The sequence below is a fragment of the Xenorhabdus sp. BG5 genome (assembly GCF_015163665.1).
GTDB lineage: Bacteria > Pseudomonadota > Gammaproteobacteria > Enterobacterales > Enterobacteriaceae > Xenorhabdus.
On the sequence record NZ_JADEUG010000014.1, the window covers coordinates 1 to 97595 of the forward strand.

The following is a 97595-nucleotide window of genomic DNA, read 5'->3' on the forward strand; positions in this document are numbered from 1 at the left end:
TATAAAACATTAATTACATAATTCACGTAATAACTATAATTTCAAAAATACTTGCATTTATATAATAAATTCATTCATGAAAGTATCTGAGTAGTCATCTTGATGCTAATTAACCTGAGATTTGCTTAAGAAGGGAACTAAAGTGCCTGAGGTACGATCAAAGTTTTTGCTAAAGAAAACAAAATCGTGGAGATCCTCAGGCATGTATAATTTAGAAGAACTTTATTGCTGTGTCGATGACTTTTGCCAAAAATTTATCCCTCTTTGGCATCAACAGCTCATTGAAAACGGATTACTCAAACGCCACCGCGAAGCTTCCCTCTCTCTCAGTGAGGTCATGATGATCCTCATTTTATTCCCTATGAGCCATTATCGTGATTTTAAAACGTTTTATATTGAACATGTAAAACAATATCTTAAGGCCGATTTTCCCGGATTGGTCAGCTATACCCGAATGCTAACCTTGAAGAAAAGGGCGCTTATTCCTTTATGCGCTTTTCTTTCATCACGCAAGGCGAAAACCCAAGGGATCGCTTTTATTGATTCCACCAAAATTGCCGTTTGTCACAACCTTCGTATTCCCCGCCATCGGGTATTTGAGGGCGTTGCACAACGGGGAAAAACTAGTACGGGCTGGTTTTATGGCTTTAAACTTCATCTGGTTATCAATGATTGCGGTGAACTTTTGGCCGTGAAGTTAACCGCAGGAAATAAAGATGATCGTCACCCTGTTAAAGCGCTGGCAAAAGGGTTAACGGGGTGTTTATATGGTGATAAAGGATATTTATCACAGGCCTTATGCGATGAATTAGAAGCTGAAGGGATCACGTTAATCACTAATGTCCGTAGTAACATGAAAGCAAAAGCGTTATCTCTCTGGGATAAGTTGATGTTAAGAAGGCGATTTTTGATAGAAACGGTCATCGACCAGCTCAAGAATATTTCTCAGATAGAGCATTCAAGACATCGCAGTCAGCTCGGTTTTCTGTTGGAAATGACCGCGGGTCTAATTGCTTATACATTCCAACCTAAAAAACCGAGCCTGAATTTACGGAGTTCTGAACTGGCTCTTCTTAAACAAAGCTGAGGTTAATTATCTTGGCCTATGTAGGATGACACTGACGCGCTGCGCTTGTCTTCTCCGATTGACCGAGCTAATACATTAGCCCGATAAATCGGAGAGCTGAAATACACCTGCCAGAGAAAACCTTTTTGCTTACATCCCACTATATTAAAGAAATAGGGATAAAACTGTTCACCCTATTCACCTTTGAGTATTTTCATTTAAATTCATACTGTTAAACGATGATAACTTGAAATCAAACTCATCACCACTCTTCACCCAACCGTTCACCTCAAATCTGAAAAAGGTGAACAGTGATGAAGACTTGTGAACAGTTTAAAAATAACTATTCACTCTATAATGCATTGATATATCTAATTTAAATTACAGAGTGAATAGTGGTGAATACTTTTTGATATTTCTTTGAAAAATTATTGTAATGAGGAAAAATTATTCTTCTGGCAGGTTATCTCTTGTTAGTTGTGGCAACCATTCGATGACGGTATCGATATTCAGGCTCAGATTGCTACGAATACCGTGTTTGCTTTTTTTGCGCAGGTAATGCTGACCGTATTCTGCTAGTGCACCCGGCATATCCATGCCAAAACGCGTTACGGAAATCGGTTTATTCAGGTTATTGCCCTTCATATAGGCAAGGTAGGCGTGATAAAGGTACTTACGGGGATTGAATGGCATAATTTCCGCATTGCCGATTAACAGGCCGTCAGCTTCATGGGACGCAATCAGGTAGCCGCAGAAATCAACCAGTGGATCGGTGCCGCGTTTGATATCCAATGCTTCTTCAGATTTCTGTTGTTCTGCCAGTAAACGCCTTGCGGTTTGTGGGTCAGCAAACCTATGCAGCAGATGCCGGATAATCACGGGCAGTTCTGCCGCGATTTTATCGCGCAGCAGTGTATCACGTTCATTTTCCGGTATAACTTCGGAAAAGTTGAAAATCACTCGACGCCGCGACACACCACCACTGCGATCACTGAAACTCATAGCATTATTATTCACCGCCAGCACCACCGCTGGAATACGGGTTGAATAGGGCTGTTTGTGCTTCGGATCGATGGCAACTTCATCCCCGCCTGTAATGGCCTTGATACCGGAACCATCGCCCACATAGCGGGTCTGATCTGGCAGGATAATCAGCGAATAACCGACAATCAACGCCCGCTCCCGTGGGTTTTCCAGAGCAGCCATACTGGCAGAAACGGTATTGCCTTTTCCTGCCAGCATTGAACAGATTTCAGCAAAGATGCTTTTGCCACTGCCACCTGCGCCGGTCACTTCCAGAAAAAGCTGCCAGTCGTAGCGGTTTGCTAACACCATAAACAGTGCTGCCAGTACCCGATCGAATTTATTCTCACAGTTGGCTGTTGCCCGATTCAACCAACGCCAGAATTGCGGCGCATGGTCTTTCAGGGTTTCCCCCGAAATGGGGGAATTGAATTCAACATCGTTGGCAAGCAGCAGCCAATCACTTTTACGATGAGGCCGGAACTGGCAGGCTTTCAGGTCAAACACTCCATTGTTGAACCCGATTAAGTGGCGTTCTGGCGGCTGCATCATGGGAAGCTGCAATTTCAGGGCATCCACCGCAGAGCTAATACCGTGCGGTGAGTACGGTAGTTTTTCTTCCATAAAGGCAGCAACCATTTCCCGTTTTAAATCACGGTCACTGACCGGACGCCAAACAATACCGTCATAGTGATGAACGGTTTCCGAAGCACCATCCAGTGCCAAATCACCGTTATAACGTGTCAGTAATACTTCTCCTCGTTGACTCGCTCCCATCTGGCAGAGTGTCAGCTTCGAAGGCTCTGCCTCATTGGACTGAGTAGCGGCTTTTTTCTTGGTTGATGCCGGTTGGTAAAGCCCCTGAGCAAAGATTTGTTTTGCTGTGTCTACACCGTGTTGTTGGCGGTAATCATCCCAATCGGCTTGGTACTCTGTCGGTGGCAACGTAACCCAACCATTAATCGCAAGGGCGGCTTTTTCTGCTGAGATCTTGCCGACATTTACTTTGGGTTTCCCGTTCTTATCCAGCTCGTCGGGGCGATGCCAGTCATTATCTGCTGCAATAATGGTTTTTATGTCCGGCCACCGCTCCCGAACGGCTTTGGCGACAGAGAACAAATTACCTGCATCCAGTGCCGCCAGAACAGTACCTTTATAGAGCTGGTTAACAGTGAGTGCTGTGGCGTAACCTTCGGTAATAATGACCGTATCCGGGTGCGCTTCCAGCGCTGACACGGGAATAAACGCGCCTTTTTTCTGGCTGCCGGACAGGAGTTTTTTCTCGCCATTGGGTGTGATGACCTGCGCCCCTGTGACTTTTTTATCCAGGGCTGTCAGTGCCAGCACGGTGGAATTATCGAACAGTAGTCGCTGATCAAGGTGTTGTAGACCCTTTGCCGCCAGATAGGGCGATTGCCCGGCGACAGTTTGTGCCATCAGTGCCGCCACTCTTTCGGCAATCGGCTGTGTGGGATAATGGGTTTCTTTGGCTGGCTTGGGTTCGGGCAAAGGTAGCGCCAGTATATTAGCAATAATTTTTGCCGCCTCTGTAATCGAGATCCCTTTGGTTTTTGCCACTAAATCCAGCCCGTCACCGTAGTTCGGGGCGTCACACTGGCGGCAATGCCAGTTGCCATGATGGTGATCATCGATAAAGTGAAAACGGTCGGTGCCACCGCAGACGGGGCAAGCGCCATGTTTTCCCTTGGCGGGAATGTCGATACCACATGCGGGCAGCAGATTTGCCCAGGAATACATGGCGGAAGTTTTCACTGTCTGGATCAAGTCAATCGGTTTTTGAGTGCCAGCTGTTTTTTGAACTGTAAATTTAGGGCGAGTTTGGGTATGCTGTGTATCAGCCATCATTTTTACCTTGCTTAATGATTGTTGGTGAAACGCCTCGCAGTGTTGGACGCACTTCGGGGCGTTGTGTTTTATATTCTGTTTCTTATGTCATAGTCTTTTCTGTGTTATGCCGCCCGTGATGCCGCAATACGCTGGGCGATCCAGTCATCAATTTCCGATTCAATAAAGGCTATGGAACGCGGGCCGATTTTGACCTGTTTTGGGAATTCTCCGTCGCTAATCAGTTTGTAGATCCACGCCTTGCTGTAACCCGTTCTGCGTTGAACTTCTGGCAAACGAATAAAACTTTCCTGCAATGCTGCCATTGTCATATTTTTTCTCCTGTTACTGTTACCGAGTCCCTGAGCGCTCATCGTGGACGTTGTTTGATGACAGGCGGATTATTCCAAAAAGCAAGACTTAATGAACAGCGTTAATTGTTTTTCTCCCGATGAAAATTAACGGGTTACAAATTGTACTAACGATTCTTTCTGTCACGCAGCGGTTTGGCGAAGTCATACGGTGTAATGGCCTTTTCCCGGTTGGCATCCAAATAATCCGCCCACCACTGCACCATCAGCCGCCGTTCGTCCAGATGTTTGGATGTATGAATATACGCCGCTCTAACGTTGTTGCGTTCGATATGGCTGAGCTGGCGCTCAATGGCATCATCACTCCACAGGCCGGATTCCCCCATCGCACCACGCGCCATTGTGCGGAATCCGTGTCCACAGACGTCGGTTTGGGTGTCGTAGCCCATATTGCGTAACGCACTATTGACGGTGTTTTCACTCATGACTTTCGCGGAACCATGATCACTGGGAAACATCACGTCACAGTTACCACTCAGTTTATGCAAGGCGTTGATAAGCCGAACTGCCTGATGGCTCAGGGGCACAATGTGATCGGTTTTCATTTTCATGCCGCGCTCTGAGAATCGAACGCCTTTGATGGGTTTTCGTGTGGCGGGAATTTTCCAGACCGCGTTTTCAAGGTCGATTTCCTGCCAGCGGGCAAATCTCAGTTCGCTGGAGCGGACAAATGTTAGCAGCGCCAGCTCTACCGCAATCTTGGTCAGCAGGCGACCGCGATAGGCAGATAAGCGAGCCAAAAAGTCAGGTAAGTCTTCGTGGTGCAGGGCGGGATGGTGACGAGATTTTGTGGTAGTGAGTGCGCCGGCCATATCATTAGCCGGGTTGGATTCTAGAATATCGTTCTGGACGGCATAGCGCATGATAGCGGTGACACGTTGTCGTAACCGCTGGGCGATATCGTGTTTGCCCTGTTCATCAATGGCTTTGACTGGCGCTAAAAGCTGGCTGGTGCGCAGTGTGGTAATATCGCGGGCGCCGATATGAGGAAAGATATACTGCTCAAGGCTCCGTAGGATGGTTTCGCGGTGGCGGTCGCTCCAGCGCTTGTTGCTGGCGTGCCATGCACGGGCGACCTGTTCAAAGGTATTTGTTTTGGCAGGCGAGGGGGCACAGCGTTTCTCGGCTTTGGGATCGATGCCTTGCGCCATCAGCTTTTTGGCTTCATCGCGTTTAGCGCGGGCATCGGCTAGCGATACCGCCGGATAGACGCCAAATGCCAGACGGTCTTCTTTCTTGTCGGTGGGGCGGTAATACTTCATACGCCAGTATTTTGAGCCGCGTGACGAGACTTCTAAATAGAGACCACCGCCATCGGCAAGTTTGTAGGTTTTTTCTTTGGGTTTGGCAGTTTCGATTTGTCGTGCGTTTAATTTCATTATTAAGGGCATTCCGGTAATCGAATGGTAGGTGCCCCGAATTATGCCCTTCGCTGCATCTTGATTGCAACAGACGAAACTAGACGTAAAAATAAGAAAGGGTATTGATTTTATTGGGTTTGAGAGAAATTGTTTGACTGGGCTGGACTTCACTGGAAGTTGAAGTGGTGCCCGGAGGCGGAATCGAACCACCGACACGGGGATTTTCAATCCCCTGCTCTACCGACTGAGCTATCCGGGCTAACGGGGCGCATTAAACCGTATTCAGCCCAATCCGTCAAACACTTTCTGCATAAATTTATCCATATGCTTTTAATTCACACAATCAGCTATAAATCTAAACAAGATGGAGAGACAATCGTCTCCCCATCGTTATTTCTCTATTATCCGCTAATTGGTTATCAACTATCTGCGATAGTTTTTCTGTGCATTGTTCACTTTTATCAAGTAGCGACGTGATTCAGCAGCAGGGTGTTTATTGGTCAAGGTTGAATAAACATCACCGGGTTCCATTGAGTTGATGATTTGAACCGCCTTCTTTCTATCATTGGAAAATACGCGCAATACACTACCTGCTCCGCCATTGTAAGCCGTGATAATGGCATACCGACGTGAGGTAGCGTTTTTGATTTCTCCTAAATAGGTATTTTGTAATATTGATAGATAGGCGGTGCCGGTATCAATGTTGTTCTCAGGATCGAAGAGATAATTGCGACCAGGCTGGCCTGATTTTCCTTGCATTTTGAAAACATCCCGTCCGGCAGTGTGTTGCATTACCTGCATAAGCCCCAAGGCATCAGAACGGCTGACGGCATAAGGGTTAAAACTGGATTCGGTCTGCATGATGGCAAGGATCAGAGATTCATCAACGCCATATTTTATGGATGCTTTGCGAACGATAGAAAGATATTTATGGGCACGTTTATCCAAATGGTTGGGAACCAACTGTATGGTGACTGACCAAATGACGTGTAATCCCGATTGACGCTTTTGCAATTTATTTTGAATCAGATAATTGGCAAAATGACGTGCACGCCACTCCCAGCGAATGGGCTCACCAGTGTTATCCAGAACCTGTCCATATAGAAAGGGTTCTTTGCTGATCTGAATATCGTTGGCGTCGGAATAAAGATCGATAGTTCCTGGATCATCTCCCATCAGCAAAGTCGTAACAATTGCTTTGCGTAAATGTTCAGTGGGTTCAATGGGAGAAATGGTTTCAATCGTAATGTTTCCCGTCTCAAAATTGATATGGCTGCGGGTTTTATATTGATCTGTATATTTAACGTAATCTTTTGGGCCTGCGATTAAAACTTCCTGCAACCCCCAAATATTTTCAATATTGTGGGCAAATTGTCCCATCAAAATATCGAATCCATTGGTGTCTTTTATATATTCATCGCTGTATTCAACATCTTTTTTGCTAGAACAGGAAATTAGAAGTGGGGCAAGGAGGATCAGGGCCAGCAGTCTTTTCATTTTACAATGCCGTTGGATATTAATGCCGTTAGATATTGAAGCTTCAATCAACGTTTAGAGCCATACAAAATGGCTCTTATTTTGCCAATCTATACTAATCGAATAGTAATATTATTGTTCCGGAGGTGTATAACCGTCGATTTTAATGTCATGTCCTTCAAACAGGAATTTCACCATCTCTTGTTCAAGCAGTTTGCGATCTTCTGGATTCATGGTATTGAGTTTTTTTTCATTAATTAGCATGGTTTGTTTACTCATCCATTGTTGCCATGCTTCTTTTGAAATCTCATTGAAAATACGCTTGCCCAATTCCCCTGGATAGAGCTGAAAATCTTGGCCTTCCGCTTCTCGTTGTAAAAAAGTGCAAAAAATCGTTCTGCTCATAATTAATCCTCAAAATAGTGGGCAACTTAACCCAATTGTTGCAAAAGGTACTCAACGGGAGCTGCCAATCCAATAGTTGCTGGCTGACGTAAGTTATACCAAAGTCCCTTACTTTCATCCATGCAGGAATCAAAAGTTAAGATATCGATTTTAATCGGAACGATATCTAAATGAAAATGGCTGAATGTGTGGCGAAATGCTGTCAGTTGTTCAAGTTTGCCGTGTGAGATACCTGAGTTTTTCAGCCATTGTTCCAGTGATACTTGATCAGCAAATTGTGGGAAAGCAAACAAACCACCCCAAATACCAGAAAGTGGGCGCTGCTCCAGCCAGACCCTATCGCCATGTTGCATTAATAAAAAGTAGGCTGTTTTTTCAGGAATGCTTTGTTTCGGTTTTTTCCCCGGATAGTTTGCCCAACTATGATTGGCATAAGCGATACAACCCGTATTAAGTGGACAAATCTCACATTTTGGTTTGCTGCGGGTGCAAACTATAGCGCCCAAGTCCATCATCGCCTGGTTAAAATATTCGACACTTTGCTTGGGAGTTACGCGCGTGCTGATATCCCATAACTGGTTTTCAACGTCTTTTTTCCCCGGCCAGCCGTCAACAGCGTAGCAGCGAGCCAAAACACGTTTCACGTTACCATCAAGGATCGGGAAATGCTTGCCTTGGGACAATGAGAGAATGGCTCCGGCAGTTGAACGCCCTACACCGGGCAGGGCAACAACATCATCAAAGGTCGTCGGAAATTTACCATTGTGTAATGTCACAATCTGTTGTGCGGCTTTATGTAAGTTACGGGCACGGGCGTAATATCCTAAGCCAGTCCATAAGTGGAGAACCTCATCCAGTGGGGCAGCAGCCAAAGAAGTAACATCGGGAAAACGTGAAATAAATTTTTGGAAATAGGGAATGACTGTCGCAACTTGAGTTTGTTGCAGCATCACCTCTGAAAGCCAGACGTGATAGGATGTTTTTTCCAACTGCCACGGCAGAGTTTTGCGGCCGTAGCGGTGATACCACTCAAGTACCACTTGTGAAAATTGCTCAGCTTCCATCATTAGAATAATTGTCTTTATATCTGGTAATTGTTTTGTGAGCGGGATTGCAACATAGTGTAACCTCAGTGTAAACCCGAACTTTGTTTCGAAGCAGTACGCAACATAGCATTAAAGTTGTGCTTATGAACACTGAACTTGATAAACTCAGCCATCTTTGCATAATTGCGCTCTCTTTGGGTACTCCTGCGGTATATAACGTCCCGGATGCCTGAAAAATGTCTTTAAAACTGACAAAAGTACCATGATAAATAACGTAATTTCACCAGAATATAATGAAAATGGCAGGGCGTTGCGCCGTGTCCGTAGTTTTGTGCGTCGGCAGGGGCGGTTAACGAGTCGCCAGCAGCAAGCGCTTGATAATGTGTGGCCAGAGATGGGCGTGGACTATCAGGCAGAATTGTCCAATATGGAAGAGATCTTTGGCCGCAAAGCCCCTGTTGTGCTGGAAATCGGTTTTGGTATGGGCGCATCATTGGTCACAATGGCAAGCGAAAATCCAGATAAAAACTTTTGGGGAATCGAAGTTCATGCGCCGGGAGTTGGAGCGTGTTTGGCATCCGCAGAAGATGAAAATCTCAGTAATCTGCGAGTGATGTGCCATGATGCTATCGAAGTATTGAACAACATGATCCCAGATCAGAGCCTGGCAATGGTTCAGCTTTTCTTCCCTGATCCGTGGCATAAAGCGCGTCATAACAAGCGTAGAATTGTGCAGCCTGAATTCGCTCAATTAGTGAGAAGTAAGCTGGAAATTGGTGGTGTTTTCCATATGGCGACCGACTGGCAGCCATATGCAGAGCATATGCTGGAGGTGATGAGCGCAGCAGAAGGGTATCGCAACTTATCGGAAAACGGTGATTATGTGCCACGTCCTGAGTCGCGCCCGGTCACAAAATTTGAGACGCGTGGTCAGCGGTTAGGTCATGGCGTATGGGATCTAATGTTTGAGAGGGTAAAATAATGGCTAAAAACCGTAGTCGTCGTCTGCGTAAAAAATTGCGTATTGATGAGTTTCAGGAATTGGGTTTTTCAGTAAAGTGGAATTTTCCGGCTGATACCTCCGTTGAGGTTGTTGATAGCACGGTTGATGCCTTGATTGAAGAACTGATCGAGCCAAATGGCCTTGCTCTGGATGCCAGCGGTTATTTGCAATGGGAAGGTATTGTCTGTCTGCAAAAAATCGGCAAATGTACGGAAGAACATCGCCAGTTGGTTGAGAATTGGCTGAAAGATCGCGGTATGGAAGACGTTATCACATCAGAACTGTTTGATGTGTGGTGGGATTGATTCGCTGTTGCATTAAGAAAAAGCGTATTACGTAAAAATAGCGCTGTATGCAGGGGCTCTTTAGGGGCCCCTGTTTGTCTGGAGAAAACGTGGTGAAGGTAAGGTTCTCTAATTCGTTGTTGGCAGATATCTTAGAAGAAGTGCGCCCTTTGATTGGTCAAGGAAGAGTCGCGGATTATATTCCTGCTCTGGCAGAAGTTCCGGCAGACAATTTGGCAATGGCCATTTGTACGGTCGATGGGCAAATTTTTAAAGCGGGAGATGCAGAAAAACGCTTCTCCATCCAATCCATTTCTAAAGTGTTGAGCTTAACATTAGCGATGACACGTTATAAGGAAGAGGATATCTGGCAACGGGTGGGTACGGAACCTTCGGGGCAGCCGTTTAACTCATTGGTACAGTTGGAGCTGGAAAAGGGAATTCCCCGTAATCCTTTTATTAATGCGGGAGCCTTGATTATTTGCGATATGCTGCAATCTCGCTTAAGTGCCCCTAAGCATAGAATGTTGGAGTTTGTCCGTAGCCTCACCGGGCAAAAAAGGATTTGCTATGACGATATCGTTGCCCGCTCAGAGATGGAGCATTCCAGCCGCAATGCCGCGATAGCTTACCTGATGAAATCATTCGGTAATTTTGAGAATGATGTTATTACCGTTTTGCAAACATACTTCCAATACTGTGCCTTAAAGATGAATTGTGTTGAATTGGCTCAATGTTTTATTTATTTAGCCAACCAGGGGAGAATGCTGGGTTCTGGCCAACAAATTTTGAGTCTTCGACAAACTCGCCAGATTAATGCGCTTATGTTGACATGTGGTATGTACGATGGTTCTGGCGAGTTTGCTTTCAGGATCGGTATGCCAGGGAAATCGGGTGTGGGTGGCGGCATTATCTGTGTGGTGCCGGGAGAATTTACGGTTGCAGTATGGTCGCCTGAGCTGGATAAATCCGGTAACTCATTGGCAGGTTGTGCAGCACTGGAAAAATTAGCCGGGCGTATTGGACGCTCTATCTTTTAACCTGTCAGTGTTTTAACTTTAGAAATCAGGAGAAGGTATGTTACGCAGGATCACGATTGCTGCAACATTGATATTTGTGTCTCAAGCCATTGTTACTCAGGCACAGGCGAATTCTGAATGTCATGCGACGCTTAATGATGACATTATTGTCACGCCAAATTCTGTCCAGATTACAGGGGCGAGTGGAAACTTAAAGATATTGCCTGATGGTTCCATAACCAGAGATGGTAAGGTGTTATCGCTGGATACAGGACAACGTAGTAAAGCCCAACAATATCAACAGACGATCCGTCAGGATTTACCTTGGGTTAAGAAAGAAGCGCTAAGTCATTTGGCGAATGCACGACAGTCACTGGATAAAGTGGTGGTCGAAACAATGGGTAAAGAAAGTAATATCCGTAACCGTCTATCTCAATTGGAATCTGGCCTCAGTAAACAAGTTGATAAAGTGATTGAAACCCGTGCTAATGGCTTTGCTTTTAATGCTCAGGCAGTCAAGCAGGTAGAACCTGAAGGCAAAAAACTGATTGAACAGAGCCTTGGCGGTATCTTGCAAGATAGCATTAATGAAATGAGCCGGAAAAATAGCGAGCAAAATGGTGATGGCAAACAGATGCTAATGTCTCTTCTTGGCGGGTTAGGCGGTATGCAAAATGGTTTTGATGCAGAATGGAAAAAGCAGGAGCAAGAATTAAAACGCTTAAAAGTGGAAGTATGTAGTAAAGCCAGTCAATTAGAACAACAGCGCATTAGTCTTATGAATGCGATTAAGTAAAATAGTTTTTTACCCTACAGGCAAATAAGAATCGATATGAAATTGATTCTTATTTTGTTGACATATTAATATTGCCACCTGGAATGTACGTCACCTTTTATTAATAGACTTAATTTAGGTGTCACTAATGAAAAAATCCTGCCAATTGTTATTGCATCACTGCTTTTTGCTACCCAATGCCGTTGCTGATGCCTTGTAAACTCGACTCACTTATTATTCCGAAACTGATATTGTTCCTAAATTGAAACAATCAGGCTAAATCATGATTTAGCCTTGCGACACAGAAAATCTACGTTAGGATATTTCAAAAGGCATCCAATGGGGGATATAAACATGATTATTCGTTCAACTGAATTTAAGAATAATGATTTCTTGAAAAAAGAGCATGAATTTAATCAATTTGATGGCAATGGTGATAACCGTTCCCCCGAACTTTCCTGGGCGGACGCACCAGCCGGAACCCAAAGTTTTGCGATAACTGTCTATGATCCTGATGCACCAACGGGTAGTGGCTTCTGGCATTGGGTCGCTTTCAATATTCCCGTTGAAACACAATCCTTACCTGCAAATGCAGGGCAAAGTGATGGTATCCAATTACCAATCGGTACAACTCAGAGCAGAAATGATTATGGTCTGTCTGGTTTCGGTGGTTGTTGCCCACCTGTGGGGGATAAAGCTCATCGCTATATTTTCACTGTACATGCTTTAGCGGTAGAAAAATTACCGGGAGTTGATGCTGAAACAACAAATGCCGTTGCGCGTTTTATGATCCAGGCCAATACCCTGGCAACAGCATCTATTACCGGCTACTACCAGCGTTAACTGATTAATCATTCTTCCGTTTCCAGTAAGGGGTATCAATATGAGCAGCAAAAAAATTCAATGGAACTATGGATTACAGCCGGAAGCGGTAGAGATCCTTTCTAATAATGGGGGCATGATCGTCTGCCCAACCAAAGTTGGCTACATTATCATGACATCCGATGCGCAAGGTCTGGAGCGTAAATTTGAGGCTAAACAGCGTAATCGTAACAAGCCCGGTGTTGTATTATGTGGTTCTTTGGAACAGTTGAAAGAGCTGGCCCAACTTAATGCGGAAATTGAAGAACTTTATCAAAGACATTGGGATGAAGACGTACTGTTAGGTTGTATCTTGCCGTGGAAAGAAGAAGCGATAGCCCGTATCCCAGATGATGGTTCTAAAGAACTGATGATGGATCAGCGTGGTACGAGCTGTTTCGTCATTAAATTTGGTAAGCCTGGCGAAATCCTGGCAAAAGAATTGTGGGAAGAATATGGCAAGTTCTCTTTTGCCAGCTCAGCTAATCCATCAGGTAAGGGAAATCGCGGTTTGGTTGAATGTATCGGTGAGAGGATAGAAGAGAGGGCCGATCTGATTATTTGCGCTAATGACTATGTTAAATCTATTCAGCCAAATGAAACTGAGCAAACCCGTTATGAACAAGGTGTTATGGTTTCAATGGTCGATGAAAATGGTCAATTAGTTCCACTGCAACAAGGGCAACGTGATATTACCCCGTGTCCGGTGTTAATCCGCAAGGGATTGGATGTACATAAAATCATGGCGATGATGTCCGATATTTTCACTACCTGGGATTACCGCCACGGCAATTACTATTGATTAATATCTCTTACAGATAATATCTTTGGCGGGTGCTGTTGTGCCCGCATTGATATCTGTCGTTACGCTTTTTTTCCTCTCTCCAAATCTTGTCTAAGCTTACGTTGTAGAGAGTTTGCAAACTGTTGTACACGCGAAGATAGCGTATCCTCTGATTTAAACAGTATCCATGCCTGATAAATATCCATGTCCCATTCTGGGAGAAGCCGTACTAATTTACCTTCTGCCACGGCTTCATGGGTAACATAGTCGGGTAGATAGGCAATGCCAGCCCCAGCCAGAGCGGAATTCATTAGCGCCACACTGTTATTGATGCGAAATCGGCTACGTACTTCAATATCCAGCTTATTTCTTTCCTTACGGAATGGCAGGGAAATAGTATGTGCAGGGCCACGAAATAACAGATAATCGTAACGAGGAAGATCTTCGGGTTTCTCTATTGCGGAAAATTGGTTGATATAGTCTGGGGTAGCGTAAAGTCCCCAAGTGATATCAATTAAAGGCATGACAAGTGGATATTGTGGCGTCTCACGCCCTATGATGATGGCAATATCACATTGATCTTCTTCCATATTAATGGTTCTGTCGGTTAGTTCCAGATCAACGCTGATATGAATATTTCCGGCGACAAAGTGATTCAGGGCGGGGACAATACACTGGCTGCCAAAGGATACTGGAGCAATCAAGCGTAAACTTCCCATCGGTTGTTCATGGAAATTACGTATAAAATGTTCAGCGTTTTGGGCTTCGGTAAGGAGCCGCTGGCAGTATTGGTAATAACTCATCCCAACTTCGGTGACTTGAATTTTACGTGTAGTGCGGTTGAGTAATTGGGTACCTAATCTTACTTCTAATTGTGCAATCTCGCGGCTGACGGAAGACTTGGATAGCCTTAATGATTTTGCTGCTTCGGTAAAACTCAGTGTCTCTACCACACGGGCAAAGATCACCATAGAGGTAAGATTTTCAATATTATTCATGCAATAACCTGATGATTTACGCGTAGGAACCGTCCTATAACATATCACATATCCTGTAGTGATAGGTCAGATTCAATGGGTAAGAATTTCCCATTTTGTGAACAACTGTCCCATACTGGAAACAGTGAACCATACGATGGTATTTCCCTACGTTAAGGCATCGTAATCTTGTTAGGATGACAATCTATTGAGTCTGTTTTTATCTTTCAGAGGGCAATGTGAGATGAGCCAAACTATTACACAAAAAATTCTTGCACGGGCAAGTGGGCGTGCACAAGTCACTCCGGGTGAAGTGGTTTGGGCGAAAGTGGATATTCTGATGTCTCATGATCCCTGCACACCGGGTGTAGCCAGTGTATTTAAAAAGGAGTTCGGGCAAGATGCGAAGATATGGGATCCTGAACGCTTTATTTTAATTCCAGACCATTTTGTCTATTCAGCAGATCCACAGGCTAACCAAAATATTCGGGTTATGCGTGAATTTGCCGCTGAGCAGAACATAAAATATTTTTATGATGTCGGGACGCCTAATTATAAAGGTGTGTGCCATATAGGACTCGCAGAAGGAGGGCATATTCGCCCTGGCGAGGTATTACTGGGCACAGATTCTCATACTGTGACCGCGGGTGCTTTTGGGGCATTTGCCATTGGGTTAGGTATTACTGACGCCGCTTATGCGTTAGGTACGGGAGAAATTCCTCTTAAGGTGCCAACAACCATTCGGGTCAATTTTACCGGAACCAAGCCAGCCCATGTTTTGGCTAAAGACATGATTTTATCGGTATTGTCAGAATTGACGGTTGATGGTGCGACCTATCAGGCCATCGAGTTTGGTGGTAACGTCATTGATGAGTTATCGGTAGAAGAACGCATGACGATTTGCAATATGGTCGTTGAGTGCGGCGCTAAAAACGGCATTATGGTTCCCAATCAGGCGACTTTGGATTATTTGGCAGAACGCAATAATCTCCCGTTTGAAATTGTCTACCCTGACGAAGATGCACAATATAGCCGCGTGTTAAATATTGATGTTTCCACGATGCAGCCAAAGATTGCCAAACCCCATTCGCCAGATAATGTCGTTTCCATTGACCAGGTAGCCAATGTCGCCATTTCTCAGGCATATATTGGTTCTTGTACGGGGGGTAAGCTGGAAGATTTTGTTGCGGCAGCACGCGTTATCAAAGGGCATAAGGTAACTATTCCGACTTATGCCGTGCCTGCAACAAAAGAAGTTTTCCATAGGACGATTACCACCCAAATCGATGGCGTTTCTGTCTACCAAATTTTAAGCGATGCAGGTGTGAAACTCTCCGCTGAATCAGGATGTGCCGCTTGTTGTGGTGGCCCGCCAGACACGTTTGGCCGTGTCAATGATCCAATATCAGTGATATCCACCACCAATCGTAATTTTGTCGGCAGAATGGGGCATAAACGTGCCAACATTTATCTGGCTTCCCCTTATTCTGTTGCCGCGGCAGCGATTACTGGTCAAATAACAAATCCTGAGGAGTTTTTATGAGTGAGTTAAAGGAAAATATCATTCGGGGTGAAGTTTATGTCTTGACCGATAATATTGATACTGACCAAATCCTCTCAGCCGAGTATCTCAAGGTCAACCCTTCCACTCCTGAAGGGTATGCTCAACTGGCTTCGCTGGCGATGTGTGGACTGCCGGAAGGTTCGTTGCCTTTTATTGATGAAAGTAAAGGAAAAGCGAAATATCCGATCATTGTGGCAGGGCAGAATTTTGGTTGTGGATCTTCGCGTGAACATGCGGTTGCCGCATTAGGTGCTTCAGGTGTGAAAGCGGTTCTTGCTCAATCTTATGCCCGTATATTCTTCCGAAATTGTGTATCAACCGGAGAGTTATTGCCTGTTGCAGCTCAGGAGCGCTTGTGTGAAAAATTAGTCACAGGTGACAGTATTGAGATTGATATTGAAAACCAGACCGTTACTTTGCTGAAAGAGGGTGAAAAATATCGAACTGATCCTATTGGTGAACTTGCTAATATTGTCTCTGCCGGAGGGCTATTTTCTTACGCTCGTGCGTCGGGAAGAATTAAATAGTATGAAAAAACTGCACCCTGAATTTTAAGGTGCAGTTTTTTTCCTAAAGAAACAGCTCCAGTAAGGAATTCAGGAACAGTTTTCCGTGCTTAGTGATTTGCCAGTGAGTATCGCTTTCAGTGATATAGCCTTTCGACAAGGCTTCGTCGATTTGTGGGCGAATGACACTTTCTGGTAACCCAGTGAAATCACTGAAATCCTGACGTGGCATCGATTCCAGCAGGCGGAAACGGTTCATAAAAAATTCAAATGGACGATCTGCATTATCCACTTGATTTTGTTGATCCAGATAACGCCCCTGCATATAACCGCGTGGATGTTTGGTTTTCACGGTACGGAGAATACGGCCATCCGCAAACGAAATCTTGCCATGTGCACCACAACCAATCCCCAAATAATCACCGAAACGCCAGTAATTGAGATTATGCTGGCATTGATAACCTGGCTTGGCATAGGCCGACGTCTCATATTGTTGATAACCCGCTTCTGTCAGTAATTGATGGCCTTGGGAAAAAATATCCCATAGTGCATCATCATCCGGTAAAACCGGAGGACGGGAGCCAAAACTGGTATTAGGCTCAATCGTCAGTTGATACCAGGATAGATGAGGGGGAGATAACTCGATAGCCTGACGCAAATCATTCAGTGCTTCCTTGAGTGTCTGGTTGGGTAAGCCATGCATCAAATCCAGATTAAAACTGCGTAATCCAAGCCCGTTAGCTAATTTTGCCGCTCGTTTCGCCTCTTCTGGACCGTGAATACGTCCCAAACGGATAAGTTTATCTGACCCGAAACTTTGTACGCCGATGGAGATGCGATTAATCCCCGCCTGCTGATAAGCACTGAAACGATCGGCTTCCACGGTTCCCGGATTGGCTTCCATGGTAATCTCTGCTTGCGGCGAGAGTGGCAGTGCAGCCCTGACGCCATCAAGCAATCGTTGCATACCTTCGGCGCTTAACAGGCTCGGCGTGCCTCCACCGATAAAAATCGTTGATACTTCACGATCACCAATCATTGACAGATCCGCATGCAAATCCGCCAATAGATGATCAACATATTCCTGATGCGGCACATCCCCTTTTAAGGCATGTGAATTAAAGTCACAGTAAGGACATTTTTGCACGCACCACGGAATATGGATATAAAGACTTAGAGGAGGCAACTTAAGCATTACGCATGGCTTCCAACAACATGGCTAATGCTTTCCCACGGTGTGAAACGGTATTTTTCTGCTCACGAGTTAGCTCGGCAGCTGTACAGTTAAATTCAGGGGCATAAAAAATGGGATCATAACCAAAACCGCCTTTTCCAGCCGGTTCACGGGTAATCATGCCTGACCAGCGACCATGAAATACCAGAGGGGTAGGATCTTCTGCGTGGCGTAAGAAGACCAGCACACAATTGAATTGAGCCTGACGTTGTTCATCAGGAACATCGTGCATGGCTTGCAATAATTTTTCCAGATTCTCCTGATCGGAGGCATCACTGCCTGCGTAGCGAGCAGAATAAATGCCTGGCGCGCCACCTAATGCGTCAACAGACAACCCTGAATCGTCAGCAATTGCAGGTAACCCCGTTACTGCGGCGGCATGGCGGGCTTTGATGATGGCGTTTTCAATAAAAGTAAGGCCAGTTTCATCGGCTGGCTCCACACCTAATTCGGTTTGGGCCACGATATCTAAGCCAAAATCAGCTAATAAATCAGCCAATTCACGTACTTTACCTGCATTTCCCGTGGCGAGAACAACTTTTTGCATTGCCATTTATTTAATTAACCTGTATGTCCAATTAATTTATGTATCTTATTGATCTGTCTATCTTTTTATCCTGCAAACATGGCAGCCAGCCATCCCATGACATCGTAGCGCAGGGCATTGAGTGCGTAGAGAATAAGAATGACAATCATGGCAGAGAAATCAAGACCGCCCATTGAAGGGATAATGCGGCGGATAGGTGCCATGAGTGGTTCAGTTAATTGAATCAGGACATAATCTACAGGGTTGCGTCCCTGGCTGATCCAGCTTAATAACGCGCGAGCGATCACTAACCAGAATATGAGCTTTCCGGCAGCGGTCAGTAATTCAATCACGCCAAACAAGAATATGGCGCCGGAAGGAACGAGAAATTGCCCTGTGGCTAACCATATAGGCAACAAGATCTTGATAAGAATCAGCAGATAGGAGAAAAGCACGGACGCGGTATCAATGGGACCAATGGCAGGAATGAATCTGCGTAATGGGCGCACCACAGGTTGGGTAATTTTAACAATAAATTGTGAGAATGGATTATAAAAATCGCAACGTGCCCACTGCATCCAGACACGCAGCAGTAAAACGGCAATATATAACTCCAGAACGGTGAAAAAGACGAAATTTAAGAATTGCATGTAGCAGCCCTGATTGAATTAAACCAATTGAATTAAAATAATTTTTCCATTTCCTGTGCTCGGCGGATGGCTCCTTGCATGGCATTGGACACCATTTCAGGCAGCTTGCCTTCATAAAAAATGCGCAATGCTTCAGCCGTTGTACCGCCTTTAGATGTTACCTGCTCTCGCAGGATAGCAAAAGGAAGATCTTTTTGCGTTTCAGCAAGTTTAGCTGAACCTGTGGCTGCTTGCAGAACAAGTTCTCTGGCTGTTTCACTGTCAAATCCCAGACGTTCCGCTTCTTGTTGCATCGATTCCATGAACAGGAAGAAATAAGCAGGAGCACTGCCTGCGATGGCGATAATATCGTTGATACCGTTTTCATCATTTACCCAGCAGACTTTCCCGACACTGCGCATTAGCGATGCTGCAAAGTCGCGATCAGCTTGCCCGACATGCTCAGGTGCGAACAATCCACTCATCCCTTGCCCTACAAGCGAAGGGGTATTTGGCATGATGCGGATAATATTAAGATTATCCTGCAAAAACGTATAAAAACGGGACACTGGAATACCAGCAGCAATAGAAATAACCAGTTTTCCACTGAAATCGACGTATGAATGCAGTGATCTACAAACTTCGGCCAACATTTGCGGTTTAACCGCCAGGACGATGACATCGGCTTCTTGTGCGTAACGAATATTATCGCCTTGACTATTAATGCCATATTCTTTTGCCAGCACATCACGGCGGGTGGTTGTTGGAGAACAGACAGTGATGAGTTCAGCAGGATAATCTTTTCTGACTAACCCGGCAATGATGGCATGAGCCATATTGCCTGCGCCAATAAAGGTGATTTTACGATTTTCCATTAGATAATCTCGTCTATTAATCAGTTAATTTCAGGTATGTTAAGACTTGTATTGACGGGCACCGAATATTGCCGTTCCAATCCGAACCAGTGTAGAACCACAAGTAATAGCGGCTTCCATATCATCCGTCATGCCCATTGATAGTGTATCGACTTGGGGATACTGCGCTTTTAGTTCAATCAAGGCTTTTTCCATTTGGCGAAAAGTGGCTATTTGGCGTTCAAAGTTGCTTTCCTGTGCCGGTATTGCCATCAAGCCGCGCAATACCAAATTAGGTAACCCATCAATAGTTGCAGCCAATTCGGTTAACTCTTCCAGTAAAATGCCTGACTTGCTCTCTTCTCTACTAATATTAATCTGGATCAGGACATTAAGAGGCGATCTATTTTCAGGACGTTGTTCGTTTAAACGTTGAGCAATTTTTGCCCTGTCAACGGTATGACACCAGTCAAAATTTTCTGCAACCAGACGGCTCTTGTTAGATTGTAATGGGCCAATAAAGTGCCACACTAAATCGTCATGGTTATTAAAGTATTGGATCTTTTCAACTCCTTCCTGCACGTAATTCTCACCAAATTCCCGCTGACCATTGGCGATGGCTTCTGCGATGGCATCCACAGGTTTGGTTTTACTGACTGCAAGCAAGGTAATTTCTTCTGGAGAACGTTCGCATTTTTGCGCTGCAAGTGCCATGCGGTTCCTGACATCGTGAAGATTTTGTTCGATATTGTTCATAGTTGACTCAGGAGATAAAAAAATGAATATGGAAAAATGGGTGTCCCTTAGTGTAAAGCATAATGCCTCCGATCTGCATCTTTGTGTCGGGCAAGTGCCGGTTTTGCGTATCAATGGTGTGTTATACCCACAGAGACAATGTGAGGAAATTCAACCTAATACTCTTATCACGTGGAGTGAAGAAATATTATCGGATACGCAGAAACAGCAGTTACATCAGCACGGTCATGTCGATTTTGTGGTGACGATGCCAGATAAACGGCGACTCAGGGGAAATCTATTCTATCAACAATCTCATTTATCATTGGTATTGCGACTGATTGAGAATAAGTGCCCGACATTGGAACAACTTTATGCGCCTGACATCATCCAGCACCTTACCTTGCAGGAGATGAGTGGATTGATATTAGTGACAGGTGCGACGGGAAGCGGTAAATCCACGACGTTGTCAGCTATGATTAATGCGTTGAATAGCCATGTTTGTAAGCACATCATCACGCTGGAAGATCCCATAGAATTTGTTCACCAAAGCCGAAACTGTTTGATACAGCAAAGGCAGATGGGTAAGGATGTCACGGATTATCAAACCGCGCTGAAAGGAGCATTACGCCAAGATCCTGATGTGATCCTGCTGGGAGAATTACGGGATAAGGAGACGATCAGGTTGGCTCTGACTGCGGCTGAAACGGGGCATTTGGTGTTGTCGACGCTGCATACCCGTGGCGCCATTCAGGCGATAGATCGCCTGGTTGATGTTTTTTCCGCAGAAGAAAAAGGTTGGATTTGTAGTCAGTTGGCTGGAAGTTTAAAGGCCGTTATTTCTCAGCAACTGCTTCCTGCTAAAGAAGGAAGCCGGGTGGCCATTTATGAAATTTTGGTCATCAATCAGGCTGTTAGCCATTTGGTAAGAGAAGGCAAGAATCATCAAATAGCATCATTAATGCAGACTGGTGCAAATTGCGGTATGCAGACTTACGAACAAAGCCGACAACAACGTAAGTCGTTGGGGTTGCTGGAATAAACCGCTTGCAGTAACAGCCATGCCTAATGATGAGTATGGCTATTACGAATAGTGCTATTACTGATACCGCTGTTCAAACCAGCTTTCCAGAATAATAACAGCGGAAGTGGCATCAACCTTACTTTTATTCAGTGCCTTGTAGCCACCGTGATCAAAAAGGTGAGAGCGTGCTTCCACGGTGGTTAATCGTTCATCATGCAGTTCAACTTGTACCCCGAAACGGCCATGTATGCGATTGGCGAACTTACGGGCTTGTGCGGTGACCAGTTGTTCTGTGCCATCCATATTGAGTGGCAGACCAACAATAACCAGATCGGGCTGCCACTCTTTAAGTAGTTTCCCAATAAGTTCCCAATTGGGGGAACCTTCGTTGGCTTTGAAAGAGATTAATGCTCTGGCTGTACCTGTGATTTCTTGCCCGATGGCAGCGCCAATACTGCGAGTTCCAAAATCAAAAGCGATGATTGTACGGTTTTTCATCAGGCGTGTCCTGCTTGTGATGAGAGATTGTAAATATTAATCCCCAGTAAAGAAGCCGCTTCATGCCAGCGGGTAGCGATAGGGATATCAAAAATGATGGAAGGTTCAGCGCTGACAGTAAGCCAACTGTTTTCCATAATTTCCCTTTCTAACTGACCGGCTTCCCAATTTGAGTATCCAAGTGTCATTAAAACATTTTGCGGTTGGCGTGATGTACCCAGAGCTTCCAGCATATCTTTGGATGTTGTGATCATGGTGTGTTCAGAGATCTGAATACTGGAGCTGAAACCTGATTGCGGCGTATGCAAAATAAAACCGTGCTCTTCAGACAGGGGACCACCCGCCATCACTGGCCGATTGAGATTAATCGTACTGTCTCTATCTTTAGGGGTGATATCTAATTTTTGTAAGATACTTTGGATAGAAACGCTGGCGATTGGCTTATTGATAATTAAACCCATTGCCCCGTTTTGATCATGTTCGCAGATATAAACCACAGAACGATTGAAATAAGGATCAGAGAGCGAAGGCATGGCAATAAGAAAATGATGCTGTAGATTCATGTGTTTTCTGATAATTATTTTGGCAATGTAAGAATGACTGGCCCACAGTATGTGGGCTCTGATTATAAATGGCAAATATTGTCAGGAAACGAACGTTGTTTGGCCTGTTATGCTATCTGTTTTTCCAATCGTTTTTCGATAGCATCCATCAGCATGCCGGTAATAGAGATGTCAGGGAAAGCTGTTTCTATTTCACGTACACAGGTTGGGCTGGTTACGTTGATTTCAGTTAAACGGTCACCAATGATATCCAGTCCAACAAAAATTAATCCTTTCTCTTTTAATACCGGAGCAACTGCACGGGCAATTGCCCAATCGCTTTCTGACAATGGGTTAGCCTCTCCACGGCCACCTGCCGCCAGATTACCACGAGTTTCTCCTTGAGCAGGGATACGAGCTAGGCAATAAGGTACAGGTTCACCATCAACAACCAGTACGCGTTTATCTCCATCTTTAATGGCAGGCAGAAAATTTTGTGCCATACAATAACGGTTGCCATGTTCAGTCAGCGTTTCAATAATAACGCCGATATTGGCATCATCTTGTTTCAGACGGAAGATGGAAGCGCCCCCCATACCATCCAAAGGTTTGAAAATAACATCGCCATGCTTTTGGTGGAATTCGCGTAGTTTTTTGGCACTGCGGGTGACTAGCGTATCGGGTGTCCATTCCGGGAACCAGGCAGTAAACAGCTTTTCGTTACAGTCGCGCAGGCTTTGGGGTTTATTAACGATCAGGCTGCCTTTGGCTTCTGCCCTTTCCAGAATATAGGTTGCATAGATGTACTCAGTATCAAAAGGTGGATCTTTGCGCATCAAAATAACTTGCAAAGTATCAAGAGCGATTTCTTGCTCACTGCCAAACTGATACCACTGTTGTGGATTTTCTTCTACCGTGAGCAAACGTGTACGGGCGCGAGCCTCCCCTTGATGCAGGTAGAGGTCATGCATTTCCATATAATGGATTTCCCATCCGCGTTTTTGTGCTTCCAGCAGCATGGCAAAACTAGTGTCTTTCTTGATGTTGATGGATGAAATAGGGTCCATCACAATACCGAGCTTGATCATTTTTTCTCCTTAACCCAGATCACCAAAACGTACTTGCAATGCGGTAATTGCGGTGAGTGCCGTCGTTTCTGTCCTCAAAACACGAGGCCCTAACAGGATATCAGTAAATTGATATTTTGCTGTCATTTCTATTTCTTCGGTAGACAAACCCCCTTCAGGACCAATCAGCAGGCGTATTTTTTCCACAGGAAGTGGGAGGGTATTGATGCTATGGTTGGCACGAGGATGCAGATTCAATTTTAGGCTGCCATCGTTTTCTGCGCACCAAGTTTCAAGTGGCATAACAGGGCGGATTTCAGGGATTCGGTTACGTCCGCACTGTTCACAGGCAGCAATGGCAATTTTTTTCCATTGTTGTAATTTCTTATCCAACCTTTCTGTATCCAGTTTTACGCCACAACGTTCAGACAGGAGTAGAGTAATCGTGTTGACACCCAATTCAACAGATTTTTGGATTGTAAATTCCATTTTTTCACCGCGGGACATGACTTGCCCTAGATGCAGGTTCAATGGTGATTCATGATCAGACAATTTGCCATCAAGGATAGACACTTTAACCGTTTTTTTACTGGCATCCGTGATTATTGCATCAAAAACCTGATTACTGCCATCAAAGAGTTGCAATGATTGCTCATTATTCATTCTAAGCACGCGACCAACGTGATTGGCAGCGTCATCACTCAAATAAACTTCCACTCCTGTTGAGAGCCGTTCAGGGTGATAGATGCGGGGTATTCGCATATTCTTTTTTCCTTCTTTTTCCGGATTCTTCCGGCATGGCGCAAACAGCCATATGAACAAATTGATTCATCATCATGATAAATGAGCGCTGTTTGCGTGATCAAGTTATCTCTTGGCTTAAGGAATACAAAATATCTCTTTGCGAGCTGGTTCGCATATTTATTTTATAATTGCTTTTTTAGATAAATTTTTATTGCCAATAACCGGAATGAAAAATTAATATTCATCTTGTCCTGATTGATGTCAGGAAATAAGGAAAGAAGATGGTAACAAGGATGTTATTTATAAATGGATTTTAATTTTTTACAGGTGAAAAAAAGGAAGGGTTCTATTTTAATTGACGTAGATTATATAATTGTTATGTTTTTCTGTAGTACCTTGTTGTTATTGGCCATTATCGATATTAAAACATATTGCTTGCCAGATGTTATCACTCTTCCTTTATTATGGTTTGGGCTTTTGGTTAATATTGATGGTAATTTAATTCCGATAAAGAGTGCAATATACGGTGCCATATCAGGGTATCTTTTTTTGTGGTCTTTGTATTGGTTGTGTCGATATACCTTAAATAAGGAAGGAATCGGTTATGGTGATCTTAAATTAACAGCGGCAATCGGTGCCTGGTTGGGTGTGGAAATGATACCGATATTGATGATAATGGCTTCATTATCTGGATTGTTTGGGTTTGTAATAATTGGAGTGAAAAGAAAATCTTTTCCTGAGATTATCGCATTTGGGCCTTATTTATGTTTATCCGCGATAGTATTGCTGGGGTATGGTATTGGCAGAGTATAGTATCATCTGTAAAGTGGTAAATAGATAAAAAATGGCGGAGAGAACAGGAACCTAACCTACGGTACACATTCTGTACATGCTAGATGTTAAAAGCATCTAGTTGGTTTAAGCTGCTTTTCTGCATATGCCAGACGTTGGAAGCATCTGTTAGCTTGAGCAGCGCATCCTGTGTACATTAGATGTTAAAAGCATCTAGTTGGTTTAGGCTGTTTATTCTGTATGCGCTAGACGTTAGAAGCATCTAGTTGGCTTTAAGCTGCTTGCCCTGCATATTCTAGATGTTGGAAGCATCTGGTTAGCTTTAGGCTGCTGGCTTATCTCTCCGCTGACTGCAAATTTAAAAAAAGTGAGATTTTTATTCAAGCTGATTTATTGGATTATGGACTATTGATCACAACTTAAGTTTATTATTTATTTCAAATTATAAAAAGGCGCTAAATATCACATCAATTAAAAAGTAATTGTGTTTATTTAATAAGTTTTTTCATTTTTAAAGTTAATGTGTTATCGGTTTTTATATGGGGGTAAATATAAAGTATTAAAAAGGATTTTGATACTGGTTTTATTAAGAATTGGTGCTGGGGTTTTGTTTTTTATTTTTCGTTTTGGATTCATTAAAATTAAAGAGAGGGAGCATTAAGGTAATATTTCAAAGATGGTTATACGGGCGCTACTATCCGCAACGCCCGTGATGACTTCTAACTTACTGAGGCCACTTCATTTCGCCTTTTAATACTTTGGCACTGAGTTCAAGGCTAGATTCATCAGCCAAATCTGGATAGTGTTTTTTCATGGCTGCAATCAGCGCATTGGAATCTTTTGCTTTCGGTAACTCTTTTTCCAATGTGGCCAGGTAATTCTGGGTAAAAGTCACTGAATCCAACGTCATTGATGAGTCCCCCAGATAGTGGCCTGGTACAACAGTTTTAGGTTGCAGGCTCTTGATGCGATCCAATGTTTGTTGCCAATGCTGGCGTGATGTTTTGGTCTGGGTATCTGCAATCCATACATGAATATTGTCAGAAACAGTCACACCACCCACAACGGCTTTTAATTTAGGAACCCAGACAAAAGTACGATCTGCGGCTGGGCCATTTAAACCTTCAACAATCAGTTTTTCACCATCAACAGTGAAGGAATTTCCTTTCAGTGGCTCTGGTACGACGATCTTTTTGGGGGCCTGGTCTGCAAGAATTCCACCCCAATAAGCCAGCTTGCCATCTTTGGTTTCATTGATTGCTTTGATGGTTTCTGGTGATGCGATAACTTTGGCGTCAGGGAAAGCTTCGGTGATCACATCAAGACCAAAGTAAAAATCAGGATCGGATTGGCTGATATAGATCGTTGTCAGTTTTTTGCTGGTTTGCTGGATCATTTTTACCAGCTCTTGGGCATCATTTTTCTTAAATTGAGCATCAATCAGGACAACTTCATGATCACCACTAATAATTTCGGAAGAAACAGGAAAGACACCTCTTTCACCTGGATTGTAAATATCCAATTTCAGATCGGTTGCTTGAGCTATTGAAGCCATCCCCAAGGAGAGTGTCGCTGCCAGAGCGATGTTTAATGTTGTTTTGCGAGCCATCGTCGAATTCCTATAGCAAAAAGCTTGTGTGCTTGAATGGCATGTATGATAAGTTGCATATTCCGATTTAAAAACCCCATAACCAGCAACTATTTGTTGCATAAATCGAGTGAATTAGGGCGAAAAATAGGTTAGCCAAAATGGATAGGATCACCGCAGCACGAGTGTTTATTACGATTGTTGAACAGGGCAGCCTCATCGCGGCAGCGGAACGTTTGGATATGTCGAGGGCAATGGTATCGCGATATTTGGCTGAAATGGAAAAGTGGGCAGGCGTTCGCTTGTTACATCGTACAACACGTAAAATTGGCCTGACTTCGGCGGGTGAGAGTGTTTATCAGCGTAGCCTTAAGTTGATGGAATTAACGGAAGGGATGCCTGTACAGCAATCTTTGGAAACACAAACCTTGAAAGGATTGTTGCGAGTCAGTTGTTCCCAATCGTTGGGCGTTAGTGCGTTGGCGGTTGCCATTCCTGAATTTATGCGGATATATCCACATATTGCCGTCAATCTGCAACTGGATAATAAGGTTGTCAATTTGATAGAAGAACGCATTGATTTGGCCATCCGTATTACCAATAACCTGGAGCCAAATCTGATCGCTCGCCCATTATCGACTTGCCATTCCACCGTTTGTGCTGCGCCGTCTTATTTAGCAGGAAAATCTATTCCCAATAATCCTATGGATTTAACATCACATCATTGCCTGACCTATAACTTTTTCGGCAAGAGTTTGTGGGTATTTGAAAAACAACATGAACATTATTCAGTTCCTGTCAGTGGTACGTTAAGTGCCAATGAATCGACTGTATTAATGGAAGCTGCTTTGCAGGGAGCTGGAATTACAATGCAACCTTGCTATTCTGTTTCTTCTTATTTGATGTCAGGGCAGTTAGTTGAGCTATTGCCTGATTATCAACCTCAGGCAATGGGGATCTATGGCATTTATGCCAGCCGTCAGAATATGCCCGCAACTTTACGGGCACTGTTGGATTTTCTGGTGGATTGGTTCGCGACATCACCTCATTGGCAGCAATTAATGTTGAAACGCTAATGCCAGTTTTTCAGGAAATAGGGCCGCCTGTTGTTGTAAATGCGTAATGAAAGCCTCAACGGGATCTGAGGAGGGACGATGCATGGGTTTGATTAAACTGACTGTGAATGGAATGTCGATACTGAATGGCCGAATGCAAATGGTTGCGCTGTTATCTAAATAATCCAATGCAGTGAGCGGGTTTACGATAGACAGGCCAATCCCTTCGTTAATCATGGCACAAATTGAGGCTGCGCTATGGGTTTCCATTACTATCTTGCGGTTGATTTGATGCTCAGTAAAGATTGTATCAATCAGTTGCCTGTAACTGTCTGTGATTGAAAGGCTGATAAATTTTTGGTTGTGGAAATCTGCTGGCGTCAGTTGCGATTTTTGACTGAGCGGGTGATAGCTGGGTAAGACACAAACTTCATTTAAGGTGATCAACGTTTCTCGTTCAGTACCTGCTGGCGTTTGTAAATGTTCGGTTAAGCCAAGATCATGGCGCTGCGCTGAAAGCCATTCTTCCAATAGAGGAGACTCTTGTGGAATGATGGTCAGTTTAGCTTCCGGGTAGTGTTCGATAAAGCTGCAACAGGCTTTTGGCAGAAGGGATTGGGAGAACATTGGCAGGCAAGCGATGGACAATTGCGCTTGTTCAAATTGTCGGATACTGCCAGCCGCATTGATTATTCTTTCCAGTCCATAATAAGAGCGCTGCACTTCTTCGAATAACCGTAACCCTTGTGCTGTGGGAAACAGGCGTCCTTTGATTCGGTCAAACAATTTAAGTTTCAGTAATTGTTCAAGGCGGGCAAGTTCACGACTGACGGTGGGTTGGGAGGTTTTCAGTAGTAATGCTGCATCAGTCAGGTTGTTAGTGGTCATTACAGCATGGAAAATTTCAATATGTCGCCATGAACAGGAATGCATAGATTTGTCTCTTTGGGTAAAAAATAGTCATTACCATATCATAAATGAATAGATTATGGCTAAATAGATATTTTTCTTCCTGCCTGATTATTGCCAATAATGAAGGATCTGCTGATTTTATGAGACGACACTGCAATGACTATATCGACTTTTACTTATGGCTCAGAGGGACATTTTACCTTTGACAATCTACTCCGTTTGCCGACTCAATATGGAACACCATTGTGGGTTTATGACGGCGATAGCATCATCAAGCAAATCAAAAAATTAAAACCGTTTGATGTTATTCGGTTCGCACAGAAAGCGTGTTCCAACACCCATATTTTACGCTTGATAAGAGAGCAGGGCGTGAAAGTTGATGCAGTGTCATTGGGAGAAATCGAGCGAGCGCTCTATGCCGGTTTTCAGCCTGGTAGCGATAAATCAGAAATTGTATTCACTGCGGATGTGATTGATGAGGCAACCTTATCGCGTGTTATTGAGCTGGATATTCCGGTCAATGCCGGTTCTATTGATATGCTGGCACAGATAGGTGAACGTCAGTCTGGACATCCAGTTTGGTTACGCATTAATCCCGGATTTGGGCATGGGCATAGTCAAAAGACGAATACTGGCGGCGAAAATAGCAAACATGGGATTTGGTATCAAGATCTCCCTCTGGCAATTGCAAAAATTCACCAATATGGTTTGAAATTAGTGGGACTGCATATGCACATTGGTTCAGGGGTGGATTATCAGCATCTCTCCAATGTCTGTAATGCTATGGTGGAGCAGGTCATGCTATGCGGGGAGGATATTCAAGCCATTTCCGCAGGTGGTGGTTTATCCATTCCTTATCAGGACGGTGAAGAGTCAGTTGATACCGAACACTATTACAGCTTGTGGCATGAGGCTCGCCAGCGTATTGAGCAGCATTTGGGGCATCATGTTGAGCTGGAAATCGAACCTGGCCGTTTTCTGGTGGCTGAATCAGGGATCTTGCTGGCGGAAGTACGGGCGGTTAAATCTATGGGCAGTCGGCATTATGCGCTGGTGGATGCGGGTTTCAATGACTTAATGCGTCCGGCAATGTATGGCAGTTATCACCCTATTTCTGTGTTGCCGATAAACTCGCTGCCGGAAATGACATCGTTAGAAACCCCATTACTAGAAACCATCGTCGCGGGACCGTTATGTGAGTCTGGTGATGTATTTACGCAGTTGAAAGGAGGGGAAGTTGTATCACGCATGTTGCCCCGTGTTAGTGTTGGAGATTATCTTATTTTTCATGATACCGGCGCTTACGGTGCTTCTATGTCTTCAAATTATAATAGTCGCCCGTTGATCCCTGAAATTTTGTTTACTGGAGGAGAAGCGCGTTTGATCCGTCGTCGCCAGACAATCGAAGAGTTGTTATCGCTGGAGTCCATTTAAATAAAAAATGACGCTTAACACAATTATTCAAGGAGTAATATTATGAAAGATAAAGATAAATTTCATAACAAAGTTTTTGAATTATCTAAAAAACTCGTTGAACTAAAGGCTTTACCTAATCAAATGTCAGCTTGGAAAAAAGCCGATGATAGTAACATTTATGAGCTACGGTTCCATCCAACTGAGTGGGGTCGATACTTATTAATTAATATGGTAACTCAAGAAGAAACAACGCCAATAGGATGTTATGTTTTTGTCAATCGGATAGATGAACCTGGAATTATTCGTATGGCGAAATTCCCCACTTATGGGCACTCATCGTTAACTTATTATCACTATCAAAGACAAGGTGAAAGTTTTGATGACAATATAGCGGTTTACTATGCAGGTAAAGCTGAATTTGGTCTTGGTGGTGAGTTGAAGCGGTGGACTAACGATAGCGGTCACTATAAACCTCCATCTGATTTATCTAGAAATTTTATCCCTTATGTTAGTCGGCTTTTGCCAATGAATTTATTTAGATCAATAGACTAGGGTGTGTTGATGTTTTGTAAGGCAAATTTGAACAGTATGATGAGAAAGCCTGTATTGCATATAAATACAATACAGGCTTTATTAAGCCGTTAGTTTCGTCAGTATTCAGGCGGCTTTATTTTGACACTGACTTTCAGACTTTTTTGCTGAATGGGGTACAGCAAATGCATCCGGCTCAAATTCATCGACATTGATTGAACGCAGACGACTGCTTTCAGCACGTTTCAGGATCTCTGCTTCTTCCTGAGTGATTTTGTTCTCAGCCAGAGCCTGTTCAGCTAATTTATCCAGACGGGTGAAGCCCAGATTTTTGCCTGCTTCGCGGCTCAGGCGAGCATGGATGGGCTCTGCGGCGATGATATCGTGCAACGCTTCTTCCAGTAACCCGTGAGGGTTATGCTCGCTTGGTGTCAGATATTGCCCACGTCCAATTCGGCTACGAGTTGCGGAAGGAGTCTGTAATATCTGAGCCAGTTTGTGATCCAATTTATCGGATGGTGCGGTATGTACACGTCCCAATGGGAAAATAATCACTCGCATTAAACCTGCAACTAAACGGTTAGGGAAATTGCGTAGCAAATCATTCATAGCCTGCTCAGCTTGATTCAGACTATCTTCTACCGCCCATTGCACCAATGGCAAATCTTCTTTCTGACGTCCTTCGTCTTCATAGCGTTTCAAGGTGGCAGAAGCCAGGAAGATTTGACTCAGAATATCCCCCAGACGCGCTGAAATGCGTTCACGGCGTTTCAGGCTGCCTCCCAATACGCCCATTGAAACATCAGAGAGCAGGGCAAGATTGGCGCTTAATCGGTTGATCTGCTGGTAGTAACGGCGAGTGGCGTCATTGACTGGTGAACGGCTGGTTCTGCCTTTGGTAATACCAAGCCACAGGCTGCGCAGGGTGTTACTGGCAACATGGCCTAAGTGACCAAACAGTGCCTTGTCAAAGTTTTTCACATTGTTGCTTTCTGCCGCAGCGATTTCAGTCAGTACATAAGGATGGCAGCGGATTGCGCCTTGACCAAAGATGATCATACTACGGGTCAGGATATTCGCACCTTCAACGGTGATAGCAATGGGTGCACCCTGATAACCGCGAGCAAGGAAGTTAGATGGTCCAAGACAGATACCTTTACCGCCAGCGATATCCATCGCATCAATCACGGAGCGTTGGCCTCTGTGCGTACAATGGTATTTCACGATAGCAGACAGAACCGAAGGTTTTTCGCCCAACATGATACCGCCGGTGATCATGGTTGCGGCTGCATCCATCAGGTAAGCGTTACCTGCGATACGTGCCAGTGACTCTTCGATACCTTCCATTTTACCGATAGACAGTTTGAACTGACGGCGAATATAGGAATAAGCCCCGATAGCCATCGTTATACTTTTTAATCCTCCGGTTGCATTGGATGGCAGAGTAATACCACGGCCAACAGACAGACATTCAACTAGCATACGCCAGCCTTGGCCTGCCATTTTCGTCCCACCAATGATGTAGTCGATAGGGACAAAAATATCTTTACCACGCGTTGGGCCATTCTGGAATGGGATATTCAGAGGGAAATGGCGATGACCAATTTCAACGCCTGGTGTATTGGTTGGGATTAATGCACAGGTAATGCCCAATGATTCAGTATCACCCAGCAGATGATCAGGATCATACAGTTTAAATGCTAATCCCAGCACGGTGGCGATAGGGGCAAGGGTGATGTAACGCTTATTCCAGTTCAGGCGCATCCCAAGCACTTGCTCACCTTGCCATTCTCCCATACAAATAACACCAGTATCAGGAATAGCTCCGGCATCTGAACCGGCTTCTGGGCTGGTTAAAGCAAAGCAGGGAATTTCTTCACCACGGGCCAGGCCTGGCAAATAACGTTTTTTCTGTTCGTCTGTGCCATAGTGTTGCAGCAATTCACCTGGCCCCAGAGAGTTAGGTACGCCAACAGTAATTGCCAGGATACCCGATACGCCAGCCAGTTTTTGCAATACCTGAGATTGAGCGTAAGCGGAAAATTCCAGACCACCATATTCTTTCTTGATGATCATGGCAAAGAAACGGTGTTCTTTCAGATAGGCCCAAAGTTCTGGTGGTAAGTCAGCCAGTTCATGGGTGATTTGGAAATCATTTGCCATGCGGCAGGCTTCTTCTACCGGACCATCAATAAATGCTTGTTCTTCAGCAGTTAACTGCGGTTTTGGATAGTTATGCAGTTTTTGCCAGTCGGGGTTACCACGGAATAGATCGCCTTCCCACCATGTCGTTCCTGCATCAATGGCTTCTTTCTCTGTTCTGGACATGCTTGGCATAACCTTACGGAAGGCTTTTAGGCCCGGCGCAGAGAATAAGGAGATACGTACAGGTGTAAACACAAGAGGGAATAGGACGATGACCAGTGGTAACAGCAACCAATAACTCCAAAGGCCAGTTATACTCATAACGAACGTATAGGCAACAAGCAGCAAGCTGCTGAGCGTTAAGCTGACTTTGTGGTAACAAAGCCCGCCAATCAAGACTAAAAATAAGATAATGCTGAAAGCGGTCATAGTAAAACTCCTGTAAATCTCAGGTTGAGTTGTCAGAGGTCTGACCTGTTGCGATGTCCTTCTTTTTTAGATGAGGAAAACGTATTTATCAATATGTTTACATCTTAATTACAATCTAGCTCACAAAGTCGAGTTAGTTTTGTAAACGATAATTCTTTCAAGATGTGATGATATCTTCTTTCAGATAGGGTAATCCGTTACACTTGCTGACTGACATTATTAATCCCGAAGACTTTTCAGGAGTATGAGTTCCATGTATCAAGAACTGATCCGCAGTGAATTATCCGAAGCCGCAGTTACGTTGGCTCACTTCCTCAATGATGATGCAAATATCGACGCCATTCAAAAAGCGGCGGTTTTACTGGCGGATTCATTCAAGGCAGGAGGAAAAGTGCTTTCCTGTGGTAATGGTGGTTCGCATTGTGATGCCATGCATTTTGCGGAAGAATTGACCGGTCGCTACCGTGAAAATCGACCAGGATATCCGGCCATTGCGATTTCTGATCCCAGCCACTTATCTTGCGTGAGCAATGACTTTGGTTATGACTATGTATTTTCCCGTTATGTTGAAGCTGTCGGTCAAAAAGGCGATGTACTGCTGGGCATTTCAACTTCTGGGAACTCTGGCAACATCATTAAAGCGGTTGAAGCAGCTCGAGCTAAAGGAATGAAAGTCATTACTCTGACGGGCAAGGATGGCGGAAAAATGGCAGGAACGGCAGATGTTGAAATTCGAGTACCACATTTTGGTTATGCAGATCGTATCCAGGAAATTCACATTAAAGTCATTCATATCTTGATTCAATTGATTGAAAAAGAGATGGTAAAAGCCTGATTGCAGTTTATTAGGGGTAATCAATGTGTGAATTACTTGGCATGAGCGCCAACGTGCCAACAGATATCGTTTTCAGTTTGAGTGGTCTCATTCAGCGTGGTGGACATACCGGCCCGCATAAAGACGGTTGGGGAGTGACCTTCTATGAGGGATTGGGATACCGGACATTTAAAGATCACCAATCCAGTTGCCATTCGCCTGTGGCCCGATTTGTACAAGGCTATCCAATAAAATCAGAAGTGATTGTCGCCCATATCCGTCAGGCAAACAGTGGTCATGTTTCCTTGGTCAATACCCATCCATTTACCCGTGAATTGTGGGGAAGGTATTGGACTTATGCCCACAATGGTCAACTTAAGGGATACAGTAAGCTGAAAACAGGTAATTACCGGCCGGTGGGTGAGACAGACAGTGAATGGGCATTTTGCTGGATATTGCATCAATTAACGTTGAAATATCCCAGGCAACCTTCTAATTGGTCTGCGGTATTTAAATTTATTGCTTCCCTGGCGGATCAACTGAGAAAGAAAGGTGTTTTCAATATGCTGCTGTCAGACGGGCAGTTTGTCATGGCTTACTGTTCGACTCAATTGCATTGGATTACTCGTCGTGCCCCTTTCGGCAGGGCTAAATTACTTGATCAGGATGTTGAAATCGATTTCCAGCAGCACACCCAGCCAGGGGATGTCGTATCCGTGATTGCCACCCAACCTTTAACCGGAAATGAAGTTTGGCACCGTATTGAATCAGGTGACTATGTGCTATTTCATCTTGGAGAGAGAATAATTTGATGCTCTGTTCCAAAAGGGTGACTGGTTTTCTGATTTTACATTAATCACATATTGCCCGCCTAATTACGTTAACTGTAGCAGGAATGCTATTTTGGACAAAATACGCATAAGGCGGGCTGTCATTGTTTCCAAAACAAGCCATCGTCGTTATTTTGGTGCCGCTTTCATTAAATTCTTGCCGGAATATCCTTTTGATTTATCGAACTCAGTGGGAAGACTGAAATTAACAGCGCGATAATTAATTTTTGATTAAAAATTGCTCTGGTGTAGAGAAAAGTGATAGAAACATTCGTCTTTATCGAATGGTTGACGGTTTAGCAGAGAAATTATTTTTATTTGCTTGAACTGTGTCACTTGATTAATCAGACAGTCAGTGGGGGAGGTGTTAGAATTACCCCGGCGAAAATTAAGAGAAACTTTGTAACGATTATCGGAGTGAATAACTTGAGACATATATTGCTCAAGGTTTTTTGTATTACTAGAGTTGCTGCATTACCTCACGGGGATACCGCAAGGTAATCTGTAGTATATGATTTAACTGATAAACTTGTGCAAATCTTATGATTAAAATTAAAAAAGGACTCGACCTCCCGATAGCAGGAGCGCCTGCCCAAGTTATAGAAGATGGTCCGACTATTCGCCATGTGGCTTTACTGGGTGAAGAATATGTTGGAATGCGTCCTTCTATGCTGGTTAAGGAAGGTGAGCATGTCAAAAAAGGGCAAATTCTTTTTGAAGATAAGAAGAATCCCGGAGTTGTTTTCACGAGTCCCGCAAGCGGGAAAGTTGTCACCATTGGACGTGGTGAACGTCGTGTTTTGCAATCCGTTGTTATTGAAGTGAGTGGCGATGAGAAAGTCACATTTGATCGCTATGAACGTGCTGAACTTGCTAGCCTGAGCCGTGAACAAGTAGAGAAAAATCTGCTTGTGTCAGGATTGTGGACAGCGTTGCGTACACGTCCTTTCAGCCGCACCCCTGTCTCCGGTTCCACACCAAAGGCAATCTTCGTTACGGCAATGGATACCCAGCCACTGGCCGCTGATCCACTCGTCGTTATCGCAACTCAGGAAGAGGCTTTTGTTGATGGCCTGAATGTTCTGTCAAAATTGACAGAGGGGAAAATCCACGTTTGTTACGGCGCTGGAAATATTCCAACAGTGGGAAATAACGCTCAAATCACCTATAACCAGTTTGCTGGCCCCCATCCAGCCGGTTTGGTGGGCACTCATATACATTTCATTGAACCAGTTAGTGCCCAAAAAATGGTTTGGCATCTGGGTTATCAGGATGTTATTGCTATCGGTAAATTGTTTACCACGGGTGAACTTTACACTGATCGTGTGGTGTCTCTGGCGGGGCCACAGGTTAAATCACCCCGCTTAGTACGTACTCGCTTGGGCGCTGATTTGCTGGAATTGACGCAAAATCAGCTGCAAGAGGGTGAAAACCGTATTGTTTCTGGTTCCGTACTGTATGGTACAAAATCAGATGACGTTCGTCATTATCTTGGCCGCTTCCATACGTTAGTTTCTGTACTTGCTGAAGGTCGGGAAAAAGAGTTGTTTGGTTGGATTGCACCAGGCGCTAATAAGTTCTCGATTACCCGTACTACCATCGGCCACTTCCTGAAAAAGAAACGTTTTGCTTTCTCAACCACAACAAACGGTGGAGAACGTTCTATGGTGCCCATTGGCAACTATGAACGTGTCATGCCTCTGGATATTATGGCAACTCACCTGTTGCGTGACTTGCTTGCAGGTGATTCTGATAGCGCTCAGGCGCTGGGTTGTCTGGAGCTGGATGAAGAAGATTTGGCATTGTGTACCTATGTTTGCCCAGGCAAATATGAGTACGGTCCAGTACTGCGTGAAGTGCTGACGAAGATTGAGCTGGAAGGGTAATTCATGGGCCTGAAAAATTTATTTGAAAAAGTAGAGCACCACTTTGAGGCCGGTGGCAAACTGGAAAAGTATTATCCTCTCTATGAGGCAGTAAGCACCGTTTTCTATACGCCGGGCACAGTGACAAGAGGGAATGCCCATGTCCGTGATGCCATCGATCTCAAGCGCATGATGATCCTGGTGTGGCTGTCTGTTTTCCCGGCGATGTTTTGGGGCATGTATAACGTCGGAAATCAGGCAATACCTGCTCTGACGCATTTATATAACGGAGATGCCTTACAGCAGGTTTTGGCTTCTGATTGGCATTACATGCTTGCTCAGTACCTTGGTGCATCATTAACACCGGATGCAGGGTGGGGCAGTAAGATGCTGTTGGGAGCGGCCTACTTCCTGCCAATTTATGCGGTTGTGTTTGTTGTTGGTGGCTTCTGGGAAGTTTTGTTTGCCATTATCCGCAAACATGAAATCAACGAAGGTTTTTTTGTTAGCTCCATTCTGTTCGCATTGATTGTTCCACCAACACTGCCATTGTGGCAGGCGGCTTTGGGGATTACTTTTGGCGTGGTGATTGCGAAAGAGATCTTTGGTGGTACTGGTCGTAACTTCCTGAACCCAGCCTTAGCGGGTCGTGCTTTCTTGTTCTTTGCTTATCCCGCCCAGATTTCAGGTGATTTGGTTTGGACTGCGGCTGATGGTTTTTCTGGCGCAACGCCGTTATCCCAATGGGCTACTGCGGGTAGTCACGGTCTGATCAATACCATTACCGGGCAGCCAATCACTTGGATGGACGCTTTTATTGGTAACATTCCAGGTTCAATTGGTGAAGTCTCCACTTTGATGATTTTTATCGGTGGTGCCATCATTCTGTTTGCCCGTATTGCTTCATGGCGCATCGTTGCTGGTGTGATGATCGGTATGATTGCAACGTCTTATCTGTTTAATGCCATTGGTTCTGGCACTAACCCCATGTTCGCTATGCCGTGGTACTGGCATATGGTTCTGGGAGGCTTCGCTTTCGGTATGATCTTTATGGCGACTGATCCTGTATCCGCAGCGTTTACGGATAAAGGGAAATGGGCATACGGTATTCTGATCGGGGCTATGTGCATTTTGATCAGGGTAGTAAACCCAGCATATCCAGAAGGAATGATGTTGGCGATCTTGTTCGCTAACCTGTTCGCGCCACTGTTCGATTATCTGGTCGTACAGGCCAATATTAAGCGGAGAAAAGCCCGTGGCTAATGATAAACCAAAAAATAATGATAGCATCGGCAGAACATTCCTTGTTGTTTTTGTGCTGTGTCTTGTCTGTTCGATTGTGGTCGCCGGTTCAGCCGTAGGGTTGAAAGCGCAGCAACAGGAGCAGAAGCAGCTGGATAAGCAGCGTAATATTCTGGATGTAGCGGGTTTGCTAAAACCGGACATGACAACGGCGGAAATCAAAGAAATCTATAACAGTCGCATTCAGCCTGAATTGCTTGATTTGAAAACCGCAACGTTGCAAGAAAGCGCCGGTAATTTTGACTTGAATAATGCCCTGCGCAGTGACGAAACCAGTGTTGCTTTGTTACCAAAGCAAGACCTGGCAAAGATCCGCCGCCGTGCCAATATGGCTGAAATCTATCTGGTCAAGGATGAAAGTGGCAAAACGACTGAGCTGGTCCTGCCAATATACGGCTCTGGCCTATGGTCGATGATGTATGCCTTTATTTCCATTGACATCGATGGTGTCACATCTCACGGCATCACTTACTACTCTCATGGTGAAACCCCTGGTTTGGGTGGTGAAGTTGACAACCCACAATGGCGTAAGCAGTGGGTAGGTAAAAAACTCTATAATCCGCAAGGTATTCCGGCACTTAAGATCGTCCGTGGCGGTGCCGGTGATAACCCTTACGGTGTAGATGGGCTGTCTGGAGCAACCCTGACTTCTAACGGTGTTCAGCATATGTTTGATTTCTGGCTGGGTGATAACGGTTTTGGCCCGTTCCTGAAAAAAGTACGTGAGGGAGCCTTGAAAGATGGCTGATAGTAAAGAAATAAAACGAGTCCTGCTTGGGCCGTTGTTTGATAATAACCCCATTGCATTGCAGGTTTTAGGGGTGTGTTCAGCGCTGGCTGTGACGACCAAATTGGAAACTGCGTTAGTCATGACCATTGCCGTTACGCTGGTCACCGCGTTTTCTAGTTTTTTCATTTCATTAATTCGTAACTACATCCCCGGCAGTGTGCGAATCATCGTGCAGATGGCGATCATTGCATCTTTGGTTATCGTCGTAGACCAGATCTTGCGAGCTTATGCCTACGAAATTTCCAAACAACTATCGGTATTTGTGGGCCTTATCATCACGAACTGTATTGTCATGGGACGTGCTGAAGCTTATGCCATGAAAGCACCACCGGTTGAAAGTTTTATGGATGGTATCGGCAATGGTTTGGGCTATGGTGTGATTCTGTTGCTGGTTGGTTTCTTGCGTGAATTGTTTGGTTCAGGAAAATTGTTTGGTATGACGGTGCTGGAATCTGTCAAAAATGGCGGCTGGTATCAACCTAATGGCTTGTTCCTGCTGGCGCCAAGTGCGTTCTTCATTATCGGTATGCTGATTTGGGGTTTACGGACTCTGAAACCTGCGCAGGTTGAGAAGGAGTAACAAACAAAATGGAGCATTATATTAGTTTGTTTGTCCGCGCAGTCTTTATCGAGAATATGGCGTTATCTTTCTTTCTTGGTATGTGTACGTTTTTGGCGGTATCAAAGAATGTTAAGACGGCCTTTGGCCTTGGTGTGGCTGTAACCGTTGTATTGGGAATTTCCGTTCCTGCCAATAACCTCGTCTACAATCTGGTACTCCGTGATGGAGCGCTGATGGATGGGGTGGATTTGAGCTTCCTGAACTTCATTACCTTTATCGGGGTCATTGCTGCACTGGTACAGATCCTGGAAATGATCTTAGACCGTTATGTTCCGGCACTTTACAACGCGTTGGGAATTTTCCTGCCGTTGATTACAGTGAACTGTGCGATTTTCGGTGGCGTTTCATTTATGGCACAGCGTGACTATAACTTCGGTGAATCCGTCGTATACGGTTTCGGTTCAGGTATGGGCTGGATGCTGGCAATTGTTCTGATGGCTGCTATCCGTGAAAAAATGAAATATGCGGATGTTCCGGCAGGTCTGAAAGGATTGGGGATCACCTTTGTCACCACCGGCTTGATGGCATTGGGCTTCATGTCCTTTTCCGGTGTGCAGCTCTAAAGGCGAGAAGAATTCATGGATATAATTATTCTAGGCGTAGTCATGTTTACCCTGATTGTGTTGGTACTAACGGCCATGATTTTGTTCGCAAAATCGAAGTTAGTGAACACCGGGGATATTAAAGTTGAAATCAATGGCGATGAGGATAAAAGCTTCTCTGCTCCCGCCGGTGATAAATTATTGGGTATGCTTTCCAATCAGGGGATTTTCGTCTCCTCTGCGTGTGGTGGCGGTGGTTCTTGTGGCCAGTGCCGGGTGAAAATTAAGGAAGGCGGTGGTGATATCCTGCCAACGGAACTTTCCCACATCAACAAGCGCGAAGCAAAAGAGGGCTGCCGATTGGCATGCCAGGTCAATGTTAAACAAGACCTGAAAATCGAACTGCCAGAGGAAATTTTCGGTGTTAAGAAATGGGAATGTGAAGTTATCTCCAACGATAACAAGGCCACTTTCATTAAAGAATTGAAGCTGAAAGTTCCTGATGGGGAAGTGGTGCCATTCCGTGCTGGTGGTTACATTCAAATTGAATGCCCGCCCCATGTTGCCCGTTATGCGGATTATGATGTTCCACAAGAATATCGTGAAGATTGGGATAAATTTAATCTGTTCCGTTATGTCTCTGAAGTCAAAGAGCCGACGGTTCGTGCATATTCAATGGCGAACTATCCAGAAGAGCATGGCATTATCATGCTGAACGTCCGTATTGCAACGCCTCCACCAAGAAATCCAGATGTTGCTCCGGGTATCATGTCTTCTTATATTTGGTCGCTGAAACCCGGTGATAAGGTGACGATCTCTGGCCCGTTTGGTGAATTCTTCGCAAAAGATACTGATGCAGAAATGATCTTCATCGGCGGGGGGGCAGGTATGGCTCCAATGCGTTCTCACATCTTCGACCAACTTAACCGTTTAAACTCCAAACGTAAAATCTCCTTCTGGTATGGTGCGCGTTCTAAGCGTGAAATGTTCTATACCGAAGATTTTGATAGGTTGGCAGCGGAAAATGAGAACTTCACATGGCACGTGGCATTGTCAGATGCTCTGCCGGAAGATAATTGGGATGGCTATACGGGTTTTATCCACAATGTTCTGTATGAGAACTACCTGAAAGATCATCCAGCGCCCGAAGACTGTGAATTCTATATGTGTGGACCTCCAGTCATGAACGCTGCGGTCATTAAGATGTTGAAAGATCTTGGTGTAGAAGATGAAAACATCATGTTGGATGATTTCGGCGGCTGATGGTATACCCAATAAATTTTGGGTTGCAGCTAACATGATTTAACGACAAGCGCCCACATTTTGTGGGCGCTGCGATTTAGAAACAGCCAAAATAAGCCAGAAAGAGTAAGTTATGCTGAGTAAAAAAATGATCAACTGGGGGGCATTGCTGTTTGCAATGATGATGCTGGCGGCATGTGGTGGCCCTAAACAGCAAAACCTGAATGGGCAGACGATGGGGACTTATTACTCCGTCAAATATGTTGCTGATTCATCGACGCCTGCCCCAGAAAACCTGCAAAAAGAGATTGATCGCCTGTTGGAAGAAGTGAACGATCAGATGTCTACTTATCGGCCAAATTCTGAATTGAGTCGTTTTAATCAAAGCCGTGAAGTGAATAAACCATTTCCGGTATCTGCCGCTACAGCGAAAGTTGTCAAAGAAGCTATTCGCATCAATAAACTGACAGAAGGTGCGCTGGATGTGACTGTTGGTCCACTGGTAAATCTGTGGGGATTTGGGCCGGAAGGACGCATTACCAAGGCACCGACGGATGAAGAATTAGCGATGCGCCGTACCTGGACGGGGATCGATAATTTGTCTGTTGAAGGCAATAATTTGGTTAAATCCATCCCTGAACTGTATGTTGATCTCTCTTCCATCGCCAAAGGTTATGGCGTTGATGTTGTTGCTGAGTATCTGGGATCCCAAAATATCAAAAATTACATGGTTGATATTGGCGGTGAAGTTCGCACATCGGGCAGCAATGGCAAAGGAAATCCATGGCGGATAGCGATTGAAAAACCATCGGATAGTGGCATGGCACAGAGCGCTCAGGAGATTATTGAGCCGGGCAATATGTCTGTGGCAACATCGGGTGATTACCGCAACTATTTTGAACAGAATGGCGTGCGTTATTCTCACACCATTAATCCGAAAACCGGTAAGCCAATAACGCATAATTTGGTTTCAATTACCGTGATAGCACCAACTTGTATGAGTGCTGATGGTTTTTCTACTGGCCTGGATGTATTAGGACCAGAGAAGGGCATGGAAGTGGCTGAGAAGCTGAATATTCCAGTCTTTATGATCGTTAAAACCAAAGACGGTTTTGAAGAGCGTTATAATACCGCCTTTAAGGCATACTTACAGAAGAAATAAGAAAGGGGGAAAAGGCGATGGAAGTCTTTATTGCCACTTTTATCTTTTTCTTGCTGGCTTTTGCTGGCATGGCGCTGGGTTATATTTTTAAGCGCAAAAGCATTCAGGGAAGCTGTGGTGGTTTGGGAAGCATCGGCGTAGAAAAAGTGTGTGATTGTCCTGAACCTTGCGATGCCCGTAAAAAACGCATGGCGAGGGAAACCGCTCGTCAGGCACAGTTGGAGAAGAATCGCATTCTTTGACACTGTTTTGCCATCAAGCGAATTTGCAGTTAAAACAAGTGCCCTGCTGCCAGATAAACAGCGGGGTTTTTTTATTGTTTATTCAGGGATAGCTGCTCAATGCGTATCAAAAATGACATTCCCTGTGGGCTTGGTGTAAATAGTTTTTCACCGAGCTTATTGAGATACCCAAATTTTCCGCAACTTCTTGATAACGTAAGCCCTGGAGTTGGATGAGCAGAAATGTTTGTCGGACTTTTGCCGGAAGTTTATCCAAGGTTTCATCTATTTTTTCTAGCTGTTCTAACAGCATAAGTTGATTCTCAGAAGAGTTTGCTGAGATTTCAGGTTGTTCACTGACATATTCCAGATAATGGTCTTCCAGTTTTTTCCTGCGCCAGTAATTGGAGAGGGTTCTGCGCGCTATCGTCATTAAAAAGGCTCTTGGCTGGTGGATATTTTCAAGATCCGAAGATTGCATCAATTTGATGAAAACCTCATGGACGAGATCTTCAGCCTGATAGGGACAAGCACTGTTTTGTCTGATCCAGTTGCGTAACCAGTGATGGTAATCGATATAGAGTTTCTGGGTGATTTGATTGTGCTTAAATGTGCTTTTTTGCACCGCCATAATGATATTGCCTGATGGGATATAACTGATAATAGTTATTATTTGTATTTGCTGGGCGGAAGTCAATGTAGTCTAACCCTCTTTAGGTTAAGAGGGTTAGGAACGTGTCAGTTAGAATTGCTGTGAGATACTGAATTTGTAATTCCGGCCGATACCTGAAATTGTCCCTCCTGGCGTTCCCAGGTACGGATAGTAATCACGGTTGAACAGGTTATCGACAGTGACCCGTGCTTCAAATCCTTTTATAAAAGAAGGACGCCAGCTTGCAAACAAGCCGTGCAGGGCGTAGCCCTTACTTTTAGGTAGTGACCAAGAATCTGCTTTTGGATCTCCATCTATAGGGGAGCGATCTTGTTTGCGGATAAAATCACCTTTCCATCCCATTGACATCTGCCATTGCGGAATTTTAAACCCTAACATGGCATGGGCAGAAGTTGGCGGTATTTCCGCAATCCAGGTTTTATGCCCTAACCACGGATCACGTAGAGAAGCGTCACGTTGCCCACGCATGGTAGAGAACGATAATTTTCCAAACAAGGTGGAGCTGTCGTAGAACGTTTCTATTTCTAAGCCTTCAATCGTATATCTTGGCAAGTTGCGATAATTTCCCAATGATGTTCTACATGAATTACTTGATCCACTATCAAGTTGGGCTTTACAGTAAATACCACGTCTTCTAAAGATCTCATCTTTACCACGGTTACGGAATAAGGTGGTACGGATTTGCAGGCTATCATCTTCAAGTATTAAGTTATCGAAATCGAGAATTGCACCAAGACGTATTCCTGCCATTCTTTCGACGGCAAGATCGCGGCTGGATCCTCTAAGGCCACTAATGTTCCCTTGTACCTCATATTGTTCATCAACTATTGGTGCACGCCATGTACGGCTGATATCTGCAAACAATGAAAGGTTCTTATTTGTTTGCCACAGAATGCCTAAATGGGGTGACCAGCCGGTATAGGTTACACTGCTATAGTCATGATTAGATTCTGGCGATGTATCGTTATACAGTGGCGCGTTATTTTCTTTACCCCTATTTTTGACATGATCATAACGAACACCCGGTGTGACGGTGACGCTGCCTATTTTCAGGGAATCTTGCATATAGAAGCTGTAAGCGAATTGATCTCCAGCAGGCATATAGCCTGGTTGATAATAACCATAGTTATAGTTTTTGTTTTTTATTTTGTCCTTATTGAACATCAGCACATTGCGTTCATTTTTATGCCAACGGGTTCCCACCAGTAATTCGTGTTTAATCATACCGGTTGAGAATACGCTTTTGTTGTTGATATCAATCAGATTATCGGTGTAATCAACCCAGCTTTTATTACCCATTGAGCTACTAAAATAAGGGGAAGCATTTTCTGGGCGAGTATCGTCTTGTTTGGTTTTGGAATAGGCATAGAGCATCGTCAGGTTTAACCACGGGTTATTTTCTGGTGCGATATTCCATTTGGCAGTGTAGTTCTGATCAAGTTGATCACGAAAGACCAATTTTCTCTTCCAGGCGCCATCCAAACCGTATTTCTTTATATCAGCGGCTGATGGAACGGGCATCTCATCACGTTTGGCCGACCAAGGCTGCCAACCATCCGATTCAGATCGCATAGCAGACAGGCTAATCGTATGAGCGTCACTGGGATAAAAGTTGGTTTTCAATAAATAAGATATTTGGTTATTTTGTGAAAACTCAAAACGTGTGCCATCAGGGCGTTTAATATTGTGCCCATTTCGCTTGCTCACATAGAGCAACCCATCGGCAAAGCCATCGGGATCCCTGCCGTATATTGCGCCACTATTGATCCACTGTCTGTCATTTGTGTGGTAGCTTTGTTTGACAAAACCACCCCAATCTTCATCGGGGCGCAGTAAATCGTTCGCTTCTTTTGTCACCAGTTTGACCGAACCACCAAATCCACCATTGCCGTTAAGTAAATTGTGTGGCCCTTTATCAACCTCGACTCGTTTGATTAATTCAGGCTCAATAAAGACGGAACCCTGCATATATTTCTCAAATCCTTTTGGCGCATCGTCCAACGTGATTTTGATATCTTCCTGGTCGCCCATCCCCCAGATATTCAGTGTTTGCCCACCAGGGCGTGGAGAGCCTGACATTGAAACACCAGGAAGCTGGTCAAGTAACTGGGCAATATTATCGGCTTGAGTGCGGTCAATATCCGCTTTTTTGAGCACAGAACTTCCCGCACTGGTGCTGTTGTGTAAACTCTCAACAACGGAAAGTGTGGGTAATTTTATCACCTCATTTTTCTTTTCTGACTTTTGTTCTTTAGGATCTTCGGTTGCGTAAACAGCGCTGGAGAATGCCGCTCCCAATACTAATGTACCGGTTAAAATTTTCTGAACTATGGTAGCGATTGGGCGTTTTTCTAATTTTTGACTATTATTTGCCATAAATTTCCTGAAATGTGATCAAATGAAATATTTTCAAAGTAATAAGTCACCTGAGAAACTAAAAAAGGTAAATAAAAATGAGAATTATTTTTGTTTGCATGTGATCTTGGGAAGCATACCATACGATGATGAGGTTTATCCCATGGATAGTGAGATTTTTGGCATTGAAATTTAAGTTCAATTTCCTTACGTACAAAGGGGTTCGTCAATGAAGAAAAAGATCCTTGGTTCTCTGATCTTGGCTGCTATCGTAGCCTTGATCGCTGGCTGTGATGACGCATCTAAAAAAGCGGAAGATCCGGTCCAGCAAACTGAAAAAAGCGCAGCACAAAAGACAACTGATGCTGAAAAAACGGTCACGGGGGTAACGGATAATGCAAAAGAAAGCGCACAGGAAATAAAGGAAAACGCTTCGCGCGAAGGCCATAGTTTGCTTGATAAATCGAATGAAGCTGCTGAAAAAATGAAATCCAAGGTAACGGATATACAGAGTCAAGCGACTAAAACAGCGAATGATATGATGGAGGCGATGAAAGCGAAAACAGATGATATCCAGCATCAGGCGAATGATAAACTCGATCAGTTTTCAGATACCATAAAGTCGAAGACGGAAGAAATAAAGTCTGAGGCTGATAAAAAGGCGGATGACTTAATCAATCGTCTTAAAGGTGATGATGTTAAAGGTGATAGTAATAAAAAAGAGGAAAAGTAATTTATCTTCTCACTCCAATCTATTGTTAGTATAAAGTGGATTGCATCATAAGGGTGATCTAACAATGGTCACCCTTATTATTTTCAGCTTAAACCAAGTCCTGATTTATTATTCTGGCTTGACTTGCTTGTCTATTTAAAAGTAGGTTAGGGATGAACTTTGTAAATTGCAAATTGAAGTTTAATGCGTATAAACTGGATATATTAATGAAAATAAAGTACAGCATAGGAAGACAGAACCCCGAATTAATTCAGCAAGCATTTGCCATTCGCAAACAAGTATTTACGGATGAACAGGGGTTTGATGCAGAGATTGATATTGATGAATATGATGATATCGCTTTGCATGTGGTGGTATTTGATGGTGAAAAGCCAATAGGCGTATTACGGGGAATCCAGAAAGATAATAACATACTTAAAGTTGGGCGGGTTGCAGTATTGAGACATTATCGTGGTCAAGGGATAGGTCGTAAGGTTATGGAGTTTATTAAAGATTTCGGCAGAAAAAATAACATTGAGACTATCATTCTATCTGCACAATGCCATGCTCAACCATTTTATGAAAGCCTTGGTTATCAAACCCAGGGTGAGATTTATTTGGAAGAAGGCGCAGAGCATATCTTTATGACTTTGAATTTAATATCGTAATAAGATAATAATCACTATGAGTAATATAAATACGGGAAAATGAGTATTCCTTGAATATCTCAATTTCCCGTATTAGTGATTTATCCAATTTTTGTGAGAATGAATTGATCAACTATTTTTGACTGATTGGCGGACAGGGGAATTATTGGCAACATAATATTTTGCCTGACTGCGTGGCAGAGGAGAGATTCCCCTGATGTTATCAGCTATTTTTTCAGCCATCATGATTGTTGTGGCATTTAAATTACCGGTAATAATGGTTGGCATAATAGAAGCATCAATAACACGTAGATTTTCAATACCATGTACTCGTCCTTGACCATCCACGACCGCCATTTCGTCTGTCCCCATTTTGCAACTGCATGAGGGGTGAAATGCGGTTTCAGCATGTTGACGAATAAAGGCATCCAACTGTTCATCTGACTGATTTTCAACACCTGGGCTGATTTCACGTCCACAATAGGGCGCCAGCGCAGGTTGTGCCATAATTTCCCGCGTAATGCGAATAGCAGCGCGGAACTCTTGCCAATCCTGTTCTGTTGACATGTAGTTAAATAAAATACTGGGATGCTGACGTGGGTCTCGCGACTTAATTTTCACCCGACCACGGCTTGGGGAACGCATAGAGCCGACATGAGCCTGAAAACCATGTTGGTTGATGGCATTACTGCCATTGTAGTTAATGGCAACAGGCAGGAAATGAAATTGAATATTTGGCCAGGCAAATTTTTCATCGGTGCGAATAAAGCCACCGGCTTCAAATTGATTGCTGGCACCAATACCTGTTCCTTTGAATAGCCATTCAGCGCCAATTTGAGGTTGGTTATACCATTTCAATGCGGGATAAAGGGAAATGGGTTTGAGGCATTCATACTGCAAGTACATTTCAAGGTGATCTTGCAGATTTTGCCCAACGCCTGGCAAGGCATGCACCGCAGAAATACCAAACTCATTTAATACTTCTTCGGGACCAATACCTGAACGCTGCAAAATCTGTGGAGACGCAATGGCACCAGCGCAGAGTAAAACTTCTTTACGCGCTTTTGCCTGGGTTAACGTTGAGCTATGGCCTTGATAAAAATTGACACCAACGGCTGTCTTTCCTTCAAATACGAGGGTATCCGTTAACGCATGAGTCATGATGGTGAGATTGGCGCGTGAACGAGCTTGATCCAGATAGCCACGGGCTGTGCTGGAGCGGCGTCCTTGAGGGGTAACGGTACGATCCATGGGCCCAAAGCCTTCTTGCTGATAACCATTCAGATCGTCAGTAACGGGATAACCCGCCTGCACACCTGCTTCTACCATTGAGTGAAAGAGTTCATTATTTCCTGCTTTAGGTGTCGTGACACTGACAGGCCCGTCTGCACCATGATAGTCATTTTCGCCAATATCCCTTGATTCCGCTTTGCGAAAATAGGGAAGGCAATCAAGATAAGTCCAGTCTTCCAGCCCAGGTTGTATTGCCCAGTGATCAAAATCCAGTGCATTGCCACGGATGTAGCACATGCCATTGATAAGTGAAGAACCTCCCAGCCCTTTACCGCGACCGCATTCCATGCGCCGGTTATTCATATGAGGTTCGGGATCGGTTTCATAAGCCCAGTTATAACGGGTTCCCTGCAAGGGATATGCCAGCGCTGCTGGCATTTGAGTACGAAAGTCGAATCGGTAATCTGGCCCACCGGCTTCTAGCAGCAGGACAGTCACATTGGCATCTTCCGTTAAACGAGTTGCAAGCACGTTACCCGCTGAACCAGCACCGATAATAATGTAATCAAAAACCATTGTTATCTCCTCTGTTTCAGGCGTGGATTAAAATAGGGACTCAAAATTGCCTAATTCCACCTGTATTGATTTGGTTTGTGTGTAATTTTGTAGTGTGACCAGCCCATTTTCCCGGCCAACACCAGAATGTTTATAGCCACCGACAGGCATGGCTGCCGGAGATTCTCCCCAGGTATTGATCCAGCAGATCCCAGCTTCTAGCCGGTGGATCACGCGATGTGCGCGGGAAAGATCTTTGGTGACTAATCCTGCACCCAGGCCATAATGGGTATGATTGGCACGGACAATGACTTCATCTTCCGTTTCATAAGTCAGGATAGACATCACGGGCCCAAAGATTTCCTCCTGTGTGATCAACATATCATCGGTACAGTCACTGAATACTGTCGGTGCAACAAATGCCCCTTTTGCTAATTCGCCCTCCATCAGACGCTCACCACCACACAGCAGGCGGGCATGGCTGTTTTTACCGTTTTCGATATAGCGTAAAACGGACTCCATGTGTGGAAAACTTACCAGCGGACCAAAGTTAGTGTTGGGATCAAGAGGTGAGCCAATTCGAATGCGCTTAACACGCTCAATAATTTTTGCTTCAAACGATGAAAGTAGTGCTTTGGGGACAAAGACGCGTGTTCCGTTCGTGCAAACCTGACCTGAACTGAAAAAGTTGGCCATCATGGCAATATCAGCAGCGCGATCCAGATCGGCATCATCAAAAATGATCAGTGGAGATTTACCACCCAATTCCATCGTGACTTCTTTTAGGGTCGAAGCGGAAGCATTTGCCATCACCTTTTTGCCGGTCACAATACCGCCGGTGAAAGACATTTTGGCGATTTTAGGGTGAACAGTCAGGTAATGTCCGACTTCATGGCCAGCTCCGGTCAACACATTGAAAACACCATCAGGCAAACCGGCTTCGGTGTAGATTTCAGCCAACTTCAAAGCGGTAAGGGAGGTGACTTCACTAGGTTTAAAAATCATGGCATTGCCGGCAGCCAGAGCGGGTGCTGATTTCCAGAGGGCAATTTGGATAGGGTAGTTCCATGCGCCGATGCCTGCTACGATACCCAATGGTTCACGGCGTGTATACACAAAAGAAGATTCACGTAATGGGATCTGCTGGCCTTCAAGGGCTGGAATTAAGCCCGCATAGTATTCCAGCACATCGGCACCTGTGACGATATCAACCTGCCGGGTTTCAGAAAGGGGTTTACCGGTATCCAGTGTTTCCAATTCAGCCAGTTCATCATTGCGTTCACGCAAGATATTCACCGCCTTGTGTAATATCCGTGAACGTTCCACCGCAGTCATAGCTGCCCAGATTTTCTGTCCTTTATGAGCGCTTTCAACTGCTAAATCAACATCTTGTTTTGTCGCAGACTGAAATTGAGCAATAACTTCACCATTAGCTGGGTTAATTGCGTCAAAAATTGTATTATTAGGATTGGTACTATCAACATAAGCACCGTGGATATAAAGTTTTTGTAATCCGAAATGGGCCATAGATTCTCCTTAAGAGCTTATCCATTTAGGTGATAAGTCAGAACTTATCAGAAGATGCTCCAAGTTTCTGTTCGATGTAATCGATAGTAATTTTGAATGTTCCTGCTATATCAAAAGGCTTCCTGCTTAATGCACTTCGCAGCCAAATGCCGTCAATCAATGCAGCAAGACCTTGTGCAGCGAGCCGCGCTTCTGCTTTTGGCATGGCACGTTTAAATTCAACACAAAGATTGGAATGCAAACGGCGCTCATTGACTTGTTGTAACCGATACAGACTTGGTTGATGCATGCTACTCGCCCAGAATGCCAACCAGGTTTTCATTGCTGCGCTGTTGATCTGGCTGGGATCAAAATTCCCTTCGACAATAGCTTTTAACCTTTGCGGGGGAGTTGCGTTATCTAGCAAGCGTAATCGGCGTGCTACAGCCATTCTTAGCTGATGCAACAGATAACGCATGGTTGCTTCTAGTAGGCCGTTTTTGTCCTTGAAATAGTGGCTGATAATTCCGTTGGAAACCCCCGCTTTTCGGGCTATTTGTGCAATAGTGGCTTCCTGCATCCCAACTTCATTCACAACGATTAATGTTGCATCAATGAGTTGTTGTTTTCTTATCGACTGCATTCCAATTTTTGGCATGATTTTATGCTCAGAAAATCAATTATTCGGACAATATTAAACTTTTTTTTAATTGAATGTTCAATCAAAATTAAATATGTTTTATCACAATAATTTTACAATGAGGGAGTGAATTTGTTTAAGATATATTAAATTTTATTTTTAATTCAAAAGGTTATATGGATTATGCTTTTCATCTGTTTTAATGCTATTAATTTCAGGAACTGCCTATGAATACACAAGACAGTCCAAAAAATACCCAGAAGGACACCCTGAATTCTGTCGTTTTTTTCACCTCTGCCGGACTGATTATTGCATTTTCTCTGTTCACTATTTTTTTCACAGATGCAACCAGTATTTGGATAAAAAACACACTGAATTGGGTGTCTAAAACTTTCGGTTGGTATTATTTACTGGCTGCGACGCTTTACATTGTGTTCGTTGTTTTTGTTGCGGCCTCCCGTTTTGGTTCAATCAAATTGGGACCGGAGCAATCTAAGCCGGAATTCAGTTTGCTGAGTTGGGCGGCAATGCTGTTTGCCGCTGGGATCGGCATTGATTTGATGTTTTTCTCAGTGGCTGAACCTATCACGCAATATATGCGACCGCCAACGGGTCAAGGAGAAACCATTGAAGCAGCTCGTCAGGCGATGGTGTGGACGTTGTTCCACTATGGCCTGACGGGCTGGTCTATGTACGCCCTGATGGGAATTGCACTGGGATATTTTAGTTATCGTTATAACTTACCCTTGACGATCCGTTCGGCACTTTATCCTATTTTTGGTGACCGCATTAAAGGATTAATCGGTCATACGGTGGATATTGCGGCAGTAGTAGGGACCATTTTTGGCATTGCAACGACGCTGGGAATTGGGGTTGTGCAGTTGAATTATGGCCTGAACGTCCTTTTCGGATTACCGCAAGGACTGGGGGTTCAGGGAGGTTTGATATTATTGTCTGTTGTGATAGCCATTATCTCCGTGACTTCCGGTGTCAACAAAGGCATTCGGTTTTTGTCTGAATTGAATGTTCTGCTGGCTCTTGGCTTGGTTTTGTTCATTTTGTTTATGGGCGATACTGAATTCCTGCTTAACGGATTAGTGCAGAACGTTGGGGATTATATCAGCCGTTTTATGGGGATGACGCTGAACAGTTTTGCCTTTGAACGCCCAACGGAATGGATGAATAACTGGACTCTGTTTTTCTGGGCATGGTGGGTGGCCTGGTCACCATTTGTCGGGCTGTTCCTGGCGCGCATTTCCCGTGGCAGAACGATTCGCCAGTTTGTTATGGGAACATTAGTCATTCCCTTTGTTTTTACACTGCTGTGGCTATCGATTTTTGGTAACAGTGCGTTGTATGAAATTCTGCATGGTAATCGCCAACTGGCTGAGGCCGTGCTACAACACCCAGAACAAGGTTTTTATCGTTTGCTGGCACTTTATCCGGCATTTACGTTTAGCGCTTCTGTGGCCACTATTACCGGACTGCTGTTTTATGTCACCTCGGCGGATTCTGGCTCATTAGTGTTAGGGAATTTCACCTCTAATCTGAGTGATATCAATAATGATGCACCAAATTGGTTGCGTGTCTTTTGGTCGGTGGCAATCGGTGTATTAACGTTGGGTATCCTCATGACGGATGGTATCCCTGCTTTGCAAAATACCACGGTCATTATGGGGCTGCCTTTTAGTTTTGTGATCTTCTTTGTCATGGCGGGGTTATATAAGTCTTTGCGGGTAGAAGATTTTCGTAAAGCCAGCTCATTGCAAAATACCTCGCCTACGCTTATGCATGACAATGGTTCATTGAACTGGAAGCAGCGTTTGAGCCGTATGATGCACTTCCCTGGTACGAAAAACACTCAACGAATGCTGGATATGGTGTGCCGCCCCGCGATGTTAGAAGTGGCTAAAGAGTTAGTCGTGCGTGGTGCGAAAGTGCAGTTTAATGCACTGCCAGCCAAAGAGGACAAGCGGCTGAATCCACTCGAATTGATTGTTGATTTAGGCGATGAACAGAATTTTATCTATCAAATCTGGCCGCAACGCTATTCTGTACCTGGATTTACCTATCGGGCGAGAGCGGGCAAGTCTCATTATTATCGGTTGGAGACTTTTCTGATGGAAGGAACACAGGGGAATGATTTGATGGACTATACGAAAGAACAAATCATTAGCGATATTCTTGACCACTATGAAAAACATCTGAATTTTATTCACCTGAACAGAGAAGCACCGGGGCAAACATTGATTTTTCCCAGTGGAGGATAATCAACATAACCTATGAGTTAGACGCTTCCTTCGTGAAGTGTGCCTCATTACTGGGCATAAATGTCCCCAATTATTGGGGACATTTCAGAATACACCAAATAAACCATCCGAAATGATGAGGATTCGATGTGTTGGCTCAGGCATATTGTTCAATCCTCATCACGAATGGGGGTTTGTGCATACAAAAGATCGGCGGCACGATGGCAAAGTTCTGTAAATATGGCGATTTCACCTTGGGACATATTAGACGCCACAATATCAGCCATGCTATGGCGGCTGGACTCAGCCCGTTGCAAAAATGTTAGCCCTTTTCGGCTCAATTTGGTGACCAGCTCGCGTTTATCGTTTTCCCCCGCTTCTTGTTTAATAAGATCTTTATCTTTTAGCAATCGCAGAATTTTAGACATTTTAGAGCGAGTAAAACCAAGTTTTTCGCCAATCACAGTAGGATTCATAGGCTGATATTGTCGAAGTAAATATAAAGTATCATATTGCGCCCATGAAATACCTTCAGGGTTTGTGATGGTTCTTCTCGCAACAAGAACACATTGAAGCCGACCCAATGCATCTTCAAAAGGTGTTACGGTAGTGTCTTGATTATCTGTTTTCATGTGGGCTTTTTATAACCTGAATATTGAATAAGAAACTGAACTAATTGCCTGTCCCATAAATAAAATTTCAGCATAAAAATGTTTTTTCATGGAACAGGCTTGTAAATATCTACTTATTTACGATTAAGAGCAGCCAAAATCAAGAGAAAATGGCGGCTCGATTAAGAACATCCTCATAGTCATGTAATTCTTTAATCTTACCGTTGTTTAATTTGAATACATTAACATATAAACAATAAAAATCTTTTTTATCTGGCAATGTGTTACCATTCAATCGATATTCAACGATAAAAATATTAGGATTATCTGTTGAGTACAGTTCTACATCCTGAACAGAAGTAAAGATCAGAGGTGCCTGACCAAAACTTGCTGAATAATGTTCAAGTATCTGTGACTGGTTCTCAATGGTATCGCGACTGGCGCGAAATGGTAATTTCAGAATACCATCGTCACAAAATAGAGCGGCAAGTTTTGTTGGTGATTTTTCTAAAACGGCTTCTATATATTGATCGAACACAACTTTAAACATCATTTCTCCTTCGTGTTTTACAGATTGTTTACTTTCAGGTTTATGTGACAGTGTGATTTCTTTCTTGTTAAAATAAGAAATCAATCTTGAGAAAGTTTTGACATTAATATCTGGAAAATCGAGACCTAAGGCTTTAATGGCCTCGTGTGTGCTTTGGTTGTTATAGGTGCTGTTACCAATATTCAAAGCATTCTCTTTAAAAAGGTGAATCAATGAGCCCAGCGCCACGTCATTACCATTGACAACCATCTGTTCGAGCTTTTCTAACCATGCTGATTCAGAAACCATTGTGATGTCACGCCCTGTTTGTTTGATAGCCAGATATGCTGGGGTAAAATCAGAGCCTTTCGGATGAAATAAATGGAAGTTTTGTTGCTCATGCATCTTATTAGCGCTTGATAATGTCGCAATGGTCTGGCTGACGAAATCAACAGGCAATAGATCAGTACCTAGCCATTCAGGGTAGGGGGCAATTCCCATTTGGATAAAGCTTTTAATTTGTAGCCATAAAAAATCATCTGCTTGACAGGCACCGGTCACACTGTCACCTGATATACGCCCTATCCGATAAATATTGATATCAACACCTTGATCTCTGGCTTGCTGTACATATTGCTCAGCTACCCATTTACTTTGGGTATAACCGAGAGATAGCGTGTGCGGGTAGTCAGGGAGACTATCTTCTGTTATTGGTTGTAGAGGATAGTCCGGTGCAAATACGGCAATAGTCGAAATATACTCCAGTTTCTTACGCTCATGGTGGCAACAAAAATCAATGAGTTCCACGATACCATCGACATTCGTTTCCTTAACCGAACTGTATGGGAGAACAAAATTAATATGGGCAGCGGCGTGATATATTTTAGAAACTCTTTCTGATAATGACTGATATTCTGCGTCAGTTAAATCAAATTTCGTCTTGGCAATATCTCCCACCACAATTTCAACACGTGAAAAATCAATGTGATGTCCGATGTCATAGCAATGAGCATTTTTTATGATACGGCTCAATCCGGCACGGTTATCCGTGGCTCTGACTAAACAAATGACTTTGCCCGTGAGTTGTTGCAGTAAAGCGCGAAGTAGATAGATACCTAAAAAACCGGTAGCACCTGTGAGTAAGACATCCCTGCTTCTTGATGGATTTAATTGTTGCGTATGCGTCCAATCATGCTGGACGAAAGCATCATTAATAAATGCATTTTTTATTTCATCATCCGATTTTTTGTCGTTATTCAGATAGATATCAATCGAAACGGCCATGTCACGTAAGGTAGGGGTACTAAATAGTAATTTGAGCGGAAAATCGACATTAAATTGTTTGCGTAGTAAATACACTAATTGTGTTGCTAACAATGAATGCCCTCCGATATTGAAGAAATTATCTTCTAACCTGATCACTCGGTTCGGAAAAACGTTTTGCCAGAGTAATTTTACTGTTTGTTCGGTTGAAGTCAGTATCTCTTCAGTGCTGTTTTTTTCAACATTATCCGACATTTTAGTTATTTCAATGTGATGCAGTGCTTTTCGGTCAATTTTACCGCTAGGGGTTGTTGGAAGATCGGACAAAAATACGCACTCATTTGGGATCATATAATCCGGCAGATAGCTGCGTAAGCGAGTTAGCAGTTCAACACGTTCTAATGGCGCCATTATGATTATGAAAGCCACCAGTATTTTGTTACCTGCTGATATTTCTTTCCCAATCACAGCGGAGACTTTCACTTCATCCAATGAATTGATAACGGCTTCTATTTCTGATGGTTCAACACGGAATCCCCGGATTTTTAACTGATTATCCAGACGACCAAGGTATGTAAAGGAGTCATTGGATTTTAGTTTTATGAGATCACCCGATTTGTAAGCATGTTGGCTGAGAGCACCTGCCCAATTTTCGGTTAAAAATCGCGCTTGAGTTTCATGATCTTTGTGGTAATAACCTGGAGAAAGAAATTCACTGATAATCCAAAGTTCGCCTGCGACACCGGCTGGAACCATACGTTTGTGTTCATCTAATACAAGCATGGTAAATCCGGGTAGCGGATACCCTATTGATGCATTGTCTCCCCACAAAGAGATATCTGTTGGCATGACATAAGCAGAACAAACATGACTCTCTGAAGGGCCATAAAGGTTAATTAGTCTTCGGTTGGCATTAAACATTTGTTTAATGTCAGATGTGAGAACCAACTGTTCACCTGTTGAGTAGACTTCATCAAGCATTGATAGTTGAGCTTTATTCGTGACGGTTAATTGAGCCAAATGTTGAAGTGCCACATAGGGAAAATATGCCCGGCGGATCCCATTTAACTCAATGACATTTTGCAAATGGTGCAGATCCTTACGTTCCTCTTCATCTGCAATATACAATTTTCCGCCGGTACATAAAGTGCCAAATATTTCCTGTACAGAAACATCGAAAGACAAAGACATATAATGCAGAGTGCAATCACCTTCACCACAAATAGTGATCTTTTTTTGCCATGTAAGAAGATTGGATAGTGTTTTATTCAGTAAACGTACTCCTTTGGGTTGCCCTGTTGAACCGGAAGTGTAAATAACATATAACTCATCTTCTGGCTTCCGTTGCACTGATTGCCAGTTAACGTCCCGCATAAATACTGTTTCATCTAACACGATCTTGTGGATGGTTGCAGATAATGTTGTGACAAACTTACTGGTGGTTACGATACAATCTACTGCTGAGTCCCGAAGCATATATTCAATACGTTCTTGGGGATAATTTGGGTCAATGGGAACATAAGACGCACCCGTTTTCAAAACGGCCAGCAAAGCGGCAATAGCGTCTTCATTTCGGTTCAGCAATAAGCCGACTCGTGAACTAACATTGATGGAATAATTTGTAGACATGAATTCAGCTAGCTGGTTGGCGCGATGATTTAACCATCCATAGGTCCAGTGCCCGTCACGTGTTATTAATGCAATATTGTTTGAATGAATTTTTGCATATTCCTCTATCTCACCAATAAAACATGGGGTGTTCATATCAGCGAATGGAGTACTTGAACGATTTACTATGGATAGTTGTTCACCTTGAGTGAGTATTTCAACTTCACCTAAAGTCTTTTCACTCCAATTCCCCATACATAAAGCTGTTTGTCTATATAGCTCCAGCCAATATTGAATGGTTCTGCCTTCAAATAGTTCAGCATTAAATTCCATAATCAAACGATGAGATGTATCTGTTTCGACGAATAGGGTTACATCATATTTAGCGGATTGAATATACTGTTCGGTGACCTTTATTGAGTAAGGGAGATCCTGCAATGCATCATTGATAGTATCAAGATTGACAAGTAATGTTTGAAAAACAGGGTTATCTAAGCCAAAGTTCTGGCCTGTATCTGCAACAATGTCAGTAAACGGTAATTGCTTATTAAGATGTGCCTGAATAAAGCGATTACGAATTGATACTGCAAATTGTTTCACGGTACTCTCTGAGTCTAAATGAGATCTGAATGGTAAAGTATTAACCAAATATCCCACCGTTTCTTCAAATTCACTGTTATCCCGCAGCGCAAAAGGAATACCAATGGTGATATCTTTTTGACCAGATAAACGATACAGTAAAAACTGCCAGCATAGGGTCATATACATGAAAGGGGTCATGGCAAGCTTGCTTGCCTGCTCAGATATTTTCAATGCGTCATCATGGTTAAGTTGCAAATGACGATAACCCGCTTTGGTTCCTTTGCACTCTTTCCTGGAGTAATCTGTTGGGAGATCTAACATAGAAGGGTACGGAGTAAGTACTTCCTTCCAATAGTCTTTCATGGTGGAAATTTCAGGTTTAGCTAATTGCTCTTTTTGCCATTGGGTGAACTCCAGATAATCAGCACTGATTTTCCGATAATGAAATTCTCTGTTTTCAGCCAAATGAGCATAATATTCGAGGATATTCTTGATAAAAATAGTCACTGATGGCGCATCAACGATAATGTGATGAAAACAACATGCCAACCAACACCGTTTTAATCCTCCTGTTATCAAACAGATATCGAATAACGGCCCTTTTGCCAAATCATATTGTTTTGACGCCATTTGTCGGATCACTTCTTCTGGATGATTCACCTCAGTGAGAGTTTTGTGCGTAATATGAATGTCATAGGGTTGTTCTATGACTTGATAAAGCTGCTTTTGATGAAATGCAAAATGTGTGCGTAAAACAGGAGTGACTTCAGTAAATTGAGTGACGGCCTTTTCCAGCAAACGGTGATCTAGTTGAGTCCCTATTTCTATAAGTAATGGGATGTTGTAGCTTTCGGGTTGGCTCAGTACCTGATCAAGTAACCATAACCCCTTTTGCCCTTGTGTACTGGGTATGTATGTTCTGTTATTCCATGTGTCTTTTACTGATTTGTTCAATGATTCATTGTCCATTTCTTCTCTCCAGATCGTTTTTCCCAAATTGAGCGGCTAACTTTTCGACACTATCCACTGAAAACACATCGGAAGATGAAACATGAATACCAAGCGTTTTACTGGCAAGAGAGGCTAATTTGATTAGATGAAGAGAATTTATCCCCTGTTCCCAAAACGAAGTTGCGGGATCAAGGTTTTTATAACCCGTGATCTCTTCCCATATTGAGAGAATTTTTGCTTCTACGTTGTCATCTCGTTGTTTGTACATCCCGTCAGCAATAAGCTGAGCCATTTGATTTCGGTCGCGTTTACCATTTTTATTCATTGGCAAAGCGTTAACATGTGTAAACCGTTCAGGGACCATGTAAGATGGCAGTTTTGAATTCATAAATTCGCGAAGATGGGTGTTAGATAGTGGACCTGGCTTACTCAGATAACAGGCATGTAACAGAGATTCATTATCCGTCTGCTCTATGGTAACAATAACATCTTCTATTTGAGGATGTGAACGTAGTGTATGTTCCACTCCGGTGATTTCGACCCTGAAGCCACGGATTTTACACATGTGGTTATTGCGCCCCAGTAGCGTAATATTGCCGGATTTATCTTTTTTAGCTTGGTCATTAGTGCGGTAATAGCGCTCATGATGACCATTAAGATCCAGCCAGACAAAACGCTCATGGGTTAATTCTGGATCTGAATATCCTTCCGCAAGCCCAGCGCCGCTGATACAAAGTTCCCCTGGTATATCTGGAGCACAAATTTCTGAATTGTCATCCAGCACGACCATATTGACGAGAGGTAATGGGTAGCCAACAGGAACTGGCGAATCAGTATCAAGTATTTCATCTGGTAACACCTGATAAACAGAAGTGAGCGCTGAATTTTCCGTACACCCCATTCCATTGAATATACGCCCTTTACCTGCTTTGGCTGCAATTGAAAACAGTCTGGGGTTGACAAAATCACCTGAAACAATGACACGATCAAGTTTATGTAACGTATCAGGAGAAACTTCTATAAATAACCGGAACAGTCCACCGGATAAGAAAAGAATAGAAATATGCTGATGACTAATGATGTTATCGATTTCGGCCAAATCAGGAAAGTCTTTTGGATAAACAACAAGTGTGGCACCAGTCAGAAGGCTTATCCAAATTTCATTGGCGCTTGCAGCAAATGATGGCTCTGCAAGTTGTAAATAACGGTCATTGTCTGTATTACCTAACTGGCTGATGGGGATTGCAAGGCGGGTTAACCCACAATGACGAATAATCACACTCTTTGGTTTACCTGTTGAGCCTGATGTCAACAATATCATTACTGGGTCTGTCGCAATTAATGTTTCGGTTATGGCTTCAAATCTTGTCGGTATGTAATCTAAATTGCGGGCTTGAGAAAAAAGGTTTTCTACAGAGATAAATTCAGCGCTTTCAACGTCATCAGCATCTGAAATTAGTAAACTGATGTCAGCAGCCTTGATACAATCTGCTATATACTGTTCAGGGTTGTTATTATTAATCGCATTGCTTAATGGAACAATAATAGCCCCTAACCGAATTACAGCTATCATCACCAGATATAATTCAAAACTGCGAGCTGTTTTAATTGCTACTTTATCTCCCTTTTTTACTTTCATTTTTTGTAAAACAAATGCTATCTGGGCTGATTGCTCCCAAAGTTCACGATATGACAATGTTTCTGAGTTAAATATTAACGCAGTTTTATTTGGATATTCATTAACTATTTCACTTAGGATATTTGGTATGGTGTGAAACTGTCCAACCTGTTTTTCAATCATGCAGGAAACCTCATCATATTTAATATGAATTAGAGTAATGAAGATATGTTGAATGGTTTTTTAAGATGTTCTCGAAAATGATTTTGATCAATGTACGTTCATTTAAATTTATTTCTATTGTCTAAGATGCTAATGAAACAAAGTCTACAATTTAATCCTAAAATCAGTCAAGTAATTTCCAAAATGAAATCATATTATAATAATTTTTGTTGATCTTTAATTTAATTTCTTATTAAACAATGAATTAAGTTAATTTTATTAAATAATTTATTTGTGTAGTTGACAAATGGCAATTGAATTGTAGATGATTAACCCCCATGAGAACGATGATGAACTATTTATATCGAACCGTGTTTCTTTTAATGAGAAAAAATTATCATTTTAATTTAAATACAAGCTAAGACTGTACTTATTTTACCTTTTATTTATTTAAAAAAGCGAATGCAGGTGCCCTGATTATTAATGGGTCATATGCTCTCTATTGTGAGTTATTAATTCACCCTTCATTAGAAGTGGAGTATTAGTTAGATGGATACATTAGATATTTTTAATTCTTCATGGCAGCAACCGACCTGGAACAACTTAGTAACATTATCCACCATAAAAAAAGAGTTATTGAGTCTACCACCATTAATTAATCATAAAAAATTGACACATTTTTATAAACAATTGGAAAAGGTTTGGTTACACAAAGCTGTAATAATTCAAATTGGTGATTGTGCTGAACGAATTATCGAATGTGATCAACAATCGGTTATTCCGAAAATTGATTTTTTATATAACTTATCAGACATTTTTTCTACTTTGCTGAATAAGCCGGTGATCACAGTTGGCCGTATCGCGGGCCAATATGCAAAACCGCGTTCTAATGCAATTGAAAAATACCGGAATACTATACTACCGGTATGGCGTGGTGATTGTATCAATAGCCCGGAACCTGTTCTGGATGCCAGAATAAATGATCCCAAACGGATGTTAATCAGTTATCACGCAGCTTCACAAACTCTGTCTATGATTGATGCTTACATTCGAAGCAGACGCGATATAAATTTACAGGTCTGGACAAGCCATGAAGCCCTGTTATTGGATTATGAATATTCTCAGTTGAGAACTACACTGGATGGACGGAGATATCTTGGTAGTACCCACTGGCCTTGGATTGGCATTCGAACCCTTGATTTAAATAGCCCTCACGTTGAGATGTTATCAAATATAGATAACCCAGTAGCATGCAAAATCAGCGAGAAAGTCTCTCCTGATTTAATCACTGGATTATGCAAAAAACTCAATCCCCAAAAAATCCCTGGGCGACTGACATTTATCACCCGTTTTGGTCATAAGCATATTCATAAACTCAGCCCTCTTATTGATGCGGTATTGGAGACAGGTATCCCTGTGCTTTGGATGTGTGATCCCATGCATGGTAATACAACAAAAACAGCGAATGGAAATAAACAGCGAATTTTTGAAGAGATGGTGGATGAAGTTACCCATTTTCAAATCCAGTTAGCCGAACATCATGCTTGTTGTGCAGGCATTCATTTAGAAACGACTGCTGAAGATATCGCAGAGTGTTTTGGTTGCGGTTTCAATCCTAAAGAATCCGAATTATCAAACATCATATGCGATCCCAGATTGAACAAAATACAGGCAATTGAACTTATTAAACAATGGGCAATTAATCAGGAGGCATTATGACATTTGACAAAAAATATGTTGCCGTAATTACCGGTGCATGTGGTGGTATCGGTGAAGCTATCGCCAATCGATTAGCGATGAAGGGAATAATCTTAGCACTGATTGATAAACAGGCAGAGGCATTACAATCTCTGGTGAACAGACTTAGCGATGAATATTCTCAATCTATTATCGGTTTTCCTGTGGACGTTGCTGAATCTCAACAAGTTGGCAGCGCGTTTCTTGCCATCAGAAATCAACTTGGTCCCATTGGCTATTTGGTGAATGGCGCTGGTGTATTACACCATACTGCTGTTGAAAACACCGATATTGATGTATGGAACCGGATCTTTGCTGTTAATGCGACGGGGGTATTCAACGTCAGCAAAGCCGCAGCCAGTTATATGCAGGAGCAGAAAAAAGGGAGCATCGTGACTGTAGCTTCAAATGCCGCACGAGTCCCTCGAGCAACGATGGCAGCATATTGTGCCTCAAAAGCGGCGGCCCAAGCCTTCACATATGCACTTGGGTTAGAAGTGGCGCCATTTGGAATCCGGTGCAATGTCGTCGCTCCTGGCTCAACCGATACGTCCATGCTGCGCAGTATGTGGGCAGATGAAGATGATAAAAACCACACATTGTACGGTAATCCAGAGCAATTTCGCATTGGTATCCCACTACGCAAAGTTGCCACACCAGACGAAATTGCCGCGGCGGTTTGTTTCTACCTCAGTGAAGAGTCCAGCCAAACGACGTTGTCGACTTTGCTGGTGGATGGTGGCGCCGCATTAGGCAGTTGTTAGTACATAGCAAACAAGAGATACAACATGGAAAAGATATTATCGTACCCATTGCCTAACCATGCTGATCTACCTAAATCGACAGCAAATTGGCTTCCGGATCGGCATCGCGCAGTTTTGTTGATCCATGACATGCAAAAATACTTTGTTGGTTTTTTTGACGCCGAAACAAACCCGATAAAGGGTGTCATTAACAACACCTGCATGCTATTGAGTGTTGCCAGACATTTTAATATTCCCGTGTTTTATACCGCTCAGCCCGGCAGTATGACCCCAGAACAACGCGGATTATTAAAAAATATATGGGGTGAAGGCATGCAAGCAATAGAGGAACATCGGGAAATTATTCCGCACCTGACACCCACTAAAGATGAAACTGTACTGACTAAATGGCGTTACAGTGCATTCTTTAAATCTCATTTGCTACATCATTTAAGGGATTTGAACCGCAATCAACTGATCATTTGTGGGGTATATGCCCATATAGGATGTCTGACTACCGCTATTGATGCTTATTCACATGATATCGAAACCTTTTTGGTATCAGATGCTGTGGCGGATTTTTCAGAGGAAAAACATCACCTGGCGTTGAAGATGGCAGCAGAAATATGTGCTGTCGTGGCACCAACGGAACAAGTCATTGCAAATCTAAGAAAATAATACGTGAGACTAAAGAGTCTGATAAGACAAATTATAAGGGGGAATGATGTTGTTGAACGAATTACCACAGGGAGTGCTGCAATCAGAGGATGCGAAAAACCTCTTTAGCCATTTAGTGAAGGCGAATAAACCCTTTGCATGTATTCATCGCCCGTTATCCGATGCTAAGGACTCGTTTTTATTACTTGAGGGGAAAATAAAATACAGCCATTCACTCTCAGCATTAGAACCAATTTCGTTGGAACCTACTCTTTCATTGACATCAGATAGTTTTGGTACAGTGGATATAACATCGCCTGAAGAGCTGAAGGCTTCTCAATTAATTATCATTCCATTCAATCAGATTGCCGAAAGAGGGTTTACATGCCATAACGATAACGAACCTGTCATTATCATGAGCATCGAAACACAAGCTCGTTATCAAATACACGACTGGGGATTTATTGAGCGTAGTAAGCCAATAAAAGCGGCTAATGTACATTTCGATATCACAGACAAGGCTTACAGCCAGATGGTGGAACAGGTGATCAACGGTGAGATTAGTGCCGGAGAGGGTAGTAATTTCGTTATATCGAGAAGTTTAGAAGGTGATATTGAAGACTTTTCATTGGAAGATGTACTTTCGTTATTTAATCAATTACTGATAAACGAATTTGGCTCTTATTGGACATGGGTTGTTTATACCGGTGACCGCTATTTTGTCGGTAGCAGCCCGGAACAACATATCCTGGTGGAGGGTAAAGATGTTGCCATGAACCCAATAAGTGGCACGTTAAAATATCCAGAAAAAGAAATAGAACAGGCTTTATACCGCTTCGTTAACGACAAAAAGGAACAGAATGAGCTCTTCATGGTCGTTGATGAAGAACTGAAAATGATGAGCCGCATATGTGACAGTGATATTACGGTGAGCGGTCCTCAGTTAAAGATGATGTCTCGGGTGGCACATACAGAGTATTTTATCCGTGGCTCAACATCACAGACCATTCGAACTATCCTGAAAGAGTCCTTGTTTGCCCCAACCGTTACCGGTAGTCCGGTGCAAAATGCGTCTCAGGTCATTATGCGCAGGGAAAATCGTGGTCGTGGTTATTACAGTGGTGTTATCGGAATGATTGGTGTTAAGAATAACCAACGCTATCTGGATTCCACTATATTAATCCGTGCGGCTGATATTACAAAAAATGGGCATTTCCGATTGACATCAGGGGCAACAATTGTTCGTGATTCAACTCCGGAAAATGAAGCTGAAGAAACCAAAGCAAAATTGAGTGGTTTAATGAGTTCTTTTTTTGGTGAGAAGAAAAACATTAATTCAACCAATAACACCCAATTATCTGAACATGTGTTGAATAATGTCACTGTAATATTACAGCGGCGTAATCATAAAGTTTCTCCTTTCTGGTTAGATAATTCTAAAAAAATAGTATTAGCACCCAATTTTCTTCCCTCCATTACGCTCATTGATATGGAGGACTCATTTACTGAGATGATTGCCTACCAGTTACGTTATATCGGGCATAATGTGACGATAGTTTCATGGTCTGAGTCTGGTGCGCGTTTGCCGCAATTAATGAATTCAGGTAAAACAGATATTCTGTTTATTGGCCCAGGGCCTGGAAACCCGAACATTATCAGCCATGACAAGATAGCAACAGGACGAGCACTGATTACAAATCGTTTAAAACAGAATTTACCACTAATTGGAACCTGTTTGGGGCATCAACTTATTTGTGCTGAATTTGGTTTGCCCATCAAACGGCTGCCAAAAACACGACAAGGAACGCAATATAAAATAGCCATTGGGCATATAGCCTGTCATGTCGGGTTTTATAATAGCTTTGCCGCGATGCACAAATTACCGCATTGGTTTACGCCGAAATATAATCGATTGGTTTATCTTGAACGGTTAGGTAAGAGTGAAATTATTGCATTGAAATCTAATAATGTGGCATCAATACAGTTTCATAACGAATCCTTTTTAACTACCGATGCATTTTCAATTTATAATTGGATGATTGATAATGCTACGGGGTATGCAGATAAAGTCATTTGAAATTAATGTGTTATAAAATAACCTGTCATAGTTCGGACAATCTATGTAACCTGCTGAAGAATACACTTGATTGTCCCACTTAACTAATGCGTATTTTATTTTTTCTGGTCTTATTTAGCGACAATGTTGACGTAAATAATCAGCGGTTAATGAGTTACCCTCTGCAAACATTGCCTGTGGTATGCCGCTGAACATCACCTGACCTCCATCCGTTCCGGCTCCTTCGCCTAAATCAATAATCCAATCCGCTTCTGCGATAACTTCTATATTGTGTTCAATGATAAAGACAGAATTTCCCTGTTCGACAAGGCGGCGAAACAACGTAATAAGTACTGCTACATCAGAAGGATGAAGTCCGGTTGTCGGTTCATCAAAGACATACACGTCACCTTTATTGTTAAGATAAGATGCCAGTTTCAGTCTTTGACATTCTCCACCAGACAGGTGATCAAGTGATTCACCAAGGCGCATATAACCCAACCCGACACTCCGAATATTGTCTAATGTGGGCTGGATCTGATGGTCTTTCGCAAAAAAGTCTGCCGCCTGCGTAATACTCATGTTCATGAGATCAACAATCGTTTTTCCTTTGTATTTATAATCTAAGGCTTTTTTATTGAATTTTTGCCCCTGACAAGCTTCACAAGGCAAGGATATCGAATCCATAAAAGCCAAATCGGTTTCAATCACGCCTAGCCCTTTACACTCTGGACATCCTCCCTTAGCATTCGGAGAAAACCACGATTTATCCACGTGATTAGCCAGCGCAAGGCGCTCCCGGATGTGATCAAAAACACCACTCCATGATGCAATATGGGAGCGTTTGGAGGTATGAATGGGTTTTTGGTCGATAACAACAGCATTTGGACATTGAGGGACAACCTCTCCCATAATTAAGGCGCTTTTTCCCGACCCCGCTATGCCACTGACAGCAAGCATTATTCCCAGTGGGATCTCGATAGAGATCCCTTTAAGATTGTGCAGCGTTGCGTTCCTGACAGAGAGATAACCAAGCGGCTTTTTGGGATTTCGATTAAGTTGAGTTGGTTGAGACAGGTATTTTCCTGTTAATGTGTCAGAGGTGCGTAACCCATTTAAGTCTCCCTGATAGGTGATAGTTCCACCGTTATCGCCTGCACCAGGGCCTAAATCAATGACATGATCTGCGATTTTAATGACGTCAGGGTCATGTTCGACCATCAAGATAGTATTGCCCTTGTCACGTAATTGCTGAATCAGCGTATTAAGTTTAGTGATATCAGCCGGATGTAGTCCGGTGCTGGGTTCATCAATGATATAAGTCATTCCGGTGAGACTGCTGCCTAAGTGCCGCACCATTTTTAATCGTTGCGACTCTCCGCCTGATAATGTTGGGGTTGGACGGTTAAGATTCAGGTACCCCAGACCGACAGAGCACATTGATGTTAAACGTGCTTTCAAGGCATCAATGAGCGTGCTCACTGAAGGATCAACCAGTGTCGCTATAAACTGGCCCAGCTTTATGATCGGCATCTCTACACAATCGCCGATACTTTTGCCCTGAATTAAGCATGACAGGATTTGTTTATTAAGCCTCTGTCCATGGCAGACAGGACACTGTTTCATTGAAACAATGTTCCGAAGTTCTTCACTTTTGTACTCTTTGTTATCTTTCACAAGATAACTGCGCGTGAATCTGGGTATAAGTCCTTCAAATCGGGCAGATTTAGGCCAGTCAGGGGATGGGTTCGTCGGCGCAATGTTCTCCGCGTAAAGCAAAAGTTGGCGTTCTTCTGTCGAGTAATCGGCAATTTTCTTATTATTATCAAATAAACCAGAATGAACATATCGGCGCCACCGCCAGGTTCCTGGCGCAAATGAGGAATATGCGATTGCCCCTTCATTTAGAGATTTGTCTTCATTCAGCAGTTTTTTTACATCTATCGTACTGGCAATGCCCAGTCCCTCACAATTGGGGCACATCCCTGATGGATGGTTGAAAGAGAAGATGTTGGAATACCCGACAAAGGGCTTACCGATTCGGGAAAACAGAAGGCGCAACAAAGTGTAAATATCTGATGCTGTACCCACCGTCGAGCGTACATTTTCCCCAATCCGCTTTTGGTTAATGATAATTGCGGTGGTTAGGTTATTTATCTCATCGACATCAGGCTGACCATAGTACGGTAACCGATGCCGGATATAAGGCGGAAAAGTATCATTGAGCTGTCTTTGGGATTCCGCTGCAATTGTACCGAATACAAGAGAGCTTTTACCTGAACCAGAAACACCAGTGAACACAGTGATGACATTCTTGGGAATACGTAAGTCAATGCCTTTAAGGTTATTTTGCCTCGCACCACGAATTTCAATCGTGTTTTGTTCATGACTTCTCATTTCATTTCTCTCCTTCGCGCGCTAACATCAGGGAAAATAGAGTGATAATTCCACATCCGATTAATACGATAGATACAGGAAACAGAGATACAGATTTGCCAAGGCCGGTTAAAAATGCGGTTAAAGAAGCCGTCCCAAACTGAAGCGCACCGAGGACAGCAGAACCAGCCCCTCTTACATCAGGAACGGCTGTTAATGCCAAACTCGCTGCATTGCCAAAAATAAACGCCATCGTAAACATAAGCATCATGAAAATTGCTGTTGTTAATTCAAGCTGGTAGAAGCTGAGATAATTGACAACCAATAGCAGACACGCTAAGACAAAGGTAGTTACAACACCAATGATGACAAGCGATTTGGCACCGATCCGCTCAACCCATCGCGCACTCAGTATGCTGCTGAACATCATAATTCCGGCATTAATCGCAAACACAATGGAAAAAAATCCGGGGGTGAATTTGAACATAGACTGGTATATAAAAGGTGATGCTGAAATATAGGCAAACAGTGCCCCGAAAGTGGCGGAAAAGACTAATGTATATCCCATATAGGTTCTATTTTTGAACAGTGTTAGAAACTGCTTAACCAGACGGCCTTTACTTTCATCATATCCTGATTTATTCGGCAAACTCTCTGGCACATAAACGAACGTTAAGATAGTAATTATCAGTGAAATCACTGCCATAAAGACAAATACAATCGGCCACGGGAAATATGCAGCCACTCCTCCCATCAATGGAGCAACTATCGGTGCTGCACCTTGTATTGCCAGAATCAGATTGAAATAGTAGGCGGCTTTGTTACCAAAGCTGAGATCGGAAACAATGGCTCGTGTCAGGACAATACCTGATGCGCCACCAGCACCTTGAAAAAAGCGGCTAATGATTAATATTTCAATACTTGAAGAGAATGAACAAGCAATTGAGGCTACAGTCAGCAAGACCATGCCTCTTAACAAAAGTTTTCTCCTGCCAATGACATCCGACCAGGGACCAATGATTAATTGCCCAATTGCGAGACCCGCCATAAATGAGGTTAAACTTAATTGAACACCAGCCTGAGTCGTGTTTAGCGCGTGCGATATGGCGGGAAACAAAGGAAGGTACATGTCGGTTGAAAGAGCGCCAATGGCACTCAACATTCCCAAAATAAGAACAAGTTTGAATGCCAATTCACCTTTTTGGTTAGATGAAATAGCCTGATTTAATTGACTATTAGTTAGTGTGTTTTCTGATTTTTTCACTGTTATTCATCTCATATAATAAACAGATGATGAAAACTATAACATTGCAGAAAAATGATTTCAAAATAGAAATCATTATTTTAAGTTAGTTGACGGATTTCATGCAAGGTTGAATCCTGTTTTACCTTTTTAATTAGATGGGTTTTATTGTTATAATAAATTGTTATTTATCATATTTATGGTTTTTGTCTTGTCATTTTTTTATGATATGAACATCTTATAAATGTTATAGCAATATAGGAAAATAATTTCATTATGGAAATTATTCTAAGGGTTTCGAGAAATCCATTCGTTGAAGTTTTGCTGAAAAATTAATTAGAGTTTCATGATCTCTTTCTGTATATTTATACAGTGATTTGGCACGGAGAGATCAGATGCGCAAAATTATTCATATTGATATGGATTGCTTTTTTGCCGCCATTGAAATGCGGGATAATCCATCACTTCTCAATATTCCTATTGCAGTCGGGGGAAGCGCTGATCGAAGGGGCGTAATTAGTACGGCAAATTATCCAGCCCGCCGTTTTGGGGTGCATAGCGCGATGTCTACGGCTACGGCATTGAGACTTTGTCCTCAATTGAAAGTTATCCCTGGCAGAATGGCGCATTATAAAGAAGTGTCTCAACATATCCGTCAAATTTTTTCCCGTTACACTGCGTTGATCGAACCTCTTTCTTTAGATGAAGCCTATCTGGATGTGACGGATTGCAGTTATTGTCATGGTTCCGCCACTTTGATTGCTCAAGAAATCCGTCAGGTCATTTTTGATGAATTGCAGTTAACGGCCTCCGCAGGTGTAGCGCCAGTGAGGTTTTTAGCCAAAATAGCGTCTGATATCAATAAACCCAATGGGCAATATGTTATCTCCCCTGAACAGGTTAAAACGTTTGTTAATTCTCTGCCATTATGCAAGATTCCCGGTGTTGGGAGGGTCACGGCTAAACGTTTGTCAGACATGGGGTTAGCAACCTGCTCTGACGTGCAACGTTACGATAAACTGGTACTAATAAAAAGTTTGGGTAAGTTCGGGGTGACGCTTTGGGAGCGTTGTCATGGCATTGACGAAAGACAGATTACGCCAGAACGTCTGCGTAAGTCCGTTGGGGTGGAGAAAACCCTGGCGCAGGATATCCATGAATGGCATGAGTGTGTTGAACTGATTGAAGAACTTTATTCTGAGCTGAAAATACGGTTAGAAAAGGTAAAACCCGATCTTCGCATTGCCCGTCAAGGTATCAAATTAAAGTTTGATGATTTTCAATTGACGACACAGGAACATGTTCATCCTATGTTGGATAAACGCGATCTGATTCAAATAGCAAAGCAGGCTTGGGAAACACGCAGGGGAGGGCGAGGGGTCAGGCTGGTTGGGCTGCATGTGACATTACAAAACCCACAACTGGAGCGTCAGCTTTTATTGGAATGGTAAGGTGTAAAAGAACGATATCTCCCCCACAAGCAGAGGGTAGGGGAGAGGCAATATAATTTTCTATTATTCTTTAACCGGAATAGCTTTGAGAATTGCAGTGAGGAGCTGCCAATATTGACCGACACTCTTAATATGTACTTTCTCATCAGGTGAATGAGCACCCCGAATGGTTGGGCCTATAGAAACCATGTCCATATCAGGGTACGGTTTTTTGAATAAGCCACACTCTAACCCAGCGTGGATCACCATAATATTCGGCGTCTTATCGAAGAGTTGATGATAAGTTTCACGTACTAAATGCATGATTGGAGAATTGGCGTCAGGCTGCCAGCCCGGATAGCTGCCAGTTGCCACGGTTTCCGCTCCAGACAGTTTTGCCAGAGAATCCAGCATTTCAGCAACATAAATTTTGCCACTTTCGATAAGTGAACGGATCAGGCAAATAACCTCGGCTTTCTCTTCGTCCATGGTTACGACGCCTACGTTCAATGAGGTCTCTACAACACCTTTGGCAACATCGCTCATACGAATAACACCATTCGGCATACTATTGAGCATGGATATGAAGCGAGTCTGACAATCCGTAGTTAATGCGTGTGATGATGCTTCGGTTTCATCCAGCAAGAGAATGAGAGTGTTTTCAACGACGGAGTATTCGTTTTTCAATATCTCCAGATAGCTATCTTTCAATTGATGGAGTTTTTCAACTTTATCAGCAGGAACAGCAATCACGGTAGAACCTTCTCGAGGAATAGCATTGCGCAGGGTTCCACCTTGCAGATGAATTAATTTCAGTTCCAAATGGTCGGAATATGTGGCTAGGAAACGAGCCAGTAATTTGTTGGCGTTACCCAATCCCAGATGAATATCGCCACCAGAGTGACCGCCCTTTAATCCCTTAATCGTTAATTGCAGCGTTTTATAGTTAGCTGGCAGAGCTTCGCGGGACAGGCGTAAGGTTGTGAAAAAATCAATGCCACCCGCACAACCCATGTAGATTTCGCCTTCTTCTTCTGAATCGGTATTGATCAGAACATCAGCTTGCAGCCAGCCGGATTTCAGGCCGAATGCGCCATCCATGCCGGCCTCTTCGGTCATGGTCAGCAAAACTTCCAATGGGCCGTGTTTAACGGACTCGTCCGCCAAGACTGCCAGAGCGGAAGCCATGCCGATACCGTTATCCGCACCTAACGTTGTACCATCAGCCGTAACCCAATCACCATCAATATAAGGGCGAATAGGATCTTGTGTGAAATCGTGTTGGGTATCGTTATTTTTCTGTGGAACCATATCAAGGTGCGCTTGAAGTACAACCACCTTGCGGTTTTCCATGCCTTTTGAAGCGGGCTTTCTGATCAAAATATTACCCACTTCATCCCGCTCTACAGGGAACCCTTTGCTTTTGGTCCACTCAATGATATGAGATGCGAGAACTTCTTCATGATAAGAAGGATGAGGAATGGAACAGATTTGCGCAAAAATATCCCATAAAGGTTGTGGGGATAGCGTTGATAATTCGGACACGGCGAATCTCCTATAACTGAATCTTGGTGAAACGAAAATGGTAATGCTTGACACATCAGGGAGTTTTTGTCATCTGCATTGACCTGATATCCATGTTATACTTGAAAATATCATTTTATTGCCAGCAATGGGCAGTGAGAATGAGGACTTACCTTGTTTTTACTGGTTTTTGTTGGTTCAAATCACTATAATCTCGCGCAACCTTTTTTCCGCAACAAACGCTTTTCTGAAATATTCTTTAGTTTCCAGGATCTAATTTTATGAGTGAAAAATATGTCGTAACGTGGGATATGTTGCAAATACATGCCCGTCAATTGGCGCAACGTTTACTTCCCGTAGCGCAGTGGAAAGGCATTATTGCCGTTAGCCGTGGTGGTCTTGTTCCGGGAGCGTTACTGGCTCGTGAATTGGGAATTCGCCATGTCGATACTGTCTGTATTTCCAGTTATGATCACGATAATCAGCGCGAGTTGAAAGTATTGAAAAAAGCGGAAGGTGACGGTGAAGGATTTATTGTCGTTGATGATCTGGTTGATACCGGAGGCACTGCCCAGGCAATCCGTGAAATGTATCCGAAAGCTCACTTTGTAACGATTTTTGCTAAACCCGCCGGTCGCCCTCTTGTGAATGATTATGTTATTGACATCCCCCAAAACACATGGATTGAGCAGCCATGGGATATGGGAGTCGTGTTTGTTCCACCCGTTTGTGAAAAGCAGTAAGATTTTTCTTTTGTCATGACGAAACAAAACCTTTCAGAATCGCTGTTTAAGCCTCGGTTTAAACATCGGGAAACCTCTACACTGGTAAAATATACTCGTCCACAATCCGTAACTACCAGTGATAGTATGCTTGGTGGGGAGCGCCGCGAGCGTTGGTATCGTATGATTAATTGGCTCGCTTGGATCTGGAGGGGAGTCAATCCGCTAGAAATTCAAGATGTCCTCAGCCGGATTGCCGTGACGGATGCCGAACGCAGTACTGAACATTTGTTAGATACTGTGGTCGGCTACCGTAAAGGAAACTGGACATTTGAGTGGTCTCAGCAGGCAATGCACTGGCAACAGGAAGCGTTGCATACTGAAGATACGGAAAAATCCGGAGCATGTTGGTTAAAGGCTGCAACGCTATATAGCATTGCAGCTTATCCTCATTTACGCGGTGATGAACTGGCAGATCAGGCCATTGTGCTGGCTAATAAAGCTTATGAAAACGCGGCGCGTTTTTCTGACTATGAATTGAAAAAGCCGGAATTCCAGCTGGAAGGGGGCAAAAGTATTACTGGGCTATTGCACCTGCCTTCCCATGTACAAGGGCCTTGTCCAACGATATTAGTTTGTGCCAGCATTGATAATGTCCAGAGTGATTGCTGGCGCTTATTTCGTGAACATTTCTCGCCTCTTGGTTTTGCCATGTTAACGCTGGATATGCCTTCTGTTGGTTATTCTGCTAAATTTACCTTAACGCAGGATACATGTGTACTTCATCAACAAGTTTTACAACAACTAAATAGCGTGCCGTGGATTGATCATACCCGTGTAGGCGTATTTGGTTTTCGTTTTGGGGCAAATATCGCTGTTCGGCTTGCCTACTTGGAGCCGAAACTTATTAAAGGAGTCTCGGTGGTCGGCCCGATTGTGCATGAATTACTGCATGATGAAAAATTACAGCAGAAAATCCCGTCAATGTATATCGATGTCTTGGCCAGTCGCTTAGGTATTTATCACGTTGATGAAAAGAGGTTGCGTTCAGAATTAGCTTGTTATTCGTTGAAGAATCAAGGGTTATTGGGCCGTCGTTGTACTGTTCCCATGTTTTCGGTGTACTGGGAAGATGATATTTTCAGCCCAAGGAAAGATTCGAAGTTGATTGCGATGTCATCAATTGAGGGTTCAGTACGAGCTATTCCTGCAACCTCAGTTTATAGTGGTTTCAATAAGGCATTACACGAAATAAGTGTATGGTTGAAAGATAAAGTTTTATAAAACAAAATTTATAACTTGATATTTTTTAATCGTTTGATACAAAGGTGTTCTGCATATAAGGAGACCTTTGTATGACTTTACCCGCAAGTTATTCTAAAAATAGGTTGTTAAAGCGTTTTTCTGCATTAGGGCCGTATGTACGTGAATTAAAGTGCCAAAATGGTTATTTTTTCTTTGACTGTTTAGCCGTTTGTGTCAGTGCCAAAGCGGTACCGGAAAAACGTGAATTTTTGGGATGGTGGTTAGAGCTGGAAGAGCAGGATCAAGGTTTTGTTTATCACTATCAGATAGGCTTGTTTGATAAACAGGGTGAATGGAATGTCATGAATATCAAAAAAAAGGCCGATCTTGAGCACCTTGAATCAACGCTACAGGCATTCCACAAACGTCTGGTTGATTCTTGTGAAACGCTCAAACTGGCATTGATCCCATCTGAGAATACCGTCACTCTGCAAACGCAAGTGATAGCGTAATTTTGTTTTTAACCCGCTTTTGCTAAATTTTGCGTTATGTCAGTTGGCATAACGCTTCTCTCCTGTTAAAACTGAACACTGTTTTTTCAAATTAACTGTAATGGCAGAAATATGATGAATGGCAGCCAAACATTGGTTGTAAAACTGGGAACGAGTGTATTAACCGGTGGCTCTCGTCGTTTGAATCGTGCCCATATTGTGGAACTGGTTCGTCAATGTGCTCAACAGCATGAAAAAGGTCACCGCATTATTATTGTGACTTCTGGTGCGATTGCTGCTGGGCGTGAACACTTAGGATATCCTGAACTTCCGGCAACTATTGCTTCAAAACAATTGCTGGCAGCTGTTGGGCAAAGTCGCCTGATCCAATTGTGGGAGCAGCTTTTTTCTATTTATGGCATTCATGTTGGGCAAATGCTCCTGACCCGCGCGGATTTGGAAGATCGTGAACGCTTTTTGAATGCAAGAGATACCCTTCAGGCTTTGCTTGATAATCACATCGTTCCCATTATTAATGAAAATGATGCCGTTGCGACAGCAGAGATTAAAGTGGGTGACAATGATAATCTTTCTGCATTGGCTGCTATTTTGGGCAGTGCAGATAAATTGTTACTTCTGACAGATATAGCAGGGCTTTATACCGCAGATCCTCGTAGTAACCCTGATGCAAAATTGATCCCTGAAGTGCATGACATCAGTGATGAGCTGAAAATGATAGCTGGGGACAGTGTTTCTGGATTAGGGACGGGAGGAATGGCAACAAAACTTCAGGCGGCAGGCGTGGCCGGGCGTGCTGGTATTGATGTCATTATTGCCGCGGGTAATAGGCCAGATGTTATTGCTGATGTTATTACAGGAAAGTCGGTTGGAACATGCTTTCATGGCTTGGCTAGCCCAATGGAAAATCGTAAGCGTTGGATTTTTGGGGCACCTCCGGCAGGGGAAATTATTGTCGATCATGGTGCAGAAGCGGCGATTGTTGGGAAAGGCAGTTCGTTGCTGCCAAAAGGGATCAAAAACGTTAAAGGTAATTTTTCCCGTGGTGAAGTTATTTGCATCCGTAGCTTATCGGGTAAAGATTTGGCTCATGGTGTTTGCCGTTACAACAGTGATGCGTTACGTCTGATTGCAGGCTATCATTCACAGCAAATTAGCCAGATATTAGGTTATGAATATGGCGCTGTTGCGGTTCATCGTGATGATTTGATCGTAATTTAATAAATTGATCGTGAGTTAAGGATTTCACCATGCTAGAGCAGATGGGAAAAGCAGCCAAAGCAGCATCGTGGCAGTTGGCGCAATTGAATAGCAACCAGAAAAACCAAGCGTTGAATCACATTGCTGATTTGTTGGAGACGGAGATTGAAGTGATTCTTGCCGCTAACCAGCAAGATATGGAGCAAGCCCGCGAACAGGGAATGAGTGCAGCACTACTCGATCGGTTATTACTGACACCGGAACGGCTGAATGCCATTGCCAATGATGTGCGCCAAGTCTGCCGTTTGGCTGATCCTATAGGGCAAGTTATTGATGGGCAATTATTGGATAATGGATTGCAATTGAGCCGTCGCCGAGTTCCGTTGGGCGTAATTGGCGTGATATATGAAGCCCGGCCCAATGTTACTATTGATGTGGCGTCGTTATGTCTGAAAACGGGTAATGCAGTGATACTGCGTGGTGGCAAAGAGACTCACCATACAAATCAAGCGATGGTTACAGTCATCCAGCAGGCATTGGAACAAAATGGATTGCCAGCGGCTGCGGTTCAGGCTATCAATAAACCTGATCGTGAATTGGTGGCTGAATTGCTGAAAATGGATCGTTATGTCGATATGTTGATCCCTCGAGGTGGGGCTGGGTTACATAAATTGTGCCGGGAACAATCGACTATTCCCGTGATTACTGGCGGTATTGGCGTTTGTCATACATTTGTGGATGAAACCATCAATATTGAAAAAGCACTGGAAATCATTATTAATGCGAAAGTCCAGCGTCCAAGTGCCTGTAATTCACTGGAAACATTATTGGTGCATGAAAAAATAGCCGCCGATTTCCTGCCAGTTTTGAGTGCCAAAATGAAAGAGCAGGGCGTGACATTACACGCAAGTAAATCAGCAATGACATTGCTGAAAGATGGCCCTGCAACTGTTGTTGAAGTGGCAGAGGAAGATTACTGTGATGAATGGTTATCTTTAGATATGAATGTGGAAATTGTTAGCGATATCGATCGAGCTATTGAGCATATTCGGACTTATAGCACAGCCCATTCCGATGCGATACTGACGGAATCTTTGCCGCAAGCCGATTACTTTGTGCGCCATGTGGATTCAGCCGCAGTATATGTAAATGCTAGCACGCGTTTTACTGATGGCGGACAATTTGGTTTGGGGGCTGAAGTGGCTGTCAGTACTCAGAAATTACACTCCCGAGGCCCAATGGGGCTTGATGCACTGACAACGTATAAGTGGATTGGTTATGGTGATTATTTGCCTCGTCGTTGACCATATCCTACTTTAATTAGATTTTATTGAACTATGTTGGTCACACTTAATTTTCAGTGTGACTTTTTGATCCATCAAAAATACCTTTTTACACTAGTGTAAATATTTAGTTACTATACTTTATGTTTAGGCTTAATTTTATAGACTCTTCGGGAAAACAACGAAATGAAACAAACTCTATTCATCGTAGGTGCACGAGGTGCAGGGAAGACGACAATAGGTAAGTTGTTGTCTGAAGCGCTGTCGTATAAATTTATTGACACCGATGAAAGTATCCAGACTGTAAGTGAAATGACGATAGCTGATCTTGTTGAACAATATGGCTGGGAACATTTCAGAAAATTAGAAAGCCAAACGTTGAAAGCAGTTAGCCAAAGTGAACGTGTCATTTCAACAGGTGGAGGAATGGTGTTGTCGCTTGAGAATCGCCAGTATATGCAACAAAATGGTATTGTGATTTATTTACAGACATCCGCAGAAGTTTTGAGTCAGCGATTATCTCTCAATCCAGAGAATTCACAGCGTCCCAGTTTGACAGGAAAGTCCATTATAGAAGAAATGGAAGGAATATTGGTTGAAAGAGAGCCACTATACCAAGAGTGTGCCAATTTCATCGTTGATGCCAATCTCGCAACAGAAGATATCGTATCTCACGTTAAATCTTATATTTTAAACCAGAAAAACAAACTAATTTGATATATCAACGGTGTTTAAGTTTATTTTCTAACTGACAAGGAAATCTGATATAACAAATCGCCCATACAACTTATAGTATCGTATTTACTCACTTTAATTTTATTAATTATATTTGAGATATGGATATGCTCTTAAATTTTATTCGATTACTTATTCGTGTACTCTTCAGAGTTACCATTGAAGGTGATACCAAACAGTTACAGCAACACACCAAATGCATTATTACTCCCAATCATGTTTCATTTCTGGATGGCCTGTTAATTGGGCTATTCCTGCCGATAAAGCCTGTATTTGCTATTTATTCTAATATTGCGACTCGCAGCTTTCTTAAATTTATCAAATCTTATGCGGATGTTGTGCCTTTGGATCCGACTAACCCAATGGCAGTCAGGACACTGGTTAAAGAGGTGGATAAAGGGCGCCCGATTGTGATTTTCCCTGAAGGAAGGATCACCGTAACTGGCTCTCTTATGAAAATTTATGATGGCGCTGCTTTTATTGCCGCGAAATCAGGCGCAAAAGTAGTATCAATCCGAATTGAGGGGGCAGAACAAACGGTTTTTGGTCGGTTAAAAGGCATAGTGAAGCTGCATTGGTTCCCGAAAATTACCCTCAAAATTTTACCTGCCGTTGATCTGCCAATGCCGGATGCACCTGATTCAACAACACGTCGTCGTTTAGCAGGAGAACATCTCCACGCCATTATGATGGATGTGAGAATGCAGACGCGCCCAAAGGAGACGTTATTCAGCGCTTACCTAACTGCACAAAAACGCTTTGGCCGTTTTAAGTCCTGCATTGACGATGTGAATTTTAAAGAAGATAGCTATCATTCACTACTGAAAAAAATATTGGGAATTAGCCGGATCTTAGAACGCTTTACACAAGAAGGTGAACGCATCGGCCTGCTGTTGCCAAATGCGACTGTGATGGCGGCTACTATATACGGTGCTTCGTTAAAAGGGCGAGTGCCGGCTCTTTTGAACTATACGGCAGGAAGCAGCGGCATGAAGAATGCCATGCAGGCGGCAACCATTAAAACCATCGTAACATCTCGCCAATTTCTGGAAAAAGGGCAATTGTCTCATCTGCCAGAACAGGTGACTGAAGCTAATTGGGTATATCTCGAAGATTTAAAAGACACGATCACACGGGAAGATAAGCTTTGGATATTGTGGCATTTGATTTTCCCTTCTAAAGCCATTTTGACTTCGCAAAAGCCGGATGATGATGCATTGATCCTGTTTACGTCAGGCTCAGAAGGGGCACCAAAAGGTGTTGTTCACAGCCATGCCAGCTTATTGGCGAACGTTGAGCAGATAAAAACGGTTGCTGATTTTACTCCGTTGGATCGTTTTATGTCTTCTTTGCCACTGTTTCATGCATTTGGCCTAACAGTTGGTCTATTTACTCCATTAATGACAGGCAGTCGTGTATTCCTTTACCCAAGCCCCTTACATTATCGTGTCGTGCCTGAATTGGTCTATGACCAAAATTGTACCGTGTTATTCGGAACTTCGACTTTCTTAGGCAATTATGCTCGTTTTGCCCATCCTTATGATTTTGCCCGTCTGCGTTATGTGGTGGCTGGAGCAGAAAAATTATCCGAAAACACCAAGCGAGTTTGGCAAGATAAATTTGGCATCCGTATTCTGGAAGGTTATGGAGTGACAGAATGTGCGCCGGTAGTGGCAATCAATGTACCGATGGCGGCAAAAATGGGAACAGTCGGGCGGATCTTACCGGGTATGGAAGCCCGTTTGTTGCCTATACAGGGTATTGAAGGAGGAGGCCGCTTACAGTTACGTGGGCCAAATGTTATGAAAGGATATCTGCGAGTTGAAGCACCTGATCGTTTAGAACCACCCTCTGCCGAAGATGCCGAAGAGAATAATCAAATCGGCTGGTATGATACCGGAGATATCGTTTCTATTGATGAAGAGGGTTTCTGTACGATCAAAGGGCGTGTAAAACGATTTGCCAAGCTTGCAGGGGAAATGGTTTCTCTTGAAGCGGTAGAACAAATCGCTTCTCACGTTTCTACTGATGCGCTACATGCGGCTACAACCAGGAGTGATCGAAGCAAAGGCGAAGCACTGGTATTGTTCACTACAGATGCGAATCTAAATAGAAACAGAATGCTGGGAGTGGCACGTGAAATAGGGATGCCTGAGTTATCGGTTCCACGAGATATTCGTTATGTGAAGCAACTTCCATTGCTCGGCAGTGGCAAACCGGATTTTGTCACTCTAAGAGAAATGGCCGAACAGGAGTAAGAAAATGGAGACACAACCGCTACTAACCCGCGGAATGAAAGCAGTATTGCTGTCACAATTTCTTTCTGCTTTTGCTGATAATGCTCTGTTCTTTGCCATCTTAGCCCAATTAAAGGCAGAGTTTTACCCTGAATGGAGTTGGCCAGCACTGCAAATTGTTTTTGTTCTGGCCTATATCATACTTGCCCCTTTTGTCGGGCAAATTGCTGATCGGTTTTCAAAAGGGCGTGTCATGCTCTTTTCTAATGGCGTCAAATTGCTTGGGGCCATTAGCATCTGTATCGATATGAATCCTTTTCTGGGATATACCTTAGTGGGAATTGGGGCAGCGGCCTATTCTCCTGCTAAATATGGGATCTTGGGAGAGTTAACAGATGGTGGGCGTTTGGTCAAAGCCAATGGCATGATGGAGGCTTCTACTATTGCAGCTATCTTGATTGGCTCAGTTGCTGGTGGTTTCCTCTCTGATGTTAGCCTGATACTGGCATTAGGGCTTTGTGCCTTATTGTATGGTGCCGCAGTCATATCCAATTTCTTTATACCTCGTTTGGCGGCGGCTCGTGAAGGTAAAGGTTGGAATCCCAAAAAAATGTTGGTGGATTTTATGACGGTTTGTGCTTCACTTTGGCGTCATCAGGAAACGCGTTTCTCACTGGTAGGTACTAGCCTATTTTGGGGGGCGGGTATCACACTGCGCTTCCTATTAGTAGCATGGGTTCCTGTTGTGCTGGGGATTGATGGCAATACAACTCCTACATTGATGAATGCAGTCGTCGCAATTGGTATCATTGTTGGAGCAGGTTTAGCGGCGCGGTTTATTACATTGAAAACCGTGCGTCTCTGTATGCCTGCGGGGATCTTAATTGGGTTCATTGTCATTCTTTTTGCTACTCAGCAATCAATAGTATTTTCCTACTTAATTTTGATCGTCCTTGGTGTATTTGGTGGGCTTTTTGTCGTTCCATTAAATGCGCTATTGCAAGAACATGGAAAGCATTCGATGGGAGCAGGTAAAGCCGTTGCTGTGCAAAACCTGGGCGAAAATAGTGCTATGTTGGTAATGTTAGGGCTGTATTCGGTTTCCGTTATGGCGGGAGCTTCGGTTGTTGCTGTTGGCATTGGTTTTGGTATCTTGCTTTCTTTAGCAATTGGGGGGCTGTGGATTTGGGATCTGCTTCGGAAAAATTAATTTCTTATAGAATTGAAGGCCTGTTATGGATGAAAAAATCCTGAATCAGCTTAGTATTGAACTTGGAAAGAGATTAAAACGGAAAAAATTATCCGTAACCTGTGCAGAATCTTGCACAGGGGGTTGGGTAGCTAAAGTGATCACAGATATTGCGGGAAGTTCAGCCTACTTTAATCGTGGTTTTGTGACTTACAGTAATGATGCTAAGCATGAAATGCTGGGCGTCTTACCAGAGTCATTGGCGCAATTTGGTGCGGTAAGTGAGCAGATCGTAAAAGAGATGGCAACAGGGGCATTAATCGTCGCTAAGGCAGACGTTTCTGTTGCGGTCAGCGGCATTGCGGGGCCAGAAGGAGGAAATGAGGAAAAACCGACTGGCACAGTTTGGTTTGGGTTTGCCTTTTACATTAATGAAAACATCCAGACTGTAACATATCGCCAGTATTTTTCGGGTGATCGCAATGCTGTGCGTCTACAAGCCGTCATCTTTTCTTTGAAAACTTTATTGGATGAAATCATAAAAAATTAGCTTGATGCTGTATGATTATACAGTATAATCATACGGCACTTTGGTATCAGAAACAGTTTATCAGCAGTGAGGCAGCCCCTTCATTGCTTGCGAAGGAGTAAACATGGCTAACGATGAAAACAAACAAAAAGCACTAGCAGCAGCGCTGGGCCAAATTGAGAAACAATTTGGTAAAGGTTCTATCATGCGTTTGGGTGAAAACCGCTCAATGGATGTTGAAACCATCTCTACCGGTTCCCTGTCACTGGATATTGCATTGGGTGCAGGTGGTTTGCCAATGGGCCGTATTGTTGAAATATACGGACCAGAATCTTCCGGTAAAACAACGCTGACACTGCAAGTCATTGCCGCTGCCCAGCGCGAAGGCAGAACTTGTGCTTTTATTGATGCCGAACATGCTCTTGATCCGGTTTATGCGAAAAAACTGGGTGTAGATATTGATAATCTGTTGTGTTCTCAGCCTGATACTGGCGAACAGGCATTGGAAATCTGTGATGCCCTATCACGTTCTGGTGCTGTTGATGTGATTATTGTTGACTCTGTTGCGGCATTAACACCAAAAGCAGAAATTGAAGGTGAAATCGGCGACTCTCATATGGGCTTGGCTGCACGTATGATGAGCCAAGCGATGCGTAAGTTAGCGGGGAATTTGAAAAACTCGAATACTCTGTTAATTTTTATCAACCAGATCCGCATGAAAATTGGTGTGATGTTTGGTAACCCCGAAACGACCACAGGTGGTAATGCACTGAAGTTCTATGCATCTGTTCGTTTGGATATTCGCCGTACTGGTTCGGTGAAAAATGGCGATGAAGTGGTTGGTAGCGAAACACGTGTGAAAGTGGTCAAGAACAAAGTTGCTGCACCATTTAAACAGGCCGAATTCCAAATTCTCTATGGTGAAGGCATCAACACTTTTGGTGAGTTGGTCGATCTGGGTGTTAAACACAAAATGGTAGAAAAAGCAGGCGCATGGTATAGCTACAATGGCGAAAAAATTGGACAAGGTAAAGCCAATGCGACTATGTATCTGAAAGAACATTCAGAAATTGCATCCGAGTTGGATAAAAAACTGCGCGATTTATTGTTGAATAAGACAGGTGAGTTCAGTAGTGCAGCTACGGATTACGAGACAGATTATGAAGACAACGGCGAAGAAGTGAATCACGAAGAGTTTTAATTGCTTATTTGTTTTCCAATTCAGTCATAATACAGAACTAATTTGGCTTTTAAAAACCACATCCATATCGGGTGTGGTTTTTATTTTTACGCCTGTCTTCCTGGAGGAAATAAACATCCTTGAAATGGGCGTATTGAAACAGGTGTAACGAACAGACTTTCAGAAAATCTTTAGACGAATTACAATGCTGGAAAGCGAATGGATTTATATGGGATTTTACTTCTTATGGAAGACTCTCTATCTTAACCCTACTTTAATTTATTCGTGAGTTGAAATGGTGACGCGATATACCACCTTAACCATTCATAGATCTGTTTTTTCAGCTTGATTTCGGGACAATTATGAGCAAAAGCACCGCTGAGATCCGTCAAGCGTTTCTTGACTTTTTTCATACTAAAGGGCACCAGATAGTACCAAGCAGCTCGTTGGTGCCAACTAATGATCCAACATTGTTGTTCACCAACGCAGGGATGAACCAGTTTAAAGATGTCTTTTTAGGATTGGATAATAGACCTTATTCTAGAGCAACAACGGCTCAGCGCTGCGTTCGTGCTGGCGGTAAACATAACGATTTAGAAAATGTGGGTTATACAGCCCGTCACCACACTTTCTTCGAAATGTTGGGTAACTTCAGTTTTGGCGATTATTTTAAACAAGATGCAATTAAATACGCATGGGAGTTATTGACCAGCGAAGAGTGGTTTAACCTGCCAAAAGAAAAACTGTGGGTTACTGTCTATGAGACAGACGATGAAGCTTATGACATTTGGTATAACGAAGTCGGTGTTCCAGCAGAAAGGATCATTCGTATAGGAGATAACAAAGGTGCTCCATATGCGTCAGATAATTTCTGGCAAATGGGGGATACTGGCCCATGTGGTCCTTGTACAGAGATTTTCTACGACCACGGTGAACATATTTGGGGGGGGCCTCCAGGCAGCCCAGCAGAAGACGGTGACAGATATATTGAAATTTGGAACATCGTTTTCATGCAATTCAACCGTCATGCCGATGGCACTATGGAGCCGTTGCCAAAACCTTCCGTTGATACAGGCATGGGGCTGGAGCGTGTTACAGCCGTCTTGCAACACGTCAACTCCAACTACGAGATTGACCTATTCCAAAGCTTAATTGCTTCGGTTGCAGAAGTGACAGGAGCAACAGATCTTACCAATAAATCTCTGCGAGTTGTTGCAGACCATATCCGTGCATGTGCGTTCCTGATTTGCGATGGGGTTATTCCATCCAACGAAAACCGTGGCTATGTACTTCGCCGTATCATTCGCCGTGCTGTTCGTCATGGCAACATGTTGGGGGCAAAAGAGGCCTTCTTCTACAAGCTCGTTGCACCATTGATTAAATTCATGGGGGCGGCTGGTGAAGAGCTGAAACAGCAGCAGACTTTGGTTGAGCAGGTATTAAAAACCGAAGAAGAACAGTTTGCTCGTACTTTGGAACGTGGTTTGCAGTTGCTGGATGAAGAGTTGGCTAAATTATCTGGTGATACGCTCGACGGTGAAACCGCTTTCCGCTTGTATGATACCTATGGTTTCCCTGTTGACTTGACCGCGGATGTTTGCCGTGAACGTAATATCAAAGTAGATGAAGCTGGTTTTGATGCAGCGATGGAAAACCAGCGTCGTCGTGCTCGTGAATCCAGTGGCTTTGGTACTGATTACAATGAACTGATCAAAGTTGATGGACGTAGTGATTTTTGTGGTTATGAACATAATTCACAGCAAGCTGCTGTTATCGCTATCTTCCGCAATGGCCAAGCTGTTGAGCAAATTCACGCTGGTGAAGAAGCGATCATTATACTTGATAAAACCGCATTCTACGCTGAATCTGGTGGACAGGTTGGTGACACGGGTAAATTGTCGAACGGCAATGGTGTATTCGACGTCGTTGACACACAAAAATATGCTCAGGCAATCGGTCACATTGGTAAATTGACAAGTGGGAGTTTGAGCGTTAATCATACAGTTAATGCTGAAATTGATGTGGTACGCAGAGGTGCGATTCGTTTGAATCACTCAGCGACCCATTTGTTACATGCGGCATTACGTCAAATTTTGGGAGAACATGTTGCCCAGAAAGGTTCTTTGGTAAATGATAAGTATCTGCGCTTTGACTTCTCTCACTTTGAGGCCATGAAGCCAGAACAGATCCGTCAAGTCGAAAACTTAGTGAATGAAGAGATTCGCAAAAATTCACCAATTGTTACAGAATTAATGGGGCTGGAAGAAGCAAAAACCAAAGGTGCTATGGCACTGTTTGGCGAGAAGTATGATGAAAAAGTACGTGTACTTAGCATGGGAGGCTTTTCTACCGAATTATGTGGTGGTACTCATGCGAACCACACAGGTGATATAGGGTTGTTCCGTATATCCAGTGAATCAGGTACAGCAGCAGGAATTCGCCGTATTGAAGCTATTACGGGGCAAACTGCACTAAACTCTATCTATCAGCAGGCGGATTTACTGCAAGACATCGCTCATCTGGTGAAAGGTGATATCAGTAGCCTGAATGAGAAAGTGAAAACGACACTGGACAGAACGAAACAGCTGGAAAAAGAGTTGCAACAGTTGAAATCTCAGCAAGCAGCTCAGGAAAGTTCTTCCTTGGCAAACCAAGCTAAGGAAATCCAAGGTGTTCGTCTACTGGTGACGCAATTAGGTGATATAGAACCGAAAATGCTTAGAACGATGGTTGATGATTTAAAAAATCAGTTAGAATCAGCAATTATTGTGCTTTCTACAGTGACTGGTGATAAAGTCAGCCTAATTGTTGGTATAACGAAGGATTTGACTGCTAGAATAAAAGCAGGCGATTTAATCTCTTTTGTTGCCCAACAGGTTGGAGGTAAAGGAGGAGGACGTCCTGATCTGGCTCAGGCTGGTGGGACCGATGTAACAGCTCTTCCTTCCGCATTAGCTAGTGTAGAAGAGTGGGTAACATTGCGGTTATAGTTGGTATTGCCGTGACAACAGCGGCACCATGAAAGCATTTTTTATGGTGCCGAATGTTTTTTGTTGTGAAATTGTTGAAATGTTGGGCACATACTTATATTTTAGCTATCCTATAGATATAGGAAATGTGTTCAAAACTGCTTATACTTTAAGTAGATACCATTGCTTTACGTTTTCACGGTGTTTGATGGATAATAGCGGGGAAACCTAGAGACCCGACTCTTTTAAATTTTCAAGGAGCAAAGAATGCTTATTCTGACTCGTCGAGTTGGTGAAACGCTCATGATAGGCGATGAGGTAACAGTCACAGTACTGGGAGTTAAAGGCAACCAAGTTCGCATTGGTGTAAATGCGCCCAAGGAAGTTTCTGTTCACCGTGAAGAAATTTATCAACGGATTCAGGCGGAGAAATCTCAGCCTACAACTTTTTAATTCAAGAATGGCGTCCATGCTTTTTTAAGACTTGGGCGCTACTCTACTCCCCTTTATCTTCTTTTTTCTGCTTCTTGCTACTTCCCTGTTTTGTCACCCTACTATGTTTATCTCTTTTTGATACCTTGATTCTATTCTCTCATGTCTTTTTATTTTCTATCTGTTGAAAAAGCATCGTTCATGAGGCCATAGAGATGAATAATCATTTCATAAATTTTAACGGTTTTTAGATGATTTCATTGTTGATAAAACAGTCCTTTAGATGCTAAACCAAGCGTTTTGCGCGTTAAGTGTTCAAGCGGAAAAAAGTTTCGAAAAATTGTTTGACTTATCAGGCAGGGAAAGTAATATGTGCGCCATCGCAGCGACGAAGAGCTTGAAGAAAAGCTTCTGAGTAAATACCGGAAGTAAAGATTCGAAGAGCTACGAAGTGAAAACTTTTAAGTCGCAGGTTTTAAAAATGGTGAGGTGGCCGAGAGGCTGAAGGCGCTCCCCTGCTAAGGGAGTATGTGGTTAAGAGCTGCATCGAGGGTTCGAATCCCTCCCTCACCGCCATTAATATGCATCCATAGCTCAGCTGGATAGAGTACTCGGCTACGAACCGAGCGGTCGGAGGTTCGAATCCTCCTGGATGCACCATTTAAACACCGCGATTTTTTAGGTATCTCAATTCTAGTCAGGCAATCAATAGCGCCTGAGCAGAAATAGAAAACCGACAATGCATCCATAGCTCAGCTGGATAGAGTACTCGGCTACGAACCGAGCGGTCGGAGGTTCGAATCCTCCTGGATGCACCATTTTAGATGTCCCAATTTTGGGAGATCCCAATTCTATCAAGTCAGGCATACAATAGTGTCTGAAAAGAAATAGAAAACTGACAATGCATCCATAGCTCAGCTGGATAGAGTACTCGGCTACGAACCGAGCGGTCGGAGGTTCGAATCCTCCTGGATGCACCAGATTAAAACCCCTGCCTTATCAAGGCAGGGGTTTTTCTTTTTATTTCCGTTCAAATATAACATTTGTTTTATTAATTCTGTTTATAATTTGGGCGGAAGTGCATTGCTACCTCTATGTAATCAGCGACAACTTGACTTGTTTCATATAAAGTAAACTTTTAGTAATAATCTTTTAAACTCCACGGGAGGACAAATTGATCCCGGACGTATCAAAAGCATTGTCATGGTTAGAGGCAAATCCAACTGTATTAAACGGTATTTGTCGTGGCATTGAGCGTGAAACATTGCGTGTTACTCCAGACGGTCATTTAGCTAAGACGGAGCATCCAAAATCACTTGGTGCTTCTTTAACGCATAAATGGATTACAACTGATTTTGCTGAATCTCTATTAGAGTTTATTACCCCTGTTGATAGCAATATAGATAGAACCATTGCCTTCCTCAACGATTTGCATATCTATACCGCCCGGAATCTGGACAGTGAAAAAATGTGGCCTTTAAGTATGCCATGTTTTATCGACGAAGAAGAAAATATCACTTTGGCTCAATATGGTACGTCTAACTTGGGCCGCTTTAAGACCTTGTACCGTGGAGGATTAAAGAGCCGTTATGGCGCACTAATGCAAACAATTTCCGGTGTGCATTATAATTTCTCTCTGCCAATGAGTTTTTGGCAGGCATGGTTAGGTATTAAAGACGCCGAAACAGGTAAAGAGCAGATTTCAGATGGCTACCTTCGTTTGATCCGCAATTATTACCGCTTTGGCTGGGTGATCCCTTATTTATTTGGTGCATCACCGGCAATTTGTTCTTCATTCTTACGTGGACGAAATACAGCATTATCTTTTGAGGAAACCGAACGAGGGACTTGTTACCTGCCTTATGCAACTTCGTTGAGGATGAGTGACCTGGGGTATACCAACAAATCGCAAAGTGATCTGAATATTACTTTTAATCATCTCCATACCTATGTAGAGGAGCTAAAGAAAGCAATTCATAAGCCATCTGAAGAATTTGCTGCAATCGGTATCAAAAAAGGAGATAAGTACTTACAGCTCAATACTAATGTTCTTCAAATTGAAAATGAGTTGTATGCACCAATTCGCCCCAAACGAGTCACGAAAGAGGGAGAATCACCTTCAGATGCTTTGTTAAGAGGTGGTATAGAATATATTGAAGTGCGCTCTTTAGATATTAATCCTTTTTCCTCCATTGGGGTTGATGAGACGCAAATTCGTTTTCTTGACTTATTTTTGATATGGTGTGCTTTGGCTGATGCTCCTGAAATGGGAAATGAGGAGCTTGCCTGTTGTCGTGGAAACTGGAATAAAGTTATCTTAGAAGGGCGTAAACCAGGGCTGTCTATTGGTCTTGGTTATGGGATTGAACAACAACCGCTTAAGATTGTGGGACAAGAATTATTCAGAGATTTAGAGCGAGTTGCTGAAGTCCTGGATGCCTGTTCAGGGACTCAATATCAATTAGTTTGTAAAGAATTGGTTAATATGTTTGAAGATCCATCACTAACGTTTTCTGCACGTGTCCTGGATAAGATGAAATCTCAGGGGATAGTTGGTTTTGGATTGGAACTGGCAGGTCAGTATCATAACGAATTGATTGAAGAACATTATTCAATTCTGAATGATGAAAATTTTTCTGTTGAACGTGAAGCTTCGGTGTCACGTCAGCATGACCTGGAACAGCAAGATAACATGAGCTTTGAAGAGTATTTAAAACTTCATGCAGGGCGTTAAAAAAGAAAATGGCCACCACTGGTGGCCAAATAAAATATCTTAGAGAATAGGGGTGATAATAATTTTGCGCGTCTTCATATCTTATGACCAGCCGCAAATGAAAAGGTTTCATCTATCTGAAAAATTTTTCGTAAAAAATCTGATACCTTAGGAGGTAGTATTATGCCTTTATTGGATAGTTTTACAGTTGACCATACTCGTATGGCTGCACCTGCTGTTAGAGTTGCCAAGACAATGAAAACGCCTCACGGCGATACTATCACAGTATTTGATTTACGTTTTTGTGTTCCTAATAAAGCAGTGATGCCAGAACGAGGTATTCATACGCTTGAGCATTTGTTTGCGGGTTTTATGCGCAATCATTTGAACGGTGATGGTGTTGAAATCATTGATATTTCTCCAATGGGATGTCGTACTGGTTTTTATATGAGCTTAATTGGTGCTCCGGAAGAATTGAGAGTGGCTGAGTCTTGGAAAGCGGCAATGGAAGATGTGCTAAAAGTTCAAGATCAGAACCAGATCCCAGAATTAAATATTTATCAGTGTGGTACATATGAAATGCACTCATTGAAAGAAGCTCAAGATATTGCTCAGCGTATCCTTGATTCTGGTGTTCGTGTCAATTATAACGATGAATTGGCACTGCCTGAAGAAAAACTGATGGATCTTCAAGTTTAGTTTGTTAGAGATGGTATCTCAACGGCTATTACATTTGGAGATGGAGCTTTTGGTTAAGTAGTCAGATCTGCTTTATATTATTGAGGGGCTAGTTTATTCTACTAGCCCCTCGTTGATGTTCTTTTCTTTCTATATTTTTGAAATTATCAGGTTTTTTAATTATTTTCCTTAGTTATATAGACAGATTAGATTAGGTATTGATGAGTGCATTATAACGGTTAACTTATTTACTGAATTAATTTTACACTTTATTCTGTATTTTGGTTTATCGGCGTTACACGAACTTGCTTGATAACATTATCTTGCACCGCAAGAACCTCAAAATTGTATTCATTAATCTGCACGTTAGCGTTTAATTCAGGAATTTCACCTAGTTCTTCCAGAATCATTCCATTCATTGTCCTTGGGCCGTCTTCGGGAAGAGCCCAACCGAAAGCCTTATTTAATTCGCGGATATTGGCTGTTCCATCAACCAGAACGGAGCCGTCACTTTGCGGAAAGACTTCTTCTGCCAGAGTTGGCGACATGGAAGTAGTAAAATCGCCGACAATTTCCTCCAAGATATCCTCGACAGTCACTAATCCTTGAATATCGCCATATTCATCAACGATTAGGCCAGTTTTTTGTTTGTTACGTTGGAAATTAATAAGTTGGATATTTAATGGTGTGCTAACTGGGATAAAATAGATTTTATCTGCGGCTTTGAGTAAATTTCTTTTTGTAAATTCTTTTTTCTCCATCATCAGTCGATAAGCTTCACGCACTCGGAGCATACCGATAGCATCATCAAGGGAGTCTCGATATAACACAATACGTCCATGTGGAGAGTGTGTCAGTTGCCTGATAACGCACTTCCAATCATTGTTAATATCAATGCCGACAATTTCATTACGTGGGATCATAATGTCACCAACGGTAACTTTCTCAAGATCTAATATTGAGAGCAGCATATCTTGATTGCGGCGTGATAGATTGACGTTTGATTCATTTACAATTGTGCGTAGTTCGTCTTTACTGACGGCATCACTACGGATATTAGAGGTTTTGATACCCAAACAGCGCATAAACAGCAAACTGATCTTATTAAATGACCAAACAAGGGGCTGCATAATTTTTTCTAGTGGGCGTAACAGGAAGCTACTTGGGAATGCGACTTTTTCAGGGTAAAGTGCTGCGATGGTCTTTGGCATCACTTCAGAAAAAATAAGAATAATGAATGTGAGTACACCTGTTGCAATAGCAACACCGGCATCGCCATAGAGCCGCATACCAACGATAGTAGCAAGAGAAGACGCCAAAATATTGACAAGATTATTACCGATAAGTATCAGGCTAATGAGTCTGTCTGGATGACGCAGCAGAGATTCCACCCTCCGTGCGGGATTGCTCCCCTGTTTAGCCAAATGGCGTAAGCGATATCGGTTGATTGTCATCATGCTAGTTTCAGAGGCAGAGAAATAAGCCGAAACAATAACCATAACAACAAGAATGATAATCAGTGTACTTGTTGAGACATTCTCCAAAACAGAATTCCTTCCTAATAATTATACAAATTGGCGATGATAAATAACTTATTAATAAACCATCATTTCCTGTAATAGCCTGCTACCGAAAAAAGCCAGTGTCAGAATAAATGCACCAATCAAATTGAACCAAATAACACGTTTGCCACGCCACCCTTCATGATAATGCCCCCAAAGCAAAATAACGTAAATAAACCATGCAATAATAGATAAAACAGATTTATGGATATTTTCTTTACTGAAAATATCATCCATGTACATGATGCCAGTACAGAGCGTCAATGTTAGTAAAATTACACCAACTTGGGTAATGTGAAACATTTTCCGCTCAATTGTCATCAATGGAGGAATACCAGAGGTAAATGTGAGTTTTTTCTTTTTAAGCTGATGATCCAACCAGCCAAGTTGCAATGCATAAAGAGCTGCAATGAGTAAAGTAGCATAGCCAAGTAAGGCCAGCCCAATATGAATAAATAATTCGATACTATCTTCAAGATGAGTAATAAATTCTCCCGGCATCATGCTAGCCAGTATCAAATTGATCATGGAGAAACTATAAACAACCGGTAATAAAAACCATGCACGTCCACGGAAAGCGACGACTGTCATGATGATGCACATAAGCAAACTAACAATTGAGCCTAAATTCAATAAAGTGAGATTTTGCCCGCTGCTCACATGAAAAACTTGGTATTTTAATGCAATCGCGTGAGCGACTAACGCTACAATAGCAAAAGAAAGTGCCAGTTTTTGATAACTGTTTTGTTGGCGCAATAAACCTGGCACGATGAGCGTCAGGCTAATGAGATAGGCAAGTAAAGCAATAATTGAAAATATCAGCATAACGTTTATCGTTTTCGCAATGGAAACCATTGGGTATGGATTGAACCTGAAATTTAAGTATACCGCTAGCAGGAGTAGCCTCCAACCGTTGTTAATCATACATGGGAATCTCTTTGCAGAGATCACATAATCATCGTGCTATAATTTGCAAAATTTGCCTTACAGGTAGACCCACTTGTAGATATCTGAGCTGAGACAATGTTTGATAATTTAACTGACAGACTATCGCGCACATTGCGCAATATCAGCGGTCGTGGACGGCTGACTGAAGATAATATTAAAGATACGCTGCGCGAAGTTCGTATGGCTTTGCTCGAAGCGGATGTTGCATTACCTGTCGTGCGTGATTTTATTGCACGAGTCAAAGAAAGCGCTGTGGGGCATGAGGTTAATAAAAGTCTAACCCCAGGTCAGGAATTCGTCAAAATCGTTCAAAATGAATTGGTTAAAGCGATGGGAGAGGTTAACAGTGAATTGAACCTTTCCACACAGCCTCCTGCGGTGGTTCTTATGGCTGGTTTGCAAGGTGCAGGTAAAACGACCAGCGTTGCTAAATTAGGTAAGCTGCTGAAAGAGAAAAACAAGAAAAAAGTCTTGGTTGTTTCTGCTGACGTATACCGACCCGCGGCGATCAAACAGCTTGAAACCTTGTCTGAAACAGTCGGCGTTGACTTTTTCCCTTCTGATCCACAGGAAAAGCCTGTTGATATTGTCAATAAAGCGATCCAACATGCTAAATTGAAATTCTATGATGTACTGTTAGTCGATACGGCAGGCCGTCTGCATGTTGATGAAGCTATGATGGATGAAATCAAAGCGGTTCATGCAGCTATCAATCCTGTTGAAACCTTGTTTGTTGTTGATGCAATGACAGGTCAAGATGCGGCAAATACAGCAAAAGCATTCAATGAAGCATTGCCATTAACCGGGATTGTTCTGACGAAAGTAGATGGTGATGCTCGTGGTGGTGCTGCGCTTTCCATCCGCCATATTACGGGTAAGCCCATCAAATTTCTCGGCGTTGGTGAAAAAACGGATGCATTAGAACCTTTCCATCCGGATCGCATTGCATCCCGTATTTTAGGTATGGGAGATATGCTTTCACTGATTGAAGAACTTGAAAGCAAAGTTGACCATACCCAAGCGGAAAAATTGGCATCCAAGCTGAAAAAAGGTGACGGATTTGATTTAAGCGATTTTCTTGAACAGCTTAAACAAATGCGTAATATGGGCGGAATGGCTAGCATGTTGAGCAAAATGCCGGGAATGTCGCAGATCCCTGATGCTGTCAAATCTCAAATGGATGACAAAATTCTGGTTAAAATGGAAGCCATCATTAATTCCATGACGCGTAAAGAGCGTGAAAAACCAGAAATTATCAAAGGTTCCCGTAAGCGCCGTATTGCGATGGGATCGGGCACACAGGTGCAGGATGTCAACCGTTTGCTGAAACAGTTTGATGAAATGCAGCGTATGATGAAAAAGATGAAGAAAGGTGGTTTGGCAAAAATGATGCGAGGCATGAAAGGCATGCTGCCACCGGGATTTATGGGGCGATAATCAACAAAGTTGCGAAAGAAAATGTTCTTTGGATTGCTTTTTACGCCAAAGTGAGTAAAATTTTCGGGCTTTTAAATGGACAGCCGGACTCCATTCCTCGATGGAGTCTGGTTGTTTTGCTAACTAATGAGGATGTTATGGTAACAATTCGTTTAGCTCGTGGCGGCGCAAAAAAGCGTCCGTTTTATCAAGTAGTCGTGACCGATAGCCGCAATGCGCGTGATGGTCGTTTTATTGAGCGTGTTGGTTTCTTCAACCCAATCGCTTCAGGAAAAGCAGAAACTCTGCGTTTAGATCTGGACCGTATCGAACACTGGGTTGGTCTGGGTGCATCTGTGTCTGATCGTGTTGCTACACTGATCAAAGACGCTAAGAAAGCAGCTTAATCTGTCACGGTGGTAACAATGAGCAAACAATCTGGCCTGAAGCACCCTGTTGAGCTAATTGTATTGGGGAAATTAGGGTCTGCATATGGCATTCGTGGTTGGCTCAGAGTTTTTTCTTCCACCGAACATGCCGAAGACATTTTTGAATATCAACCGTGGTTTATTCAACGCTCAGGCCAGTGGCAACACATTGAACTGGAAGCATGGAAATACCATAACCAAGATATTATCGTCAAAATCAAAGATATTGACGATCGGGATGCGGCGAATTTACTCACTAACTGTGAAATTGTGGTGGATTGTAGCCAGTTACCAGAACTGGAAGAGGGTGTTTATTACTGGAAAGACCTTATTGGCTGCCAAGTAATAAATACAACCGGTTATAACCTTGGAGCCGTTCATGACATGATGGAAACGGGTTCTAACGATGTGATGGTAATAAAAGCAAACCTGAAAGATGCATTCGGTATCAAGGAGCGGCTGGTTCCGTTTCTTGATGGGCAGGTTATCAAGAAAGTCGATCTCGCTACTAAAACCATTGAGGTAGATTGGGATCCTGGTTTTTAATCTCCGGTAAAAACGGTTTAAATGAGTGGGACGCAGTATGTGGATTGGGGTTATTAGCCTGTTTCCTGAAATGTTCCGCGCAATAACCGATTACGGGGTAACTGGTCGGGCAGTAAAAAATGGCCTGTTGAGTATCGCATGCTGGAATCCAAGGGATTTTACCTACGACCGGCATCGTACTGTTGATGATCGCCCTTATGGCGGTGGTCCAGGCATGCTGATGATGGTGCAACCATTACGGGAAGCCATTCATGCAGCTAAAGCTTCGGCAGGTGATGGTGCAAAGGTGATTTATCTTTCACCTCAGGGACGCAAACTCGATCAACAGGGAGTTTGTGAACTGGCAGCAAATGAGAAATTAATTCTGGTTTGCGGGCGTTATGAAGGTATTGATGAGCGTATTATCCAAACCGAAATTGACGAAGAATGGTCTATCGGTGATTACGTTCTTAGCGGAGGAGAGCTTCCTGCAATGACGATGATTGACTCGATATCGCGGTTTATTCCGGGAGTATTAGGACGTCAAGCATCGGCAGAAGAAGACTCATTCGCTGATGGATTGTTGGATTGCCCACATTATACTCGCCCTGAAGTGTTAGATAGTATGGAAGTTCCCCCAGTTTTGCTGTCGGGAAACCATGCTGAAATTAATCGCTGGCGAATGAAACAGTCGCTTGGCCGAACTTGGTTAAGAAGGCCCGAACTTCTAGAAAACCTAGCTCTGACTGACGAGCAAAGGATGTTGTTATCTGAGTTCCAACGGGAATATCAAGATCAGGCAACGAATTAATCCAGACATATCCCGTTGAAGGGATATCTTTGATATATCAGTTTACCTAGGGTAAGAGAGTTATTATGAGCAACATTATTAAACAACTTGAACAAGAGCAGATGAAGCAAGACGTACCTTCATTCCGTCCGGGTGACACCGTGGAAGTTAAGGTATGGGTCGTTGAAGGTTCTAAAAAGCGTCTGCAGACATTCGAGGGCGTGGTTATTGCGATTCGTAACCGCGGTCTGCACTCTGCATTCACTGTTCGTAAGATTTCTAACGGCGAAGGCGTTGAGCGTGTATTCCAGACTCATTCCCCAGTCGTAGACAGCATCGCCGTTAAACGTCGTGGTGCTGTTCGCAGAGCTAAACTGTACTACCTGCGTGAGCGTTCTGGTAAGGCAGCTCGTATTAAAGAGCGTCTGAACGCAAAATAATACGCTTTCGCTACATCCGAAAGTTATTAAAGGCCAGCGCATATGCTGGCCTTTTTACATGCTAAATCAGGAAACTTATTTTTTCAGTTGCAAGTCAGGCAAGGGGGACAGTAAGTTACATAAACGTACTGGCTAAAATATATCCTACTGTACAAGCACCACTGACGCCAATCAATCCTGGTAAAAGAAAGCTGTGGTTGATAATGAATTTCCCGATTTTTGTTGTACCTGAACGGTCAAAACCAATACAAGCCAAATCGCTTGGATAAGTAGGTAAAACAAAATAGCCATAGGCAGCAGGAAAGAAAGCAATCAGAAGCTTAGGATCGACTCCAAGTTGTAATCCCATTGGCGCAATAGCTGTTAAGGCGGCGGCTTGGCTGTTAACCAGTTTTGATACCAAAAACAGTACAAGGGCATAAGTCCACGGCTGTGCCTGGACCACATCTTCCAAGACTAGTTTTAATTCACCTAAATGTGAGTGGAAGAAAGTATCACTCATCCATGCCACACCAAAGACAGAAAAAATCGCAACCATACCTGCTTTGAACACGGCACTATTGGCGATTTCACTGGTTTTGACTTTACAGGTCATCAATATAATGGAGCCTGCAATTAACATCATCATCTGGATCACCAGATTCATAGAAAGGGGTTTTAGTGTACCTTTTATTTCAAAAGCAGGACGTAATTCGGTGAATGCACCAAATAAGACTACGACGGCAATTGCGGTAAAGAAAATCCAGGTTGCCCAATAAGCTTGCTTAGGAAAGACTTGATCCAATAGCGTGTCAGAACCACCATAAATAAACTCACGTTGCTTTGGATCTTTGATTTTTACTTGGAATTCTTCGTCCTGATCAAGATCTTTTCCTCGACGTAAGCTCCATAATGCAGCAAGTATTACTCCAGTGAGTGATGCTGGTATTGAAACAGTCAAAATGTCCAAGATCCCGTACGCCTGCCCAATACCATGACTGGCAGCAATAATTGACACTAAAGAAACAACGGCGACAGATACAGGAGAAGCGGTAATTGCCATCTGGGAAGCGACAGAAGCAACAGCCATTGGCCGTTCAGGGCGAATACCTTTTTTCAAGGCAATATCGCCAATAATTGGAAACATGGTATAAACCACATGACCAGTACCGCAAAGAAAAGTCAGCATCCAAGTAGTCAGTGGTGCCAAAATGGTGATATGTTGCGGGTGACGACGCAATAAGCGTTCTGCAAATTGCATCATAACATTTAGCCCACCTGCTGTTTGTAAAACGGATGCACAACCGATTACAGCAAGAATAGTTAGCATTACATCAACGGGAGGGTTACCTGGTTCCAAGCCAAAGATAAATGTCAGTATAAAGAGCCCAATACCACTGATCAGTCCCAACCCCATTCCCGCATAACGCGTACCTATCAATAAGCATATGATTATTACAGTAAATTGTAGCGTTATCATATCTATCCTTAACAATCGTTTAAAAAATAAATAAAAATTGGTAATACAGATTTTTGCATCTGCATGACTTATAACTTCATTTACAAGTTGTTAGTCATAACTTTAGATCTATTGGATATAGCTATTGTTTATAAATATTTTTTTATAGTTTCATGTAAACATTAAAACACATATTAATATTATTAGAATATTTATATAAAAATGAGATTAAGATCTTATTTTTAATATTTGATTTATAAATGAATTTATTTTTGTATCAAATAATATGT

Annotated in this window: 84 protein-coding genes and 5 tRNA genes; 55 read left to right on the forward strand and 34 right to left on the reverse strand. The window is 43.1% G+C overall.

The annotated features are described in order from the left end of the window. Positions 1 to 202: 202 nt before the first annotated feature. On the forward strand, positions 203 to 1087 hold the full coding sequence (locus IQ209_RS09070) for an IS982 family transposase (protein ID WP_193850999.1): 885 nt from the start codon (positions 203 to 205) through the stop codon (positions 1085 to 1087). A gap of 426 nt (positions 1088 to 1513) precedes the next feature. Here IQ209_RS09070 and IQ209_RS09075 read toward each other — a convergent pair whose 3' ends face one another. From IQ209_RS09075 to mutY, 7 genes are all read right to left on the reverse strand, one after another. Then, positions 1514 to 3952 carry a toprim domain-containing protein gene (locus tag IQ209_RS09075; protein ID WP_193851000.1) on the reverse strand — a complete coding sequence of 813 codons (2439 nt, stop codon included), beginning with the start codon at positions 3950 to 3952 and terminating at the stop codon, positions 1514 to 1516. 107 nt (positions 3953 to 4059) lie between these two features. Next, a complete protein-coding gene (locus tag IQ209_RS09080; RefSeq protein ID WP_193851001.1) occupies positions 4060 to 4266 on the reverse strand; it encodes an AlpA family transcriptional regulator in 207 nt (68 codons plus the stop codon). A 146-nt stretch (positions 4267 to 4412) separates the two neighbouring features. Further along, positions 4413 to 5684 carry an integrase arm-type DNA-binding domain-containing protein gene (locus IQ209_RS09085; RefSeq protein WP_193851075.1) on the reverse strand — a complete coding sequence of 424 codons (1272 nt, stop codon included), beginning with the start codon at positions 5682 to 5684 and terminating at the stop codon, positions 4413 to 4415. 165 nt (positions 5685 to 5849) lie between these two features. Next, positions 5850 to 5925, reverse strand: a tRNA-Phe gene (locus IQ209_RS09090). Between the two features lie 164 nt (positions 5926 to 6089). Then, positions 6090 to 7163 carry a membrane-bound lytic murein transglycosylase MltC gene (gene mltC, locus IQ209_RS09095; RefSeq protein ID WP_193851002.1) on the reverse strand — a complete coding sequence of 358 codons (1074 nt, stop codon included), beginning with the start codon at positions 7161 to 7163 and terminating at the stop codon, positions 6090 to 6092. A 111-nt stretch (positions 7164 to 7274) separates the two neighbouring features. Then, positions 7275 to 7547 carry an oxidative damage protection protein gene (locus tag IQ209_RS09100; RefSeq protein ID WP_047770725.1) on the reverse strand — a complete coding sequence of 91 codons (273 nt, stop codon included), beginning with the start codon at positions 7545 to 7547 and terminating at the stop codon, positions 7275 to 7277. 26 nt (positions 7548 to 7573) lie between these two features. After that, a complete protein-coding gene (mutY, locus tag IQ209_RS09105; protein ID WP_193851003.1) occupies positions 7574 to 8614 on the reverse strand; it encodes an A/G-specific adenine glycosylase in 1041 nt (346 codons plus the stop codon). A 241-nt stretch (positions 8615 to 8855) separates the two neighbouring features. Between mutY and trmB the strand changes: the two genes are divergently transcribed. From trmB to IQ209_RS09135, 6 genes are all read left to right on the forward strand, one after another. Continuing rightward, a complete protein-coding gene (trmB, locus tag IQ209_RS09110) occupies positions 8856 to 9575 on the forward strand; it encodes a tRNA (guanosine(46)-N7)-methyltransferase TrmB (RefSeq protein WP_193851004.1) in 720 nt (239 codons plus the stop codon). Further along, a complete protein-coding gene (locus tag IQ209_RS09115) occupies positions 9575 to 9901 on the forward strand; it encodes a YggL family protein (protein WP_074020197.1) in 327 nt (108 codons plus the stop codon). The genes trmB and IQ209_RS09115 overlap by 1 nt, the downstream gene beginning before the upstream one ends. A 92-nt stretch (positions 9902 to 9993) precedes the next feature. After that, complete coding sequence (gene glsB, locus IQ209_RS09120) at positions 9994 to 10920, forward strand: glutaminase B (RefSeq protein ID WP_370588412.1); 927 nt, start codon at positions 9994 to 9996, stop codon at positions 10918 to 10920. Between the two features lie 37 nt (positions 10921 to 10957). Next, entirely contained in the window at positions 10958 to 11695 is a 738-nt protein-coding gene (locus IQ209_RS09125; RefSeq protein ID WP_193851006.1) for a DUF2884 family protein, read from the forward strand. 333 nt (positions 11696 to 12028) lie between these two features. Next, complete coding sequence (locus IQ209_RS09130) at positions 12029 to 12517, forward strand: YbhB/YbcL family Raf kinase inhibitor-like protein (RefSeq protein WP_193851007.1); 489 nt, start codon at positions 12029 to 12031, stop codon at positions 12515 to 12517. 40 nt (positions 12518 to 12557) lie between these two features. After that, a complete protein-coding gene (locus tag IQ209_RS09135) occupies positions 12558 to 13337 on the forward strand; it encodes an L-threonylcarbamoyladenylate synthase (protein ID WP_193851008.1) in 780 nt (259 codons plus the stop codon). A gap of 62 nt (positions 13338 to 13399) precedes the next feature. Here the strand turns inward: IQ209_RS09135 and IQ209_RS09140 are convergent, their stop codons facing one another. Then, entirely contained in the window at positions 13400 to 14317 is a 918-nt protein-coding gene (locus IQ209_RS09140; protein ID WP_193851009.1) for a LysR family transcriptional regulator, read from the reverse strand. A 223-nt stretch (positions 14318 to 14540) separates the two neighbouring features. Between IQ209_RS09140 and IQ209_RS09145 the strand changes: the two genes are divergently transcribed. Further along, the gene (locus tag IQ209_RS09145) at positions 14541 to 15839 is read left to right on the forward strand and encodes an aconitase/3-isopropylmalate dehydratase large subunit family protein (protein ID WP_193851010.1); all 1299 of its coding nucleotides are present in this window, start codon (positions 14541 to 14543) and stop codon (positions 15837 to 15839) included. Continuing rightward, positions 15836 to 16387, forward strand: a complete 552-nt coding sequence (locus IQ209_RS09150) for a 3-isopropylmalate dehydratase (protein WP_193851011.1) — start codon at positions 15836 to 15838, stop codon at positions 16385 to 16387. Before IQ209_RS09145 ends, IQ209_RS09150 begins: the two co-directional genes overlap by 4 nt. 43 nt (positions 16388 to 16430) lie before the next feature. Here the strand turns inward: IQ209_RS09150 and hemW are convergent, their stop codons facing one another. The 5 genes from hemW to IQ209_RS09175 all read right to left on the reverse strand — a co-directional run bounded on the left by hemW (position 16431) and on the right by IQ209_RS09175 (position 20365). Beyond that, positions 16431 to 17561: a radical SAM family heme chaperone HemW gene (hemW, locus tag IQ209_RS09155; protein WP_193851012.1), complete on the reverse strand. Its 1131-nt coding sequence runs from the start codon at positions 17559 to 17561 to the stop codon at positions 16431 to 16433. After that, entirely contained in the window at positions 17554 to 18147 is a 594-nt protein-coding gene (locus IQ209_RS09160) for an XTP/dITP diphosphatase (RefSeq protein WP_193851076.1), read from the reverse strand. Before IQ209_RS09160 ends, hemW begins: the two co-directional genes overlap by 8 nt. Before the next feature lie 65 nt (positions 18148 to 18212). Then, positions 18213 to 18776 (reverse strand): YggT family protein, encoded by a 564-nt coding sequence (locus tag IQ209_RS09165; RefSeq protein WP_193851013.1) that lies wholly within the window; start codon positions 18774 to 18776, stop codon positions 18213 to 18215. Positions 18777 to 18808: 32 nt separating this feature from the next. Further along, on the reverse strand, positions 18809 to 19630 hold the full coding sequence (gene proC / locus IQ209_RS09170) for a pyrroline-5-carboxylate reductase (protein WP_193851014.1): 822 nt from the start codon (positions 19628 to 19630) through the stop codon (positions 18809 to 18811). Between the two features lie 39 nt (positions 19631 to 19669). Further along, complete coding sequence (locus tag IQ209_RS09175) at positions 19670 to 20365, reverse strand: YggS family pyridoxal phosphate-dependent enzyme (protein WP_193851015.1); 696 nt, start codon at positions 20363 to 20365, stop codon at positions 19670 to 19672. A gap of 22 nt (positions 20366 to 20387) precedes the next feature. Here IQ209_RS09175 and IQ209_RS09180 point away from each other — a divergent pair, with 22 nt between their 5' ends. Further along, positions 20388 to 21386: a type IV pilus twitching motility protein PilT gene (locus IQ209_RS09180; protein ID WP_193851016.1), complete on the forward strand. Its 999-nt coding sequence runs from the start codon at positions 20388 to 20390 to the stop codon at positions 21384 to 21386. Between the two features lie 57 nt (positions 21387 to 21443). Here IQ209_RS09180 and ruvX read toward each other — a convergent pair whose 3' ends face one another. From ruvX to rsmE, 4 genes are all read right to left on the reverse strand, one after another. After that, a complete protein-coding gene (gene ruvX, locus IQ209_RS09185; RefSeq protein WP_193851017.1) occupies positions 21444 to 21866 on the reverse strand; it encodes a Holliday junction resolvase RuvX in 423 nt (140 codons plus the stop codon). Continuing rightward, positions 21866 to 22429, reverse strand: coding sequence for a YqgE/AlgH family protein (locus IQ209_RS09190; RefSeq protein ID WP_193851018.1), 564 nt, complete (start codon positions 22427 to 22429; stop codon positions 21866 to 21868). The genes ruvX and IQ209_RS09190 overlap by 1 nt, the downstream gene beginning before the upstream one ends. A 107-nt stretch (positions 22430 to 22536) precedes the next feature. Then, on the reverse strand, positions 22537 to 23496 hold the full coding sequence (gene gshB, locus IQ209_RS09195) for a glutathione synthase (protein WP_193851019.1): 960 nt from the start codon (positions 23494 to 23496) through the stop codon (positions 22537 to 22539). 9 nt (positions 23497 to 23505) lie between these two features. Beyond that, on the reverse strand, positions 23506 to 24237 hold the full coding sequence (gene rsmE, locus IQ209_RS09200; RefSeq protein ID WP_193851020.1) for a 16S rRNA (uracil(1498)-N(3))-methyltransferase: 732 nt from the start codon (positions 24235 to 24237) through the stop codon (positions 23506 to 23508). Positions 24238 to 24525: 288 nt separating this feature from the next. On the opposite strand from rsmE, the gene IQ209_RS09205 reads away from it, so the two are divergent. Next, positions 24526 to 25032 carry an A24 family peptidase gene (locus IQ209_RS09205; protein WP_228005800.1) on the forward strand — a complete coding sequence of 169 codons (507 nt, stop codon included), beginning with the start codon at positions 24526 to 24528 and terminating at the stop codon, positions 25030 to 25032. Between the two features lie 703 nt (positions 25033 to 25735). On the opposite strand, the gene IQ209_RS09210 is transcribed toward IQ209_RS09205, so the two are convergent. Then, on the reverse strand, positions 25736 to 26620 hold the full coding sequence (locus tag IQ209_RS09210) for an MBL fold metallo-hydrolase (RefSeq protein WP_193851021.1): 885 nt from the start codon (positions 26618 to 26620) through the stop codon (positions 25736 to 25738). 140 nt (positions 26621 to 26760) lie between these two features. Between IQ209_RS09210 and IQ209_RS09215 the strand changes: the two genes are divergently transcribed. After that, a complete protein-coding gene (locus IQ209_RS09215; RefSeq protein WP_193851022.1) occupies positions 26761 to 27675 on the forward strand; it encodes a LysR family transcriptional regulator in 915 nt (304 codons plus the stop codon). On the opposite strand, the gene IQ209_RS09220 is transcribed toward IQ209_RS09215, so the two are convergent. Further along, on the reverse strand, positions 27658 to 28587 hold the full coding sequence (locus IQ209_RS09220) for a LysR family transcriptional regulator (RefSeq protein WP_193851023.1): 930 nt from the start codon (positions 28585 to 28587) through the stop codon (positions 27658 to 27660). The genes IQ209_RS09215 and IQ209_RS09220 overlap by 18 nt on opposite strands. Positions 28588 to 28722: 135 nt before the next feature. Here IQ209_RS09220 and lysA point away from each other — a divergent pair, with 135 nt between their 5' ends. After that, on the forward strand, positions 28723 to 30000 hold the full coding sequence (gene lysA / locus IQ209_RS09225) for a diaminopimelate decarboxylase (protein ID WP_193851024.1): 1278 nt from the start codon (positions 28723 to 28725) through the stop codon (positions 29998 to 30000). 42 nt (positions 30001 to 30042) lie between these two features. After that, a complete protein-coding gene (locus tag IQ209_RS09230) occupies positions 30043 to 30534 on the forward strand; it encodes a hypothetical protein (protein ID WP_193851025.1) in 492 nt (163 codons plus the stop codon). A gap of 105 nt (positions 30535 to 30639) precedes the next feature. On the opposite strand, the gene fadE is transcribed toward IQ209_RS09230, so the two are convergent. Continuing rightward, positions 30640 to 33087, reverse strand: a complete 2448-nt coding sequence (gene fadE, locus IQ209_RS09235; protein WP_193851026.1) for an acyl-CoA dehydrogenase FadE — start codon at positions 33085 to 33087, stop codon at positions 30640 to 30642. Between the two features lie 253 nt (positions 33088 to 33340). On the opposite strand from fadE, the gene lpcA reads away from it, so the two are divergent. The 10 genes from lpcA to nqrM all read left to right on the forward strand — a co-directional run bounded on the left by lpcA (position 33341) and on the right by nqrM (position 42498). Further along, positions 33341 to 33922, forward strand: a complete 582-nt coding sequence (lpcA, locus tag IQ209_RS09240; RefSeq protein ID WP_193851027.1) for a D-sedoheptulose 7-phosphate isomerase — start codon at positions 33341 to 33343, stop codon at positions 33920 to 33922. Between the two features lie 23 nt (positions 33923 to 33945). Beyond that, the gene (locus IQ209_RS09245; protein WP_193851028.1) at positions 33946 to 34713 is read left to right on the forward strand and encodes a class II glutamine amidotransferase; all 768 of its coding nucleotides are present in this window, start codon (positions 33946 to 33948) and stop codon (positions 34711 to 34713) included. A gap of 560 nt (positions 34714 to 35273) precedes the next feature. Then, entirely contained in the window at positions 35274 to 36617 is a 1344-nt protein-coding gene (locus tag IQ209_RS09250; protein WP_193851029.1) for a Na(+)-translocating NADH-quinone reductase subunit A, read from the forward strand. Between the two features lie 3 nt (positions 36618 to 36620). Then, positions 36621 to 37859, forward strand: coding sequence for an NADH:ubiquinone reductase (Na(+)-transporting) subunit B (locus IQ209_RS09255; protein ID WP_193851030.1), 1239 nt, complete (start codon positions 36621 to 36623; stop codon positions 37857 to 37859). Continuing rightward, positions 37852 to 38646, forward strand: coding sequence for a Na(+)-translocating NADH-quinone reductase subunit C (locus IQ209_RS09260; RefSeq protein WP_193851031.1), 795 nt, complete (start codon positions 37852 to 37854; stop codon positions 38644 to 38646). Before IQ209_RS09255 ends, IQ209_RS09260 begins: the two co-directional genes overlap by 8 nt. Continuing rightward, positions 38639 to 39268, forward strand: a complete 630-nt coding sequence (locus IQ209_RS09265; RefSeq protein WP_193851032.1) for an NADH:ubiquinone reductase (Na(+)-transporting) subunit D — start codon at positions 38639 to 38641, stop codon at positions 39266 to 39268. Before IQ209_RS09260 ends, IQ209_RS09265 begins: the two co-directional genes overlap by 8 nt. A gap of 8 nt (positions 39269 to 39276) precedes the next feature. After that, positions 39277 to 39873, forward strand: coding sequence for an NADH:ubiquinone reductase (Na(+)-transporting) subunit E (gene nqrE / locus IQ209_RS09270; protein WP_193851033.1), 597 nt, complete (start codon positions 39277 to 39279; stop codon positions 39871 to 39873). Positions 39874 to 39888: 15 nt separating this feature from the next. Beyond that, complete coding sequence (gene nqrF / locus IQ209_RS09275) at positions 39889 to 41115, forward strand: NADH:ubiquinone reductase (Na(+)-transporting) subunit F (RefSeq protein ID WP_193851034.1); 1227 nt, start codon at positions 39889 to 39891, stop codon at positions 41113 to 41115. 157 nt (positions 41116 to 41272) lie between these two features. Beyond that, the gene (locus IQ209_RS09280; protein WP_370588413.1) at positions 41273 to 42256 is read left to right on the forward strand and encodes an FAD:protein FMN transferase; all 984 of its coding nucleotides are present in this window, start codon (positions 41273 to 41275) and stop codon (positions 42254 to 42256) included. Between the two features lie 17 nt (positions 42257 to 42273). Then, entirely contained in the window at positions 42274 to 42498 is a 225-nt protein-coding gene (nqrM, locus tag IQ209_RS09285) for a (Na+)-NQR maturation NqrM (RefSeq protein WP_074020165.1), read from the forward strand. A 106-nt stretch (positions 42499 to 42604) separates the two neighbouring features. On the opposite strand, the gene IQ209_RS09290 is transcribed toward nqrM, so the two are convergent. Both IQ209_RS09290 and IQ209_RS09295 read right to left on the reverse strand, forming a co-directional pair. After that, entirely contained in the window at positions 42605 to 43108 is a 504-nt protein-coding gene (locus IQ209_RS09290; protein WP_193851036.1) for a sigma-70 family RNA polymerase sigma factor, read from the reverse strand. A 111-nt stretch (positions 43109 to 43219) separates the two neighbouring features. Further along, entirely contained in the window at positions 43220 to 45526 is a 2307-nt protein-coding gene (locus IQ209_RS09295) for a TonB-dependent hemoglobin/transferrin/lactoferrin family receptor (RefSeq protein ID WP_193851037.1), read from the reverse strand. 208 nt (positions 45527 to 45734) lie between these two features. On the opposite strand from IQ209_RS09295, the gene IQ209_RS09300 reads away from it, so the two are divergent. Continuing rightward, a complete protein-coding gene (locus tag IQ209_RS09300; protein ID WP_193851038.1) occupies positions 45735 to 46238 on the forward strand; it encodes a YtxH domain-containing protein in 504 nt (167 codons plus the stop codon). 206 nt (positions 46239 to 46444) lie between these two features. Further along, positions 46445 to 46885, forward strand: coding sequence for a GNAT family N-acetyltransferase (locus IQ209_RS09305; RefSeq protein WP_193851039.1), 441 nt, complete (start codon positions 46445 to 46447; stop codon positions 46883 to 46885). 108 nt (positions 46886 to 46993) lie between these two features. On the opposite strand, the gene betA is transcribed toward IQ209_RS09305, so the two are convergent. From betA to betI, 3 genes are read right to left on the reverse strand one after another with little or no spacing between them, the layout of a single operon-like run. After that, complete coding sequence (gene betA / locus IQ209_RS09310; protein WP_193851040.1) at positions 46994 to 48673, reverse strand: choline dehydrogenase; 1680 nt, start codon at positions 48671 to 48673, stop codon at positions 46994 to 46996. Positions 48674 to 48700: 27 nt separating this feature from the next. Next, on the reverse strand, positions 48701 to 50179 hold the full coding sequence (gene betB, locus IQ209_RS09315; RefSeq protein WP_193851041.1) for a betaine-aldehyde dehydrogenase: 1479 nt from the start codon (positions 50177 to 50179) through the stop codon (positions 48701 to 48703). 37 nt (positions 50180 to 50216) lie between these two features. Continuing rightward, positions 50217 to 50816: a transcriptional regulator BetI gene (gene betI, locus IQ209_RS09320; RefSeq protein WP_193851042.1), complete on the reverse strand. Its 600-nt coding sequence runs from the start codon at positions 50814 to 50816 to the stop codon at positions 50217 to 50219. Between the two features lie 209 nt (positions 50817 to 51025). On the opposite strand from betI, the gene IQ209_RS09325 reads away from it, so the two are divergent. Further along, positions 51026 to 53068 carry a choline transporter gene (locus IQ209_RS09325; protein ID WP_193851043.1) on the forward strand — a complete coding sequence of 681 codons (2043 nt, stop codon included), beginning with the start codon at positions 51026 to 51028 and terminating at the stop codon, positions 53066 to 53068. Positions 53069 to 53217: 149 nt separating this feature from the next. On the opposite strand, the gene IQ209_RS09330 is transcribed toward IQ209_RS09325, so the two are convergent. The 3 genes from IQ209_RS09330 to IQ209_RS09340 all read right to left on the reverse strand — a co-directional run bounded on the left by IQ209_RS09330 (position 53218) and on the right by IQ209_RS09340 (position 60392). Then, positions 53218 to 53679: a MarR family winged helix-turn-helix transcriptional regulator gene (locus IQ209_RS09330; protein ID WP_193851044.1), complete on the reverse strand. Its 462-nt coding sequence runs from the start codon at positions 53677 to 53679 to the stop codon at positions 53218 to 53220. A gap of 139 nt (positions 53680 to 53818) precedes the next feature. Further along, complete coding sequence (locus IQ209_RS09335; RefSeq protein WP_193851045.1) at positions 53819 to 58609, reverse strand: non-ribosomal peptide synthetase; 4791 nt, start codon at positions 58607 to 58609, stop codon at positions 53819 to 53821. Further along, positions 58599 to 60392, reverse strand: a complete 1794-nt coding sequence (locus IQ209_RS09340; protein WP_193851046.1) for a non-ribosomal peptide synthetase — start codon at positions 60390 to 60392, stop codon at positions 58599 to 58601. Before IQ209_RS09340 ends, IQ209_RS09335 begins: the two co-directional genes overlap by 11 nt. Positions 60393 to 60920: 528 nt before the next feature. On the opposite strand from IQ209_RS09340, the gene IQ209_RS09345 reads away from it, so the two are divergent. From IQ209_RS09345 to IQ209_RS09360, 4 genes are read left to right on the forward strand one after another with little or no spacing between them, the layout of a single operon-like run. Continuing rightward, positions 60921 to 62090, forward strand: coding sequence for a 3-deoxy-7-phosphoheptulonate synthase (locus tag IQ209_RS09345; RefSeq protein ID WP_193851047.1), 1170 nt, complete (start codon positions 60921 to 60923; stop codon positions 62088 to 62090). Then, positions 62087 to 62872, forward strand: coding sequence for a 2,3-dihydro-2,3-dihydroxybenzoate dehydrogenase (locus tag IQ209_RS09350; protein WP_193851048.1), 786 nt, complete (start codon positions 62087 to 62089; stop codon positions 62870 to 62872). Before IQ209_RS09345 ends, IQ209_RS09350 begins: the two co-directional genes overlap by 4 nt. A 24-nt stretch (positions 62873 to 62896) precedes the next feature. After that, a complete protein-coding gene (locus IQ209_RS09355) occupies positions 62897 to 63529 on the forward strand; it encodes an isochorismatase family protein (protein WP_193851049.1) in 633 nt (210 codons plus the stop codon). A gap of 46 nt (positions 63530 to 63575) precedes the next feature. Beyond that, positions 63576 to 65585 (forward strand): chorismate-binding protein, encoded by a 2010-nt coding sequence (locus tag IQ209_RS09360; RefSeq protein WP_193851050.1) that lies wholly within the window; start codon positions 63576 to 63578, stop codon positions 65583 to 65585. A gap of 114 nt (positions 65586 to 65699) precedes the next feature. Here the strand turns inward: IQ209_RS09360 and IQ209_RS09365 are convergent, their stop codons facing one another. Then, positions 65700 to 67961 carry an excinuclease ABC subunit UvrA gene (locus IQ209_RS09365; protein ID WP_193851051.1) on the reverse strand — a complete coding sequence of 754 codons (2262 nt, stop codon included), beginning with the start codon at positions 67959 to 67961 and terminating at the stop codon, positions 65700 to 65702. Position 67962: 1 nt separating this feature from the next. Beyond that, positions 67963 to 69204, reverse strand: coding sequence for a multidrug effflux MFS transporter (locus tag IQ209_RS09370; protein ID WP_193851052.1), 1242 nt, complete (start codon positions 69202 to 69204; stop codon positions 67963 to 67965). Between the two features lie 374 nt (positions 69205 to 69578). On the opposite strand from IQ209_RS09370, the gene dinB reads away from it, so the two are divergent. Next, a complete protein-coding gene (dinB, locus tag IQ209_RS09375) occupies positions 69579 to 70634 on the forward strand; it encodes a DNA polymerase IV (RefSeq protein ID WP_193851053.1) in 1056 nt (351 codons plus the stop codon). 63 nt (positions 70635 to 70697) lie between these two features. On the opposite strand, the gene pepD is transcribed toward dinB, so the two are convergent. After that, the gene (pepD, locus tag IQ209_RS09380; protein WP_193851054.1) at positions 70698 to 72158 is read right to left on the reverse strand and encodes a beta-Ala-His dipeptidase; all 1461 of its coding nucleotides are present in this window, start codon (positions 72156 to 72158) and stop codon (positions 70698 to 70700) included. A gap of 260 nt (positions 72159 to 72418) precedes the next feature. Here pepD and gpt point away from each other — a divergent pair, with 260 nt between their 5' ends. The 18 genes from gpt to luxS all read left to right on the forward strand — a co-directional run bounded on the left by gpt (position 72419) and on the right by luxS (position 89779). Further along, a complete protein-coding gene (gpt, locus tag IQ209_RS09385; protein WP_193851055.1) occupies positions 72419 to 72880 on the forward strand; it encodes a xanthine phosphoribosyltransferase in 462 nt (153 codons plus the stop codon). A 15-nt stretch (positions 72881 to 72895) separates the two neighbouring features. After that, the gene (gene frsA / locus IQ209_RS09390; protein ID WP_193851056.1) at positions 72896 to 74143 is read left to right on the forward strand and encodes an esterase FrsA; all 1248 of its coding nucleotides are present in this window, start codon (positions 72896 to 72898) and stop codon (positions 74141 to 74143) included. Positions 74144 to 74214: 71 nt separating this feature from the next. Next, a complete protein-coding gene (gene crl, locus IQ209_RS09395; RefSeq protein WP_193851057.1) occupies positions 74215 to 74616 on the forward strand; it encodes a sigma factor-binding protein Crl in 402 nt (133 codons plus the stop codon). A 111-nt stretch (positions 74617 to 74727) separates the two neighbouring features. Then, the gene (gene proB, locus IQ209_RS09400) at positions 74728 to 75834 is read left to right on the forward strand and encodes a glutamate 5-kinase (RefSeq protein WP_193851058.1); all 1107 of its coding nucleotides are present in this window, start codon (positions 74728 to 74730) and stop codon (positions 75832 to 75834) included. A 29-nt stretch (positions 75835 to 75863) separates the two neighbouring features. Next, a complete protein-coding gene (proA, locus tag IQ209_RS09405) occupies positions 75864 to 77117 on the forward strand; it encodes a glutamate-5-semialdehyde dehydrogenase (RefSeq protein ID WP_193851059.1) in 1254 nt (417 codons plus the stop codon). A 165-nt stretch (positions 77118 to 77282) separates the two neighbouring features. Then, on the forward strand, positions 77283 to 77813 hold the full coding sequence (aroL, locus tag IQ209_RS09410) for a shikimate kinase AroL (protein WP_193851060.1): 531 nt from the start codon (positions 77283 to 77285) through the stop codon (positions 77811 to 77813). 125 nt (positions 77814 to 77938) lie between these two features. Beyond that, on the forward strand, positions 77939 to 80089 hold the full coding sequence (aas, locus tag IQ209_RS09415; protein ID WP_193851061.1) for a bifunctional acyl-ACP--phospholipid O-acyltransferase/long-chain-fatty-acid--ACP ligase: 2151 nt from the start codon (positions 77939 to 77941) through the stop codon (positions 80087 to 80089). A 4-nt stretch (positions 80090 to 80093) separates the two neighbouring features. Next, positions 80094 to 81278: a lysophospholipid transporter LplT gene (gene lplT, locus IQ209_RS09420; protein WP_193851062.1), complete on the forward strand. Its 1185-nt coding sequence runs from the start codon at positions 80094 to 80096 to the stop codon at positions 81276 to 81278. A 25-nt stretch (positions 81279 to 81303) separates the two neighbouring features. Further along, the gene (gene pncC, locus IQ209_RS09425) at positions 81304 to 81807 is read left to right on the forward strand and encodes a nicotinamide-nucleotide amidase (RefSeq protein WP_193851063.1); all 504 of its coding nucleotides are present in this window, start codon (positions 81304 to 81306) and stop codon (positions 81805 to 81807) included. Positions 81808 to 81910: 103 nt separating this feature from the next. Continuing rightward, positions 81911 to 82987 carry a recombinase RecA gene (gene recA / locus IQ209_RS09430; protein ID WP_193851064.1) on the forward strand — a complete coding sequence of 359 codons (1077 nt, stop codon included), beginning with the start codon at positions 81911 to 81913 and terminating at the stop codon, positions 82985 to 82987. Positions 82988 to 83328: 341 nt separating this feature from the next. Next, on the forward strand, positions 83329 to 85956 hold the full coding sequence (alaS, locus tag IQ209_RS09435) for an alanine--tRNA ligase (protein ID WP_193851065.1): 2628 nt from the start codon (positions 83329 to 83331) through the stop codon (positions 85954 to 85956). Between the two features lie 246 nt (positions 85957 to 86202). Next, positions 86203 to 86388 carry a carbon storage regulator CsrA gene (csrA, locus tag IQ209_RS09440; protein ID WP_010845367.1) on the forward strand — a complete coding sequence of 62 codons (186 nt, stop codon included), beginning with the start codon at positions 86203 to 86205 and terminating at the stop codon, positions 86386 to 86388. Between the two features lie 462 nt (positions 86389 to 86850). Then, positions 86851 to 86943 (forward strand) — tRNA-Ser (locus tag IQ209_RS09445). Positions 86944 to 86950: 7 nt separating this feature from the next. Further along, positions 86951 to 87027, forward strand: a tRNA-Arg gene (locus IQ209_RS09450). An 81-nt stretch (positions 87028 to 87108) separates the two neighbouring features. After that, positions 87109 to 87185 (forward strand) — tRNA-Arg (locus IQ209_RS09455). 85 nt (positions 87186 to 87270) lie between these two features. Further along, positions 87271 to 87347, forward strand: a tRNA-Arg gene (locus IQ209_RS09460). Between the two features lie 194 nt (positions 87348 to 87541). Next, positions 87542 to 89101, forward strand: a complete 1560-nt coding sequence (gene gshA, locus IQ209_RS09465; protein ID WP_193851066.1) for a glutamate--cysteine ligase — start codon at positions 87542 to 87544, stop codon at positions 89099 to 89101. Positions 89102 to 89263: 162 nt separating this feature from the next. Beyond that, positions 89264 to 89779 (forward strand): S-ribosylhomocysteine lyase, encoded by a 516-nt coding sequence (gene luxS, locus IQ209_RS09470; RefSeq protein ID WP_193851067.1) that lies wholly within the window; start codon positions 89264 to 89266, stop codon positions 89777 to 89779. Between the two features lie 248 nt (positions 89780 to 90027). Here luxS and IQ209_RS09475 read toward each other — a convergent pair whose 3' ends face one another. Together IQ209_RS09475 and IQ209_RS09480 are read right to left on the reverse strand one after the other, a co-directional pair. Then, positions 90028 to 91302: an HlyC/CorC family transporter gene (locus IQ209_RS09475; protein ID WP_193851068.1), complete on the reverse strand. Its 1275-nt coding sequence runs from the start codon at positions 91300 to 91302 to the stop codon at positions 90028 to 90030. Positions 91303 to 91353: 51 nt separating this feature from the next. Then, entirely contained in the window at positions 91354 to 92145 is a 792-nt protein-coding gene (locus tag IQ209_RS09480) for an inner membrane protein YpjD (protein WP_193851069.1), read from the reverse strand. A gap of 198 nt (positions 92146 to 92343) precedes the next feature. On the opposite strand from IQ209_RS09480, the gene ffh reads away from it, so the two are divergent. The 5 genes from ffh to rplS all read left to right on the forward strand — a co-directional run bounded on the left by ffh (position 92344) and on the right by rplS (position 95867). Next, the gene (gene ffh, locus IQ209_RS09485; RefSeq protein ID WP_193851070.1) at positions 92344 to 93705 is read left to right on the forward strand and encodes a signal recognition particle protein; all 1362 of its coding nucleotides are present in this window, start codon (positions 92344 to 92346) and stop codon (positions 93703 to 93705) included. 137 nt (positions 93706 to 93842) lie between these two features. After that, positions 93843 to 94091, forward strand: coding sequence for a 30S ribosomal protein S16 (gene rpsP, locus IQ209_RS09490; protein WP_193851071.1), 249 nt, complete (start codon positions 93843 to 93845; stop codon positions 94089 to 94091). An 18-nt stretch (positions 94092 to 94109) separates the two neighbouring features. Then, positions 94110 to 94658, forward strand: coding sequence for a ribosome maturation factor RimM (rimM, locus tag IQ209_RS09495; protein ID WP_193851072.1), 549 nt, complete (start codon positions 94110 to 94112; stop codon positions 94656 to 94658). Positions 94659 to 94695: 37 nt separating this feature from the next. After that, on the forward strand, positions 94696 to 95448 hold the full coding sequence (gene trmD, locus IQ209_RS09500; RefSeq protein ID WP_193851073.1) for a tRNA (guanosine(37)-N1)-methyltransferase TrmD: 753 nt from the start codon (positions 94696 to 94698) through the stop codon (positions 95446 to 95448). 65 nt (positions 95449 to 95513) lie between these two features. Then, the gene (rplS, locus tag IQ209_RS09505) at positions 95514 to 95867 is read left to right on the forward strand and encodes a 50S ribosomal protein L19 (protein ID WP_189760393.1); all 354 of its coding nucleotides are present in this window, start codon (positions 95514 to 95516) and stop codon (positions 95865 to 95867) included. Between the two features lie 115 nt (positions 95868 to 95982). On the opposite strand, the gene IQ209_RS09510 is transcribed toward rplS, so the two are convergent. Then, a complete protein-coding gene (locus IQ209_RS09510) occupies positions 95983 to 97326 on the reverse strand; it encodes an anaerobic C4-dicarboxylate transporter (protein ID WP_193851074.1) in 1344 nt (447 codons plus the stop codon). Positions 97327 to 97595 lie beyond the last annotated feature (269 nt).

What these genes read in the sequence shown, in the direction of transcription:
- IQ209_RS09070 (WP_193850999.1), top strand. Translation starts at nt 203, where the DNA reads ATGTATAATTTAGAAGAACTTTATTGCTGTGTCGATGACTTTTGCCAA.
- IQ209_RS09075 (WP_193851000.1), bottom strand. Translation starts at nt 3,952, where the DNA reads ATGGCTGATACACAGCATACCCAAACTCGCCCTAAATTTACAGTTCAA.
- IQ209_RS09080 (WP_193851001.1), bottom strand. Translation starts at nt 4,266, where the DNA reads ATGACAATGGCAGCATTGCAGGAAAGTTTTATTCGTTTGCCAGAAGTT.
- IQ209_RS09085 (WP_193851075.1), bottom strand. Translation starts at nt 5,684, where the DNA reads ATGAAATTAAACGCACGACAAATCGAAACTGCCAAACCCAAAGAAAAA.
- mltC (WP_193851002.1), bottom strand. Translation starts at nt 7,163, where the DNA reads ATGAAAAGACTGCTGGCCCTGATCCTCCTTGCCCCACTTCTAATTTCC.
- IQ209_RS09100 (WP_047770725.1), bottom strand. Translation starts at nt 7,547, where the DNA reads ATGAGCAGAACGATTTTTTGCACTTTTTTACAACGAGAAGCGGAAGGC.
- mutY (WP_193851003.1), bottom strand. Translation starts at nt 8,614, where the DNA reads ATGATGGAAGCTGAGCAATTTTCACAAGTGGTACTTGAGTGGTATCAC.
- trmB (WP_193851004.1), top strand. Translation starts at nt 8,856, where the DNA reads ATGATAAATAACGTAATTTCACCAGAATATAATGAAAATGGCAGGGCG.
- IQ209_RS09115 (WP_074020197.1), top strand. Translation starts at nt 9,575, where the DNA reads ATGGCTAAAAACCGTAGTCGTCGTCTGCGTAAAAAATTGCGTATTGAT.
- IQ209_RS09125 (WP_193851006.1), top strand. Translation starts at nt 10,958, where the DNA reads ATGTTACGCAGGATCACGATTGCTGCAACATTGATATTTGTGTCTCAA.
- IQ209_RS09130 (WP_193851007.1), top strand. Translation starts at nt 12,029, where the DNA reads ATGATTATTCGTTCAACTGAATTTAAGAATAATGATTTCTTGAAAAAA.
- IQ209_RS09135 (WP_193851008.1), top strand. Translation starts at nt 12,558, where the DNA reads ATGAGCAGCAAAAAAATTCAATGGAACTATGGATTACAGCCGGAAGCG.
- IQ209_RS09140 (WP_193851009.1), bottom strand. Translation starts at nt 14,317, where the DNA reads ATGAATAATATTGAAAATCTTACCTCTATGGTGATCTTTGCCCGTGTG.
- IQ209_RS09145 (WP_193851010.1), top strand. Translation starts at nt 14,541, where the DNA reads ATGAGCCAAACTATTACACAAAAAATTCTTGCACGGGCAAGTGGGCGT.
- IQ209_RS09150 (WP_193851011.1), top strand. Translation starts at nt 15,836, where the DNA reads ATGAGTGAGTTAAAGGAAAATATCATTCGGGGTGAAGTTTATGTCTTG.
- hemW (WP_193851012.1), bottom strand. Translation starts at nt 17,561, where the DNA reads ATGCTTAAGTTGCCTCCTCTAAGTCTTTATATCCATATTCCGTGGTGC.
- IQ209_RS09160 (WP_193851076.1), bottom strand. Translation starts at nt 18,147, where the DNA reads ATGCAAAAAGTTGTTCTCGCCACGGGAAATGCAGGTAAAGTACGTGAA.
- IQ209_RS09165 (WP_193851013.1), bottom strand. Translation starts at nt 18,776, where the DNA reads ATGCAATTCTTAAATTTCGTCTTTTTCACCGTTCTGGAGTTATATATT.
- proC (WP_193851014.1), bottom strand. Translation starts at nt 19,630, where the DNA reads ATGGAAAATCGTAAAATCACCTTTATTGGCGCAGGCAATATGGCTCAT.
- IQ209_RS09175 (WP_193851015.1), bottom strand. Translation starts at nt 20,365, where the DNA reads ATGAACAATATCGAACAAAATCTTCACGATGTCAGGAACCGCATGGCA.
- IQ209_RS09180 (WP_193851016.1), top strand. Translation starts at nt 20,388, where the DNA reads ATGAATATGGAAAAATGGGTGTCCCTTAGTGTAAAGCATAATGCCTCC.
- ruvX (WP_193851017.1), bottom strand. Translation starts at nt 21,866, where the DNA reads ATGAAAAACCGTACAATCATCGCTTTTGATTTTGGAACTCGCAGTATT.
- IQ209_RS09190 (WP_193851018.1), bottom strand. Translation starts at nt 22,429, where the DNA reads ATGAATCTACAGCATCATTTTCTTATTGCCATGCCTTCGCTCTCTGAT.
- gshB (WP_193851019.1), bottom strand. Translation starts at nt 23,496, where the DNA reads ATGATCAAGCTCGGTATTGTGATGGACCCTATTTCATCCATCAACATC.
- rsmE (WP_193851020.1), bottom strand. Translation starts at nt 24,237, where the DNA reads ATGCGAATACCCCGCATCTATCACCCTGAACGGCTCTCAACAGGAGTG.
- IQ209_RS09205 (WP_228005800.1), top strand. Translation starts at nt 24,526, where the DNA reads ATGGATTTTAATTTTTTACAGGTGAAAAAAAGGAAGGGTTCTATTTTA.
- IQ209_RS09210 (WP_193851021.1), bottom strand. Translation starts at nt 26,620, where the DNA reads ATGGCTCGCAAAACAACATTAAACATCGCTCTGGCAGCGACACTCTCC.
- IQ209_RS09215 (WP_193851022.1), top strand. Translation starts at nt 26,761, where the DNA reads ATGGATAGGATCACCGCAGCACGAGTGTTTATTACGATTGTTGAACAG.
- IQ209_RS09220 (WP_193851023.1), bottom strand. Translation starts at nt 28,587, where the DNA reads ATGCATTCCTGTTCATGGCGACATATTGAAATTTTCCATGCTGTAATG.
- lysA (WP_193851024.1), top strand. Translation starts at nt 28,723, where the DNA reads ATGACTATATCGACTTTTACTTATGGCTCAGAGGGACATTTTACCTTT.
- IQ209_RS09230 (WP_193851025.1), top strand. Translation starts at nt 30,043, where the DNA reads ATGAAAGATAAAGATAAATTTCATAACAAAGTTTTTGAATTATCTAAA.
- fadE (WP_193851026.1), bottom strand. Translation starts at nt 33,087, where the DNA reads ATGACCGCTTTCAGCATTATCTTATTTTTAGTCTTGATTGGCGGGCTT.
- lpcA (WP_193851027.1), top strand. Translation starts at nt 33,341, where the DNA reads ATGTATCAAGAACTGATCCGCAGTGAATTATCCGAAGCCGCAGTTACG.
- IQ209_RS09245 (WP_193851028.1), top strand. Translation starts at nt 33,946, where the DNA reads ATGTGTGAATTACTTGGCATGAGCGCCAACGTGCCAACAGATATCGTT.
- IQ209_RS09250 (WP_193851029.1), top strand. Translation starts at nt 35,274, where the DNA reads ATGATTAAAATTAAAAAAGGACTCGACCTCCCGATAGCAGGAGCGCCT.
- IQ209_RS09255 (WP_193851030.1), top strand. Translation starts at nt 36,621, where the DNA reads ATGGGCCTGAAAAATTTATTTGAAAAAGTAGAGCACCACTTTGAGGCC.
- IQ209_RS09265 (WP_193851032.1), top strand. Translation starts at nt 38,639, where the DNA reads ATGGCTGATAGTAAAGAAATAAAACGAGTCCTGCTTGGGCCGTTGTTT.
- nqrE (WP_193851033.1), top strand. Translation starts at nt 39,277, where the DNA reads ATGGAGCATTATATTAGTTTGTTTGTCCGCGCAGTCTTTATCGAGAAT.
- nqrF (WP_193851034.1), top strand. Translation starts at nt 39,889, where the DNA reads ATGGATATAATTATTCTAGGCGTAGTCATGTTTACCCTGATTGTGTTG.
- IQ209_RS09280 (WP_370588413.1), top strand. Translation starts at nt 41,273, where the DNA reads ATGATGATGCTGGCGGCATGTGGTGGCCCTAAACAGCAAAACCTGAAT.
- nqrM (WP_074020165.1), top strand. Translation starts at nt 42,274, where the DNA reads ATGGAAGTCTTTATTGCCACTTTTATCTTTTTCTTGCTGGCTTTTGCT.
- IQ209_RS09290 (WP_193851036.1), bottom strand. Translation starts at nt 43,108, where the DNA reads ATGGCGGTGCAAAAAAGCACATTTAAGCACAATCAAATCACCCAGAAA.
- IQ209_RS09295 (WP_193851037.1), bottom strand. Translation starts at nt 45,526, where the DNA reads ATGGCAAATAATAGTCAAAAATTAGAAAAACGCCCAATCGCTACCATA.
- IQ209_RS09300 (WP_193851038.1), top strand. Translation starts at nt 45,735, where the DNA reads ATGAAGAAAAAGATCCTTGGTTCTCTGATCTTGGCTGCTATCGTAGCC.
- IQ209_RS09305 (WP_193851039.1), top strand. Translation starts at nt 46,445, where the DNA reads ATGAAAATAAAGTACAGCATAGGAAGACAGAACCCCGAATTAATTCAG.
- betA (WP_193851040.1), bottom strand. Translation starts at nt 48,673, where the DNA reads ATGGTTTTTGATTACATTATTATCGGTGCTGGTTCAGCGGGTAACGTG.
- betB (WP_193851041.1), bottom strand. Translation starts at nt 50,179, where the DNA reads ATGGCCCATTTCGGATTACAAAAACTTTATATCCACGGTGCTTATGTT.
- betI (WP_193851042.1), bottom strand. Translation starts at nt 50,816, where the DNA reads ATGCCAAAAATTGGAATGCAGTCGATAAGAAAACAACAACTCATTGAT.
- IQ209_RS09325 (WP_193851043.1), top strand. Translation starts at nt 51,026, where the DNA reads ATGAATACACAAGACAGTCCAAAAAATACCCAGAAGGACACCCTGAAT.
- IQ209_RS09330 (WP_193851044.1), bottom strand. Translation starts at nt 53,679, where the DNA reads ATGAAAACAGATAATCAAGACACTACCGTAACACCTTTTGAAGATGCA.
- IQ209_RS09335 (WP_193851045.1), bottom strand. Translation starts at nt 58,609, where the DNA reads ATGGACAATGAATCATTGAACAAATCAGTAAAAGACACATGGAATAAC.
- IQ209_RS09340 (WP_193851046.1), bottom strand. Translation starts at nt 60,392, where the DNA reads ATGATTGAAAAACAGGTTGGACAGTTTCACACCATACCAAATATCCTA.
- IQ209_RS09345 (WP_193851047.1), top strand. Translation starts at nt 60,921, where the DNA reads ATGGATACATTAGATATTTTTAATTCTTCATGGCAGCAACCGACCTGG.
- IQ209_RS09350 (WP_193851048.1), top strand. Translation starts at nt 62,087, where the DNA reads ATGACATTTGACAAAAAATATGTTGCCGTAATTACCGGTGCATGTGGT.
- IQ209_RS09355 (WP_193851049.1), top strand. Translation starts at nt 62,897, where the DNA reads ATGGAAAAGATATTATCGTACCCATTGCCTAACCATGCTGATCTACCT.
- IQ209_RS09360 (WP_193851050.1), top strand. Translation starts at nt 63,576, where the DNA reads ATGTTGTTGAACGAATTACCACAGGGAGTGCTGCAATCAGAGGATGCG.
- IQ209_RS09365 (WP_193851051.1), bottom strand. Translation starts at nt 67,961, where the DNA reads ATGAGAAGTCATGAACAAAACACGATTGAAATTCGTGGTGCGAGGCAA.
- dinB (WP_193851053.1), top strand. Translation starts at nt 69,579, where the DNA reads ATGCGCAAAATTATTCATATTGATATGGATTGCTTTTTTGCCGCCATT.
- gpt (WP_193851055.1), top strand. Translation starts at nt 72,419, where the DNA reads ATGAGTGAAAAATATGTCGTAACGTGGGATATGTTGCAAATACATGCC.
- frsA (WP_193851056.1), top strand. Translation starts at nt 72,896, where the DNA reads ATGACGAAACAAAACCTTTCAGAATCGCTGTTTAAGCCTCGGTTTAAA.
- crl (WP_193851057.1), top strand. Translation starts at nt 74,215, where the DNA reads ATGACTTTACCCGCAAGTTATTCTAAAAATAGGTTGTTAAAGCGTTTT.
- proB (WP_193851058.1), top strand. Translation starts at nt 74,728, where the DNA reads ATGATGAATGGCAGCCAAACATTGGTTGTAAAACTGGGAACGAGTGTA.
- proA (WP_193851059.1), top strand. Translation starts at nt 75,864, where the DNA reads ATGCTAGAGCAGATGGGAAAAGCAGCCAAAGCAGCATCGTGGCAGTTG.
- aroL (WP_193851060.1), top strand. Translation starts at nt 77,283, where the DNA reads ATGAAACAAACTCTATTCATCGTAGGTGCACGAGGTGCAGGGAAGACG.
- aas (WP_193851061.1), top strand. Translation starts at nt 77,939, where the DNA reads ATGCTCTTAAATTTTATTCGATTACTTATTCGTGTACTCTTCAGAGTT.
- lplT (WP_193851062.1), top strand. Translation starts at nt 80,094, where the DNA reads ATGGAGACACAACCGCTACTAACCCGCGGAATGAAAGCAGTATTGCTG.
- pncC (WP_193851063.1), top strand. Translation starts at nt 81,304, where the DNA reads ATGGATGAAAAAATCCTGAATCAGCTTAGTATTGAACTTGGAAAGAGA.
- recA (WP_193851064.1), top strand. Translation starts at nt 81,911, where the DNA reads ATGGCTAACGATGAAAACAAACAAAAAGCACTAGCAGCAGCGCTGGGC.
- alaS (WP_193851065.1), top strand. Translation starts at nt 83,329, where the DNA reads ATGAGCAAAAGCACCGCTGAGATCCGTCAAGCGTTTCTTGACTTTTTT.
- csrA (WP_010845367.1), top strand. Translation starts at nt 86,203, where the DNA reads ATGCTTATTCTGACTCGTCGAGTTGGTGAAACGCTCATGATAGGCGAT.
- luxS (WP_193851067.1), top strand. Translation starts at nt 89,264, where the DNA reads ATGCCTTTATTGGATAGTTTTACAGTTGACCATACTCGTATGGCTGCA.
- IQ209_RS09480 (WP_193851069.1), bottom strand. Translation starts at nt 92,145, where the DNA reads ATGCTGATATTTTCAATTATTGCTTTACTTGCCTATCTCATTAGCCTG.
- ffh (WP_193851070.1), top strand. Translation starts at nt 92,344, where the DNA reads ATGTTTGATAATTTAACTGACAGACTATCGCGCACATTGCGCAATATC.
- rpsP (WP_193851071.1), top strand. Translation starts at nt 93,843, where the DNA reads ATGGTAACAATTCGTTTAGCTCGTGGCGGCGCAAAAAAGCGTCCGTTT.
- rimM (WP_193851072.1), top strand. Translation starts at nt 94,110, where the DNA reads ATGAGCAAACAATCTGGCCTGAAGCACCCTGTTGAGCTAATTGTATTG.
- trmD (WP_193851073.1), top strand. Translation starts at nt 94,696, where the DNA reads ATGTGGATTGGGGTTATTAGCCTGTTTCCTGAAATGTTCCGCGCAATA.
- rplS (WP_189760393.1), top strand. Translation starts at nt 95,514, where the DNA reads ATGAGCAACATTATTAAACAACTTGAACAAGAGCAGATGAAGCAAGAC.
- IQ209_RS09510 (WP_193851074.1), bottom strand. Translation starts at nt 97,326, where the DNA reads ATGATAACGCTACAATTTACTGTAATAATCATATGCTTATTGATAGGT.